Here is a 113211-nt window from a genome sequence, read left to right on the forward strand (position 1 = left end):
GCGCGCCTGTCAGCGCCCTGCTGCACCTGGACGCCCCCATCGATTACGATGCCATCGACGGCGCCCCGGTCGACCTGCTGTTTGTCCTGCTGGTCCCGGAAGCCGCCACCGACGCCCACCTTGAACTGCTGCGCCAGATCGCCAGCATGCTCGATCGCAAGGAGGTCCGCGATCGCCTGCGTGCCGCCGACAGCAGCGAGACCCTCTACCAGGTCGTCCTGGACGTACAGAACGAGCACTGAACATGCGCCTGATCATCGTCAGCGGTCGCTCCGGCTCCGGTAAGAGCACCGCCCTCGACGTACTGGAAGACAACGGCTACTACTGCATCGACAACCTGCCCGCCGGGCTGTTGCCGCAGCTGGCTGAAAACGCCTTGATCAATACCGAGCTGCTGCAGCCCAAGGTTGCGGTCTCGATCGATGCACGCAACCTGCCCAGCCATCTTTCGCGCTTCCCGCAGTTGCTGGAGGAGGCACGTTCCCGGCATATCCAGTGCGACGTGCTGTATCTGGATGCCGACGAAGACACGCTGCTCAAGCGCTTCTCGGAAACCCGCCGCCGCCACCCACTGACCAACGACAGCCGTTCGCTGGCTGAGGCAATCCGGGTGGAGAGCGAGCTGCTGGGGCCGATTGCCGACCTTGCCGACCTGAAGATCGACACCACCAACCTGAACCTGTACCAGTTGCGTGACTCGATCAAGCTGCGCCTGCTCAACCAGCCCGAGCCCGGCACTGCGTTTCTCGTCGAGTCATTCGGTTTCAAGCGTGGCATGCCGGTGGACGCCGACCTGGTGTTCGACGTGCGCTGCCTGCCCAATCCGTACTGGAAGCCGGAACTTCGCGAACATTCCGGCCTCGAACAGCCGGTGATCGACTACCTGGCCGCGCAGCCGGACGTCGAGGAGATGTTCCAGGACATTTCCAGCTACCTGCTCAAATGGCTGCCGCGCTTCGCCGCCAGCAACCGTGCCTACGTCACCATCGCCATCGGCTGTACCGGCGGCCACCACCGCTCGGTGTACATTACCGAACGGCTTGGCCAACTGCTCCAGCAATCCCTGAAAAACGTCCAGGTCCGCCACCGCGACCTCTAGCCACAGGATCCGCCCCACGATGCCCGCCCGCGAAATCACCATCATCAACAAGCTGGGCCTGCATGCGCGGGCGGCCGCCAAGTTCGTCGGCGTGGCCGGGCGTTTCCCCTGCCAGGTACGGGTCGGACGCGCGCCGGACAAGCTGGTGGACGGCAAGAGCATCATGGCGGTGATGATGCTCGCCGCCGGCAAGGGCACTCAGGTGCACCTGCTCACCGAGGGCGAGCAGGACACCGACGCCATGGAAGCGTTGGTCGCGTTGATCGAGAACTTCTTCGACGAAGGCGAATGAGCCAGGCGAGGACAGCCAACGGATAACTGGAGCGTGGGAGCGGGCTTGCCCCGCGATGCCATTATCGCCGGTGCAATGCATCGCGGGGCAAGCCCGCTCCCACGCCAATACTGCGATGACTGCTTCGCCAGCAAGGCTGGCTCCGGCAGTTTCTGAGCTGCAGCGTCAGGACATCGCCGTGTCCATCACCATCATCAGACAGAACCCGACACACAACCCCAGGCTCGCCAGGCGGTGATGCCCGTTGCTGCGTGACTCTGGAATGATCTCCTGGGTCACCACCAGCAGCATCGCCCCCGCCGCACAGGCCAGGCCCAGCGGCAGCAACAGTTCGGCGATGTTCACCAGCCAGGCACAGATCACCGCGGCCAGCGGCTCGACCAGCCCCGATGCCGCACCGATCAGGAACGCCTTGAAACGCGGCATGCCCGCCCCGGCCAGCACCAGCGCGATCACCAGGCCCTCCGGCACATCCTGCAGCGCGATGCCCATGGCCAGGCTATCGGCATCAGGCATCCCGCCTCCGGCGGAAACCCCGATGGCCATGCCCTCGGGGATGTTGTGGGCAATGATGGCAATGACGAACAGCCAGATCCGCGCGGCGATTACCGGTTGCTGCTCACTGCCGACCAGAGCCTCCGGCGAAGCGCCGGAGACCTTAAGGTCGACCAGGAACAGGCACAACGCGCCGAACAACAGGCCGCTGCTGATCACACCACCGGCGCCCCATGGGCTGAAGCCGATGGCCTGGGCCGCATCCAGCCCGGGAATGATCAGCGAGAATGCGGTGGCCGCCAACATCACCCCGGCCCCAAAACCGAGCAAGGTGTCGGCCACGGCCACTGGCATGTTGCGGATTACCAGCACCGGCACTGCGCCCAAGGCCGTCCCCAATGCGCACAGTGCTCCGCCCTCCAGGGCTCGCAACATGCGCGGTTCCAGGTCCAGCCAGGCGATGCCACGCGACACCAGCAATGCGGTGCCGACCAGCAACAGCACGGTCCCAAGCGCCAAGCGGAACAGGCGCACACTGCTGACAGACATCACCTCGGAGCGCATACCGGTCAGACTCACTTCAGGGCTTCAAGGTAGCGGCGTTCCACTTCGGTCCAGTCGACCACGTTGTAGAAGGCGCCAATGTACTCAGGACGACGGTTCTGGTACTTCAGGTAATAGGCGTGCTCCCACACATCCAGGCCGAGGATCGGTGTATTGCCGTGCATCAGCGGGCTGTCCTGGTTACCGCTGCTCTCCACCACCAGAATTTTCTGCGGGGTCACGCTGAGCCAGGCCCAGCCACTGCCGAAGCGGGTCAACGCGGCCTTGGTGAAGGCCTCCTTGAACGCCTCGAAACCACCGAGCTGCTGGTCAATGGCCTTGGCTACCTGACCCTCGGGTTGGCCACCGCCCTTGGGCGACATGACGGTCCAGAACAACGTGTGGTTGGCATGGCCACCGCCCTGGTTGACCACCGCCCCTTGCAGTTTCTCGGGCAGTTGCTTGACCGCGCCCACCAGTCGCTCCACCGGCCATTCGGCCCATTCGGTGCCCTCGATGGCGGCGTTGAGGTTGTTGATGTAGGTCTGATGGTGCTTGCTGTGGTGGATCTCCATGGTCTGGGTGTCGATGTGCGGTTCCAGCGCATCGTAGGCGTAGGGCAACGCAGGCAAGGTATGTGGCATATCAATGGATTCCGTAGGCAGGTTTGCGATCCGTGATGTCCGCGTGCGCGACCAGCTCGCTGGCTGCGGGCGCCTGGCGGTTCAGCAGGCGCTCGGTACGCGGGTATTGGCCGTACTCGGCGATGAAACTCAGCAGTTCGGTGTAGGTACGCCCGCTGTGGCGCAAGGCCGCGTCGCGCAGAGCCTGGGGCAGGCGCGGATCCTGGCTGGCCTGGAGCAGCCGCTGGTGCGCCGCGCACAGGTAGTCGGCGCTTTCGTGCGGCTGGTTCAGGCGCAGGTGCAGGTCGGCCAAGTTGTGGTGGGCGATGACTAGTGCGGCCACCGCCTCGTCGACGTCATGCCAGCGCTCGAACAGCACCTGGGCCAAGGCCAGTGCTTGCAGGTAGTGCTCCCGGGCGTCGACCAGCTCGCCCTGCTCGAACAGGCGGTTTGCATCTTGGGTGGTGCGTTTCCAATGCTGCATGACGTGCCTCCTGGGCGGCCCGGGTTCAGATGCCGCCAGCGGTGAGTTTTTCCGGGTCCAGCAGCGCTTCGAGCTGATCACGCGACAGGTCGGTGTGCTCCAGCGCCACATCGATGATCGGACGCCCTTGCTTGTAGGCGGTCTTGGCGATCTCGGCGGCCTTCAGGTAGCCGATGATCGGATTCAGCGCGGTGACCAGGATCGGGTTGCGCGACAGCGCCTCCTTGAGCTTGGCCTCGTTGACCTTGAAGCTGGCAATCGCCTTGTCGGCCAGCAAACGGCTGACGTTGGCCATCAGCTCGATGCTCTCCAGCAGGTTGCGGGCAATTACCGGCAACATCACGTTGAGCTCGAAGTTGCCCGACTGGCCGGCCACGGCGATGGTCGCGTCGTTGCCGATCACCTGGGCGGCGACCATCGCGGTGGCCTCCGGGATCACCGGGTTGACCTTGCCCGGCATGATCGAAGAGCCTGGTTGCAGGCCTTGCAGCTCGATTTCACCAAGGCCGGCGAGCGGGCCGGAGTTCATCCAGCGCAGGTCGTTGGCGATCTTCATCAGCGCCACGGCAGCCGTCTTGAGCTGGCCCGACAGCGCCACGGCGGTGTCCTGGGAGCCGATCAGGGCAAACAGGTTCTCGCCGGGGGTGAACTCGACCTGGGTCAGGCCACTCAACTGGCGGGCAAAGCCTGCGGCGAACTGTGGGTGGGCATTGATCCCGGTGCCCACGGCCGTGCCGCCCTGGGCCAGCGCTTGCAGGCTCGGCAACGTGGCTTCGATATGCGCCTGGGCACCCTTGATCTGGGCGGCCCAGCCACCGAGCACCTGGCTCATGCGTACCGGCATCGCGTCCATCAAATGGGTGCGGCCAGTCTTCACGTGCTTGTGCACCTCGACTGCCTTGGCCTCGATCACCTGGGTGAGGTGGCGCAAGGCCGGCAGCAGCTGTTCGTGCAGGGCCAGGGCGGCGCTTACGTGAATGGTGGTGGGGATGATGTCGTTGCTGCTCTGGCCACAGTTGACGTGGTCATTGGCATTGACCGGCTCGCCCAGCACATGGCTGGCCAGGGTCGCGATGACCTCGTTGGCGTTCATGTTCGAGCTGGTGCCGGAGCCGGTCTGGAACACGTCCACCGGGAAGTGCTGGATGAAATCCTCGGCCAGCAGCTGTTCCACCGCCTTGACGATGGCCGCGCCCTGCCCTGCGCTGAGCTGTTCCAGCTCGACGTTGGCCTTGGCCGCAGCGGCTTTGGCCAGCAGCAAGGCACGGATGAACTGGGCCGGCATCGGCTTGCCGCTGACCGGGAAGTTGTCGACCGCGCGCTGGGTCTGGGCACCGTACAGGGCCTGGGCCGGCACCTGCAGTTCACCCATGCTGTCGCGCTCGATACGGGTATCACTCATCTTCAAGTCCTTGCATCAGTTCTTCGGGAGAAATCGACGGCAGCAGCACGCAATTGGCGAGCTGCATCGCGTAGGGCTGCCAACGCTGGTTCTGTTCGAGGCGGTCGAGATTGCGCAGGTCGAGCAGCGGGCGCCAGGCCTGGTCCAGGCACAGGCAGCGCCAGTGCCAGGGCAACATACGATCGTTGGCGGTATCGAGCAGCAGACGCAAGGCGGTCAAGGCCACCGTCCACGGCGAGGTCTCGGTGCAGCACACCAGATAGCGGCCTTCGGCGAGGTAGTGCTCGATCAGGCGTGGCTCGTCGGGTTCCAGCGCGCAACGGATGCGCCGGCTGAGCCAGCGCCAGTTTTCCAGGTAGGGCAGTTCGTGGAGGACGGTTTTCATGAACATCATCGCCGGGTTACTGGATAATGATATTCATTATTAAGTGATAAATAGAATCAGTTCAAGCTAGACGATAGGCAAAATAAACCCGGCGCGATGGCCGGGTTGTTCGTCACCAAAAATACTGATGCGTGGGAGCGGGCTTGCCCCGCGATAGCTGCAATGGCCAATCGCGGGGCAAGCCCGCTCCCACCCGCCGCGCTGTCAGCTACCTGCGACCGTCATGCGCTCGATCAGCACCGAGCCGCTGTGGATATTGCTACGCGTCTCGATATCGCTGCCAATGGCGACGATCTGCTGGAACATGTCCTTCATGTTGCCGGCAATGGTCACTTCTTGCACGGCGTGCTGGATCTCGCCGTTTTCCACCCAGAAGCCCGCCGCACCCCGCGAGTAGTCGCCGGTCACCATGTTCAGCCCATGGCCCATCAGCTCGGTTACCAGCAGGCCACGACCCATGCGCCGGATCAGCGCGGCCTGGTCCTCGACGCCGTGAGTGACGAACAGATTGTGCACGCCTCCTGAGTTGGCGGTGCTCGGCAAACCCAGCTTGCGCCCCGAATAGGTGCCCAGGATGTACGAAACCAGCTCGCCTTTGTCGACGAACGGCTTGGCGTAGGTGGCCAGGCCATCACCATCGAACGCTGCACTGCCCAGCGCACGCGGGATGTGTGGCCGCTCGTCGAGGGTCAGCCAGGTGGGGAACAGGCGCTGGCCAAGGGTACCCTCGAGGAACGACGACTTGCGGTACAGGTTGCCGCCGGAAATGGCCGACAGGAAGCTGCCGAACAGGCCGCCGGCGAGCTCGGCCGAGAACAGCACCGGCACCTCGCAGGTGGGTACCGGACGGGCACCCAGGCGGCTTGCCGCGCGCTGCGCGGCACGCAGGCCGATGCTACGCGGGTCGGCCAGCAGCTGGCCCTGGCGATTGACGTCGTACCAGTAGTCACGCTGCATCTGCCCATCGGCTTCGGCGATCATCACGCAGCTCAGGCTGTGACGGGTTGAGGCGTAGCCACCGATAAAACCATGGCTGTTGCCGTACACCCGCACACCCTGATGGGTATTGAGCGTGGTGCCGTCGGCGTTGCTGATGCGCTTGTCGGCATCGAACGCCGCCGCCTCGCAGGCCAGCGCCATCTCGATGGCTTTCTCCGGTTCGATGTCCCAGTCATGGTAGAGGTCCAGGTCGGGGATCTCACGGGCCATCAACGCGGCATCGGCCAGCCCCGAGCAAGTGTCCTCGGAGGTATGTTTCGCGATTGCCAGCGCGGCGGCGACCGTCTCGCGGATCGCCTCAGGGCCGCTGGCCGAAGTGCTGGCCGAACCCTTGCGCTGGCCTACGTAAAGGGTGATGCCGAACCCCTGGTCGCGATTGAACTCGACCGTCTCGACTTCGCGCTGGCGCACCGTGGTGGACAGCCCTTGCTCCAGCGACACCGCCACTTCGCAGGCGCTGGCGCCCTGGCGGCGCGCCTCGGCGACAATCGCCTCGACCTGCTCCTGCAACGCCGGCAGGTCCTTGGGGCCTACGCTCTGGACTGCACTCATGGTTTTCTCCACTGAAAATTCTGCGTACGGCTTGGGTCATTCTACGACCGGGCCGGACAAGCGGCCCCCGACTGGTTATCATGGCGGCGATTTCTTGCGGACGGCCCCCATGGTTGATTCTTACGACGACGCCTTCGATGGCGAAAAAAGCAAAACCCAGATCAAGCGCGAGCTGCATGCGCTGGTCGAACTCGGTGAGCGCCTCACCACCCTCAAGGCCGACACCCTGGCCCGCCTGCCGCTGACCGACGAGCTGCGCAAGGCGCTGGACGAAGCCAGCAAACACACCGCCCACGGCGCCCGCAAACGCCACATGTCGTTCGTCGGCAAGCTGATGCGCGTGCAGGACCTGGACGCCATCCATGCCGTGCTCGAGCAGATCGACAGCTCCAGCCGCCAGTACAACGAGCGCTTCCACGGCCTCGAGCGCTGGCGCGATCGCCTGATCGACGGTAACGACGAAGACCTCGAGCGCTTCGTCAACGAGTTCCCCGACACCGATCGCCAGCACCTGCGCTCGCTGATCCGTCATGCCCAGCATGAAAAGGCGCGGAACAAGCCGCCTGCCGCTGCGCGTAAAGTGTTCAAGTACATCCGCGACCTCGACGAGACCCAACGCGGGTTGCGTTAAGGCCATCGCGGGGCAAGTCGCATCGGCGCACCGCCGCTCCCACGCTCGAAACCGTGGGGGCGGCGGTGCGCCGATGCGACTTGCTCCGCGATTGAACATCACCCGCCGGTACCACCGACGGTGATCGCATCCAGCTTCAGGGTCGGCTGGCCAACGCCCACCGGCACCGACTGCCCATCCTTGCCGCAAGTGCCCACACCGCTGTCCAGCGCCAGGTCGTTGCCGACCATCGACACACCGCGCATCGCTTCCGGACCATTGCCGATCAAGGTCGCGCCTTTTACTGGCGCGGTGATCTTGCCGTCCTCGATCAGATAGGCCTCGCTAGTGGAGAACACGAACTTGCCGCTGGTGATGTCCACCTGGCCACCGCCAAGGTTGGCGCAGTAGATGCCCTTCTTCACCGACCGGATGATTTCCTCGGGATCGCTGTCGCCAGCACGCATGTAGGTGTTGGTCATGCGCGGCATCGGCAGGTGCGCGTAGGATTCGCGCCGGCCGTTGCCAGTCACCGCCATGCCCATCAGGCGGGCATTGAGCTTGTCCTGCATGTAGCCCTTGAGGATGCCTTTCTCGATCAGCGTGGTGCACTCGGTCGGCGTGCCTTCGTCATCGACGCTGAGCGAGCCGCGACGGCCTTCGAGGGTGCCGTCGTCAACGATGGTGCACAGGCTCGAAGCCACCTTTTCACCGATACGACCACTGAACGCCGAGCTGCCCTTGCGGTTGAAGTCGCCTTCCAGGCCGTGGCCGACGGCCTCGTGCAGCAGCACGCCGGACCAACCCGGGCCGAGCACCACCGGCAGCGTGCCGGCCGGAGCGGGAATCGCCTCGAGGTTGACCAGCGCCTGGCGCAGAGCCTCACGGGCGTAGCCCATCACCCGCTCTTCACTGAAATAGCGATAGTCGGTGCGCCCACCGCCGCCCTGCCCACCACGTTCGCGACGTCCGTTGTGCTCGACGATCACGCTGACGTTGAAGCGCACCAGCGGACGCACGTCGGCGGCCAGGCTGCCATCGGCGGCGGCCACCAGGATGCGCTCCCACACCCCGGCCATGCTCACGCTGACCTGCTGGATGCGCGGATCGAGGGCACGGGTGGCGGCATCGACGCGCTTGAGCAGCTCGACCTTCTCGGCGCGGGTCAGTACATCCAGGGGGTTGTCAGGCGCGTACAGGGCGGTCACGTCCTGGCTGCGGAAGGCTTGCACAGTGCCGTTCTGCCCGGCGCGGGAGATCGAGCGGGCGGCGCGCGCCGCCGACGTCAGGGCTTCGAGGTTGATCGCATTGCTGTAGGCAAAGCCGGTCTTCTCGCCGGACTGGGCACGCACGCCCACGCCCTGGTCGAGGTTGAAGCTGCCCTCTTTGACGATGCCGTCCTCCAGTGCCCAGGTTTCCGAGATCTGGCCCTGGAAATACAGGTCGGCGGCATCGATGCCGGGACCGGCCAACTCGCCCAGCACCGTCTGCAGGCTATCGAGGGTCAACCCGCCCGGGGCCAGGAGCTGCTCACTGACGGTGGATAACATCTGGCTCATAGTCACTCCGAGGTATGCGCAGGCCGCAAGGCGTCCTGCGAGAAAAAGCGCCGGTGCGTAGTTACCGGCATGCGCGCCCGGATGGACGCCTGTTCTTCGATATCGCGCGTGGCGAGCAACACCGCCTCGCCCCGCGCCTGTTGCGCGACGATCCGCCCCCAGGGGTCGACGATCGCCGCCTGGCCGTGGGTTTCCCGCGGCCCCGGATGCAGGCCGCCCTGGGCGGCCGCCAGTACATAGCACTGGGTCTCGATGGCCCGTGCGCGAATCAGCACTTCCCAGTGCGCAGCGCCGGTCACCGCGGTGAACGCCGCCGGCGCGCTGATCAGTTCGGCCCCGGCGGCGCGCAAGGCGCTGTACAGCTCGGGGAAGCGCAGGTCGTAGCACACTGACAGGCCCAGGCGGCCCACCGGTGTGTCGGCCACCACCACCCGGCTGCCGTGGGCATAATCATCCGACTCGCGGTAGCGGCCACGATTGTCGGCCACGTCTACATCGAACAGATGCAGCTTGTCGTAGCGAGCGGCGAGCTCGCCGTGCTCGTCGACCAGCAACGAGCAGGCATGGGCCTTGGCCTCCGGTTGGCCGACCGGCGGCAGCGGCAGGGTACCTGCGACTATCCATAACCTGAGGTCGCGGGCGGTGCGTTTCAACCATGGCAGGATCGGCCCCTCGCCCAGCGCCTCTGCCCTGCCGATGGCGGCGGCGTCGCGACGGCCCATGGCAGCGAAGTTCTCCGGCAACACCGCCAGGCGCGCGCCTCCGGCGGCGGCCTGCTCGAGCAGCACCGTGGCACGTTGCAGGTTGGCCAGCACATCGTCCTGGCTGACCATCTGGATCACTGCTGACGTCATGACCACCCCGGGATTATTTGTCGAAAGGTTTCACAAAGGTGATTTTAGGCTCTTTGACCGGACCTTCGACGCGATAGTGCACGCTGGCGAACCGCGCCACCCGGTCACCGATCAGGCGATCGACGAGGAACAGCGCGCCCCCGACTGCCGGCGCGCCGACAATCAAGGCGGCCAATGGCAGGTTGTTGGTGACCGGCAACGTCACCAGCAGCTTGGCGTCGACCCGATCACGGACGAAGTCCATGGTGCCGTCGAGTTCGAAATTGCTCGACGGGCCGGTGACGGTGATCGGCTCCCGCGTCACATAGACCCCTTCGCTGGCCACCAGCAAGCCTTTGACCCGATCGTAGGCCAGGCCCTTGCTGAACAGGTCGGAGAAGTCCAGGCGCAGGCGCCGGCCAATGGAGTTGAAGTTGAGCAGCCCGAACACCCGCAAGGCCTGGGCGCTGCCCTCGACCTCGACGAACTGGCCGCTGCGCAGCGCCGCGTCGAGGCTGCCGGAGTACCGGTTGAGGCTTACCCAGGCCGGCGAGCCCGGCCAGCGGCCATCCACGTCCATGCGGAAGTCGCGGCTGGTGACGGTGGGGGCAAAACCCCAGGCCTTGAGCACATTCCCCAGGTCCTTGCCGTCCACGCGGCCTTTGTACCAGCTGGACGTGCTGCCGGGCTCGCCTTCCCAGCCACCACTGCCGTCGATATGCAGCCCCTTGAGGTCCAGGTCGATATCGCTCATGGCCATGCCCCGTGGGGTCTGGCGCAGCTTCAGGGTGGCACTGCCGAACAGGTCGTCGCCGCGGTACAGCTTGTCGATGGTCAGGTCCAGCGGCGGCGCCTTGCGCGGGTCGAACCCGGCCAATGGATCCGGCGCATTCTCGACCTGGGCCTCATTCGGATCGGCTGGCGGCAGGCGCAGGCTCTGCAGGCGGACGGTCATGGGCGTGGCCTTGGCATCGGGAATGCGCGCATTGCCGATGACTTCCTGGCTGTCCAGGCGCAGGTCCCAGGCCGGGCCACCACGCATCAGGCGGATCACCGCCTGGTTGAGGTCCAGGCCGAACGCCTTGAGCTGGCCGATGCTGAGGTCAACGCTCTGCAGGTTCTGCCGGGCACTGCCGCCCGGATCCTTGCCGGCCAGGCGCTCCATCTGTTGCTGCCAGGGGGCCAGGTCCAGCGTCTCCAGCCGGCCACGCACCCGCAGGCCCTGGCCAGACGGCAAGCTGGCCTCGCCCGTACCCAGCAACAGCTCGCCACGCCCTTGGCCCAGCTTGTCGGCCGGCGCGGCATAAGCAAAGCGGGCCAGGTCCGCGTAGCTGCCATCGATGCGCCGTTCCGGGCCCTGCAGGGTCAGGCCGAAGCGGCTATCACGGGTCTCTGCGGCTGCCTTGCCAAAAGGCGCCGGCAGATCGATGGCCAGGCCCTTGAGCGACGAATTGACGGTCAAGCGGTTGTCGCGGCTGCCCAGTGTCACTTGCAACTGATAGGGCAGCTCACCCGAGGCTGGCAGCGGCTGCGTGAACTGCAACCAGTCGGTCAGGGCCTTGAGGCCGACCTGGCCATTGGCATTGATCCGGGTCTGGATCTGCCCACCCTGCCCTTCGGCGCTGATCTGGGCGCTGACCGGCTTGCCAAAGGCGTGCAGGCTGATGTCCTTGCCGCTCAGGCCCTTGTCGAGATCGAAGCTGAAGTCGCCCTTCAGCTGGCTCAGTTCCAGGGCCGGTGGCGCCACTTTCAAGGTAGCGTCGGCGGTCGCGAAGTTCACCAGCACCTTGGGCCGCTGCCCGTGGGCCAGGGGTACATCGAGCTTGACCTTGCCCTTGAGCGGCCCCTCGCCTTCCCAACCGGCGAAGATCTCCCCCGTGCCGATGGGCGCTTCCTTGAGGATCTTCAAGCCATCGCCGAGGCTGCCGTCGAAATCACCGTCGAGGATCAGGTGGCTGTGCTGGTCGCCTTCGACATGGGGAATGTCGACGCTGACATCACTGACCTTGGTGTCCAGCAGCAGCCCATGATGGGCCTGGATGCGCACACCGGTGTCTTCGATATACACATTGCCGTCGACCTGCTGCACCTGTGGCCAGCCTGGCTGGAAATCCAGCGCCGCGTCATGCACTTTGAAGAAAAGGCTGATATCGCGAGCATGGGGCGGCGCGTTGTGGTGCAGCGACCCCTGGTACTGGAAGTAGCCCTCGTCGACATTGCCCTTGACGATGGCGCTGCGCAGCCATTCGTCCAGGGCGGGGCTGAGCACCTCGGGCAGGTACTTGGCGGTGTAGCGCCCATCGCCTTCGGTAAGGCCGACGCGCAGGTCCATGTAGTCTTCGTGGCCCGGCTGCAGGTGGATGCGGATAAGGAAGTCCGCCGCGATCTTGCCCTCGTCGCCCAGTACCTTGATGTAGGGGGCGACCAGGGTGAAAGCCTCCTTGTCCAGGGTCCAGGTCAGGCGGGCATTGGCTTTCGGGTAATGCCAGGGTTTGCCGAAGATCGGGTACAGGTGCAGCATGAACGCCTGGGTATCCAGGCGCAGCTCGCCGTGCCCAAGGTCACCGCTGATCGCCCCGGAGACATTGCCCGCCGCCGGCGCGCCGTGATAGGCATCGAAGCCGACCTTCTCCAGGTTGGCGGCGAACTGCAGCCGTTGGTCGCCCTCGGCCTTGGGTCGGATGTCCAGGCGCACGTTGCGCAGGGCGCCGGTGACCTTGAGCGCATCGACCACGGTCATCAGCTTGTCCGGCAATGGCGCCAGGGCGTCGATCAAGGGCGTCAGCGGAGTCAGGTCGAGGCGGTCCGCCTGCACCTGCCAGCTTTCCTCGGCCGGGTTCTGGCCCGGACGCTGTGCCAGTTGCAGGTGCGACTCCCAACGGTTCTTGCCAAGGCTCATGGCCAGCGAGTCGACGGCGACGTCGAAGCCCTGGTCCCGGCGCTGGAACCAGGCCGACAGGGCCAGATTATCCACGGTGATGGCCTTGCGCCCGGTGTAGGCGCCCTTGAGCTGCGGGGCATTGAGGCGAACCATCGCCTGCTGCAACTGCCCTTGCCGCCAGTCGATCCACAGCTCACCACCAGCGCGCAGCGCGCCGGCCTGCCACTGGCCCAGCAACTGCGGCGGCAGCCAGCGTGCCCAGTCGCTTTGCGGCAGGCTCAGGTAAGCCTGCACGCGCCCGTCGCGCCAGGCCTTGGCCGTGGCGCGGCTGTTCAGGCTCAAGGCCAGGGGCTGGCCGTCGGGCAGCGTGGCACGCAGGTCGAGGCTCTGGCGCGAGGCGCCTGCCTGCAAGCCAAGGCTGACGTAGGTGAGGGTCAGGGGGTCTCGTTGCCAGGGATGCAAGGTGACCTGGCTGTCGAAGGCATCGATTCGACCGAGTTGGCGCAGACGCTTGAGCGCATCCGCAGGATCCAGCGGCGCATCATCCTTGTGCGGCAGGCCTTCCAGAGCCCAGTCGCCCTGCTCGTTCTCGCGCAGGATCAATTGCAGCCCACTGAGCTGGATGCGCGCCAGGCGCACTTCACGCGCCTTGAGGCTGGCCCACAGGTCAGGCACCAGCTTGACGTCGTCCAGGCGCAGCGCCGAGGCGCCTTCGCCCAGTTGCAGGTCACGTACACGCAGTACCGGCGCCAAGCCGCTCCAGCGCCCCTCGAGCGCCCCGACGTGCACGGGCATGCCCAAGGCCTGTTCGGCCTTGAGTTCGGCGTCTGCACGGTATTCGGCGACCAGAGGCACCAGTTGCCGACCGAGGCTGACATACAGCGCCACCAGCACCGCCAGCAGGGCGCAGATAACCAGCCCCCAGCGGGTCAAGGCGCTTAGAACGCGGGTCAGACGTTCCATGGCCGAGGCCCTCCAAGTCGTCCCTTAACTATGGCCGGTGTATAGCGCTTTGCCAGCCCGTCCATGGGGCGACCGCTGTTAGAAGGGGTCAGAGCAGCACCACATCGTATTGTTCCTGGGAATACATGGACTCCACCTGAAAGCGGATGGTTCGCCCGATGAACGCTTCAAGTTCAGCGACGTTACCCGACTCTTCATCGAGCAACCGATCCACCACCTTCTGGTTGGCCAGCACGCGATAGCCCTCGGCCTGGTAGGCACGGGCTTCACGAAGGATCTCGCGGAAAATTTCGTAACAGATCGTCTCGGGGGTCTTCAGCTTGCCGCGCCCCTGGCACGCCGCACAGGGCTCACAGAGCACCTGCTCAAGGCTTTCGCGGGTGCGTTTGCGGGTCATCTGCACCAGGCCCAGCTCGGTGATGCCGATGATGTTGGTCTTGGCGTGATCACGCTCGAGCTGCTTCTCCAGGGTACGCAGGACCTGGCGCTGGTGCTCCTCGTCCTCCATGTCGATGAAGTCGATGATGATGATCCCGCCGATGTTGCGCAGGCGCAGTTGCCGGGCAATGGCGGTGGCCGCCTCGAGGTTGGTCTTGAAGATGGTCTCTTCGAGGTTGCGATGGCCGACGAACGCACCGGTGTTGACGTCGATGGTGGTCATTGCCTCCGCCGGATCGACCACCAGGTAGCCGCCGGACTTGAGCGGCACCTTGCGCTCCAGGGCGCGCTGGATTTCGTCCTCCACCCCATACAGGTCGAAGATCGGCCGCTCGCCAGGGTAGTGCTCCAGGCGATCGGCGATCTCCGGCATCAATTCGGCCACGAACTGGGTGGTCTTCTGGAAGGTCTCCCGCGAGTCGATGCGGATCTTCTCGATCTTGGGGTTGACCAGATCACGCAAGGTCCGCAGCGCCAGGCCAAGGTCCTCGTAGATCACCACGGGCGCGCCGCAGGTCTTGATCTGCGAGCCGATCTGCTCCCACAGGCGGCGCAGGTAGCGGATGTCCTGGAGGATATCCTCCGCGCGGGCGCCCTCTGCGGCGGTGCGCAGGATGAACCCACCGGCATCCTTCATGTCTTCCTGGGCCATGCAGTCGGTGACCACCTGCTTGAGGCGATCGCGCTCGGCTTCTTCCTCGATCTTGAGCGAGATGCCGACATGACTGCTGCGCGGCATGTACACCAGGTAACGCGACGGAATCGACAGCTGGGTAGTCAGGCGTGCGCCCTTGCTGCCGATGGGATCCTTGGTGACCTGGACCACCAGTGCCTGGCCTTCGTGGACCAGTGCGGTGATGGTCTCCACGGCCGAGCCTTCGCGCTGGGAGATCTCCGAGGCATGGATGAACGCCGCCCGCTCCAGGCCGATATCGACGAATGCCGCCTGCATGCCCGGCAATACCCGCACTACCTTGCCTTTGTAGATGTTGCCGACGATGCCACGGCGCTGGGTGCGCTCTACATGCACCTCCTGCAGGACTCCGTTCTCCACCACCGCCACGCGTGATTCCATCGGGGTGATGTTGATCAGGATCTCTTCACTCATGGCGCGCTCTCGTCAGTGGTCTGGGGTAATGATGGATTGCTGCGGCGTGGCTGGCTAGCGCTGTGCGGAACCCTCTTGCAGTTGCCAACATGGCACGCCGAATTGCTCGAGCAGTTCGGCGGTTTCACTCAGGGGCAGCCCGACCACGGCCGAGTAGCTGCCTTCGATGCCGCTGACGAACACCGCGCCCAGGCCCTGGATGGCATAGCCGCCGGCCTTGTCGACAGGTTCGCCGCTGTCCCAGTAGCGCAGCGCTTCCTCGAAGGAGATGGTGCGAAAACGCACGGTGGTGCTGACGCAGCGGCTGATACTGCGCTGGCCATCGGTCAGCGCCACGGCGGTAAGCACCTGGTGTTCGCGCTTGGAAAGGTCGCCGAGCATGGCCAACGCCTGCTCGCGATTCTCCGGCTTGCCAAGGATCTGGCCATCGAGCACCACGGTGGTATCGGCGCCCAGTACCACCCCTGCGCCATCGGTGTGGGCGAAGCCCGCAACGGCCTTGGCCTGGGCCAGGCGCTCGACGTAGGCCGACGGCGCTTCGCCCGGCAACGGGGCTTCATCGATGGGTGCGCTGACGACTGTGAACGGCACCCCGATCTGGGTCAGCAGTTCACGGCGGCGTGGCGAGCCGGAGGCCAGGTACAGCTGGGTCATGTGGACATCTCCCTGTCAGTGGCGGCGCGTCAGTGGATATGCAGGCGACGGCGCAGGCCGCGCAGGGCAAAGCTGACCCACGGCCAGAGCAAGGCGCTGATCACCGCCGACCAGACCAGGGCCAGGGTCGGCAGTCGATTGCCGGTCAGCGCGCTGAGCCACAGCTGGATCAGCTGGGCGATACCGAAGATCACCAGGATCACCAGGCTCTGCTGCCACATGGGGAACATGCGCAGGCGCTGCTGCAACGAAAGCACCAGGAAGGTGATCAGGGTAAGGATCAGGGCGTTCTGGCCAAGCAGCGTGCCGTACAGCACATCCTCGGCCAGGCCAAGCAGGAACGCGGTGGTCATGCCGACCTTGCCTGGCACCGCAAGGGTCCAGAAGGCCAGCAGCAGGGCCAGCCACATGGGCCGGAACACTTCCATGAACTGCGGCATGGGCGAGACGCTGAGCAACAGGCCGATGGCGAAGGTCAGCCAGATGGCCCAGCCGTTTCTGCTACGGGTGCTGGCCATTATTGTCTCCGGGGTTGGGCGGTCGCAGGCGCCGGGTGCACCGCTGCCGGGCTTGCCGCTGGCGTCGCAGTCGCTGGGGCTGCGCCGGGCACAGGCTGAACCGCGCTACCCGCCGCAGATGCGGCCGGGGTGGCCGGTGCCTGGCCGTGGCCAGCGCCCTGACGGTCGGCCTCCTCCTGGGCGATCGCCGCCTCGGTGGCGCGCTCCTCGGGCGTGCGCCGGTCGCTGAACACCAGCAGCATGTAGCGGCTGCGGTTGAGCGCGGCAGTCGGGATGGCACGGACGATGGCGAACGGCTGGCCGGAGTCATGGATCACTTCGTTGACCGTGGCCACCGGGTAGCCCGCCGGGAAACGCTGGCCCATGCCCGAACTGACCAGCAGGTCGCCTTCCTTGATGTCGGCGGTGTCGGCCACGTGGCGCAGCTCCAGGCGCTCCGGGTTGCCAGTGCCGCTGGCAATGGCGCGCAGGCCGTTGCGATTGACCTGCACCGGAATGCTGTGGGTGGTGTCGGTAAGCAGCAGTACCCGCGCGGTGTACGGCATCAGCTCGACCACCTGGCCCATCAGGCCGCGGGCATCGAGCACAGGCTGGCCGAGGAACACGCCATCGCGCTCGCCCTTGTTGATCAGAATACGGTGGGTGAACGGATTGGGGTCGACACCGATCAGCTCGGCAACTTCGACCTTCTCGTTGACCAGCGCCGAAGAGTTGAGCAGCTCACGCAGGCGCACGTTCTGCTCGGTCAGGGCGGCCAGCTTCTGCAGGCGCCCCTGCAGCAGCAGGGCCTCGGTCTTGAGCTTCTCGTTCTCGGCGATCAGTTCGGTGCGGCTGCCGAACTGGCCAGCCACGCCCTGCCACGTACGCTGCGGCAGGTCGGTGATCCAGTAGGATTCCATCAGCACCAGACCCATCTGGCTGCGCACCGGCTTGAGCAGGTCGAAGCGCGAGTCGACCACCATCAGCGCGACCGACAGCACGACCAGCACGAGCAGGCGAACGCCCAGCGAGGGGCCCTTGGAGAAAAGCGGTTTAATGGGCCGTTCCTCGTGGACGACTCAGGAGGTCATTGGACATGGGGCAATGCACCGGCCTGCTGCGGATTGACGGAAAAGGCGCCCGGGCGGGCGCCAGCACAGCGCTTACAGGTAGCACTGTGCGTGCCACCTGTAAACCTGGACATACACTACTGCATCAGCGATCACTCGCTGGAGAGCAGGTCCATGGCGTGCTTGTCCATCATCTCCAGGGCACGGCCACCGCCGCGGGCGACGCAGGTCAGCGGGTCTTCGGCGACGATCACCGGCAGGCCGGTTTCCTGGGCCAGCAGCTTGTCCAGGTCGCGCAGCAGCGCGCCACCACCGGTCAGCACCAGGCCGCGCTCGGCGATATCCGAGGCCAGCTCCGGCGGCGACTGCTCCAGGGCGCTCTTGACCGCCTGGACGATGGTTGCCAGCGATTCCTGCAGCGCCTCGAGCACTTCGTTGGAGTTCAGGGTGAAGGCACGCGGCACGCCTTCGGCCAGGTTGCGGCCACGGACGTCGACTTCGCGCACTTCGCCGCCCGGGTAGGCGGTACCGATTTCCTGCTTGATGCGCTCGGCGGTGGATTCGCCGATCAGGCTGCCGTAGTTGCGGCGCACGTAGGTGACGATGGCTTCGTCGAAGCGGTCGCCGCCGACGCGCACAGATTCGGCGTAGACCACGCCGTTGAGCGAGATCAGGGCGATCTCGGTGGTACCGCCACCGATATCGACGACCATCGAGCCGCGGGCCTCTTCGACCGGCAGGCCGGCACCGATGGCGGCGGCCATGGGCTCTTCGATCAGGAATACTTCACGGGCACCGGCACCGAGGGCCGATTCACGGATGGCGCGGCGCTCGACCTGGGTCGACTTGCACGGCACGCAGATCAGCACGCGTGGGCTGGGCTGCAGGAAGCTGTTCTCATGCACCTTGTTGATGAAGTACTGCAGCATTTTTTCGCAAACGCTGAAGTCGGCGATCACGCCGTCCTTCATCGGACGAATGGCAGCAATGTTGCCGGGGGTGCGGCCCAGCATGCGCTTGGCTTCGGTACCGACTGCGACGACGCTTTTCTGGTTGCCGTGGGTACGGATGGCAACAACCGAGGGCTCATTCAGGACGATACCGCGCTCACGCACGTAGATAAGGGTGTTGGCAGTACCCAGGTCGATGGACAGATCGCTGGAAAACATGCCACGCAGTTTCTTGAACATGGGAAAGTGACCCTGGGGAAAGCGTGGGTAAAAAAGTGCGGCAAACTCTAACAATGGCAGGGATTTTGGGCAAGGAGCCAATATGTTAAATTGGTTGTTTTTCCGAGCATGCCTGCCGATGTTCGCGGCCCTTTGACCGCCAGAATGCCGGCATGTTCCTCATCTGCGGACCCATTCCGTTTTTCGTTTCCCTGGAGATCCCCATGGCGCTTCAACGCTCCGACGTGGAAAAGATCGCCCATCTGGCCCGCCTGGGCCTGAATGAAGGCGAATTGCCACGCATCACCGATGCCTTGAACAGTATTCTCGGGCTGGTCGACCAGATGCAAGCCGTCGACACCTCTGGCATCGAGCCCCTCGCCCACCCGCTGGAAGCCACCCAGCGCCTGCGCCCCGACCAGGTCACCGAAAGCAACCAGCGCGACCGCTACCAGGCCGTCGCCCCGTCGACCGAGAACGGTCTGTACCTGGTTCCGAAAGTCATCGATTAAGGGATAGCGCCTGCCATGCATCAACTCACTCTGGCCGAAATCGCCCGCGGCCTCGCCGACAAGTCGTTCTCCTCGGAAGAACTGACCGGCGCCCTGCTGTCGCGCATCAAGCAGCTCGACCCGCAGCTCAACAGCTTCATCACCGTCACCGAAGCACAGGCCCTGGACCAGGCGCGCGCCGCCGACGCCCGCCGTGCCTCTGGTGAGACCGGCGCGCTGCTGGGTGCGCCGATCGCCCACAAGGACCTGTTCTGCACCAACGGCGTGCGCACCAGCTGCGGCTCGAAGATGCTCGACAGCTTCACCGCCCCGTACGACGCCACCGTGGTCGCCAAGCTGGCCGAAGCCGGCATGGTCACCCTGGGCAAGACCAACATGGACGAATTCGCCATGGGCTCGGCCAACGAGTCCAGCCACTACGGCGCGGTGAAGAACCCGTGGAACCTCGAGCACGTGCCCGGCGGGTCCTCCGGCGGCTCGGCCGCCGCCGTGGCCGCGCGCCTGCTACCGGCCACCACCGGCACCGACACCGGCGGCTCGATCCGCCAGCCGGCAGCCTTCACCAACCTGACCGGCCTCAAGCCGACCTATGGCCGCGTATCGCGCTGGGGCATGATTGCCTACGCCTCGAGCCTCGACCAGGGCGGCCCGCTGGCCCGTACCGCCGAAGACTGCGCCCTGCTGCTGCAAGGCATGGCCGGCTTCGACGCCAAGGACTCGACCTCGGTCGACGAGCCAGTACCGGACTTCAGCGCCAACCTGAACGCCTCGCTGCAAGGCCTGCGCATCGGCCTGCCGAAGGAATACTTCGGCGCCGGCCTCGACCCGCGCATCGCCGACCTGGTCCAGGCCAGCGTCAAGGAGCTGGAAAAGCTCGGCGCGGTGGTCAAGGAAATCAGCCTGCCGAACATGCAGCATGCCATCCCGGCGTACTACGTGATCGCCCCGGCGGAAGCGTCCTCCAACCTGTCGCGCTTCGACGGCGTGCGCTTTGGTCATCGCTGTGAAGATCCGAAAGATCTGACCGACCTGTACAAGCGTTCCCGTGGCGAAGGCTTCGGCGCGGAAGTGCAGCGGCGCATCATGGTCGGTACCTACGCCCTGTCGGCCGGCTACTACGACGCCTACTACGTCAAGGCGCAACAGATCCGCCGCCTGATCAAGAACGACTTCATGGCCGCGTTCGCCGACGTCGACGTGATTCTCGGCCCGACCACGCCGAACCCGGCCTGGAAACTTGGCGCCAAGAGCAGCGATCCGGTCGCCGCCTACCTGGAAGACGTCTACACCATCACCGCCAACCTGGCCGGCCTGCCGGGCCTGTCGATGCCGGCCGGCTTCGTCGACGGCCTGCCGGTGGGCGTGCAACTGCTGGCCCCGTACTTCCAGGAAGGCCGCCTGCTCAACATCGCGCACCGTTACCAGCAAGTCACCGACTGGCACACCCGCGCCCCCAACGGCTTCTGAGGAGTTCACACATGCAATGGGAAGTTGTGATCGGGCTGGAGATTCATACCCAGCTCGCCACCCAGTCGAAGATCTTCTCCGGCAGCGCCACCACCTTCGGCTCCGAGCCGAACACCCAGGCCAGCCTGGTCGACCTGGGGATGCCCGGCGTGCTGCCGGTGCTCAACCAGGAGGCCGTGCGCATGGCGTGCATGTTCGGCCTGGCGATCGATGCCGAGATCGGGCCGCGCAACGTGTTCGCGCGCAAGAACTACTTCTACCCCGACCTGCCCAAAGGCTACCAGATCAGCCAGATGGACCTGCCGATCGTCGGCAAGGGCCACCTGGACATCGCCCTGGAAGACGGCACCATCAAGCGCATCGGCGTGACCCGCGCGCACCTTGAAGAAGATGCCGGCAAGAGCCTGCATGAAGACTTCAACGGCGCCACCGGTATCGACCTGAACCGCGCCGGCACCCCGCTGCTGGAGATCGTCTCCGAGCCGGACATGCGCAGCGCCAAGGAAGCCGTGGCCTACGTCAAGGCCATCCACGCTCTGGTACGCTACCTGGGCATCTGCGACGGCAACATGGCCGAAGGTTCGCTGCGCTGCGACTGCAACGTGTCGATCCGCCCGAAGGGCCAGACCGAGTTCGGCACCCGCTGCGAGATCAAGAACGTCAACTCGTTCCGTTTCATCGAGCGTGCGATCAACAGCGAGATCCAGCGCCAGATCGACCTGATCGAGGACGGCGGCAAGGTGGTGCAGGAAACCCGCCTGTACGACCCGAACAAGGACGAGACCCGCTCCATGCGCAGCAAGGAGGAAGCCAACGACTACCGTTACTTCCCCGACCCGGACCTGCTGCCGGTGGTCATCGAGCCAGGCTTCCTCGACAGCGTGCGCGCCGCCCTGCCGGAGCTGCCACCACAGAAGGTCGAGCGCTTCCAGAGCCAGTACGGCCTGTCGGCCTATGACGCCAACGTGCTGGCCTCCAGCCGCGAGCAGGCCGACTACTTCGAACAGGTGGTGAAGATCGGCGGCGACGCCAAGCTGGCCGCCAACTGGGTGATGGTGGAACTGGGCAGCCTGCTGAACAAGCTCGGCGTCGAGATCGACCAGTCGCCGGTCAGTGCCGAACACCTCGGCGGCATGCTGCTGCGCATCCGTGACAACACCATCAGCGGCAAGATCGCCAAGACCGTGTTCGAGGCCATGGCCGCTGGCGAAGGCGATGCCGACAGCATCATCGAAAGCCGCGGCCTCAAGCAGGTCACCGATACCGGCGCGATCGACAAGATGCTCGACGAGATGCTCGCCGCCAACGCCGAACAGGTCGAACAGTACCGCGCCGCTGATGAAGCCAAGCGCGGCAAGATGTTCGGCTTCTTCGTCGGCCAGGCGATGAAGGCGTCGAAAGGCAAGGCCAACCCGGGGCAAGTGAACCAATTGCTCAAGGCCAAGCTCGAAGGGTGATCTGAATGAAGCGGCGAGGGCTTCGCCCTCGATCGCGGATGAATCCGCTCCTACAGGCATGTGTAGGAGCGGATTCATCCGCGATGGGCCGCACAGCGGCCCCATTTGCGGAGCTTCCGAATTGCTCAAGCGTTCCCTCACCACCCTCGCCCTCTTTACCCTCCTGGCCGGCTGCGCCAGCCATGACATCGACCCTCGCGGCTACGACCAAAGCGGCACCGCCTCCTATTACGGCTCACGCCACCATGGCAAACGCACTGCCAGCGGCGAGCCCTTCAACCAGCATGGCCTCACCGCCGCCCACCGCAGCCTGCCCTTTGGCAGCCGTGTGCTGGTCACCAACCTGGCCAACCAGCGCAGCGTGGTGGTACGCATCAACGACCGTGGCCCGCACACCCGCGGCCGGCTGATCGACCTGTCACGCGCCGCCGCAGAAAAAATCGGCATGCTCCGTAGCGGAACCGCGCGAGTCCGGGTACAAGGTCTGAGCGATTGACCTGACTGGAGCCCTCGCCATTTTCGACCTGGCCACCCTCCCCGCCTTCAGCCTGCTGCAACTGGGCCTGGGCTTGCTACTGATGATCTTCGGTGCCGAGCTGCTGGTACGCGCCGCCCTGCGCCTGGCCAGCCGCCTGCACGTGCGTCCGCTGATCATCGGCCTGAGCCTGGTCGCCTTCGGCAGCACCGCGCCACAGCTGACCGTGAGCCTGCAAGCCGCCTACCAGGGCGCGCCGGATGTCGCGGTGGGCAGTGTCGTGGGCAGCAACATCTTCAACGTGCTGGTGATCCTCGGCCTTGCCGCACTGATCATTCCGCTGCGTGTGTCACGCCAGCTGGTGCGCCTGGATATCCCCCTGATGATCCTCGCCAGCGCCCTGGTCTACCTGCTCGCGCTCAACGGCGAACTGGGGCGGCTGGAAGGCGGCCTGCTGCTGCTCGGCCTGGCCGGTTACCTGGCCATGCTCTGGCATCAGTCGCGCCACTATGCCCGCACCTACCCGGCGCCACGCACCGAGCACGCCAGCCCGCTGCGCTTCTGGAGCGGGGCGCTGCTGCAGATTCTCATGGGCCTGGGGCTGCTGAGCCTGGCGGGTCACCTGGTACTGGAGGCAGCCGTCGAGGTGGCGACCGACCTGGGCCTGTCCGAACGCATCATCGGCCTGACAGTGGTCGCGGTATGCACTTCGCTGCCGGAACTGGCCGCCGCGCTGATTGCGGCCCTGCGCGGCGAACGGGAGATCGCCGTGGGCACGGTGATCGGCAGCAACCTGTTCAACCTGCTGGCGGTGCTGGGGCTGACGGCAGTGACCACCCCCGCCCCTTTGTCGATTTCACCGAACGCACTGGACTTCGACCTGCCGGTGATGCTCGGCGTCGCCGCGCTGTGCCTGCCTGTGTTCTATTCCGGCTACCGGGTCACCCGCGCCGAAGGCCTGGTGTTCCTGTGTCTTTACCTGGCCTACGGCCTGCACGTGGTGACCTTCACCACCGGCCTGCCATTGGCCGGACGCCTCGAACAACTGATGCTGTTCTATGTAATGCCGGTGCTCGGGGTCGTGCTGCTGTACACGACAGTGCGCGCCTGGCGCCGCCAACACTAAGGAAAACAACATGGCTGACAACAAACAGACCGGTGAAAGCATTCGTCGCCAGGTAATGGGCGATGCCTTCGTCGATCGAGCCCTGGGCAATGCAACGGCGTTCACCCAACCGCTGCAGGACTTCGTCAACGAACATGCATGGGGCAGCGTCTGGGCGCGCGACGGGTTGCCGCTGAAGACCCGCAGCCTGATCACCCTGGCCACGCTGACCGCGCTCAAGTGCCCGCAGGAACTCAAGGGCCACGTGCGTGGGGCGTTGAACAATGGCTGCACGGTCGAGGAGATTCGCGAGGCGTTGCTGCATTGCGCGGTGTATGCCGGGGTGCCGGCGGCGATCGATGCGTTTCGCGCGGCGCAGGAAGTGATCGACAGCTATCAGGCGAGTACCGCGGATTAAACGGCAAAACGCCAGAGGCTCATTGAGATCCCCTGGCGCCCGTCAAGACGACCTGCCTCAACCAACCGGCCGCAGGCCCTGACTCATCCCGAACAGAAACAGTAAAAGATCATGATCCGGCTGAGCCTGCGCCTGGTCAGCCTTCACCACACGAGGCAACGGGCACTGCCCACCCTCCCCGGCCTTGCTGAACACCATGGGCCGCGGCTGCTCCCAGGCTGCCGCCGCAGCGGTGGTCACCGCCAACGCCGCAACCAGGAACAAAGCTCGAGCGATTTCTAGTTTCATTGCTCTAAACCTTTGACAGCGCTGCCAAACGCCATTTGGTAAAAGTAGAGCAAGGTCTGCCACTCCGCCTCGTTGAACGACGAGTGGCGGCGCAATTGACGCAGGTCGTTGTACGCCGCTCGCTGGCAACTGATCCGTCGCCGACATTTCTCCAGATCCAGCAACGCGACTTCCACCCGCGCCTGCTCCCCCTCGCCCAGCACCTTGACGAACACATGCTTGCCGTACAGGCAGCCATGCTGCCAATGCCCCAGGTGCATGCGCGCCAGGTTGTCGGCCAGATCCTTGAGCATGCGCTCGTGCACCGCCTGCGGATAATGCTCGCGAGCTCCCGAGGCATGCCAGGCATCAAGATCGACAAAGCCATCGAGTGCCTCGCTGACCAGCAATGCACGCCACTGGTGATCGGCGTCACGCTCGGCACCGGCATAGACGATACGCGGCACCCGCACGCCCAACTGCTCGAAACTGTGCAATGCGTCGAGTTCGCGCAACACCGTGGGGCGCCCGAAAGGATGCAGGAGGCTGCGGTAGATATGCCCGACCTGGCGTTTGGCATACAGCATGTGGCCATGGTCATCGCTCAGCCGCTGCACACCGCTTTCGCCGCCACGCCGCTGGTTGGGTTCCTCGACCCATTCCCCTTGCTGCTGCCAGTAATAATCGAACTGCCTGGAATGATGCTGGGCTACCGCCATGACTCTTTACCCCTTGCGCAATACGTACACTCGCCACATGGCATAGAACGGCAGAAAGTCGAGACGTTCCTGAATTCTGAAGCCTGCTGAGGAAAACTCTTCTTCCACTGTAGCCGCAGGTAACACAAATCGGTTCTGGTAGCTGTCCTGCGTGGCCTTGGCACTGCGCCGCGCTTCGAGCTTGCGCCGGCGCCAGGCCTTGAAATTGCCATCCACCCACAGCGACAGGATCACACTGTCGCGGCTAACCCTTTGAAATTCAGAGAGAATTGTCTTGCGATGCGCCGGGTCGCCAATGTGATGGAACAAGCGCATGCAGAAAATGCTGTCCACCGAGTTGTCCGGCAGATCAATGGCAAAGGCGGAAGTCTGCAAGGGCCGTACCCGTGCGACGACTTCTGGCGGTTGTGCCGCACAGGCTGTCTCGATCATCGCGGCGGAATTGTCTGCACCGATGATCACCCGGTTGGCTTTTTCCGCCAGCAACGGCCAGAAACGCCCTGCGCCACAAGGCAGGTCGAGCACCAGCCCAGGCTCGCCGGCCAACGCCAGAGCGCGTCGGGCCAGCTGCTCGTCGCGCTGGTGGGAAAGGCGTCGAGCCAGGCCATCCTGGTGCTTGAGGAAGTACTGGCGGGCATGATCCCGATCGTACTTGTCCGAGAATTCGAGTTTGATGGGGCTACGCATTGAGCATCTCCTGACTCCAGTGCACCCACCTTAGGCAGGTGGGCGTTGGCGTCAGGTCATGCCGATGTGAAAAATCTGTAGGAAAGGTCCACAGGTGTTACCGGAAGTTAACCCGGATCCAATATCCCGCCACGCCCTTCGCCGTGCTGCGCCGTCGGACTGCCCTGGCTCAGATCGACCTGGAAACGACAGCCGTGGGGCAGCGTCGCCGTCAGGGTCACGCGCCAACCCTGGTCGTCGCAGATGCGCTGGACCAGCGACAGGCCCAACCCCAACCCCTCGCCCCGACGCTCGTCACCGCGCACGAACGGCCGGAACATCGCCTCGCGCTGTTCTTCGGGAATTCCCACGCCACTGTCTTCCACACTGAAGCCATTGGCTTCCAGGCTGAGGCGGATGTAGCCGCTGTCGGTATAGTGGGCGGCATTGCGCAGCAGGTTGCCCATCACCGATTGCAGGAAGGTGGCGTTGTACAGCACCGGGCTGGCACTGACCTGGCCATCGTAGTAAAGCGCCAGGCCTTTCTGCTCGATGGTATCGCGCCATACCCCGATCAAATCGTCACCCACCTCGCGCAGGGTCGCCCGCGAAGCGATTGCACCTTCATCGCGCTGGGCCCGGGCAAGCATCAGGAAGGTTTTCACCAACTCACGCATCTCCTCGGTCGCCCGGGCGATACGTTCGACCTGGCTGCGAGCGCGGCTCTCGAGGTTGGGGTTTTCCATCAGCAGCTCGCACGAGGTGGCCAGGACCATCAGCGGCGTACGTAGCTCGTGGCTGACATCGCTGGTGAACAAGCGCTCACGGGTCAAGGCATCACGCAGGCGCCCCAAGGTATCGTCGAAGGCGACGGCCAACTGGCCGACCTCATCCGCGGCATAATCCGGTGCCAATGGCGGTGCCAATCCCAACAGCTGGTCACGGTGACGGACCTGGCGCGCCAGGCGGATCACCGGTGCCATCACCCGTCGCGCCAGCAACCAGCCGAGAATCACCGCAAGGGCCAGGCTGAGCACGAAGCCGACCACGACAACGGCGAACAACACCCGCTCGCGCTCCTCGAAATCGCTCTGGTCCTGCAACAGCACATAACGTCGGCCGTCGACGATCTCGACCATGGCGTGGTACGAGAGCTGGTCGCGAAACACTTCGTGGAAGCCGGCGTCCAGGTGGCGCAGGTCCTTGGGCAACTCGAAATCGTCTCGCCCGCCACTGAAGTAGAACAACTGGTCGGGGCGTGGCCGGTGGCTCCAGTCGCTGACGCTGTCCATGCGCAACAGGCGCTGCAGGTCGCCGCCAAGCACCGAAGAAATCAACCGCTCTTCGACCAGGTGCACCGTGGCGACAATGCCAAAGGCAAAGGCCCCGGCCACCAGCGCGCTCATCAGCGCAAAGGCGATGATGATGCGCTGGGCAAGGCTCTGCTTAAACTCCATCGCGGCCCTCGGCGAGGCGATAGCCGACGCCATGGACGGTATGCAACAGCGGTCTTTCGAAGGGTTTGTCGATGACCTGGCGCAGCTGGTGGACATGGCTGCGCAGGCTGTCGCTGTCCGGGCAGTCGTCACCCCACAGCGCCTCTTCCAGCACCTCGCGACGCAGGACGTGGGGGCTCTTCTGCATCAGCACGGCCAGCAGCTTGAGGCCGACGGGGTTGAGCTTGAGCAGGCGGCCCTGGCGGGTCACCTCCAGGGTGTCGAGGTCGTAGCTCAGGTCGGCGACCTGCAACGAGCGCCGGCCGCCCCCTTGCGCACGCCGCAGCACCGCCTCGATACGCGCGGCCAGCTCCGACAGCGCGAACGGCTTGAGCAGGTAGTCGTCGGCCCCCGAGCGGAAGCCTTGCAGGCGGTCGTCCAGCTGGTCGCGGGCGGTAAGCATGATCACCGGCGTGTCGCGGCGGGCATCCTCGCGCAGGCGCTTGCACAGCGTGTAGCCGTCGATGCCCGGCAACATGATGTCGAGCACGATCAGGTCGTAGTGTTCGGTCGCGGCCAGGTGCAGGCCGGACAGGCCATCCTGGGCACAATCGACGGTGTAGCCCTTCATGCCGAGGTAGTCGGCCAGGTTGGCCAGAATATCGCGGTTGTCTTCAACCAAAAGAATGCGCATCGAGATCTCCTGTGCGGCGCTTCGCCGGGCGCGGCAGGCGCAGCTTACGGCCATTTGCCCGCATGGTGCCATGCCCTGGGTCGAAATCACCGGACTTGACAGTTTTTTCACCGATCATTCACGAACACAGGATAGCGGCCCAACGACAATGCCCCGTCTCTTACACTCTCTGGAGTCACCATGCAGGCTAGCGTCCCCCCTCGCCCGATCAATTTATGGCTGTACCTGGGCATCCCATTCATCACTGTCGTGACCCTGGTCCTGCTGGAATGGACCTCGCTGGACATGGACCTGGCCAACCTGTTTTACGACCCGGCCGCCGGCGGGTTCATCGGCCGCCATAGCTATGTGCTGGAAAACATCCTGCATGACCGCGTCAAGCAGGGTGTGATCCTGTTCGGTCTACTGGCAGTGGCCGGGTTCGCCCTGAGCTTCTTCTGGAGCCGGCTGCTGGGCTGGCGCCGCGAGTTGGGTTGCCTGGTACTGGCGCTAGCGCTGTCGACGGCCTTCGTCACGCCGCTGAAGAAGGTGACCCAGGTGCAATGCCCGTGGAGCCTGACGCAGTTCGGTGGCAAGGAAACCTACAGCAAGTTGCTCGAAGCCCGCCCGGCTACCGACAAGCCTGGCCTGTGCTGGCCCGGTGGGCATGCGGCGACCGGGTTCTGCCTGTTCGGCCTGTTCTTCATGCTGCGTGACCGCAAGCCACGCCTGGCCCGAGTCGCGCTGGCAGTGGCCTTCGTCGCCGGCTCGGTGCTGTCGATCGGGCGGATGATGCAGGGTGCGCACTTCCTGTCGCACAACATATGGACGGCGGTGTTCTGCTGGCTGATCGGGCTGGGATCGTACTACCTGATTCTGTATCGCCACGCGACGGCCAAGCTACCTGCCGTCGAGCGCAGCGCAGCCTGATCCCTGGCAGGGACAGGAAAACGAAGAAGCCCCGGTTCTCACGAACCGGGGCTTCTTCTTGGTACCGGGGGTAAGGCTGGCTTACATCATGCCGCCCATGCCACCCATGCCGCCCATGTCAGGCATGCCAGCAGCTGGCTTGTCTTCCGGCAGGTCGGCAACCATGGCTTCGGTGGTGATCATCAGACCACCGATCGAAGCTGCGGCTTGCAGGGCCGAACGGGTGACCTTGGCTGGGTCCAGGATGCCCATCTCGATCATGTCGCCGTACTCGCCGGTAGCGGCGTTGTAACCGAAGTTACCCGAACCTTGCTTGACCTTGTCAGCGACAACGCTTGGCTCGTCGCCGGCGTTGGCAGTGATCTGGCGCAGCGGCGCTTCGACAGCGCGACGCAGCAAGGCGATACCGACGTTCTGGTCTTCGTTGTCGCCTTTGAGGTCAACGATGGCAGCCAGGGCGCGAACCAGGGCAACACCACCGCCAGGCACCACGCCTTCTTCAACGGCTGCACGGGTAGCGTGCAGGGCGTCTTCGACGCGGGCTTTCTTCTCTTTCATCTCGACTTCGGTGCCTGCACCGACCTTGATCACGGCAACACCGCCAGCCAGCTTGGCCAGGCGCTCTTGCAGCTTCTCACGGTCGTAGTCCGAAGTGGTGTCGGCAACCTGGGCGCGGATCTGGGTGACGCGAGCCTGGATGTCGGACTCTTCGCCTGCACCGTCGATGATGGTGGTGTTTTCCTTGGACAGGATGACGCGCTTGGCGTTACCCAGGTGCTCCAGGGTGGCGGTTTCCAGGGACAGGCCGATCTCTTCGGAGATCACGGTGCCGCCGGTCAGGACAGCGATGTCCTGCAGCATGGCCTTGCGGCGATCGCCGAAGCCTGGCGCCTTGACCGCGGCGACCTTGACGATGCCGCGCATGTTGTTGACCACCAGGGTGGCCAGGGCTTCGCCTTCGACGTCCTCGGCAACGATCAGCAGCGGACGGCCGGCCTTGGCAACGGCTTCCAGAACTGGCAGCAGCTCACGGATGTTGGAGATCTTCTTGTCGACCAGCAGCAGCAGGGCGCCTTCCAGCTCGGCAACCATGGTGTCCGGCTTGTTGACGAAGTACGGCGACAGGTAGCCGCGGTCGAACTGCATGCCTTCGACGACGGACAGTTCGTTTTCCAGGCCCGAGCCTTCTTCAACGGTGATCACGCCTTCCTTGCCGACTTTTTCCATGGCTTCGGCGATGATTTCACCGATGGAGTTGTCGGAGTTGGCGGAGATGGTGCCTACCTGGGCGATGGCCTTGGAGTCGGCGCACGGCTTGGACAGGTTCTTCAGCTCGGCGACGACGGCGGCGGTGGCCTTGTCGATGCCGCGCTTCAGGTCCATCGGGTTCATGCCGGCAGCGACGGCTTTCAGGCCTTCGTTGACGATGGCCTGGGCCAGAACGGTAGCGGTGGTGGTGCCGTCACCGGCAGCGTCGTTGGCCTTGGAAGCGACTTCCTTGACCAGCTGGGCGCCCATGTTCTCGAAAGCGTCTTTCAGCTCGATTTCTTTGGCGACGGAAACGCCGTCCTTGGTGATGGTCGGCGCGCCGAAGCTCTTGGCCAGGACCACGTTGCGGCCTTTCGGGCCGAGGGTCGCTTTTACCGCGTCAGCCAGAACGTTGACACCAACCAGCATTTTCTTACGGGCGGAATCGCCGAATTTTACGTCTTTAGCAGCCATGATCGTTTAATCCTTGGAATTCTTTGGAGTAACGGGAAGTCGGGGAAATCAGCCTTCGATAACGGCCAGGATTTCGTTCTCGGCCATGACCAGCAGGTCTTCGCCGTCGACTTTCACGGTGTTGCTGCCCGAGTAAGGGCCGAAAACCACTTTGTCACCCACTTTCACGGCCAGCGCACGTACTTCGCCGTTGTCCAGGATACGACCGGTACCGACGGCAACGACTTCACCGCGGTTTGGTTTTTCAGCGGCCGAACCCGGCAGGACGATACCGCCAGCGGTTTTCGATTCTTCTTCGCTGCGACGGATAACGACGCGGTCATGCAGAGGACGAAGCTTCATTGTCGATCTCTCCCAAATTGTGGTTTTCATCGGCCGGTGTCAGCACCGGCGGGTTGATTCGATCCGGCGTTGCCGGGGGTGGCCCGCAATGGGCGAACCACCTGTGTCATGTCTGGTGTCGCCACCAGAAACCTTGCGGTGACCACATACATGAGGCCGGGATATTCGATTACAAGGCTTGCTACAGAAAAATTTTCATAAGGTATGAGAGTCATCGTGGGAACGGGCTTGCCCTGCGATCAAGGCGACAGGCCCCATCGCGGGGCAAGCCCGCTCCCACGCATGAACACGTCTTACTTGTCGCGACGCTCGTACTCGCCCTCGATCACGTTCGGGCGGTGCCCGGCGTCACGCGGCTGGGACTGGAACGGATCATCCTGGAACGCCCGCTGACGCAGGGCCTGCTCTTCGGCGCGGCGGCGCAGGCGGCCGGCCACCAGGCGGCGGGTGAACGGCAGCAGGCACAGCAGGCCCAGCACGTCACTGATGAAGCCCGGCAGCAGCAACAGGCCACCACCGACGGTGAGCATCAAGCCCTGGAACATGTCCTCGGCCGGCAGTTCGCCGCGCTGCAGGCTCTCCCGGGCACGCAGGGCGGTGGCAAGGCCCGCCACGCGCATCACCAGCACACCCAGGGCGGAGCCGGCGATGATCAGCAGCAGCGCCGGGAAGAAACCGATGGCCGCGCTGACCTTGACGAAGACGAACAGCTCCAGCACGGGGAAAAGCAGAAACAACAATAGAAAAGCACGCATCAAGGGTTCCTCGACGGAAGAGAATCTTCCTGTAAGACCATCAGATGGATGCCTCTACGCCGGTTTTCAACCCTCGACGCTTTCCACAACCGGCCACTGGTCAGCGCGAGCCAGTAATACCAAGGCTTCGCGGACTTGTGTCGGCGTATTGCAAATGCTCGGGAAAGCCAGCCAGTACACCCCCTGGCCAATACGCAGGTGCATGCCTTCGCTGTCGATGCCGACCAGCTCGGCGGGCGCGCCGCGCGGCAGCCCGGTCAGCTCGACGTAGTGGGCGATGGCGTTGGCATGGTCGCTGTTCATGTGCTCGATCATGCTGGTCTCGGCCTTGCCCGCGAAGGGGTTGGCCAGCGTGACCTGGTCGAGCCAGTGGATCGCGCCGAAGCCGCCGATGTAGCGGTGACGTACCGGTTCGAGTACCCAGAAGTCGAAATCGTGGGCCTTGTGGTAGTTGGCCGACTCGGGGAAGTACCGGTAGTAACGGCTCGCGGCGGCTTCGATGGCCGCTTCGTCGGTAAGCTTGCGGGCCTCGGCCATTACCGTCAGCCGCCCCACCGCCTGGACATCCTCGGCCTCGCGCTCGCCAACCAGCATCGAGCACTTGGGATCCTTCTGCAGGTTATGGGTGTGCTGGGCGATGCGGCTGATGAGGATCAGCGGATGGCCATCGGCGTCGAGGCAGTACGGCACCACCGAGCCGAAGGGGAACCCGGGCATCGATTTGGAATGGGTGGAGAGGACGCCGCGGTACTCCTTGAGCAGCAGTTCCCGGGCGGGGCGAAGGGCGTTGGTACTCACTGTAGGGCTCCTGGCGGCGGACTGGATGGGTGACAAGATAAGCATTATCACCCACCGCTGCCACTGGGTCTGCTGCGCAGACCATCGCCGGCTCCCACAGGAGTCGAGGTGCCCCTGTGGGAGCCGGCTTGCCGGCGATGGGGCGCGCAGCGCCCCTGCGATCTACCAGGTAACGCCGAACCCGGCGGTATAGCGGGTCTTGTCCAGGTCGCTGTCGCGGGTGCCCTTGATCAGGTCCTTCTCCGCCTTGAGGTTGAGCGAGGCCCACTCGGTCACCTTGTAGCGCAGGCCCATCTCGGCATCCAGCGAGTAGTCGGCCACGCCGCCCAGCGGCTTGCCGAATTCGCCATTGGTGAAGAACTCGACCTTCTTGCCGATCAGGTAACGGTTGTAGTCCCACTTCACCGCTGCGGAATAGAAGTTGTCCTTGCCACCGTCGCGGTATTCGAAGTCGGTGCGGTTGATCAGCGAACCCAGCGAGAACGCGCCGAGCTCGTCATCCCAGAATTGGTAGCCCGGGCCGGTACCGACGGTACGCTGGCGGGCCAGATCCTCGATATGGTCGCGCTTGTATTCCACGCGTCCCTGCCAGAACCACTTCTCGGTGATGAAGCGGTCCAGCGCGTACTCGGCGCTCCAGTTGTTGGTGGTGGTGACGTCGTCCTTGGTCTCGCGGTTGTATTCGCCCTCGGCGTTGTGCCGCCAGCGGCCATGGCGGGCAGTGGTCTTGAAGCTGACGTCATAGTCGTCGGTGTTGTTCTCGGCGCGCTTGTAGTCCATCGCCACATCGACGTTGCCCTTCCACAGGAAGTCCTCGAGCACCGGACGCGGCTTCATGATCTGCTCGATGCTGGCCAGCTCGACGGTCTTCGGCGCGTCGCCGTTGGCCAGGGTCACCTTGCCAGGTTCGGCGGCCTTCAGCGCCTTGGCCTTCTCGCCGCTGTAGGCATCTTGCTTGACCAGCAGTTCCTGATCGCTTTCCAGCGTCTTTACCTGCTTCCAGTCGAGGGCGATCGAACCGCCATAGGGGGTCTCCAGCAGCAGCTTGCCGCCGTCGAAGACCTTGATCTTGCCGCTCAGGCGGTCACCGTTCTTCATCCACACGGTGTCGGCGAGCACGGGCGTGCAAAGGGACGCAGCGATGAGGCACAGCAGGGTTCTAGAAGACATAAGCGCAATATGGGTTCGATTCGACGAAAAAGCCGGGCATTATCCAGATACCGACAACCTGAGCAAGGACAGACACAGCCCATGCCGATGAGTTCCACTCGCATTTGCCGCAACCTTCTGTCCGGTTTCATCTGCAGCACAGGGATCCTCTGATGTCCACCCTCGATCCGCCCGCTACGCAAGATGCACAAGCCCGACGAATGGCACTGTATTCCGTCCTCGGCCAGGTACCGCCGGGGAAGGTCGTCAGCTACGGACAACTCGCCGAGCTTGCAGGCCTTGGCCGCGCGGCGCGGTGGGTCGGGCGCACACTTTCGCAGCTACCCCAGGACACCCGCCTGCCCTGGCACCGGGTACTGGGCGCGGGTGGCAGGCTGAGCTTGGCCCTGGGCACGCCGTCGGGCGACGAACAACGCGCCCGGCTGCGCGCAGAAGGCGTGAATGTGGCCAATAATCGTGTGGATATGGCGCGCCATGGCTGGCGTCCGATGGAGCACAGCGGTTAGAGTGCGCGCTTTGTTTTCGCAAACCTTGAGGCAGATGTTGGCCCATGCCCCGTAAAACCTGGCGCGCTGCGCTCGCTGCCTATGCCAGCCCGTCAACTCTGGTGCTTTTGCTGCTCGGATTCGCCGCCGGCCTGCCGTACATGCTGGTGTTCTCGACGCTGTCGGTGTGGCTGCGCGAAGCCGGCGTGGCTCGCGAGACCATCGGCTATGCCAGCCTGATCGGCCTCGCCTACGCGTTCAAATGGGTCTGGTCGCCGCTGCTCGACCAGTGGCGCCTGCCGCTGCTCGGCGGCATGGGCCGGCGCCGTTCCTGGCTGCTGCTGTCGCAGCTGCTGGTAGTGCTCGGGCTGGTCGGCATGGGCTTCTGCGACCCGCAGAAACACCTGTCGTGGCTGGTCGCCCTGGCGGTACTGGTGGCCTTCGCCTCGGCGACCCAGGACATCGCCGTCGACGCCTACCGCCTGGAAATCGCCGATGACCAGCGCCAGGCTGCCCTGGCTGCCAGCTACATGGCCGGCTACCGGGTCGCCGCCCTGCTTGCCACCGCCGGTGCGCTGTTCTTCGCCGAGTGGTTTGGCTCCACCGGTTTCAGCTACCTGCACGAAGCCTGGACCGGCACCTACGTACTGTTCGGCGTGCTGATGCTGCCTGCGGTGTTCACCACCCTGGTGATGCGTGAGCCACCGGTACCACTGCGCACCCAGCTGTCGGCCGCGCGCTATGGCTTGATGCACCAGCTGGCGTCGGTGTTCGTGCTGATCATCCTGCTGGTCTCGGTACCGGCCAGTTTCACCCAGATGTTCAACACCGACTGGGGCAGCGTGGCGTTCGGCGACGCGACCATGCTCGACCTGCTGCTCGAAGACCGCGCCTTCCTGCGCCTGATCCTCTATGTGCTGCTGACCTGGGCGTGCCTGTCGTCCCTCGGTCGTCGCGGCCTGGCGCCGGTGCTCACGCCGGTCAACGACTTCATCGTGCGCTATCGCTGGCAGGCCCTGCTGCTGCTCGGGCTGATCGCCACCTACCGCATGTCCGATACGGTGATGGGCGTGATGGCCAACGTGTTCTACATCGACATGGGCTTCACCAAGGACCAGATCGCCAGCGTCAGCAAGATCTTCGGCCTGATCATGACCCTGGTCGGCGCCGGCGCCGGCGGCTTGCTGATCGTGCGCTTCGGCATCCTGCCGATCCTGTTCATCGGCGGCGCGGCCTCGGCAGCCACCAACATCCTGTTCCTGATGCTGGCCGACATGGGCCCGAACCTGGAAATGCTGGTGGTCACCATCTCGCTGGACAACTTCAGTTCGGGGCTTGCCACCTCGGCCTTCGTCGCCTACCTGTCGAGCCTGACCAACCTGAAGTTCTCGGCCACCCAGTACGCCCTGCTCAGCTCGATCATGCTGTTGCTGCCACGCCTGATCGGCGGCTATTCCGGGGTCATGGTGGAGAAGTTCGGCTATCACGACTTCTTCCTGGTCACCGCGCTGCTGGGCGTGCCGACGCTGGTGCTGATCGCGCTGCACTGGCGCCAGGAAGTCGGTCGGGGAAAGCCGGCGCCGGTGGAGAGCCCGGCGGCTGAACAACACTAGGTCATCATCGGCCTTATCGTGGGGCAAGTCGGATCGGCGCATCGCCGCTCCGACTTGCCCCGCAATGTTTCTACTGCGTCACAGCGCCTTCCCCGGAGCACCCGCCCACGACGAACCACAACGGCCACAGCGCCAACGCACCCGCCAGGCCGGCGGCCAGGGCAAAATGCATCAGGCTGGCACCGGCACCCAGCATCGCCAACACCGCACCGCCCAGGCCCAGCAAGGCGATGGTGATCATCCCCAGCATCGCCGACACCAGGCCCTTGCTCTGCTCGCTGGAGAACAGCGTCATGCGGTACAGCACCGCGTTGGCCACGCCGAGGCCCAGCGCGTACAGCGACATGCCGGCCACCACACTGGTCACCGTCGGCCAGAGCCAGGTGGCCACGGCCATCAGCGACAAGCCCGCCAGGTAAGGCCACAGGGCGCCACGCACCAAGGCCGGCAGCGGGTAGCGATCGGCGATGCGGTTGATGATCAGGTTGCCCAGGATCAGCCCACCGAACACCGGCAATTGCCACAGCGCGTATTCCATCGTGCTCAGGCCTTCATCATGGATCAGCAGCACAGGTGACAGGCCGATCCAGCCGATAAGAGGCAACCCCACCAGCCCCAGCGCCGCGCTACCGGCCACGAAACGACGGTTGCCCAGCAACTGCCCGTAGCCCGCCAGCAATGGCAGCAGGTGAATGGGCGTGAACGGCAGGCGCGAACCGTCGCGGCGCTCCACGCCCAGGGTTTCCGGCATCAGCCGGTAGAGCAGCAGCCAGCACAGCACCGCGCCCGCGGCGAAGACCACGAACAGCCAGCGCCAGTCCAGCCACTGCAGCATCAGGGTGCCTACCAGTGGGCCAAGCAACGGCGACAGCAGCGCGATGTTGGCCAGCAGGGCCATCATGCGCACCGCGTCAGCTTCGCTGAATGCCTCGTTGAGCGCCGGGTAGCTGACCGTGACCACGAAACCCAGGCCGATGCCCTGCAATAGCCGCAACAGGTTGAACACACCGATATCCTGGGCCCAGAAGGTCGCCAGGCACGCCAGCCCGAAAAACACGCAGCCCCCCAGCAACAGCGGGCGCCGGCCATAGCGGTCGGCCAACGGGCCGATCAGCCATTGCAGCAGCACGCCACCCAGCAGGTAGAGGTTGAGGGCGTGGGGAATGTATTCGGGGCTGGCCTGGAGATCTCCGACCACGACCGGCATGGCGGGCATGACCGCGTCGCTGGCCAGGTAGGTCAACAGTTCGAACAGCGCCAGGGTCAGACCGAACAGCAGGGCGCGCAGGGGGGTGATATACAGCAGAGGTTTCATGGCGGACATCGGGTTGGTAGGCAGGATCAGGGTGTATGCCAGATATGGCAGCACCTGGCTGTGAACAAGTGTAAAAAACAGGGCCGCTTCGCGCCCCATCGCCGGCAAGCCGGCTCCCACAGGGTCAGCGGTCAACCTGTGGGAGCCGGCTTGCCGGCGATGGGGCGCGAAGCGGCCCCGATTTTCGCGGACGCTTATGTTACGCCACGGTCTCCTGCACCACACGGATCACCCGCTGCGGAAACGGAATATCGATCCCTTCGGCCTTGAGCCGGTCGCGGGCATGCTCGTTGAGCATGAACATCACGTCCCAGTAGTCGGCGGTCTTGGTCCAGATGCGCAGCGACACGGTGATCGAGCTGTCGCCCAGGGTCGAAATCACCGCCTGCGGCGCCGGGTCCTGCAGTACACGCGGATCCTGGGCCAGCTCCAGCAGTACATTGCGCGCCTTCTGCAGGTCGGCGTCGTAGTCCACGCCCACGTCGAACACCACCTTGCGGGTCGGCTGGCGGTTGGTGTTGGTGATGATGCCGTTGGACAGGCTGCCGTTAGGCATGATCACGGTCTTGTTGTCGCCAGTGCGCAGCACGGTGTGGAAGATCTGGATGCTGTCCACGGTGCCACTGACACCTTGGGCCTCGATCCAGTCACCGATACGGAACGGGCGGAACATCAGGATCAGCACACCGCCGGCGAAGTTCGCCAGGCTGCCTTGCAAGGCCAGGCCGATGGCCAGGCCGGCGGCACCGATGGCGGCGACGAACGAGGTGGTCTCGATACCGATCATCGACGCCACGCTGACCATCAGCAGCACCTTCAACACGATGTTGGCCAGGGTGCTGATGAAGCCCTGCAGCGCGGCGTCGGCACGCAGGCCCACCAGCTTGCCAAGACGGGCACTGAGCTTGTTGATGATCCACCAGCCGATGGCCAGTGTCAGCAGCGCCAGCAACAGGCGGCTGCCGTACTCCATGATCAAGGGAACCCAGGTCTGCGATTGGCGAACCAGCTGATCGACTTCAGCGTTCAAATCCATGTTTATCTCCTGATGCCGAACGGCAAGTACACAGTGAAGCGGGCAGCGCAAAGCCAGCGGCCCGGACCCCGATGGACATCAATGCGCCATCAAGGTTCCGGGCCGCCGAGCGATCAGTCGCGGAAGTTGTTGAACTGCAGCGGCATGTCGAATTCCTTGGTGCGCAGCAAGGCAATGGCCTCCTGCAGGTCATCGCGCTTCTTGCCGGTGACGCGGACCTGCTCGCCCTGGATGGCCGCCTGGACCTTGAGCTTGCCGTCCTTGATGGTGGCGACGATTTTCTTGGCCAGGTCCTTGTCGATGCCTTCGCGGAACTTGGCTTCCTGCTTCTTCTCCTTGCCCGAAGCGTAGGGATCCTTGGTTTCCAGGCATTTGACGTCGATCTTGCGCTTGACCAGCGCCAGGCGCAGGATTTCCAGCATGGCCTCGAGCTGGAACTCCTCCTCGGCGGTCAGCAGCACGGTCTGCTCCTTGTCCTTGAACTCGAAGGTGCCCTTGCCCTTCAAGTCGTAGCGACGGTCGAGGTCCTTGATGGCGTTGTCGACAGCGTTCTGCACTTCGTGCTTGTCCAGTTCCGATACCACGTCGAACGAAGGCATGGTTGATCTCCAGAAAAAAAAGCGCGCTCGGCCTGAAGATGGAGCGCGTCGGGTTTGATGGTTAAAATGCGGACTCATTATAACGGGTTGCGAAACGCAGATGAGCAGCACCTGGCATATTCTCGGCGCCGGCAGCCTCGGCAGCCTCTGGGCCTGCCGCCTGGCCCGCGCCGGCAAGGCAGTCCGCCTGATCCTGCGCGACCAGCAGCGCCTGGCCGCCTATGAACGCAAGGGCGGGCTGACCCTGATGGAGCAGGATACCCAGCACGACTATGCGATCCCCGCGGAGAGCTTCGACGCGCCCGGCCCGATCCATCGCCTGCTGGTCGCCTGCAAGGCCTACGACGCCGCGCCTGCCGTGGCGCGCCTGGCCCCCAGGCTGGCCCATGGCGCCGAGCTGATACTGCTGCAGAACGGCCTGGGCAGCCAGGACGAGGTTGCCGAGCAGGTGCCCCACGCCCGCTGCATCTTTGCCTCCAGCACCGAGGGCGCGTTCCGCGAAGCCGACTGGCAGGTTCGCTTTGCCGGCCACGGCTTCAACTGGCTGGGTGATCCGGCCAGCCCGGGCATGCCGTCCTGGTTCGACGACCTGCACGACGCCGGCATACCGGCCCAGTGGGCGCTCGACATCCCTGCTCGCCTGTGGCGCAAACTGGCGCTCAACTGTGCGATCAACCCGCTGACGGTACTGCACGACTGCCAGAATGGCGGCCTGCTCGGTCACCTGACCGAAGTCGACCCGCTGTGCGACGAACTGGTCAACCTGCTGCACCGTTGCGGCCAGCCCGAAGCGGCCAGCGACCTGCACGAGGAAGTACAGCGGGTGATCCTGGCCACCGCGGCCAACTACTCTTCCATGTACCAGGATGTCCGCCATGGCCGGCGCACCGAGGTCCACTACCTGCTCGGCCACGCCTGTCGTGCCGCCGGCCGGCACGGCCTGGCAGTGCCGCAACTGGAACACCTGCACCGGCGCCTGGTCGATAACCTGCAGGCCCGTGGCCTGCGCAGCGACTGATCCTGCCCATTCATCGGAAACGGACACCCTCAGACCCATGACCTTGCGTCAACGCCTGGAAAACCTCCCGGTCGGGCAGAAACTGCTGGCGGCCTTGCTGGTGCTGCTGGTGACCATCCTGCTGGTGGCCAACCTCGCCTTCATCAGCGCCGCTTACTGGATCACCCAGGAGAGCATGGCGCCCCAGGCCCTGCAGACCATCGGCAAGCTGGTGTCCAACCCGCAGCTGTCCTCGCGGGCCGGCGACTCGCCGGAAGCCGCCACGGCGCTACTGAAGGAGCTCGACAGCTACTCGCCATTGCGCGCCGCGGCCATCTACGGCGGCGACGGGCGCCTGCTGGCGCAACTGCAACATGGCGAGCCGCTGAGCCTGCCCAAGCGCTACCGCAACATCGATGGCTGGCGCCTGATGGAGTTCCGCAGCACCCAGCTGATCCGCCTGCCACGCAACGCCGCGCCCCCCGCACACCTGCTGCTGGTGGCCAGCAGTGAACTGCCCACGGCGTTCTACACCGGCACCCTCTCCGCCAGCCTGGCGATCCTGGTGTTCAGTGTGCTGCTGTGGCTGCTCATCGCCCGGCAGATCAAGCGCCTGATCACCCTGCCGATCAATCGCCTCGAAGAGCTGACCCGCCAGGTTACCCGCGAGGAAAGCTATGCCCTGCGCGCCCAGCGCGGCAACGACGACGAGATCGGCGGCCTGGCCGAAGCGTTCAACACCATGTTGTCGCGCATCGAAGCCCGCGAACAGCAGCTCAAGCGCACCCGTGACGAGTTCCAGGATGCCTACGACCAGGCCCAGGGCCTGGCCGAGGAAACCCGCCATACCAACCGCAAGCTGGAACTGGAAGTCCAGGTGCGCAGCAAGATCGAGAAAAAGCTCACCGGTTTCCAGAACTACCTCAACAGCATCATCGACTCGATGCCATCGGCACTGATCGCCCTCGACGAACAGCTCTACGTCACCCAGTGGAACCATGAGGCCACGGTGCTCTCCGGGACCCCGCTAGACGAAGCGCTGAACCAGCCGATCTTCCTTGCCTTCGAGCCGCTCAAGCCGTTCCTGCCGCAGCTCAAGGAAAGCGTGGAGAAGCACCGGGTCGCCAAGATCGAGCGCGTCACCTGGCCCAAGGGCGAAGACCTGCGCCACTACGCGCTGACCTTCTACCCGCTGATGGGCGGTGGCGGACGCGGGGTGGTGATCCGTATCGACGACATCACCCAGCGCCTGTCGCTGGAAGAAATGATGGTGCAGTCCGAGAAGATGCTCTCGGTCGGCGGCCTGGCCGCCGGGATGGCGCACGAGATCAACAACCCGCTGGGCGCGATCCTGCACAACGTGCAGAACATCCGCCGCCGCCTGTCGCCGGACCTGCCGCGCAACCAGGAGCAGGCCAGCGAGCTGGGTATCGACCTGCCGGCCGTCAATCGCTACCTGGACAGCCGCGAGGTGCCACAGTTGCTCGACGGCATCCAGCAAGCCGGCGCACGGGCCGCCAAGATCGTCACCCACATGCTCAGCTTCAGCCGCCGCAGCAACCGTCAGCTCGCCCCTTGCGACCTGCCGGCGTTGATCGACCAGGCGGTGGAGATCGCCGGCAACGACTTCGACCTGGCCATCGGCTTCGACTTCAAGGGCCAGGCCATCGTCCGCCAGTTCGACCCACAGCTGGGGCCGGTGCCCTGCACCGCCAACGAACTGGAGCAGGTGCTGCTGAACCTGCTGAAGAACGCCGCCCAGGCCATCCACCAGCGCCCGCAACCCAGCGAGCCCGGGCGTATCACCTTGCGCACCCGGCTCAATCCGCCCTGGGCGGAAATCCAGGTCGAGGACAACGGCGTCGGCATGCCCGAGACGGTGCGCAAGCGCACCTTCGAGCCGTTCTTCACCACCAAGGAGATCGGCCAGGGCACCGGCCTGGGCCTGTCAGTGTCGTACTTCATCATCACCAACAACCACAAGGGGCAGATGGAAGTACAGTCCACCCCGGGCCAGGGCACCTGCTTCACCCTGCGCCTGCCCCTGAACCAGGCCCAACCGGCCCCCCTGAACACGGAGACATGACATGGGCTATCGCCTGTCGAAGATCTATACGCGCACCGGCGACAAAGGTGAAACCGGCCTGGGCGATGGGCGCCGGGTGCCCAAGGACCACCCGCGCGTCGAGGCGATCGGCGAGGTCGACAGCCTCAACAGCCAGCTCGGCGTGTTGCTGGCAGGTCTGGCCGAGGCCGGGTTGGGCGAGCTGATCGAGGTGCTGGCGCCTTGTCAGCATCGGCTGTTCGACCTGGGGGGTGAGTTGGCGATGCCCACTTACCAGGCGCTGAACAGCGTTGAAGTGGAGCGCCTGGAGGCTGCGATAGACCGCTGGAACGACGAGTTGGGGCCCCTGAAGAACTTCATCCTCCCCGGGGGCTCGATGCTGGTGGCCCAGGCCCATGTATGTCGCAGCGCGGCACGCGCGGCTGAGCGGCGGTGTCAGCAGTTGAATGCTGTGGAACCGCTGGAGGGGGTTGGATTGGCTTACATCAACCGGCTTTCGGATCTGCTGTTCGTGGCGGCGCGGATCATCGGGCGACGGCAAGCTGTTGCTGAAGTGCTTTGGCAGCCGCGCGAAACCTGACGATCAAAGCAAATAGAGAATTTTCCTACGATTCTTTAAGGAGTTTCACGGTAAATTCTTCGCAACACCATCAGTAAGCTCTTTGTCTCATACCAGAGTTACCACCCTTAACCCAGGTGGTAACGGGACAAGGAGCCCCCATGCCGAATAGCCACACGGTTTCCCGTGCCGTCTCTCGCCCTGCCTGCAGCGCCCGAATTCCCATTCTGCCGATTCGCTACGCCGTAGTGCCCAAGGCAGTCGATGCGCCTTACTTTCGCTATGCCGACGCCGGCTTCGCCCTGGAGCAAGGCTTCCCCGCACTGCATCAAAGCGCCTACACCCTCCGCGCCCTGCGCGCCGGGTATGTCTATGTCTTCATGGCAGGCCCTTGCGGCGAGAAGTTGGTCATCCACGAACATAACGGCGCGGGGCGCTATAAAGAGCTGCGTTACAACGGCCTGGAGCACTATCACCGACGAGACAGGTACATCAGCGGCGCATCCTCAGGTTGGGTCTGGGCAGATACCTATCAGGATACCGCCGGAGAAGTGTGGATCGGCTACAGCTCCCATTTGTGGAGCAACGCGATGACTGCCCGGATCATGGCTTCTGCGGCGGTACGCCGGCGCCATATGCAGGCGCTGGACATCCCTGAGCTTATTGCCGGCGAGCCAACAAACTCCAGTCAGGCCCATGTGCTGCCTGTCAGCGCCCTGCGAACCTGGGTCGAGGACTTCAAGCCCGATGCGCTGCGCATGAGCCTGGACTGGAGCAGCCACCCATGCCCGGAAATAATGCCCTGCGGCACTCTAGCTGGCATGGCACGTCATTACCCCGCCACACAACCGCGCATCCCTGCCGTCGTCGCACTATATGACGCTGAAGGCATCTCGATGGACCTGGGGCTATCGGCTAATGCCTATCAGCACGCCATCCGCGACCCCGCAGCACCCGACCCAAGTCGCCATGCGTTCGGCGGCCCGCCGGAGAGCCAGGAGAAGGTGCCCGTTTGTTACCGATACGATGTGGAGCGCATCTGCAAGCAAAGCAAGGACTACCACCACAAGAGCATCGTGGCCGCACTGCTGGAAAAAACCCTGCATACGCTCTACCCAGCCAACGCGCCGGATGTGGAGTACGAGGCAAGAGTACGCGCGGCAAATAGTCATCAATCGATCGGCTTGGCACGCTACGAAGCCCTGACTGACGAGCAGCACTCACCACAAGGTGCCCGGCTGGGGCAACGCATCGACAGCGTCCTTTTCCACGCCTTCATCGCCGAGCGCGAAGCGCAGCAACAAGTACTGGCCGATTTGCAGATGCAGGCATTGCTGGCCAGCGTGGACCATGACGCCTGGCTGGCGTCCGCCGAAGGCCAACATGCTGACGACCCGCGATCACTGGCCGCCGTTATTGCCAGTTACGATCGCGACAACTACTCCAGCGCCCTTGGGCTGGAGATGAGCCTGGCGTTGATGCTCGGCAGCATGAGCCAAGCTGTTCCCGGCGCCGAAGACCAGGATCTGCGGTTTGAGCGGCTGGAGAAATGGCTCGATCAACATGACAGCCCTTTGTACCTGGCGCTCGCTCCGTTCAACCCGTTCAAAGACAGGGCCGATGCTGCCGGTACGCTGATCGGGGCTTCGGACAGCACCATCGAAGTGTTGGCGGGACGCTTCCCGGCAATCGCTGACATAACCGACCTCACGGCCCAGGCGGTGCATACGGTGGTGCTCAAGCGCTTGAACGGCAAGACCCGCTGGGATGCGAGTCATTCCTTTCAGCAGCGGATACTGGCTGCCGCGCAGGAGGCCAATGCTGAAAAGGCGCTAGGCCTGCTGAGCACGCGCTACAAAATTACCGGCCAAGCCGTACGGGAAAGCGAGCTTAGCCAAGCAGTGAAGGAATTTATCGACACAGGCATGGCGCAGATAGAAGAGTCGAAGAAGTTGCGCATCAGTGGCAGCCGCACGGTGACGCTGGAAATGACCACGACGCAGACGGTGAAACCCAAGATTGCGTCGATAGTGCGTTCGGTTGCAGGCGCTGGAGCGAACGCTGGGATGCTCTGGCTGAACATAGTCAATTTGAAAGTCGCTTACGCGAATGTGCTGAAGAGTTCGGCAGCGGAATACACAACGGGGTTTGCGTCTGCACTCTTTGGGGTAATTGGCTCGCTGGCAGCGACACTGGTAACGACCCGGGCTGCGCAGAAGTCAGTTACAGTCAAGCTCAGCAGCGTGGCGCCTGGAATGGCGTTCGGCAACGGGCTTATGAATTTTCTATCCAGCAATTCCTTTGCGCGAGCAGTTGGGTATCCAGCCATATTATTAGGCCTTGCTTCAGACATATTAAAAGCCAAGCGACAGGCCGATTATGGCAACGAATCTGCTGCGGAAGACACCGCAATCTCAGGCATAGTTATCTCCATTGGTTCCGCTGTGATCCTGGAAGGCACCTTAGCTATAGCAAGCGCAGCAGCCTTGATGTCTTTAGCGGGACTGGTGGCAATTTCCACAATTGCAGCTGGGGCAGCCGTCCTTACAATTGGCCTATTCTTACAGAAAAAGGCATCTGAGCACTTACACGGCCCAATGGAACTTTGGGCTGCTCGATCGAAATTTGGAACACTTCAAAACGACGGTGAAAATCGCCCCCATCTCAAGCTTGACGCTTCAATGAAGCTGCCCCCATTCTTAACGCTCGTAGATGAAGTGAAAAATTGGTATTTAACCTTCTATACACCAATTAAAACTTCCAAAGAACAGGCGCAAACGCTAGGGGTAGGGATAGGGAACTTCGATAGCTCCATTAACAACACCACCTACTGGTCGCACCCTGATTGGGGTACGATTGTCCAAACTGGTATCGAACACTCATATAATCGAGGACAAATCACAGTACTTCTTCGCGGCTTCTTGCTGGGCATAAGCACGTGGACGGCGAGTTTTAGCCGTGAAGATACTATTGCCAAAAAGTCTTTTCTGCTTAATACCACCCCAACTACCTTACTGGTTCCCGAAGGGCTAATCCTTAATTTCAGCACAGAAATCCCACAGGGGAACTCGCTTAGCTTGTCGATCGATTACTTCCCCCGACAAGGAATTGACGAAGACGGCAAATCTACTATTACATTATCGGTGAGTCCAAACGAATGAGAATCACATGGACATTTAAGAAATCCAGCCAATCCTCGATCGCCCCTGCAATTCGCGACCAATTAGTAGAAATCAACAAAAAATATCTATGCCTTAGAAACCCATGGATATCTGATTCAATTTTCATGGGCAAAATGTACACCGCAACCACTCTACTTTTAATTATTTTTGAAGCTTACGTATGGAGTGATTCACACATATGGTACGCCGACGACCTCAATGTCACCCTTGCCGCCCTGGTTATCATCGCCCCCTTCTTTGCCACCCCGTTCCTTTGGTACCGTATATTTTTAATTAAAAGGCTCTCACATCTTTACTTCGACCGGAGCTCCAAAACAATTTTTTACAAACGGAACAAAAAAAATCTGACAATTGACTGGAGGAAATGCGTTGGCGGCTATTTTGTAAAAACCGAATTCAGCGGCAGTTCATTCACTATAGACTACGGATTAGCGATCGCTCAGCGTCCAGAAGACGGAAAGATGAGACAAAAGGATGCAATATGGTTCCCCAGCAACAACCCTAGCGAAGACAATCCACTCTATGCACAAGAATTGTGGGAGTATATCTGCCGATTCATGGACCACGGCCCCGATAAACTACCTCCTCCCAAGGAACCGGATTGGTGGCGCATCCCTCTGAACACAATTTGCCTATCGCCAAAACAGGCGTGGCGTCACTACGCCCCCTGGCGCACAGGCGAGCCTGGTGAAATGCAGGGCAAGAAAAATTGGATGCTGCCCTTCTGGCTGGTGCTATTCCCTTACAATATGTTTTCAGCGCTGTGCTGGTGTGCAGCTTGCTGGATGTTCAACGTCAAGAGCCCGCCCCCACCGGTTTGAAAGCCACCACTTGCAGCACAAGCCTGACAGCCCAGCGCCGCTGTCAGGCTAATGAGCTAGTCAGGCCTGAGGCCAGAACGCCCGAATCCCGGCAACGCCCTGCGCCCCTGCTTCCCAGGCCTGCTCACGCTCACCCGGCCCTACCCCACCCAGTAAGAACACCGGATGACTGAAACCTGCAATCAACCGCTGCGCCTCATCCCATCCCAGCGGGGCAGCCTCAGGATGCGTCTGAGTCGCCTGCACCGGCGACAGGGTGACGAAATCCACGCCCATCTGCTCAGCCAGCGCCAGCTCTTCTGCGTTATGACAGGAGGCCGCCAGCCACCGCTCTTTCGGAAATGGCCGGCCCTTGGCTGCGTATTTGCGCAATTGCGCCGCTGTCAGGTGCCAACCAGCGGACGGGAAGTCTCCCAGCCACTCCAGCGGCCCTTTGAGCATCAACTGCGCCTTGCCGCCACACAGGCCTACCGCATCCACCGCGACGTCACGGTACTTGGGGTCGTACATGTCCGGGGCACGCAGCTGAATCAGGCGAATACCGCTGGCCACAGCCCTTTGAATGCCTTTGAGCATCTCCGGCACTTCCAGACCATCCGGGGTAATCAGGTACTGATCCGGCAGGCGCGCCGCAGCCACGATCGGTTTGTTGGCCTCGGGGAACTCGTATTGCGCCAACTCCCGTGGCGTAACCCAGGCGAGCGGCTGGCCTTCGGCGCCGTGGGGTTCGCCAGTGAACGCCTGGACCTCGCGGACATCCAGCAACACCTGTTTGTCCGGGTAGTCATGGCTGACTTTGATCAGCGCCCGCGAACGGGTCACGTCGATACCCAGTTCCTCGCGAAGCTCTCGGGCCAGCGCCGCTTCGACGCTTTCGCCCTCCTCCACCTTACCGCCAGGGAATTCCCACAAACCGCCCTGGTGCTGGCTGTCGGCACGTCGAGCAATGAGAATACGGCCATCGTTACCGCGAATGACCGCTGCTGCTACATGAATCCGTTTCACCCTACACGCTCCGCCAGGCCAGCTTGCTGCCAGGCCTGGAAGGCTGGCCACTGGTAAATGGTCTCGATATAAGTGGCCGCCTCCGCTGGCACCTCCACCCGGTAACTGCGCAGACGCACGGCCACTGGCGCGAAGAAGGCATCGGCCAGGGTCGGCTTGCCGAACAGGAACGGCCCGCTGTCCTTGGCCACCAGACGGCATTCGGACCACAGCGCGACGATACGGTCGATGTCCACTTGCACGTCCAGCGGGGTGTTTTCCAATGCTGCATCGCGCGACAGGTCGAACGGCATTGCCTCGCGCAGGGCGAAAAAGCCACTGTGCATCTGGGCGCACGCGGAGCGCGCCTGGGCACGGGCGGCTACGTCAACGGGCCACAGCTGGGCCTCGGGGTGGCGTTCGTTGAGGTATTCGGCGATGGCCAGGGAGTCGGCGATCACACCGTGCTCGGTCTTGAGCAACGGCACCTTGCCGGAGGAGGAGAATGCGAGGATGCGTTGGCGGGTGTCGGGCTGGCGGAGTTTGATCAGGGTTTCTTCGTAGGGTACGCCGGCCAGTTCAAGGGCCAGGGCGCCGCGTAGCGACCAGGAAGAATACAGCTTGTCGCCGATGATCAGGTGATAGCTCATGGGTCGGCTCCATGTGTCTGAAATTTGGGGGCTGCTTTGCAGCCCTTCGCGGGGCAAGCCCGCGAAAGGGCCCTCGAATCAGGTGCGGTATTCGGCGTTGATCTTCACGTACTCGTGGGACAGGTCGGTGGTCCAGATGGTTTCGCTGCACTGGCCACGGCCAAGGTCGATGCGGATGGTGATCTCTTCCTGGGCCATCACCGCCGAGCCTTGCGCCTCGGTGTAGCTCGGGCTGCGCCCGCCTTTGCTGGCGATGCACACGTTGTCCAGATACACGTCGATCAGGCTGACATCCAGCTCGGGCACGCCGGCGCGACCGACAGCTGCGAGAATGCGGCCCCAGTTCGGATCAGAGGCGAACAGCGCGGTCTTGATCAACGGCGAGTGAGCCACGGCGTAGCCGACGTCCAGGCACTCCTGGTGGTTGCCACCACCGTTGACCTGCACGGTGACGAACTTGGTGGCGCCTTCGCCGTCACGGACGATGGCCTGCGCCACCTCCATGCACACTTCGAACACCGCTTGCTTCAGTGCTTCGAACAGCGCGCCGCTGGCCTCGGTCACTTCCGGCACATCGGCCTTGCCGGTGGCGATCAGCATGCAGCAGTCGTTGGTCGAGGTGTCGCCGTCGATGGTGATGCGGTTGAACGACTTGTTGGCGCCGTCGAGCATCAGGTCCTTCAACACCGCCGGGGCGACCTTGGCGTCGGTGGCGATGTAGCCGAGCATGGTGGCCATGTTCGGGCGGATCATCCCCGCGCCCTTGCTGATACCGGTGACGGTAATGGTCTTGCCGTCGAACTGGAACTGACGGCTGGCGCCCTTGGGCAGGGTGTCGGTGGTCATGATGCCGGTGGCGGCTTCGGCCCAGTTGTTTTCCGACAGGTTATCCAGGGCGGCCTGCAGCGCGCCTTCGATCTTCTCGACCGGCAGCGGCTCGCCGATCACGCCGGTGGAGAACGGCAGGACCGACTCGGCTGGCACGCCGGCCAGTTCGGCCAGCTTGGCGCAGGTGCGCTCGGCGGCGGCCAGGCCTGGTGCGCCGGTGCCGGCGTTGGCGTTGCCGGTGTTGGTCAGCAGGTAACGCACGGTACCCTGCACGCGCTGCTTGGAGAGAATCACCGGTGCCGCGCAGAAGGCGTTGAGGGTGAACACGCCGGCGACGCTGGAGCCTTCGGCGCAGCGCATCACCACCACATCCTTGCGCCCTGGGCGCTTGATGCCCGCCGAGGCGATACCGAGTTCGAAACCGGGAACCGGGTGCAGGGTGGGCAGGGGACCAAGACCAACAGCCATTAGAGCGCTCCTAGATAAATCGGTTGAGAACAAAAAGCGGGGCCGCAAAGCGGCCCCGGATGTGTCACGTTACTGCAGGTGGTTCAGATCATTCAATCTGACCATGGCAATGCTTGAATTTCTTGCCCGAGCCACACCAGCAAGGCTCGTTGCGGCCGAGCTTCATGTCGTTGCGCACAGGGGCCGATGCAACGGCGACTTCAGCGCCCTCCTCGGCCAGTTGCTCGCCTTCCAGGCCAGGTGCGGCGGCGTGCTGGAACTGCATGCGGCTGGCCAGTTCCTCGGCCTCGCGGCGCAGACGGGCTTCTTCCTCGACCGGGTCTTCGCGACGGACCTGAACGTGCGACAGCACGCGGATGGTGTCGCGCTTGATCGACTCGAGCAGCTCCTGGAACAGGGTGAAGGATTCGCGCTTGTACTCCTGCTTGGGGTTCTTCTGCGCATAGCCGCGCAGGTGGATACCGTGGCGCAGGTGGTCCATGGTCGACAGGTGGTCTTTCCACAGGTCGTCCAGCACGCGCAGCAGGATCTGCTTCTCGAAGGTACGCAGGGCGTCGATGCCGGCCTGGTCTTCCTTCTCGTTGTAGGCGTCGGTGATTTCCTTGAGCAGCTTCTCGCGCAGGGTCTCCTCGTAGAGGTGATCGTCCTCGTCGAGCCACTGCTGGATCGGCAGCTTCATGGCGAAGTCGCTGGACAGCGAGGCCTCGAGGCCAGCCACGTCCCACTGCTCGGGCAGCGACTGCGGCGGGATGTGCTGGCTGATGGTGGCATCGAGCACTTCCAGGCGGAACTCGGCGATGGTGTCGCCGATGTTCTCGGCCGCCAGCAGGCTGTTGCGCATGTGGTAGATCACCTTGCGCTGTTCGTTGGCCACGTCGTCGTATTCGAGCAGTTGCTTGCGGATATCGAAGTTGCGACCCTCGACCTTGCGCTGCGCTTTCTCGATGGCGTTGGTCACCATGCGGTGCTCGATGGCCTCGCCGGACTGCATGCCCAGGGCCTTCATGAAGTTCTTCACCCGGTCGGAGGCGAAGATGCGCATCAGGCTGTCTTCCAGCGACAGGTAGAAGCGGCTCGAACCGGCATCGCCCTGACGGCCGGCACGGCCACGCAGCTGGTTGTCGATACGGCGAGATTCGTGGCGCTCGGAGGCGATCACGTGCAGGCCACCGGCCTCCAGCACTTGCTGATGACGCTTCTGCCAGTCGGCCTTGATCTGGGCGATCTGCTCGGCGGTCGGGTTGTCCAGGGCGGCGACTTCGGCCTCCCAGTTACCGCCCAGCAGGATGTCGGTACCACGGCCGGCCATGTTGGTGGCGATGGTCAGGGCACCCGGCGCACCCGCTTGCGCGATGATCTCGGCTTCTTTCTCGTGGTACTTGGCGTTCAGGACCTTGTGGTCGATACCTTCCTTCTTGAGCAGGTTGGACATGTGCTCGGAGGTTTCGATGGTCGCGGTGCCGACCAGGACAGGACGGCCCTGGGCCATGCTTTCCTTGATGTCGGCGATGATCGCCGCGTACTTCTCGTCGGCGGTCAGGTACACCAGGTCGTTGAAGTCCTTGCGCGCCAACGGCTTGTTCGGCGGGATGACCATCACGTTGAGCGCGTAGATCTGCGCGAACTCGAACGCCTCGGTGTCGGCGGTACCGGTCATGCCGGACAGCTTGGTGTACAGACGGAAGTAGTTCTGGAAGGTGGTCGAGGCCAGGGTCTGGCTCTCGGCCTGGATGTTCAGGTTTTCCTTGGCCTCGATGGCCTGGTGCAGGCCCTCGGACAGGCGGCGGCCCGGCATGGTGCGGCCGGTGTGCTCGTCGATCAGGAGGATCTGGCCGTCCTGGACGATGTACTCGACGTTGCGATGGAACAGCTTGTGCGCGCGCAGGCCGGCGTAGACGTGGGTCAGCAGGCCCAGGTTGTGCGCGGAGTACAGGCTCTCGCCCTCGGCCAGCAGGCCGGATTGGGTGAGCATGTCCTCGATGAACTGGTGGCCGGCCTCGTTCAGTTCGACCTGGCGGCTCTTCTCGTCGATGCTGTAGTGACCCTCTTGGGTCACCTGGCCTTCGACTTCCTCGATGTGCTGGGTCAGGCGCGGGATCAGGCGGTTGATCTCGATGTACAGCTTGGAGCTGTCCTCGGCCTGGCCGGAGATGATCAGCGGGGTACGCGCTTCGTCGATGAGGATCGAGTCGACTTCGTCGATCACCGCGAAGTTCAGTTCACGCTGGAACTTCTCGTCCTGGCTGAACGCCATGTTGTCGCGCAGGTAGTCGAAACCGAATTCGTTGTTGGTGCCGTAGGTGATGTCCGCGGCGTAGGCGGCGCGTTTCTCTTCCGGCGGCTGGAAGGCCGAGACGATGCCCACGGTCAGGCCGAGGAACTCGTACAGCGGGCGCATCCAGTTGGCGTCGCGGCGGGCCAGGTAGTCGTTGACCGTGACCACGTGCACGCCCTTGCCGGACAGCGCATTGAGGTAGACGGCCAGGGTACCGACCAAGGTCTTGCCTTCACCGGTACGCATTTCTGCGATCATGCCTTCGTGCAAGGTCATGCCGCCGATCAGCTGGACATCGAAGTGACGCATGCCCATCACGCGCTTGCCAGCCTCACGGGCCACGGCAAAGGCTTCGGGCAACAGTTGATCAAGCGTTTCGCCTTTGGCCAGGCGTTCCTTGAACTCTGCGGTCTTGCCCCGCAGCTGCTCGTCGGAGAGGGCCACCATCTTCTCTTCGAAGGCATTGACGGTGCTCACCGTCTTGAGCATGCGTTTGATTTCACGCTCGTTCTTGCTTCCAAAAAGTTTTTTTAACAAAGGCGCAAACATATCGGCAGGATCTTCCACACGTAGGGATGGAGGGCGGCCCCATGAGTCGCCCGTGCAGCCCAGAGGCCGCATGCGAACGAGCATTCTACCCGGAAACGATGGTGAGGAAAGTGGTGGATTTCCACGATGCTGGCACAGCGCTTTTAGGGGGCCTGACTAACATAGGGGCTTTTTGCGCAAGTTCAAGGTGCGCGCAGATGAAACGTATCGCGAATGACTTGCATCAAGATCCCAGCCCGCATGGCTGTTTCGCACATTGCGTTGGAGCGGGCTTGCCCCGCGATCAGGCGGCGCCTGTTAAACTGCCGGTCTAGCAACCCGCCGCGAACCTCCATGGCCTACAAACCCTCCTCCGCCCACCTGCCCTCGGCCCTGCTGCGCAAGGCGCGCCCGCTGCGCCTGCTGCTGAACCAGGCCGAACGCCTGGAGCACCTGCAGCGCCTGCTGGAAAGCCAGCTGCAGCCAGCCGCCCGCGAGCATTGCCACGTGGCTTCCTGGAAGGAAGGGACATTGTTGCTGGTAGTTACCGACGGCCATTGGGCGACCCGCCTGCGCTACCAGCAGAAACGCCTGCAGCGTCAGCTCCTGGGCATGGAAGCCTTCGCCAACCTGACGCGCATACTGTTCAAGGTGCAACCGCCGCTGGTGGCAGCCAAACGCGAAGGGCAAGGACCTGAGCTGTCGGAGAACGCTGCCGAGAGCATTCGTGGTTCGGCCCAGGGCATCAGTGATCCGAAGCTGCGCGCCGCGCTGGAACGCCTGGCCGCGCATGCGCAGGGCAAAGCCTGATAGACGATCGCCGCTCCCACGCGCCATCTTCTGGCCATAAAAAAGGCCACCCGAAGGTGGCCTTAATCACTAGAGAGAGTGTTCGAACTTACACAGCCGCAACAGGGCGCATGTACGAGATCGGTGCCGTGCTGGCATCTTCGAAGGTGACCACTTCCCAAGCGTCGGTTTCTGCGATCAGCTTGCGCAGCAGCTGGTTGTTCAGCGCGTGTCCGGACTTGTAGCCCTTGAACTCGCCGATCAGGCTGTTGCCCAGCAGGTACAGATCGCCGATGGCGTCGAGGATCTTGTGCTTGACGAATTCGTCATCGGAACGAAGGCCGTCTTCGTTGAGCACACCGGTTTCGTCGACGACGATGGCGTTCTCGACACTGCCACCCAGCGCAAGGTTGTGCTTGCGCAGGTACTCGATGTCACGCATGAAACCGAAGGTACGGGCACGGCTGACTTCCTTCACGAACGAGGTGCTCGAGAAGTCGACGACCGCGCTTTGGGTCTGGCCCTTGAGGACCGGGTGATCGAAGTCGATCTCGAAGCTCACCTTGAACCCGTCGAAGGGCAGGAAAGTGGCGCGCTTGTCGCCCTCTTCCACTGTCACTTCACGCAGGATGCGGATGAACTTCTTCGGTGCGTCCTGTTCTTCCAGGCCGGCCGATTGGATCAGGAATACGAAGGGTCCGGCGCTGCCATCCATGATCGGCACTTCCGAGGCGGAGAGCTCGACGTAGGCGTTATCGATGCCCAGGCCCGCCATGGCGGAGAGCAGGTGCTCGACCGTATCGACTTTGACGTCACCGTTGACCAGCGTGGTGGACATGGTGGTCTCGCCGACGTTGGCCGCGCGCGCCGGGATTTCGACCACAGGGTCGAGGTCGGCGCGACGGAAGACGATGCCGCTGTCGACAGGCGCAGGCTTGAGGGTCAGGTAGACCTTCTCCCCGGAGTGCAGGCCGACGCCTGTGGCACGGATGGTATTCTTCAGGGTGCGTTGTCTAATCATGGCATTGGCCGCTTCAGCGCAAATTGCGAACAGGTATCAACAAAGGCTGGGGATGATAACAGACCCGGCCTTTGCTGAACACCAATCACCCTTATACCCCTGATAAATTCCATTAATCGGCCTGACGACGCAGGAACGCCGGGATATCCAGGTAGTCCAGATCATCCTGAGGGTTGAGTTTAGCGGCTGCCGCGGCACCTGCATGGGCCTGGTTGCGCATCACGGTCGGACGCTCCAGGTCACGGTAGTTGACGGCCGACTGCTCCTGGCGAACCGGGGCCGGGTTGGAAGCCTCGTACGCCTGCTGGGCGGTCTGCAGGGTGTTGTCGACCACCTTGACCGGTTTCTCGATGCGCGCGCCCAGGCCAGTGGCCACGACGGTCACGTGCAGCTCGTCGCGCATGTCCGGGTCGATCACGGTGCCGACCTTGACCATCGCGTGGTCGGAGGCGAAGGCCTCGATGATGCTACCCACGTCGGAGTACTCGCCCAGCGACAGGTCAGGCCCTGCGGTGATGTTCACCAGGATGCCGCGGGCGCCCTGCAGGTTGACGTCTTCGAGCAACGGGTTGCGGATCGCCGCCTCGGTGGCTTCGCGAGCACGGTTCGGGCCGCTGGCGCAGCCGGTACCCATCATCGCCATGCCCATCTCGCCCATCACGGTGCGTACGTCGGCGAAGTCGACGTTGATCATGCCCGGACGCTTGATGATGTCCGAGATGCCGCGCACGGCGCCGGCCAGCACGTCGTCAGCCTTGGCGAAGGCGGACAAGAGGCTTGCATCCTTGCCCAGGATGGTCAGCAGCTTCTCGTTGGGGATGGTGATCAGCGAGTCGACGCTTTCAGCCAGCATGCGGATGCCTTCGTCGGCGATCTGCATGCGCTTGCGGCCTTCGAACGGGAACGGACGGGTCACCACCGCGACGGTGAGGATGCCCATTTCCTTGGCCACTTCGGCGATGATCGGCGCCGCGCCGGTACCGGTACCGCCACCCATGCCGGTGGTGATGAACACCATGTTGGTGCCCTGCAGCACTTCGGCGATGCGCTCACGGTCTTCCAGCGCGGCCTGGCGGCCGACTTCCGGATTGGCGCCAGCACCCAGGCCCTTGGTCACACCGGTGCCCAATTGCAGGATGGTGCGCGCGCCGATGTTTTTCAGCGCCTGAGCATCGGTGTTGGCGCAGATGAATTCCACGCCCTCGATGCTGCTCTTGACCATGTGGTTGACGGCGTTGCCGCCGCCACCGCCGACGCCGATCACCTTGATGACCGGACTTTGCGGGACGTTGTCTACGAGCTCGAACATTTTCCCTCTCCTTACAGTTCTCTAGTTGTCGCGCCTACCACTACTGCTTTGAAACTCAGAAGTTGCTCTGGACCCAACGCTTGAGTCGCTCAAGCACTGGACCCTTGGGTTCATCGCCATAGCTGTTGTTGCTGCTGTTGCTGTTGCTGATACCGGTCAGGGACGGGTCCTCGGACTGCTTCTGCAGGCCGTAGGTGAGCAGGCCCACGCCGGTGGAATAGATCGGGTTGCGCACCACGTCGCTGAGGCCCCGAACGCTGTGCGGCACGCCCAGGCGTACCGGCATGTGGAAGATTTCCTCGGCCAGTTCCACGGCGCCTTCCATCTTCGCGGTGCCGCCGGTGAGGACGATGCCAGCCGGCACCAGGTCCTCGAAGCCGCTGCGACGCAGTTCGGCCTGGATCAGGGTGAACAGCTCGTCGTAACGCGGCTCCACCACTTCGGCCAGGGCCTGGCGCGACAGCTCGCGCGGCGGGCGATCACCCACGCTCGGCACCTTGATGGTCTCGCCGGCACCGGCCAGCTTGGCCAGGGCGCAGGCGTAGCGGATCTTGATTTCCTCGGCGTACTGCGTAGGCGTACGCAGGGCCATGGCGATGTCGTTGGTGACCTGGTCGCCGGCGATCGGGATCACCGCAGTGTGGCGGATCGCGCCTTCGGTGAAGATGGCGATGTCGGTGGTGCCGCCACCGATGTCCACCAGGCACACGCCCAGCTCTTTCTCGTCGTCGGTCAGCACCGAGTAGGCCGAGGCCAGTTGCTCAAGGATGATGTCGTCGATTTCCAGACCGCAGCGACGCACGCATTTTTCGATGTTCTGCGCCGCGTTCACCGCGCAGGTAACCACGTGGACCTTGGCTTCCAAGCGCACGCCCGACATGCCCAGGGGCTCGCGCACGCCTTCCTGGTTGTCGATCACGTAGTCCTGCGGCAGGGTGTGCAGCACCCGCTGGTCAGCCGGGATGGCCACGGCCTGGGCGGCATCGAGCACGCGCTCGAGGTCAGCGGTGCTGACTTCGCGGTCGCGGATGGCGACGATGCCGTGGGAGTTCAGGCTGCGGATATGGTTGCCAGCAACACCGACGAACGCCGAATGGATGCGGCAGCCGGCCATCAGCTGGGCCTCTTCGACGGCGCGCTGGATCGACTGCACGGTCGATTCGATATTCACCACCACGCCCTTCTTCAGGCCGCGTGACGGGTGGGTGCCGATCCCGACGATCTCCAGGGTGCCGTCCTCGCCGACTTCCCCCACCAGCGCCACCACCTTGGAGGTGCCGATGTCCAGCCCGACGATCATTTTGCCGCTATGCGCGTTTGCCATGGTCCTGCCTCTCTCTAATTCTTCGCAACGGCGGGTTGGGCCGTCGTCGGTGCATTCGGTTCCCGCCAACCAACGGCAAGTCCGTTGGAATAACGCAGATCGATGCGGGCGATATTGGTGATCTGGTCTTTAAGCGATTTGTCGTAAATGGCAATGAAACGGCGCATCTTCTCCACCAAATGGTCGCGCCCCAGCAGCAGCTCGATGCCTGGGCCGGCGCTACCCGCGCCAGTGGTCAGGAACCAGCTGCCTCGCTCGCGCAGCTCCAGGCGAGCGATGGAAAAGCCCATGGGGCGCAGCATCTGGCTCAATACCTGATACTGCTGCATGACTTGTTGCTGAGCGCGCTGCGGCCCGAACAGCTGCGGCAGGTGCTCGTAGTTGGCCAGCTCGCGCGGGGTGAAGGCCTGGCCCTGGTTGTTGAGCAAGGCCTCGTCGCCCCAGCGCGCCACCGGCAACTGTTCTTCCAGGCGGATCACCACCTCGTCCGGCCACACCCGGCGCACTTCGGCGTGGGCGATCCAGGGCATCTGCTCGAGCTCGACGCGCATCGCCGCGAGGTCGACGGTGAAGAAGCTCGCCGCCACGTAGGGCGCGATCCGCTGCTGCACCGCCTGCTGGCTGATGTAGCTGAGGTCGCCCTGCACGGCGATCTTGGTGATCGGCCGGTCGGCGTAGGGCATCAGGCGAATGGCACCCTCATAGGCACCAAAACCGGCGGCCACCAGCAATATCGGCCACAGCAGGTGCTTGAGGCCGCCGAAGCTTGGCCGCGGCAGGCGCGCCGATACGGGCTCGTCGGCCACCAGTCGGCTGGCACCACGCGGCACCGGCTTGCTACGGCCGGTAACGGGTGGCTGCTGACGTATCATCGCGCCTTGCATGGCTATTAACCTCTCGTCGCTACGCTGTCGGCCAGGATCGCCAGCACCAGTTGCTGGAAGTCCAGGCCGGCGGCACGGGCCGCCATGGGCACCAGGCTATGGTCGGTCATGCCCGGTGCGGTGTTGACCTCGAGCAGCCAGAAACGGCCCTGCTCGTCCTGCATCACGTCCAGACGGCCCCAGCCCTCGATGCCAACGGCATCGCAGGCGCGCGCGGTAAGGTCGATCAGCTCTTGCTCCTTGACGCTGTCCAGGCCGCACGGGATGCGGTACTGGGTGTCATTGGCGATGTACTTGGCGTCGTAGTCGTAGAACACGTGCGGGGTGCCCAGCGCGATCGGCGGCAGCACCTGGCCACGCAGCACGGCGATGGTGAATTCCGGGCCGTGGATCCATTGCTCGACCAGTACCTGCGAATCGTAGTTGGCGGCGTCTTTCCAGGCGGCGACCAGCTCTTGCTCGCTGTTCACCTTGGCCATGCCGATGCTCGAACCTTCATGGGCGGGTTTGACGATCAACGGGAAGCCCAGTTCCGCACTGGCGGCCACGCAATCCTGCTCGCTGGCCAGCACGGCGTGACGCGGCGTGGGGATACCCAGGCTCTGCCACACCTGCTTGGTGCGCAGCTTGTCCATGGCCAGCGCCGAGGCGAGGATGCCACTGCCGGTGTAGGGAATCCCCAGGCACTCGAGCAGGCCCTGCATGCTGCCGTCTTCACCGCCACGGCCGTGGAGAATGATGAAGGCGCGGTCGATCTTCTCGCTCTGCAGGCGGGTCAGCAGGTCGTCGCCGACGTCGATGGCGACTACGTCGACACCAGCGTTGGTCAGCGCCTCGATCACTGCCTTGCCCGACTTCAGGGAAACCTCACGCTCGGCACTCTTGCCACCGTACAGCACGGCGACGCGGCCAAAGGCCTTGACGTCCAGGGTCGAATGCAACTTGTCGTAGGCGCTGGTCATTTCGACTTCTCCTGCTTGGCGCCTGCGAACAGCGGGCTTTTCATCAATTGCGGGGCCAGGCCGCCGACATCGCCGGCACCCTGGCAGATCAGGATGTCGCCGGCACGCAGCAGCGGCTTGACCAGCGGCGCGAGCTCGGCGCCGCGTTCGATATAGATCGGGTCGAGCTTGCCGCGCTGGCGGATGCTGTGGCACAGCTGGCGGCTGTCGGCGCCGGGGATCGGCTCTTCGCCGGCCGGGTAGACCTCCATCAGCAGCAGCACGTTGGCATCGCCCAGCACCTGCACGAAATCGTCGTACAGGTCGCGGGTGCGGCTATAGCGGTGCGGCTGGTAGACAATCACCAGGCGGCGGCTCGGCCAGCCACCACGCACGGCCTTGATCACCGCGGCGACCTCGGTCGGGTGGTGGCCATAGTCGTCGACCAGCATCACGCTGCCACCGTCGACCGGCAGCTCGCCGTAGACCTGGAAGCGTCGACCGACGCCCTGGAAGCCCGACAGGCCCTGGACGATGGCCTCGTCGCTGATGCCTTCGTCGGTGGCGATGGCGATGGTCGCCAAAGCGTTGAGCACGTTGTGGTTGCCCGGCATGTTCACCGACACTTCCAGCGGCTCGCAGTCACGGCGCAGCACGGTGAAGTGGGTCTGCATGCCCTGCTGACGCACATTGATGGCGCGGATGTCGGCCTCTTCGCTGAAGCCGTAGGTAACCGTCGGGCGCTTGACCTGCGGCAGAATCTCGCGCACCACCGGGTCGTCCAGGCACATCACCGCCAGCCCATAGAATGGCAGGTTGTGCAGGAACTCGACGAAGGTCTTCTTCAGCTTGTTGAAGTCGCCTTCGTAGGTGGCCATGTGGTCGGCGTCGATGTTGGTGACCACGGCCACCATGGGCTGCAGGTGCAGGAAGCTGGCGTCGCTCTCGTCGGCTTCGGCGATCAGGTAGCGGCTGGTGCCCAACTGCGCGTTGGTCCCGGCCGCGGTCAGGCGACCACCGATGACAAAGGTCGGGTCCAGGCCACCGGCGGCGAACACCGAGGCCAGCAGGCTGGTGGTGGTGGTCTTGCCGTGGGTGCCGGCCACCGCCACGCCATGGCGATAGCGCATCAGCTCGGCGAGCATCTCGGCACGCGGCACCACAGGGATGCGGCGCTCCAGTGCGGTGGCGACTTCCGGGTTGGCCGGATTGATCGCGCTGGACACCACCAGCACATCGGCGTTGGCGGCGTTCTCGGCGCGGTGGCCGACGAAGATCTCGGCGCCGAACGACTCAAGGCGCTCGGTGACCGGCGACACCTTGAGGTCGGAGCCGGACACTTCATAGCCGAGGTTCAGCAGCACTTCGGCGATGCCGCACATGCCCACGCCGCCGATACCGACGAAGTGAATGCGACGGATACGGCCCATCTTCGGATGCGGCATGGCTTTCTGGCTCTCAACCATGGGCCACCTCCAGGCAGATATCCACCACGGTGCTGGTTGCGGCAGGTTTGGCCAGGCGGCGGGCGGTGCCGGCCATGGCATTGAGTTTCTCGGGTTGCATCAGCACCTCGTTCAGGCGTTCAGCGAGCTGCGCTGCGCCAGTAGTCGCTTGTGGCATCAGGAAGGCGGCGCCTTCACGTGCCAGGTATTGGGCGTTGTGGGTCTGGTGGTCGTCGATGGCATGGGGCAAGGGCACCAGCATCGAGGGCAGGCCCGCCGCCGCGAGTTCGCTGACGGTCAGGGCACCGGCCCGGCACACCACCATATCGGCCCAGCCATAGGCATGGGCCATGTCCTTGATGAACGGTTCGACCTGGGCCTCGACCCCCGCCTCGTGATAACGCTCGGCGGTGACGGGCGCGTGGTTCCTGCCCGCCTGGTGGAAGACTTCGGGGCGCAGGTTCGCCGGCACCTCGGACAGGGCCTTAGGCAACAATTTGTTCAATGGTTCCGCACCCAGGCTGCCGCCCATGACCAACAGGCGCGCACGGCGCTCGGCCAGGGGGGCGCGCAGGGCGTCCATGAACAGCTCCGGGCGCACCGGATTGCCGGTGGTGCGCAGCTTGTCGCTGGCGGCAAAGGTGTCCGGGAATGCTTCGCAGACACGCGCGGCCAGCGGCAGCAGCAAACGATTGGTGGTACCGGCGCGGGCATTCTGCTCGTGGATCACCAGTGGCACGCCACACAACCGCGCGGCTACGCCACCGGGGCCGGTCACATAGCCACCGAAGCCGACCACGCAGACCGGCTTGAGCTCACGGACGATGCGCCGCGCCTGCAGCACGGCCTTGACCAGGGTGAACGGCGCCTTGAGCAGCGACAGCTTGCCCTTGCCGCGCAGGCCGGTGACCTGGATCAGGTGCAGCGGCAGGCCGGCCTGGGGCACCAGTTCGTTCTCGATGCCACGCGGGGTACCCAGCCAGTGCACGCTGTAGCCGCGGGCCTGGAACTCGCGGGCACAGGCCAGGGCCGGGAACACGTGGCCCCCGGTGCCACCGGCCATGATCAGGACATTCTTGCCGTCAGCGGCCATGACTGGTCTCCTCGGCAAAATCGCTCTCCTTGAACTCGTGTTCCTCGCTGCCCAGATGGGTGCGACTCTCCCACTCGATGCGTAAAAGCAGGCCGACACAGGCGCAACAGATCACCAGGGAACTGCCCCCGTAGCTGAGGAACGGCAGGGTCAGGCCCTTGGTCGGCAACAGGCCGACGTTCACGCCGATGTTGATCAAAAACTGGCCGATCCACAGGAACGACAGGCCGAAGGCCATGTAGGCGGCGAAGTACTGCTTGGCCTTCTCGGCCCACAGGCCGATGTACAGGGCACGCACGGTGATGAACACGAACAGTGCGATGGTCAGCAGCGAGCCGATCACCCCCAGCTCTTCGGCCAGCACCGAGAACACGAAGTCGGTGTGCGCCTCGGGCAGGTAGAACTGCTTCTGCACGCTATTGCCCAAGCCCACGCCCAACCATTCGCCGCGCCCGAAAGCGATCAACGCCTGGGTCAGCTGGTAGCCGGAGCCGAACTGATCGCTCCAGGGGTCGGTGAAGGTGATCAGGCGCGCCATCCGGTAAGGCTGGGCCTGGACCAGCACCACCACCGATATGACCGCCAGCACCACCATCAGCGAGAAGCGGAACAGCCCCACCCCACCGAGGAACAGCATGGCCGCCGCAGCGCCCATCATCACCACCGTGGCACCGAAGTCCGGCTCCATCAGCAGCAGGCCGGCCATTGGCAGCAGCACGATGAACGGTTTGAAGAAGCCCATCCAGCTCTCGCGCACCTCGGTCTGGCGACGCACCAGGTAGCCAGCGAGATAAATGACCACGAAGACCTTGGCGATCTCCGACGGCTGGACGTTGAAGAAGCTGAAGCCGATCCAACGCATCGAACCGTTCACCTCACGGCCGATACCGGGCACCAGCACCAGCACCAGCAGGCCGAAGGCGCCGATCAGCATCATGAAGCCCATGCGCTGCCAGGTGGCGATCGGCACCAGCATGGTCATCAACCCGGCGCCCAGGCCCAGAGTGACGTACACCAGGTGGCGGAACATGTGGTACAGCGGGTTGCCCGACTGCACCGCGGCCACTTCGGAGGAAGCCGAGGTAATCATCACCAGGCCCAGGCCGAGCAGCGCCAGGCAACCGGCCAGCAGCGGGAAGTCGAGGTCGATGCCACGGCCGCTGATCAGCGGCGACGGGTACGGCTTGAGGATGCCGAAGATCATGCCAGCCCCTCCGCTGCCTGGGCGAACAGGCGCCCGCGTTCTTCAAAGTTCTTGAACATGTCGAGGCTGGCGCAGGCCGGCGACAGCAGCACGGCGTCACCGGCGCGGGCCAGCTCGGCGCAACGCTGCACGGCCTCATCGAGGGTCTGCACGGGCACCAGTTGCACGGCATCCTTCAGGGTTTCGGCCAGGCGTGCGGCATCGCGGCCGATCAGCACCACGGCGCGGCAATGCTGCGCCACCGGGGTGCGCAAGGCCGCAAAATCGGCGCCCTTGCCATCGCCGCCGGCGATCAGCACCAGTTTGCCCTCGATATCGGCACCCAGGCCTTCGATGGCCGCCAGCGCGGCACCGACGTTGGTGGCCTTGGAATCGTCGTACCAGTTCACGCCGTTGCGCTCGCGCACCCACTGGCAACGATGGGCCAGGCCCTTGAATTCGCGCAGCGCTTCGAGCATCGGCTCGAACGGCAGGCCGACGGCGTGGCCGAGGGCCAGGGCAGCCAGGGCGTTGCTGTGATTGTGGGCGCCGCGGATCTTCAGCTCACGCACTGGCATGAGGGTCTGGAACTCGAACGCCAGGTATTTCTCGCCATCCACTTCACGCAGGCCGAAGGCCTTGAAGTCCGGTGCGTTGAGGCCAAAGGTCCAGCACGGACGGCCTTCGACCGGCAACGGACGGCTCAGGGCATCCTGGCGGTTGACCACCACCTGGCGGGCGCCGCGGAAGATCCGGTGCTTGGCCAGGTGATAGGCCGGCAGGCCGCTGTAGCGGTCCATATGGTCTTCGCTGATGTTCAGCACGGTGGCTACTTCGGCGTTGAGCTGGTCGGTGGTCTCCAGCTGGAAGCTCGACAGCTCCAGCACGTACAGCTCGACGTCATCAGCCAGCAGGTCCAGGGCCGGGGTGCCGAGGTTGCCGCCGACCGCCACACGTTTGCCTGCCTTGGCGGCCATCTCGCCGACCAGGGTGGTCACGGTGCTCTTGGCGTTGGAGCCGCTGATGGCCACGATCGGCGCCTTGGCGTGATGGGCGAACAGCTCGATGTCCCCGGACAGCTTGACGCCACGCGCGGCAGCCTGTTGCAGCGCAGGCGTAGCCAGGGCCAGGCCCGGGCTGACATACAGCTCGCTGGCCCGGCACAGGAAGTCCACGTCCAGCTCGCCACAGCGCACTTCCACCTGCGGGTATTCACGGCGCAGGGTGTCCAGTTCCGGCGGTTGCTCGCGGGTGTCGGCGACCGCAAAGGCAATGCCCCGGCTCGCCAGGAAGCGAACCAGGGACATGCCGCTCTTGCCGAGGCCGACAACGATGCGGAATTGGTCGGAAGCGATCAGTGACACGCTCGTTTACCTCAGTTTCAGGGTGGCAAGGCCAATCAGCACGAGAATCACGGTGATGATCCAGAAGCGGACGATCACCCGTGGCTCGGGCCAACCCTTGAGTTCAAAGTGGTGGTGGATCGGCGCCATGCGGAACACGCGCTTGCCGGTGAGCTTGAACGAGGCCACCTGGATGACCACCGACAGGGTTTCCATCACGAACACGCCGCCCATGATGAACAGGACGACTTCCTGGCGCACGATCACCGCGATGGTGCCCAGCGCAGCGCCCAGGGCCAGCGCGCCGACGTCGCCCATGAATACCTGGGCCGGGTAGGTGTTGAACCACAGGAAGCCCAGGCCCGCGCCGATCAGCGCGCCGCAGAACACGATCAGTTCGCCCGCGCCCGGCACGTACGGGATCAGCAGGTATTCGGCGAACTTCACGTTGCCCGACAGGTAGCAGAAGATGCCCAGCGCGCCGCCGACCATCACCGTCGGCATGATCGCCAGGCCATCGAGGCCGTCGGTCAGGTTGACCGCGTTGCTCGAGCCGACGATGACGAAATAGGTCAGCACGATGAAGCCGGCGCCCAGCGGGATGGCCAGGTCCTTGAGCATCGGGATGATCAGCGTGGTCTCGACGCTGGTCGGCGCGGTCTTATACAGGAAGATCGCCGCAGCCAGGCCGAACACCGACTGCCAGAAATACTTCCAGCGGCTCGGCAGGCCGCGTGAATTCTTCTCGATGACCTTGCGGTAGTCGTCGACCCAGCCGATGGCGCCGAACGCAAGGGTGACGATCAGCACCACCCATACATAGCGGTTGGTCAGGTCAGCCCACAGCAGGGTGCTGATGGCGATGGCGGAGAGGATCAGCGCACCGCCCATGGTCGGGGTGCCGGACTTGGACAGGTGCGATTGCGGGCCGTCGTTACGCACGGCCTGACCGATCTGGCGGATCTGCAGGGTACGGATCATCCACGGGCCCAGCCACAGGGCCAGGGACAGCGCGGTCAGTACACCCAGGATCCCGCGCAGGGTCAGGTACTGGAAGACCGCGAAGCCCTTGTGGAACTGTTGCAGATACTCAGCCAACAGCAGCAGCATTAATGTTTCTCCCCGCTGGCGCCGCACAGTGCGGCCACGACGTTTTCCATCGCAGCGCTGCGCGAGCCCTTGATCAAGATAGTGGTGTCGCTGGCGGTCTCGGCCTTGACGGCTTCGATCAGCTCAGCTTGAGTGGCGAAATGGCGGCCATTGGTACCGAATGCCTTAACGGCGTAGGCCATGTTGGTGCCCACCGCGTACAGCGCATTGACCTTGCCACGTGCGTAGTCACCCACCTGGCGATGACCTTCCTCGGCCCATTGCCCCAGTTCGCCGATATCCCCGAGCACCAGGACGGTGCGGCCGGAAAAGCCGGCGAGTATATCAATGGCGGCACACATCGAGGTGGGATTTGCGTTGTAGCTGTCGTCGATCACCCGCACACCATTCGGCGCAATCTGCGCAACGGTACGGCCCTTGACCGGTTGCACGGCGCCAAGGCCGGCGGCGATGCCGCTCAGGCTCAGACCAACGGCATAGGCTGCAGCGGCGGCGGCCAGGGCGTTGCTGACGTTATGGGTGCCGAGCAGGTTCAGTTGCACCGGGACGCTGCCGTCCGGGCCATGCAGGGTGAACGAGGGGCAACCACGGGCGTCGCGGCCAATATCGCTGGCGTGGAAGTCGGCCTGCGGATTGTCCAGCGCGAAGCTGATAACGCGATGATTGCCCGCGCGCTGGCGCCAGATGTCGAACGCCTTGTCGGCCAGGTTGAGGATGGCCGTGCCACCCTCGCCCAGGCCTTCGAGGATCTCGCCCTTGGCCTCGACGATCTTCTCCGGGCCGCCGAACTCACCGACGTGGGCGGTACCGGCGTTGTTGATGATGACCACCTGCGGCCGGGTCAGGCCGACGGTGTAGCGGATCTCGCCGATGCGCGAGGCCCCCAGTTCGATCACCGCGGCGCTGTGCTCCGGAGCGATTTCCAGCAGGGTCAGCGGTGCGCCGAGGTCGTTGTTGAGGTTGCCACGGGTGGCATGCACCGGCCCGCGGGTACGCAGGATCGCGGCGAGCATTTCCTTGACCGTGGTCTTGCCGCTGGAGCCAGTAATGGCCACCACCGGCTTGTCGAAGGCAGCACGATTCAGCGCGCCGAGCTGGCCAAGCGCTACACGGCAGTCGGCAACCACCAGTTGCGGCAGATCGACATCGGTGATTTCGCGCTCGACCAGCGCGGCGACGGCCCCCTTGGCCTTCACATCGGCCAGGTAGTCATGGCCATCGAAGCGCGGCCCGCTGAGGGCGACGAACAGTTGACCGGCAGCGACGCTGCGGCTGTCAATGCTGACGCCGGTGAAACTGGCGTCGGCGCCTGCCAGGCATGCGTTCAAAGCAGCAGTCAGCTGGCTGAGCATCATGGGCTTAAGCATGTGGAGCCTCCCAGGCGGCTAGGGCCTTCTCGGCTTCGACCAGATCGGAGAAGTCATGGCGCTCGCCATTGATCTCCTGGTAATCCTCGTGGCCCTTGCCGGCCAGGACGATCACATCCTCGGCAGCAGCAGTGGCGACCAGATGGGCAATGGCCAGGCCACGGCCGGCGACGAACTCCACGCCGTCGGGCTGGGCAAAGCCGGGGCGAATGTCATCGAAGATACGCTGCGGGTCTTCAGTGCGCGGATTGTCATCAGTCACCAACACACGATCGGCCAGGCGCTCGGCCACCGCCGCCATCAGCGGGCGCTTGCCGGCGTCACGATCACCACCACAGCCGAACAGGCACAGCAACTTGCCGTGGGCGTGCGGGCGCAATGCCTCGAGCACCTTTTCCAGGGCATCCGGGGTGTGGGCGTAGTCGACCACCACCAACGGCTTTTTACCGCCACCCAGGCGCTGCATGCGGCCGACCGGGCCCTGCAGCTGCGGAGTGACTTTCAGGATCTCGTCCAGCGAATAGTCCAGCGCCAGCAGGGTAGCCACCGCCGCCAGCATGTTGCTCAGGTTGAAGCGCCCCAGCAGCTGGCTGCGCAGGCTGCGCTCGCCCTGTGCGGTGACGAGGGTGGCACGTACGCCATCATCGTCGAACGTGGCCTCGCGGCAGAACAGCGAAGCGTCCGGGTTTTCCAGGCTGTAGCTGAGCAACCGGGTCTCGATATGATCGGTACTCGGGCGGCGGGCGAAATCGGCAGCCAGGCGGCGTCCGAACTCATCATCCAGGTTGACCACCTGGCAACGCAGGCTCGGCCAGGCGAACAGCTTGGCCTTGGCGGCCTCATAGGCCTCCATGCTGCCGTGATAGTCCAGGTGATCGCGCGACAGGTTGGTCATCACCGCGATATCGAACTCCAGCGCGGCGACCCGCCCCTGCTCGAGGGCGTGAGAGGACACTTCCATGGCCACGGCCCTGGCACCCGCTTTTTTCAGGTCGTTCAGGGTCGACTGCACGGCGATGGGGTCCGGCGTGGTCAGGCGGCCGCTCTGCAATTCACCGTAGAAGCCGGTGCCCAGGGTGCCGATCAGCCCGCAACGCTGACCAAGGGCGTCGAGCGCCTGGGCCACCAGCTGGGTGACGCTGGTCTTGCCGTTGGTACCGGTGACACCCACCAGGTTCAACTGGCGGCTGGGTTCGCCATAGAAGCGTCCGGCGATCTGCGACAGCTGGCCGATCAGCCCCTTGACCGGGATCAGCGGTGCGTCGGTAAGCGGCAACACGCAGGTGCCCTGCTCTTCATAGGCGACCGCGGCGGCGCCACGGGCCAGCGCGTCGGCAATATGCTCACGGCCGTCGACCTTGGCGCCCGGCACGGCGAGGAACAGATCGCCCTGGCGCACCTGGCGGCTGTCCAGGGTCAGCTCACGGATCAACGGATCGCGGCTGGCATGGGCGAACAGTTTGCTCAATGGCATCGTCATCAACCTCGCCCTCCCTTGGCGGGTACTGCGCTGGCTTGCTGCGTCGAGGGCGGCAGGTTGTCCGGCGGTACATTCATCAGGCGCAGGGTGCCCGACATCACTTTGCTGAATACGGGGGCCGAGACCAGGCCGCCGAAGTAGCCGCCCTTGCTCGGCTCGTCGATGACCACGACGATGGCATAGCGCGGGTCGCTCATCGGGCCGAAGCCGGCGAACAGCGAACGGTAGGCGTTCTCGGTGTAGCCCTTGGAACCGACGGTGGCTTTACGCGCCGTACCGGACTTGCCACCCACGTGGTAGAACGGCACCTGGGCACGGAATACCCCGCGCGGTGCTTCGATTACCTGCTGCAGCATGCCCTGCACGGTTTCGGCGGTTTCCTTGGGGATCGCCTGGACCGATTCCGGGGCCTTGTCGACCTTGAGGATCGACAGCGGCACCATCTTGCCGTCGTTGGCCAGTGCGGCGTAGGCATGCACCAGTTGCAGGGCTGTCACCGACACGCCGTAGCCATACGACAAGGTCGCGGTCTCGGCCTTGCGCCACTCGCGGTGGTTGGGCAGGTTGCCGACACGCTCGCCGGGGAAGCCAAGGCCGGTGTACTGGCCCAGGCCTACCTGGGACATGACCCGGTAGATGGCCTCGCCACCGATATCGAAGGCGATCTTGCTCATGCCGACGTTGGACGAGTTGATCAGGATGCCGGTCAGGTCGAGAATCGGGCCCTCGCTGCGCGACACGTCCTTGATGGTGTAGCGGCCGATTTGCAGGCTGCCCGGATAGACCTCGACCTTGTCGGTGACCTTCCAGCGGCCACTCTGCAAGGCTGCGCTCATCGAAATCGGCTTGACCGTCGAGCCCGGCTCGAACACATCGATGATCGCCCGGTTGCGCATCGCGGCCGGGAACATGCTGCGGCGGTTGTTCGGGTTGTAGGTCGGCTGGTTGACCATGGCCAGGACCTCGCCGGTCTTGACGTCCATGATCACCAGGCTGCCGGCCTTGGCTTCCTGTTCGGCAATGGCGTTGCGCAGCTCGCGGGTGGCCAGGTATTGCAGACGCAGGTCTATCGACAACGCCAAGGTCTTGCCGGCCTTGGCGTTCTTGGTTACCTGGATGTCCTTGATCAGCCGGCCACGCCGGTCCTTGATCACCTGCCGCTTGCCGGGCACCCCGGCGAGCCATTCGTCGTAGGCGAGTTCGACGCCTTCACGACCATGGTCATCCAGGTCGGTGAAGCCGACCATGTGTGCGGTGACGTCGCCGGCCGGATAGAAACGGCGGAACTCTTCGAGGCCATAGACGCCTGGAACCTTCAGGTCGAGGACGTGCTGGCCCTGCTCCGGGGTCAGGCCGCGGACCAGGTAGATGAACTCCTTGCTCGCCTGCTGGGTGAGGCGCTCGCTCAGCTGCTGCGGATTCTGCCCAAGCGCGGCGGCCAGCTGTGGCCAGCGATCCTTGGCCGCTTGCATTTCCTTGGGGTTGGCCCACAAGGTGGTGACGGGCGTACTGACAGCCAGCGGCTCGCCGTTGCGATCGGTGATCAGGCCGCGGTGCGCGGGGATGGGAATATGACGCAGGCTGCGGGCGTCGCCCTGCCCCTTGAGGAAGTCGCGGTCGACAACCTGCAGGTCGATGATGCGCCAGCAGATGGCACCGACCATCAGCGCCAGCAAACCGATCACTACCCGGAAGCGCCAGGGGTAGAGTGCGCCTTCGAGCTTCATCATGGCGCCACCATCCGCACTTCGTCGGCGGCGGGCACGCGCATCCTGAGCTGCTCCGAGGCCAGGCTCTCGATACGGCTGGAGGCAGTCCAGGTGCTTTGCTCGAGGATCAACCGGCCCCACTCGGCCTGGGCCTTGTCGCGCTCGTTCAGTTCACCGTACAGGGTGTTGAGCAACTGACGGTTCCAGTGGGCGCTGTAGGAAACGGCGATCGACGAAATCAGGACGGCGACGAACAGCAGAAGCATCAGGAAGCTTCCGCCTGGCAGCGGCTTGGCAAACAGCCTGCTCACCGCAACTTCTCCGCTACCCGCATCACGGCGCTGCGCGACCGCGGGTTGGCCTTGAGTTCGGCTTCGGAGGCGAACTGCGCCTTGCCGATCAATTTGATCTTCGGCTCGAAGGCCTTGTGCTGGACCGGCAGGTTGCGCGGCAGATTGTCTGCCTCGCCCTTGACCAGCTTGCGCATGAACAGTTTGACGATACGGTCTTCCAACGAGTGGAAGCTGATCACTGCCAGGCGGCCACCCACCTCAAGGGCGTCGAGCGCGGCTTCAAGGCCGGTCTCGAGGTCGCCAAGCTCGTTGTTGACATGGATACGCAGCCCCTGGAAGGCGCGGGTCGCAGGGTTCTTGCCCTTTTCCCAGGCAGGGTTGGCGACCTTGAGCACTTCCGCCAGGTCGGCGGTACGGGTGAACGGCTGCTTCTCGCGGCGCTCGACCACGGCGCGCGCCATGCGACCGGCGAAGCGCTCCTCGCCGTACTCCTTGAACACGCGGGCAATTTCTTCGACGGGGGCGGTGGCGACGAACTCGGCGGCGCTGATGCCCTGGCCCGGGTTCATGCGCATGTCCAGCGGGCCGTCGTTAAGGAAGCTGAAGCCGCGCTCGGGGTCGTCCAGCTGCGGCGAGGATACGCCCAGGTCGAGCAGAATGCCGCTGACCTTGCCGTCCAGGCCGCGAGCGCGCACTTCGTCGCCGAGTTCGGCAAAGCTGCGCTGCACAATGACAAAGCGGCCGTCTTCGGCCGCCAGCGCTTGCCCGGTGGCAATCGCCTGAGGATCCTTGTCGAACCCCAGCAACCGCCCTTGCGGCCCGAGCTTGCTGAGGATCAGGCGGCTGTGGCCGCCACGCCCGAAGGTGCCGTCCAGATAGCAACCGTCGGCGCGCAGGGCCAATGCCTCGACGGCTTCGTCGAGGAGGACGGTGATGTGGTTGAAGCCGCTATCTATGGTCACAGGATCAGGTCACGCAAATCATCGGGCATGGCGCCCGGTTGTTGAATAGCTGCAAGGTCGGCTGCCGAAACCGCGTTCCAGGCATCCTCATCCCACAGCTGGAATTTGTTCAGCTGCCCCACCAGCATCGCCTTCTTGTCCAGCTTGGCGTACTCACGCAGGCGGGGCGGTACCAGGAAACGCCCACTGCCATCGAGCTCCAGGTCCACCGCATTGCCGATCAGCAAACGCTGCAGGCGACGGTTTTCCTCACGCAACGACGGCAAGGCACGCAACTTGGCTTCTATCTGCTCCCACTCATCGAGGGGATAAACACACAAGCAGGGGTCAACGGCGTCGATGGTCACGATCAATTGACCATTGCAACGCGAATCGAGCTCGTCACGGTACCGGCTCGGCATGGCGAGACGGCCCTTTGCATCGAGGCTGACGGCGTTGGCTCCGCGGAACACGGCTGCGATTCCCCACAATGTTAGCTTTTTTGTGCCAGAAAACCCACTTCATCCCACTTTCTGCCACTTGCGCACACTATAGGAATCCGCCCGCCACACCGTCAAGGCACGTTCATAAGGAAATCCCTTACAGGACGGCGATTTAGCGCAACAAAGGAAGGTGGAAGGATTACAGGAGGGAAAAACTGACGGAAAAAATCAAACACACTCAAGCGGATAGAGTGAGAAGTTAAAGTAATTTATTAAGAGTAAGATTTTTTCGGTATTACCAGGACGCATCTGCTATCGATTCAAGCAGGAAAGGAGAGGTGGAGAGTCGATCTGTAAGCCGGGTTTTGTCGAGGACAGTCATTCCTCTACGACGGCCATCACTGGACGCCTCTAGCAACCTACCCGGTTCCGACGCGGGCCACGCCGTATGGAACCCTATTTGGTCTTGCTCCGAGTGGGGTTTACCTAGCCACGGACTGTTGCCAGCCGTGCGGTGCGCTCTTACCGCACCTTTTCACCCTTACCGGCACCGAAGTGCTTAGGCGGTTATTTTCTGTGGCACTTTCCGTAGGCTCGCGCCTCCCAGGCGTTACCTGGCACTCTGCCCTATGGAGCCCGGACTTTCCTCCCCCGCCTTTTGCGGAACAAAAGACGGCAGCGACTGTCCGATCGACTCTCCGCCGCCAAGGTTACCGGTAGCAGCGCTCAAGAACAAGCGATGTGACAAATTGTCATTACGCCACTATCGGCGGCGCCATTGAGATCGAGCGCCGCCCGCGCGGCGCATCGCGGATGAATCCGCTCCTACACTTATTGCAACGTAGCCATGCCTGAGAGGCCAAGGTTGCCAGCCCTGCGCCGCCCCTCTCCTATCAAGGCATGCGCCAAAGCTGGCAACCATGGCCTTGTAGGAGCGGATTCATCCGCGATGTGCCGCGCGGGCGGCGCTTGGCCGCACAGGCGCTGCGACTTCAACGTCGAACACCTTGAAGGCTATCTACTAATCGGCTTTCTGCTTTTCCAGGGCCAACTGGTAGAGCAGATTCTTGCGCACCCCGGTGATCTCGGCCGCTAGCGCCGCTGCTTTCTTCAACGGCAGTTCGGCCAGCAGCAGATCCAGCACCCGCTGCGCCTCGGCGCTGATCGCCTGTTCGCCCTCCGGCGCGCTCCAACCGGCCACCAGCACCACACACTCACCACGCTGCTGATTGCTGTCACCCTGTACGAATGCGCGCAACTCGGCCAACGGCAAGCCTTTGAGGGTTTCGAAAGTCTTGGTGATCTCGCGCCCCAGCAGCGCCGGACGCTCGCCACCGAACACCGCCTCCATGTCTTCAAGGCACTCGAGGATCCGGTGTGGTGCCTCGTAGAAAATCAGGGTGCGCGGCTCTTCCTTGACCTGCTCCAGACGCGCACGGCGCCCGGCGGCCTTGGCCGGCAGGAAGCCTTCGAAGATGAAGCGGTCCGACGGCAACCCCGCCGCCGACAGCGCGGCGATCAACGCACAGGCGCCGGGCACCGGCACCACCTGCACGCCCGCTGCACGCGCCTGGCGCACCAGGTGATAGCCCGGATCGGAAATCAGCGGCGTGCCGGCATCGGACACCAGCGCCACATCGTCGCCGGCCAGCAGGCGGGTGATGAAGCGCCCGCCCTCGTCACGCTCGTTGTGCTCATGACAGGCGGCCAGCGGCGTGTCGATGCCGAAGTGTTGCAGCAGGCGCACCGAGTGGCGGGTGTCCTCGGCGGCGATCAGGCTGACATCCGCCAGCACCTTCAGCGCCCGGGCGCTCATGTCGTCGAGGTTGCCGATGGGCGTGGCAACGACGTAAAGCTTGCCCAACGTGGATTTCGAAACCCCTGCAACATCAGTCACTGCGCACACCTGCTTTCCGGATCAAAGGTCGCCATTGTAGCCCGAGCACCGGTAACAGGGCGCAAAGAACTTCGCCCCGGGCACACCACGGGCCACCTATAGTGAAGGTTCAGTGTCGGCGAGATCGCGCCGTGCCCCCCGCTTGGGTACAATTGCCGGCCAACTTGATCGAGTAACAGGACCTTTACATGATCGCTTGTCTGCGGCTGCTCACAGCCCTCTGCCTCGCTGCCCTGCTGGCAGCCTGCGCCAGCTCGCCCTCATCCAGCCTGGGCGAACTGCCACGCACCCCGGACGCCAGCATCGAGCAACTGCTCGAGAAGGCGGCCTCCAGCAAGTCCGCCGAGGATGCGGCCCTGCTGCGCTTGAGCGCTGCGGACCTGGCATACAAGCAAAAGGATTTCCCGCGCGCCGCGCGGATTCTCGAGCAAGTCCCGCTGGAGCCGCTCAAGCCCGCCCAGCAGGTGTTCGCCTCCACCCTGGCCGCCGAGCTCGCCATGAGCCGCAACCAGCCCAAGGCCGCCCTGACCGCCCTCGCCCACCCGAGCCTGCAGCGCGTCGGCGAACTGCCGACCGAGCAGCAGGCCCGCACCTACAGCGTTCATGCCGCAGCCCTTGAAGCCGACGGCCAGGCCCTGGCCGCCGCCCAGCAGCGCGTACTGCTGGCCCCCCTGCTCAGCGGCCAGGCCGCCAGCGCCAACAATGACGCGATCTGGGCCCTGGTCGCCTCGCTGCCCGCCGAACATCTGCAGCAGCCGGGCGCCGATGAGACCCTGGCCGGCTGGACCAGCCTGGCCCTGGCCGTGAAGCGCGCTGGCACCCTGGAACAGCAACAGGCCGCCATTGACACCTGGCGTCAGCAGCACTCCGAACATCCGGCAGCCAAGCAATTGCCGACAGCCCTGGTCAAGCTCAAGGAGCTGGCCAGCCAGCCACTGACCAAGATCGCCCTGCTGCTGCCCCAGGAAGGTCCGCTGGCCGGTGTCGCCCGCGCCCTGCGCGATGGCTTCATGGCCGCCCATTTCCAGGCCCAGCAAGGTGGCCAGCCCGCCCCTGCGGTACAAGTGTTCGACAGCTCGCGCATCACCTCGCTCGACGACTTCTACCGCCAAGCCCAGGCTGCCGGCGTGCAACTGGTGGTCGGCCCGCTGGAAAAGCCGCTGGTCAAGAAGCTCGCCGCTTACCCGCAACTGCCTATCACCACCCTGGCCCTGAACTACGCCGACGCCGGCCAGAAAGCGCCGCCACAGCTGTTCCAGTTCGGCCTGGCCGCCGAGGACGAAGCCCGCGAAGTGGCACGCCGTGCCCGCGCCGACGGCATGGTCCGCGCCGTGGCCCTGGTACCGAGCGGTGAATGGGGCGACCGCGTGCTCGCCGCCTTCCGCCAGGACTGGGAAGGCAATGGCGGCACCCTGATCACCGCGCAGCGTATCGCCCAGCCCGTCGCCCTCGCCCAGCAGATCGCCGATCTGTTCCAGCTGCGCCAGAGCGAAGGCCGCGCCAAGAGCCTGCAGAGCACCGTTGGCGGCACCATCGCCGCGCAGCCTTCGCGCCGCCAGGACATCGACTTCATCTTCCTCGCCTCGACGCCGCAGCAGGCCCAGCAGATCAAGCCGACGCTGAACTTCCAGTACGCCGGCGACGTGCCGGTCTACGCCACCTCCAACCTGTACAGTGCCAGCGGTGACGTGAACCAGTACAACGACATGAACGGCATCCGCTTCTGCGAAACGCCTTGGCTGCTGGACACCACCAACAGCCTGCGTCAGCAAGTCGTGCAGCAGTGGCCCCAGGCCGCCGGCAGCCTCGGCCGCCTGTACGCCATGGGCGTCGACGCCTACAGCCTGGCTCCGCGCCTGGGCCAGCTCAAGGCGCTGCCGGACAACCGCGTCGAAGGCCTGTCCGGTAGCCTGAGCATGAACCCCAGCCAGCGCATCGAACGCCAGCTGCCATGGGCCGAATTCGCCGGCGGCCAGGTCAAGCGCCTGCCGGACACCCCTCGCTGATGCCCGGCGCATCGCCCAGCCTTGCCGGCCAGGCAGCCGAAGATCACGCCCTTGAATACCTTCAAGGGCAAGGTCTGCGGCTGCTGGAGCGCAACTGGCGATGCAAGGGGGGCGAGCTCGATCTGGTCATGCTCGATGCCGATACAGTAGTATTCGTCGAAGTCCGCTACCGGTTGCATGCGGAGTTCGGCGGAGCGCTCGCCAGTATCGATGGGCGCAAGCAGCAACGACTGGCGCTTGCCGCCAACCTCTTCCTGCAGCACGAACCCCGCTGGGCCACCCGCCCCTGCCGCTTCGACGTTATCGCCCTGCAGGGCCGGGGGCATGCGGGGCAACCGCTTCAATGGCTGAAAAATGCCTTCGAATGCTGAACCCAATTCGATTTTCTAGCTCTATGTTTCGCGGGCTGGTCACTGTTGCGCGTAGCAAAGGCCACCGCCCCTCTTAAGGTCACCCAGATGGACATGCAATCCCGAATTCGCCGGCTGTTTCAGGCCAGCATCGACACCAAGCAACAGGCAATGGACATCCTGGCACCCCACATCGAGCAGGCCAGCCTGGTCATGGTCAACGCCCTGCTCAACGACGGCAAGATGCTCGCGTGCGGCAACGGCGGCTCGGCCGGCGATGCCCAGCACTTCTCCTCGGAGTTGCTCAACCGCTTCGAGCGCGAGCGCCCGAGCCTGCCGGCTATCGCCCTGACCACCGACAGCTCCACACTGACCTCGATCGCCAACGACTACAGCTACAACGAAGTCTTCTCCAAGCAGATCCGCGCCCTGGGCCAGCCCGGCGACGTGCTGCTGGCGATCTCCACCAGCGGTAATTCGGCCAACGTGATCCAGGCGATCCAGGCCGCCCATGACCGCGAAATGATTGTCGTCGCCCTGACCGGGCGCGATGGCGGCGGCATGGCCTCGCTGCTGCTGCCCGAGGACGTCGAGATCCGCGTCCCCGCCACGGTCACCGCGCGCATCCAGGAAGTCCACCTGCTGGCGATCCACTGTCTGTGCGACCTGATCGACAGCCAACTGTTCGGGAGTGAAGAATGATCTCCAAGCGTATCGGCCTGATGGCCCTGACCCTGTGCCTCGGCGTATCGGGCTGCAGTTCCGTGCTCACCTCGGCGCGCAACTCGCCTATCGAGGATGACCGCGGCACCCGCACCATCGGCAGCAAGATCGATGACTCGCTGATCGAGACCAAGGTCTCGGTCAACATCGCCAAGGCCAACCCGGAGCTGGACAAGGGCTCGCACATCGTCGTCAGCAGCTACAACGGTGTCGTGCTGCTTGCCGGCCAGACACCACGCGCCGATCTCAAGTCCCTCGCTGAGCAGACCGCCGGCCAGGTGCAGCGGGTCAAGAAGGTGCACAACGAGCTGCAAGTCATTCAGCCGTCGTCGATCCTGGCGCGCAACAACGACGCCTGGCTGACCACCAAGATCAAGACCCAGATGCTGACCGACGAGAGCGTGCCCAGCTCGCGCATCAAGGTGATCACCGAAAACGGCATCGTCTACCTGCTCGGCCTGGTCAGGCAGCAAGAGGCCAACGCCGCCACCAATGTGGTGCAAGGCGTGTCGGGCGTGCAGAAGATCGTCAAGCTGTTCGAGTACATCGACTGACAACCCCTCGGCGAGCGTCGGGACGCTCGCCTTTTTCACTCTGATCCAGGAAGTACCCCATGAAAAAGCTGCTGCTGCCCGCCCTGCTGATCGGCACCTTCGCCACCCTGGCCGGCTGCTCCACCCCGAGCGTGATCACCCTCAACGATGGCCGCGAACTGCAGACCACCGACACGCCGCACTTCGACCGCAACTCCGGCTTCTACGAGTTCAAGCAACTGGATGGCAAGCCGACCCGCATCAACAAGGACCAGGTGCAGAGCATCAAGGACCTGTAATTGCGGCAGTAATGAAAAAGGCGATCCCTGCGGATCGCCTTTTTTGTCCCTGCCTGTTACTTCACGACTTTCAGGCTCGGACGACCACTTGGACGCGGCGGCTCGGGCGGGCCGTCGTCATCCGGCTCGACACCGTCGTCCTCAAGGTCATCCTCGTCCGCGAGCGGCGGCTCCAGCTCGAAGACCATGCCCTGGCCATTCTCCCGGGCGTAGATCCCCAGGATGGCGCCAATCGGCACATACAGCGTGTGCGCCACGCCACCGAAGCGCCCTTCGAAGCTCACCGCCTCGTTGTCCATGTGCAGGCTGCGCACGGCACTGGGGGAGATGTTCAGGACGATCTGGCCATCGCTGGCGAAACCTTGTGGCACCTGGACCGCCGGGTATTCGGCATTGACCAGCATATGGGGCGTGCAATCGTTGTCGACGATCCACTCGTACAGCGCGCGAACCAGATAGGGGCGACTGGAGTTCATCAACGGCTCCTCTTTAAACCTTGCGCATTTCACGTTCGGTAGCAGACAGGCTCGCCTGGAAAGGCTCGCGGGCGAACTGTCGCTCCATGTAATCCAGCAGCGGCTTGGCCTGCCGCGGCAATTCGATACCCATCACCGGCAAGCGCCAGAGTATGGGCAGTAGACAGCAATCGACCAGACTCTGCTCCTCGCTCATGAAGCAGGCCATTTCAGCGAACAGCGGGGCCACGCCCGTCAGGCTCTCGCGCAACTCCTTGCGCGCCTGGGTACGTGCCGGCTCGCTGCTGCGCGGGTCCAGCACGGTGTCGGCCAGGCTGCACCAGTCGCGCTGGATGCGGTGCATCAGCAGACGACTGTTGCCGCGGGCCACCGGATAGACCGGCATCAGCGGCGGATGCGGGTAACGCTCCTCGAGGTACTCCATCACCACGCTCGACTCGTACAGCGCCAGATCGCGATCGACCAGGGTCGGCAGGCTGCCGTAAGGGTTCACTTCAACCAGCTTGGGCGGCAGGCGATTGCGGTCGACATCGATGATCTGCACCGTGACGCCTTTCTCCGCGAGCACCAGGCGTACCCGATGGGAGTAATGGTCAGCAGGGTCGGAATAGCAGGCTAACCTGTTGGTTGCGCCCATGTAGCGCCTCCTCGTACGGGATGCTTGTAATACTGCAAATGAAAACGCGCCCGGGGTGCCCCAGCGACATGGCTGGGGCACCCCGGGCGCGTTCAACTACCAGAAACTACTGCGTGATCAGTGCACGTCCTTCCAGTATTCGCGCTTGAGCAAGTAGGCGAACACGAAGAAGAAAGCCAGGTACAGCAACACGTAGGTACCGATGCGCTGGCTTTCCAGTTTGACCGGGTTGGCCGAATAGGCCAGGAAGGTCACCAGGTTCTTGACCTTCTCGTCGAACTGCTCGGTCGTCAGGGTACCGGATTTCTCCTCGACGGTCAGCTGGTCGCACGCTTCATGGGTCAATGGGCTGCCGGTCAGCGGGTCATATTGCTTCTTGCCGTCGACCACACTCTGCACCTGTTTGCAGCCAATCACCTGGTTGCCCTGCAGGCCAACCAGCACGTTTGGCATGCCGACGTTGGGGAAGACCTTGTTGTTCACCCCGTATGGCCGCGTCTTGTCTTCATAGAAACTGCGCAGGTAGGTGTACAACCAGTCGTTGCCACGCACCCGGGCAACCAGGGTGAGGTCGGGCGGCGCGGCGCCGAACCAGGTCTTGGCATCGTTGGGCTGCATGCCGATCTTCATGTGATCGCCGATCTTGGCGCCGGTGAACACCAGGTTTTCGAGCATCAGCTCGTGGGGGATCCCCAGGTCATCGGCGACACGCTCGTAACGCTGGAACTTGGCGCTGTGGCACCCCATGCAATAGTTGGCGAAGGTACGCGCGCCATCCTGCATCGCGGCCTTGTCGGTCAGGTCGATATCGACCTTGTCCAGCTCCAGGCCGTGCTCGGCGGCGAACGAAAGGCCAGGCATCAATGCCAGCAAGCATACTGCAATAAACTTTTTCATCAGCCAGTCACCCTTTCCGGAACCGGTTTGGTCTTCTCGAGCCTTGTGTAGAACGGCATCAGCAGGAAGTAGGCGAAGTACAACACCGTGCACACCTGCGACAGCAAGGTACGCCCCGGGGTCGGCGCCAGCACGCCCAGCACGCCAAGGATGACGAAGGACACGCAGAACACCAGCAACCAGATCTTGCTCAGCCAGCCCTTGTAGCGCATCGAGCGTACGGGGCTGCGGTCGAGCCAGGGCAACACGAACAGCACAGCAATGGCGGCGCCCATGGCGATGACCCCGAACAGTTTGTCGGGCACCGCGCGCAGGATCGCGTAGAACGGTGTGAAGTACCACACAGGCGCGATGTGCTCAGGCGTCTTGAACGCGTTGGCCTGCTCGAAGTTCGGTTTTTCCAGGAAGTAGCCACCCATTTCCGGGAAGAAGAACACCACGGCACAGAACACGAAGAGGAACACCACGACCCCGGCGATATCCTTGACGGTGTAGTACGGGTGGAACGGGATGCCATCCAGCGGGATGCCGTTCTCGTCCTTCTTCTTCTTGATGTCCACGCCATCGGGGTTGTTCGAACCCACTTCGTGCAGCGCCAGGATGTGCAGCACCACCAGGCCCAGGATCACGATCGGCAGGGCCACCACGTGCAAGGCGAAGAAGCGGTTCAGGGTAATGCCGGAGATCAGGTAGTCACCACGGATCCACTGGGTCAGGTCATCACCGATCACCGGGATCGCGCCGAACAGCGAGATGATCACCTGGGCACCCCAGTACGACATCTGCCCCCAGGGCAGCAGGTAGCCCATGAACGCCTCGGCCATCAGCGCCAGGTAGATCAGCATGCCGAACAGCCAGACCAGCTCGCGCGGCTTCTGGTAGGAGCCGTAGAGCAAGCCGCGGAACATGTGCAGGTAGACCACGATGAAGAACGCCGAGGCGCCGGTGGAGTGCAGGTAGCGCAGGATCCAGCCGTACTCGACGTCGCGCATGATGTACTCGACCGAGGCGAAGGCCTCTTCCGCCGAGGGGGTGAAACTCATGGTCAGCCACACGCCGGTGACGATCTGGTTGACCAGCACCAGCAATGCCAGCGAGCCGAAGAAGTACAGGAAGTTGAAGTTCTTGGGCGCGTAATACTTGCTTAGATGGTCTTCCCACATCTTCGTCGCGGGGAAGCGCGCATCGATCCACTCCATGAACTTGCTCATCATGCGTTCTCCTGATCGACGCCGATGACGATGATTTCGTCCGACTCGTACGAGTGCGGTGGCACTGGCAGGTTGAGAGGCGCCGGCTGGGATTTGTAGACACGCCCGGCAAGGTCGTAGTGCGAACCGTGGCAGGGGCAGAAATAGCCACCGACCCACTTCGGCCCCAGGTCAGCCGGGGCGACTTCAGGGCGGAAGGTCGGCGAGCAACCCAGGTGCGTGCACAGGCCTACCAGGATGAGAATCTCGGGCTTGATCGAGCGGACTTGCGGGTCGACGTAGGTGGGCTGCACCGACGCCTTGGATTCAGGATCGGATAGCTCGCCGGTGATCTTTTTCAGATTACCGAGGATCTCCTCCGTTCGCCGCACGATGAATACAGGTTGCCCACGCCATTCAGCTACCATCTGCTGACCGGGCTCGACCTTGGCGATATTGACCTTCACCGGTGCCCCTGCGGCTTTCGCCTTGGCACTGGGAAACCATGACCCCACGAACGGTACCGCTGCCCCCACTGCCCCCGCTGCCCCGACCACGGATGTCGCGGCTACGAGGAAGCGGCGCCGGCCTGCGTTGACGCCGTCATTGCTCATTCAGTCCTCTCCCATCAGCTTGCTTGGCCTGTTTGAACAGGCATCTACTTAGGTACGTCTGTGGCACTAAAAATTGGCCGCAATGGTAAGGAACAAATCCACACGCTGACAAGGTGATTACCCGCTCGTCGGGCCACTACCCTCGCTTTGCTTGATCTGCGTCTATGCGACAAACGGCCACGGACTAGCAGACAGGTTAGTTGAAGACATAAAAAAAGCCCGGTTCCAAAAAGGAACCGGGCTTTTTTCGACTGCCGAAGCGGTATTAACGCTTGGAGTACTGAGGACGCTTACGCGCTTTACGCAGACCCACTTTCTTACGCTCAACTTCACGAGCGTCGCGGGTGACGTAGCCAGCACGACGCAGAGCGCCACGCAGGGTTTCGTCGTATTCCATCAGGGCGCGGGTGATGCCGTGGCGGATTGCACCGGCCTGACCGCTGACACCACCACCGGAAACGGTGACGTAGATGTCGAACTTCTCAACGGTTTCGGTCAGTTCCAGCGGCTGGCGAACAACCATGCGAGCGGTTTCGCGGCCGAAGAACACGTCCAGAGAACGGTTGTTGATGGAGATGTTACCGGTACCTGGACGCAGGAAAACGCGAGCGGTTGCGGTCTTGCGACGGCCAGTGCCGTAGTTTTGAGTCGCCGACATAATGAACTATCCCGTTAGATCTTCAGTTCTTGAGGCTGCTGAGCAGTGTGTGGGTGAGCAGCACCCGCGTACACTTTCAGCTTGCGGTACATGTCGCGACCCAGCGGGTTCTTCGGCAGCATGCCTTTGACCGCGGTTTCGATAACACGCTCAGGGGCCTTGGCGATCAACTTCTCGAAGTTGATTTCCTTGATACCGCCCGGGAAGCCGGAGTGGGAGTAGTACATCTTGTCGGAAGACTTGGCACCAGTCACACGGATTTGCTCGGCGTTGATGACGACGATGTAGTCGCCGGTGTCAACGTGAGGGGTGTATTCTGGCTTGTGCTTGCCACGCAGGCGGCTGGCGATTTCGGTAGCCAGACGACCCAGGGTCTGACCAGCGGCGTCGACTACGAACCACTCGCGCTTTACTGTTTCCGGTTTAGCAGTAAAAGTTTTCATTCTCTAAAGCCTCAGAGGCCGCCCAGCGAAAAATAGACGGCGAATCTTACTGGATAGTGCACAGCTTGCCAAGGGCAAGCGCGCAGCCGAACGCTGACGCTTTTGGGGGCTCGGGTCGGGCACGCCAATGTTCGACAAGGGTTCCCTGCGTGGTGGTGCATCACTTCCGCCACACGGAGAGGGGCAGAATTATCCAGATTGCAGGAAAAATTTCAACCTGCTTTTATGGTCATCTTTGCCATGGAGCGTCTACCCGATGGAATACCGCAAGCTCGGCCGTACCGACCTCGACGTCAGCGCCCTGTGCCTGGGCACCATGACCTGGGGCGAACAGAACACCCAGGAGCAGGCCTTCGCCCAGATTGCCCTGGCCAAGGCCAGCGGCATCAACTTCATCGACACCGCCGAGATGTACCCGGTGCCACCGCGCCCAGAGACCTACGCCGCCACCGAACGCATCATCGGCAACTGGTTCGCCGCCAACGGCGACCGTGACGACTGGATCCTTGCCAGCAAGGTCGCCGGCCCCGGCAACGGCATCAGCCACATCCGCGACGGCCAGCTCAAGCACAACCGCCAGCACATCGTCGCCGCGCTGGACGAGAGCCTCAAGCGCCTGCAGACCGACCGCATCGACCTCTACCAGTTGCACTGGCCCGAGCGCAGCACCAACTTCTTCGGCAAGCTCGGCTACCAGCACCTGCCCCAGGACATCTTCACCCCGCTGGAGGAAACCCTGGAGGTGCTCGATGAACAGGTGCGCGCCGGCAAGATCCGCCACATCGGCCTGTCCAACGAAACCCCGTGGGGCACCCTGAAATTCCTGCACCTGGCCGAAACCCGCAGCTGGCCCCGCGCGGTGTCGATCCAGAACCCCTACAACCTGCTCAACCGCAGCTTCGAGGTGGGCCTGGCAGAGGTGGCAATCCGCGAGCAGTGCGGTTTGCTGGCCTATTCGCCGCTAGCCTTCGGCATGCTGTCGGGCAAGTACGAAAACGGCGCCCGCCCCGAACACGCCCGCCTGACCCTGTTCAGCCGCTTTGCCCGCTATTCCAATCCGCAGACCGTGGCCGCCTGCGGCCGCTATGTGCAGCTGGCCCGCGAACACGGGCTGGATCCGGCGCAGATGGCACTGGCGTTCGTGACCCGGCAGCCGTTCGTGACCAGCAACATCATCGGCGCGACGAACCTCGAGCAACTGCGCGGCAATATCGGCAGCCAGGCGTTGAACCTGGGCGATGAACTGCTGGCGGCGATCGAGGCGGTGCATCAGGAGCAGCCGAACCCCGCACCTTGATGTAACAGAGACGCTGCACTGCTCTTTCGTGGGGTAGACACAATCGCCAAAAAATAAGACGATCCAGCCGGTGATTGACCACTCTACCCTATAAGAACAATGACAATGATGTTTACCCAACCCCCGGCGTCGCTGCGGCGCGTCAGCATCCTGGCCGTTGATAAAGTGTTCGCTTCGACACTGATGCAGGCCAAGGACTTCTTCCACCTGGCCAGCCTGCGCTACAGCAAGCAGCTGGGCCTGGGCCTGCAACCGATGTTCGAGATCGGCCTGGTGAGCCCGGACGGTTTGCCCGTGGACAGCTTCAGCAACGTGCAGTTGCCGGTCGACAGCGGCCTCAACGATGCCGACGTGATCATCCTGCCGGCCTTCTGGGACGACTTCGACAACCTGCTGCAACGCTATCCGCAGGTACTACCCTGGCTGCGCGCGCAGCATGCCCGTGGCGCGGTGCTGTGCGCCGAGGCCAGCGGCGTGTTCTGGCTGGCCGAGTCGGGGCTGCTCGACGGCAAGGAGGCGACCACCTACTGGCGCTTCTTCAGCAGCTTCGCCGAGCGTTTCCCGAAGATCCGCCTGAACCAGGACAAGCACCTGACCGACGCCGACAATCTCTACTGCGCCGGCGGCACCACCTCGGCCTGCGACCTGTACATCTACCTGATCGAGCGCTTCTGCGGCGCCAACGTGGCCCGCGCGGTGGCCCGCGATATCCTCTACGAGGTGCAGCGCAGCTATACCCCAGGGCGTATGGGCTTCGGCGGCCAGAAGCTGCACCAGGACCTGATCATCCTGCAGATCCAGCACTGGCTCGAAGAACACTTCGCCGACAAGTTCCGCTTCGAGGATGTGGCGCGCAACCACGGCATGAGCATCCGCAACTTCATGCGCCGCTTCCAGAGCGCCACCGGCGACAAGCCCCTGCACTACCTGCAGCGCCTGCGCATCGAGACTGCCAAGGGCCTGCTGTCGAGCACGCGCAAGAGCATCAAGACCATCAGCTACGAGGTGGGCTACGACGACGCGAGTTTCTTCGCCCGGCTGTTCCGCCAGCATACGGAGTTGTCGCCGAACCAGTATCGGCAGCAGTTCATGCAAGAGGCCTGAAAACCATCGCGGGGCAATCCCGCGCCCACTGGAGCGTGGGAGCGGGATTGCCCCGCGATGGCTTGCCGCGTTGGTTTACGGCTTGTGCGCCCGCGACAGGAACTCGTGGGACTGCATCTCCAGCAGACGGCTGAGCGTGCGCTGGAACTCGAAGCTCAGGCGCCCGCCGGTGTACAGGTCCTTGAGCTCCACCTCGGCCGAGATGATCAGCTTCACGTTGCGGTCGTAGAACTCGTCGACCATGTTGATGAAGCGCCGGGCGATGTCGTCGGTGGTCACGCCCATCTGCTCGACGTTGCTCAGCAGCACGGCATGGAAGATCTTGCCCAGCTCGATGTAGTCGTTCTGGCTGCGCGGCCCGTCGCACAGGGCGCGGAAGTCGAACCAGGCGACGTCATCGCAGGTGCGCAGGGCGTGGATCTCGCGGTTCTCGATCATCAGCACGTCGTTCTCGACGGCCTGGGTGCACTCTGGGGTCAACGCCTTGAAGCTGGCGCGCAGGCTTTCATGCGCCGCGTCGTCGAGCGGGAAGTGGAACAGCTCGGCCTGTTCCAGGTGGCGCAGACGGTAGTCCACGCCGCTGTCGACGTTCACCACATCGGTGTACTGCTTGATCATGGCGATGGCCGGCAGGAAGCGCGCGCGCTGCAGGCCGTCCTTGTACAGGCCGTCCGGGACGATGTTGGAAGTGGCCACCAGCGACACGCCGTTCTTGAACAGCTCTTCCATCAGGGTGCCGAGGATCATGGCATCGGTGATATCGGAGACGAAGAACTCGTCGAAACAGATCACCTTGGCTTCGTCGCTGAAGCGCTTGGCGATGATGGTCAGCGGGTTCTTCTCGCCCTTGAGGGTCTTCATCTCCTCGTGGACGCGCTTCATGAAGCGGTGGAAGTGCGTGCGCATCTTCTGCTTGAACGGCAGCGCTTCATAGAAGGTGTCGACCAGGTAGGTCTTGCCCCGGCCCACGCCGCCCCAGAAGTACAGGCCCTTGACCGGCGTCTGCTCCTTCTTGCCGAACAGCTTGCCGAACACGCCCGGCTTGTTGTTCTGCGCGTGTACCAGGTCGTCGTACAGGCGCTGCAGGTGACGCACCGCAGTTTCCTGCGCCGCGTCATGGAAGAAGTCGGGGCGTTTCAGATCGGCTTGGTATCGTTCTAGGGGCGTCATGATTTCGTTAGCGAGGCAACAAAAAACGGGCCGTCACTGTAGCGACCGGCCCGCTTAATGGCAATCAGACTTGCGTCAAAGTGACTCAGTCCGCCTGTGGCGCCAGGGCCTCGCGCAGGCTGGTGATGGCCGCGTCACGGGCCTCGGCGGCCTCGAACTGCGGCCCGTCGGCAACTTGCTCACCGTTCAGCCAGAGCGAGAAGCCCAGGCCCTCGACTCGCACATCGGCCTCGCCGCCCTGTTGCAGTTGCTTGCTCACCGCCCCCGCGCTCTTGCCATCGGCGAAGCTGCGCGACAGCAGCAATTGCTCGCCATCGGCGGCCAGCAGGCGGAAGCGGAAGCTGCCATCCTCGTCACGGAAGCTGACGAAGCGGGCGCTCTTGGCAGCCTTCTTCTTCACCTCGGTGCTGGCCTGCACGGTGGTGCGGAACGAACGCAGGCCAACTGCCTCGCGCAGTTGCTCGAGGAACGGCGTGGCGATCTTGCGGGCCTTGGCGGCGCCGGCCAGGAGGATGTCCTCGAGGTCCGACGGGCGCGAGATCAGCTGGTGATAGTGCTCGCGCTTTTCGGCCAACTGACCATCGAGCAGCTGGAACAGGCGCTGCTTGGCATCGCCCCAGCCCAGGCCCTGCAGCAGCTCTTCGCGGAACTCGGCGCATTGCGCCGGTGTGGAGAAGGCCTGGAACAGGGTGAACAGGTGCGAATTGTCCGGATCCTTGGCCTCGCCGGGGGCCTTGGAGTCGGTGACGATGCGCGAGATCGCATCCTTCATGTCCTTGGCGCTGGTGAACAGCGGGATGGTGTTGTCATAACTCTTGGACATCTTGCGACCGTCCAGGCCCGGGAGCGTGGCCACGCTCTCCTCGATCACCGCCTCGGGCAGGGCGAAGAAGTCCTTGCCCTGGCCGAACAGGTGGTTGAAACGCTGGCCGATGTCACGCGCCATCTCCACGTGCTGGATCTGGTCGCGGCCAACCGGCACCTTGTTGGCATTGAACATCAGGATGTCGGCGGCCATCAGCACCGGGTAGCTGAACAGGCCCATGGTCACGCCGGCGTCCGGGTCTTCGCCGGCCTCGACATTCTTGTCCACCGACGCCTTGTAGGCGTGGGCGCGGTTGAGCAGGCCCTTGGCGGCGACGCAGGTCAGCAGCCAGGTCAGCTCCGGAATCTCGGGGATGTCCGACTGGCGATAGAAGGTCACCTTGGCCGGGTCCAGGCCACCGGCGAGCCAGGTGGCGGCGATCTCCAGGCGCGAACGCTGGATGCGCTGCGGGTCGTCGCACTTGATCAGGGCGTGGTAATCGGCCAGGAAGTAGAACGAGTCGACGCCGGGCTGCTGGCTGGCGAGGATGGCCGGACGGATGGCGCCGGCGTAGTTGCCCAGGTGCGGGGTGCCGGTGGTGGTGATACCGGTAAGGATGCGCGTGGTCATGGGGGTTCGCTTATTCAGGCTTGGCTCAGTTCGAAAGGCGCGGCAGCAGCAGATCCTTCAGATCGGTCAGCTTGCCATGGAAAAAGTGTCCGCATTCTGCCACTTTCAGCAGCTCGTGGGGGCGCGACAGGGCGGCGGACCAATCGTAGACCAGTTGCGGATCGACCACTTCGTCAGTGTCCGGTTGCACGACGGTGAGCGCGACGCGCTCGGGCAGCGGGAACTGCGCGTTCAGGCGCATCACCGCCGGGGCGATCATGAACAGCTGTTGCAGCTCGACATCCGCCGCCTCCAGGCGACCGGCCAGGCTGGCGGCAACGAAACCGCCGAAGGAGAAGCCCATCAGCACCAGTGGCAGTTCGGGGTGCTGCTGGCGCAACCAGGCTGCGGCAGCCTCGGCATCCGCCACCTCGCCGGCGCCCATGTCGTGGCTGCCGGCGCTCTGGCCAACGCCGCGGTAGTTGAAGCGCAGGGTGACGTAACCTGCATCACGGGCGGTACGCTGCAGGGTCGAGACCACCTTGTTGAGCATGGTGCCGCCCTGGACCGGGTTGGGGTGGCAAATAAGCACCGCGCCACGGGCATCGGCCACGTCCAGGTACAAAGCCTCGAGCTGGCCGGTCGGGCCATCGATGAACAAGGGGGTTTCGCGGATAAGCAAGGTACTACTCCGTGACCTCGTGAAGGGTCGACTCGTCTAGCAAAGGAATTCTGTTCTGATTTGCGATCGCTCGCGGTATACAGCGCAGGTCTGAGCCGTTAACGTAAAGCAAAGCCGTTTATAGAGGAAGGACTCGTGGAACACTCGCTCCTTGTTTGGTTGCTGCCGACCCTGGCCCTGGTTGTCGGTGTCGTCGTCGGTTTCGCGCTGGCCCGCCTGCTGCCCAACGCGGCACCGAGCAATACCCAACGCCAGCTGGATGACATCCAGCAGCGCTTCGACAATTACCAGAACGAAGTGGTAACCCACTTCAACAGCACTGCCTCGCTGGTCAAGAAACTGACCCAGAGCTACCAGGACGTGCAGGATCACCTGGCCGACGGCGCCAACCGCCTGGCTCTGGACGAGCTGACCCGCCAACGCCTGCTGGCCGCGCTGCACTCCGAAGCCGCGCAAGGCCCGCGTGATCGCCTGACGCCGCCGAAGGATACCGCCGAAGTGCCACGCGACTACGCACCGAAGTCGCCGAACTCGCCGGGCATGCTCGATGAGAGCTACGGCCTCAAGCGCTGAATCAATGACATGAAGAAGGCCTCGCAAGAGGCCTTTTTTGTGGGCGCTGAGTCGCAAACGGGACCTGCGTGGGAGCGGGCTTGCCCCGCGATCACCGGCGAAGCCGGTGCCATACACCGCATCGCGGGGCAAGCCCGCTCCCACGCAGTTCCATTTAACCAACAGCGTAATCTTTGCCCCGCGATTGAGCCGGCCCAGAGCACCTCAGCGATACCAGGCAGCCCCCTCCTCGCCGATACCATAAAGCGCCCGCGCCTGCCCCAGCACATCCCTCGACAACACGCCCTGGCACACCAGCCCATGCAAGGCCGCCAGCACCACGGCATACCGATCCACCTCGAAAAACCGTCGCAACTGCTGGCGCGTATCGCTGCGCCCGAAACCATCGGTGCCCAGGGTGGTATAGGGCGCCTGCACATACTCGGCGATCAACTGCGGCCAGGCGCGCACATAGTCGCTGGCCGCGATCACCGGGGCGTCGCCGGGCAGGCAACGACGCACATGGCAATCCGCATGCTCCCCGGTCATCGCCAGGCGTTGCGCATCCCTGGCCCCACGCGCCAGTTCGCTGAAGCTGGTGACGCTGAACACCTCGCTGTCGACCTGCCAGTCACTGGCCAGCAACTCGCCGGCGGCAATCACCTCGCGCAGGATGGTGCCCGAACCCAACAAGCGCACCTGGCCACGGGGAGCGGCCGAGGAATGCCGGGCAAACCGGTACATGCCCCGCAGTACATCGTCGTGCATGTCCTCGGGCAACGACGGCTGCGGGTAGTTTTCATTCATCACCGCCACATAGTGGAACTCATCCTGCTGCTCCACCAGCATGCGCCGCGCGGCATGGTCGAGGATCACCGCCAGCTCGCCGGCAAAGCATGGATCCCAGGCCCGGCAGTTGGGCACCATTGATGCCATGACCAGGCTCGATCCGTCCTGGTGCTGCAAGCCCTCGCCGCCCAACGTGGTGCGCCCCGCTGTGGCACCCAGCAACAGGCCTCGGGCGCGCTGGTCGGCGGCGGCCCAGATCAGGTCGCCGACCCGCTGGAAGCCGAACATCGAGTAGTAGATATATACCGGCAGCATCGGCTCGCCATGCACCGCGTAGGCGGTCGCTGCCGCGACCCATGAAGAGATCGCCCCGGCCTCGGTGATGCCCTCCTCCAACAGCTGGCCGTCCCGCGCCTCCTTGTAGACCAGCAACGAGCCGGCGTCCTCCGGCTCGTAGCGTTGCCCGTGGGGCGAGTAGATGCCGATCTGGCGGAACAGGCTGGCCATGCCGAAGGTGCGCGCCTCGTCGGCGACGATCGGCACCACTCGTGGCCCCAACCCCGGCGCCTTGAGCCAGTTTCCCAGCAGGCGCACCGCGGCCATGGTGGTGGACATCTCCTTGCCTTCGGCATGCAGGGCGAAACCGCCGAACGCCTCCAGCTCCGGCACGGGCAAGGTGGCGCAGTCGTTGCGTCGCAGCGGCAACGGCCCACCCAGTGCTTGGCGGCGCTGGCGCAGATAGACCATCTCCGGGCTGTCTTCGGCCGGGCGATAGAAACGCAGTTGCTCCACCGCCTCATCCGACAACGGCAAATGGAAACGGTCGCGGAAGGCCAGCAGCGCCTGCACGTCGAGTTTCTTGGCCTGGTGCGCGGTCATCCGCGACTCGCCGGCACTGCTCATGCCATAGCCTTTCTTGGTCTTGGCCAGGATCACCGTTGGCCGGCCCTTGCAGGCCCTGGCGGCGGCATAGGCGGCATGCAGCTTGCGAAAATCATGGCCACCGCGCTTGAGGGCGTTGATCTCTTCGGCGCTCATGTGTGCCACCAGGCGCTGCAAGGCCGGGTTCTGCTTGAAGAAGTGCTCGAGGTTGTAGCTGCCGTCCTTGGCGCCGAGGGTCTGGAACTGACCGTCGGGCGTCGCCGCCAACTGGCGCAGCAGCGCATGCTCGTGATCGCGGGCGAACAGTGCGTCCCACTCCGAGCCCCACAGCACCTTGATCACGTTCCAGCCGGCACCGCTGAACAACGCTTCGAGCTCCTGGATGATCTGGCCATTGCCGCGTACCGGGCCGTCCAGGCGCTGCAGGTTGCAGTTGACGATGAAGGTCAGGTTATCCAAGCCTTCACGGGCAGCCAGGGTCAGGCCGGCGGTCGACTCCGGCTCGTCCATCTCGCCATCGCCGAACACGCCCCAGACATGCCGGGCAGAGGTGTCGAGCAGCCCGCGATGCTGCAGGTAGCGCATGAAGCGCGCCTGATAGATCGCATTGAGCGGGCCGATGCCCATGGAACCTGTGGGAAACTGCCAGAAGTCCGGCATCAGCCAAGGGTGCGGATAGGAGCACAGCCCGTTGCCGCCGACCTCCTGCCGGTAGTTGGCCAGCTGTTCCTCGCTCAGGCGCCCTTCAAGAAATGCGCGGGCATAGATGCCAGGCGCCGAGTGCGGCTGGAAGAACACCAGGTCGCCGCTGCGCTGCACACCACCGCCCTCGCCGCGAAAGAAATGCTGGAAGCCGACCTCGAAGATTTCCGCCGCCGAGGCGTAGCTGGCGATATGCCCGCCCAGCTCGCCATAGGCGTGGTTGGCCCGTACCACCATGGCCAGGGCGTTCCAGCGCAGGATGCCGGTAATACGCTCGTCCAGCTCGAGATCGCCGGGATAAGCGCCCTGCTGTTCCACCGGCACGGTGTTGCGGTAGGCCGAAAAGGCCTGGGCCTCGCGTTCCAGGCCCAGCTCGAGGGCATGGGCCTGCAAGCGCTGCAGCAGGTAGCGGGCCCGCGCCGGGCCGCAGTGGGCCAGGGTCGAGGCCAGCGCCTCGCACCACTCGGCGGTTTCCGCTGGGTCGCTGTCCAGGGCGGCATCAAGGGCCGTCAACGGCTCGTTCGGGTTCATCATCGCTACCATCGCGCAGGCCTCGTCCGTGGCGATTCAGGCGCAGGCCTTCAGGGCCTGGGCAATGTCGGCAAGCAGGTCGTCGATGTCTTCCAGCCCCACCGACAGACGCACCAGCCCTTCCGAGATGCCATGCTCGGCACGCTCCTGCTGGGTATAGCTGGAGTGAGTCATGCTCGCCGGGTGCTGGGCCAGCGACTCGGCATCGCCCAGGCTCACCGCGCGGCTGAACAGCTGCAGGGCGTTCATGAAACGGCGCCCGGCTTCGATCCCGCCCTTCAGCTCGAAGGCGATCATCCCGCCCGGCAGGCGCATCTGCCGTTGGGCCAGCGCGTACTGCGGGAAGGATGGCAGGCCTGGGTAGTGCAGCAGCTCAACCTGTGATTGTTCGGCGAGAAACTCGGCGACCTGCTGGGCATTGGCGCAGTGGCGGTCCATGCGCAGGGCCAGGGTCTTGATGCCGCGCATCAACAGCGAGGCATCGTGAGGCGAGAGCACGGCGCCGGTCATGTCCTTGAGCCCTTCCAGGCGGATGCGGTCGACCAGCGCCTTGCGCCCGACGACCAGCCCGGCGGTAATATCACCATGCCCGGACAGGTACTTGGTGGCCGAATGCACCACCAGGTCGACGCCCAGTTCCAGCGGGCGCTGCAGGTAGGGTGTGCAGTAAGTGTTGTCGACCACGATGCTCAGGTCATGGCCCTGTGCAGCCTCGACGACGGCAGCGATATCCACCAGCTGCATGTTGGGGTTAGCCGGCGACTCGAAGTAGATCATCCGCGTCTTGGCGGTGATCGCGGCCTTAAGTGCCGGGATGTCGTTGAGGTCGACATGGCGAATCTTCACGCCAAACTCGCCGATGCCGTGGTGCAGGTAGGCGAAAGTGCAACCATACAGGGTGCTGCCGACGATCAGCTCGTCACCCGGGCGTAGCAGGGTCCATAGCGTGGCGGTGATGGCGCCCATCCCGGAGGCCAGCGCCAGCCCGGCCTCGCCGCCTTCGAGCGAGGCCATGCGTTGCTCCAGCAGGGCCAGCGTCGGGTTGGAAATACGGCTGTAGAAGTGCCCCGGCTCTTCGCCGGCGAAGCAGGCGGCGCCGTACTCGACAGTCGGGAACGCGTAGGTAGCGGTCTGGTAGACCGGCGGCACCAGGGCGCCGCCGTGGGACATCGGGTCATAGCCATGGTGGATGGCCCGGGTGGAGAAACCGGCGTTGTTATTGGAGTCGCGCATGGCAACAGTCTCTTGTGGTTTGTTATAAGCTTATGCCACCAAGCTGCCGCGCTTTTTCCAAACTTGCCCACGCAATTGGGCATGTTTTGAAAGAAAAACAACAAAAATAGAACCAGGAGGGCAAGATATGCCTTCAGCTCTCGACCGTACCGACCGCGCCCTGCTCGCCGCCCTGCAGGACAACGCCCGCCTGACCGTTTCCGAACTCGCCGACCAGGTCGCCCTGACCACCTCGCCCTGCTGGCGGCGGGTCAAGTTGCTCGAGGACAACGGCTACATCACCGGCTACCAGGCCATTCTTTCACCCAAGTCGCTGGGCTTCGGGGTGACCGCGTTCGTCAGCATCATGATGGACTCGCACACCAAGGAAATGGCCCTGGCGTTCGAGAAACGGCTGATGGAGATCCCCGAGATCGTTGCCTGCCACAACATTTCCGGGCGCTATGATTTTTTGCTGGAGATCCTGGCACGGGACCTGGAATCGTTTGGCGAATTCACCCGGGAGGTGCTGCAGCGGTTACCGGGGGTGAAGGAGATCTATTCGAGCTTTTCGTACAAGGCGGTGAAAGAGCGACGGGTGATTCCGGTGTCGGAGAAGCATATCTAGAGCCGCAAAGCAGACCCAAATCCTGCCAACAGACGACATACAAATGAAAAACCCCGCCGAAGCGGGGTTTTCCACATCAGGCAATCAATCAGATCGCCCCACGCTGACGCAGCACATCCAGCACCAGCTTCACGCCTTCATCGACGCTGACCGACTGGGTGTCGATCACCAGGTCCGCATCCAGTGGCACATCGAACGGGAAGCTCTCGCCCGGGATGTTGTCGCCACCGGCTGCATACAGGCCCTGCGGGTCACGCTCACGGCATACCAGCGGCGACGCCTGTACATAGACGGTCACCAGGCGCTCCTTGCCGATCAGCGCCCTGGCCTGCTCACGGCCCTCGGCATCCGGGGCGACGAAGGCGGCCAGGGCCAGCAGGCCGGCTTCGTTGAACTGGCGCGCCACATGGGCGGCGCGGCGCCAGTTCTCGGTGCGCCCGGCGCGGTCCTGCGGCAGGCCCTTGTTCAGGTCGTGGCGCAGGTTCTGGCCATCGAGCACATAGACTGCACGGCCCATGTCGAACAGCTTGCGCTCCACGGCGTAGGCCAGGGTGCTCTTGCCGGCGCCCGACAGGCCACTGAACAGCACGGTGGCTGGCTGCTGGCCGAAGCGCAGGGCACGCTCTTCGGTGGACACATGGGCCAGCTTGCCGTGTTGGCCAGTGCCGCCGTGTGGCAGGACCGGCGGGGCGATGATCATGCCAGCGCCGACGGTGCCGTTGGTCAGGCGATCGATGACGATGAACGCGCCGGTGGTGCGGTTGCTCTCGTAACCGTCCAGGGCGATGGCGCTGTCCAGGGCGACCTTGACCCGGCCGATTTCATTGAGTTGCAGCGCGCTGGCGGCGCCCTGCTCCAGGGTGTTCACATCGACCTTGTGGGTGATGCTGGCGATCGAGCCCGGCACATAGCTGGTGGCGCGCTTGATGTCATACTTCTTGCCCGGGAGCATCGGCTCCTCGGCCATCCACACCAGCATGGCGTCGAACTGGTCGGCCACCGTTGGAACATTGTCGGCATGCACCAGCAGGTCGCCACGGGAGATGTCGATCTCGTCTTCCATGGTAAGGGTCACCGCCTGGCCAGGCCCGGCGTTCTCCAGTTCACCTTCGTAGGTGACGATGGACTTGACCCGGCTGCTCTTGCCCGACGGCAGCACGACGATCTCGTCGCCCTTGTGCACCACGCCACCGGCGATGGTGCCGGCGAAGCCGCGGAAGTTGAGGTTCGGGCGGTTGACGTACTGCACCGGGAAACGCAGGTCGGTGACATTGCGGTCGGCGGCGATCTCGACAGTCTCGAGGATCTCCATCAACGCCGGGCCCGTGTACCACGGCGAACGCTCGCTGCGGTTGACCACGTTGTCGCCCTTGAGCGCCGACATAGGCACGAAGTGCAGGCTGCTCGGCTTGAGGTCGATGCCCTCGGCGAACTTCAGGTAGTCGGTCTTGATCGACTCGAAGACCTGCTCGTCGAAGCCCTTGAGGTCCATCTTGTTGACCGCGACGACGATGTGCTTGATGCCCAGCAGGGATGCGATGTAGCTGTGCCGGCGGGTCTGGGTCTGCACGCCGTAGCGGGCGTCGACCAGGATGATCGCCAGGTCGCAAGTCGAGGCGCCGGTGGCCATGTTGCGGGTATACTGCTCGTGGCCCGGGGTGTCGGCGATGATGAACTTGCGCTTGGCGGTGGAGAAGTAGCGGTAGGCGACATCGATGGTGATGCCCTGCTCGCGCTCGGCTTGCAGGCCGTCGACCAGCAGCGCCAGGTCGACTTCCTCGCCGGTGGTGCCGGACTTCTTCGAGTCACGGGTGATGGCCTCGAGGTGGTCCTCGTAGATCATCTTCGAGTCGTGCAGCAGGCGCCCGATCAGGGTGCTCTTGCCGTCGTCCACGTTGCCGCAGGTGAGGAAGCGCAGCAGTTCCTTGCGCTCGTGCTGGGCCAGGTAGGCGAGGATGTCCTCGCTGATCAGATCAGATTGGTGCGACATGCTGGAACCCTGAAATTAGAAGTAGCCTTGGCGTTTTTTGTCTTCCATGGAGCCGGCGCCATCGTGGTCGATGACACGGCCCTGGCGTTCGGACGTCCGGGTCAGGAGCATTTCCTGGATGATGTCCGTCAGGGTCTCGGCTTCGGACTCGACCGCACCCGTCAACGGGTAGCAGCCCAGGGTACGGAAACGCACCTTCTTCTTGACGATACGCGCCTTCTCTTCCTCGGAGAGGTGCTCGAGGATGCGCTCGTCGTCGATCATGATCAGGGTGCCGTTCTTCTCGATCACTTCACGCTCGGCGGCGAAGTACAGCGGCACGATCGGGATGCCCTCGAGGTAGATGTACTGCCAGATGTCCAGCTCGGTCCAGTTCGACAGCGGGAACACGCGGATCGACTCGCCCTTGTTGACCTTGCCGTTGTAGATGTTCCACAGCTCCGGGCGCTGGTTCTTCGGATCCCAGCGGTGCTTGCTGTCACGGAACGAGTAGACGCGTTCCTTGGCCCGCGACTTCTCTTCATCGCGGCGCGCGCCACCGAAGGCGGCGTCGAAGCCGTGCTTGTCCAGCGCCTGCTTCAGGCCCTGGGTCTTCATGATATCGGTGTGCTTGGAGCTGCCATGGGTGAACGGGTTGATGCCCTGCGCCACACCCTCCGGGTTGACGTGGGTGATCAGCTCCAGGCCCATCTCTTCGACCATCTTGTCGCGGAAGCGGTACATCTCCTGGAACTTCCACTGGGTGTCGACGTGCATCACCGGGAACGGCAGCTTGCCCGGGAAGAACGCCTTGCGCGCCAGGTGCAGCATGACCGCGGAATCCTTGCCGATCGAGTACAGCATCACCGGGTTGTCGAACTCGGCGGCCACCTCGCGGATGATGTGGATGCTCTCCGCCTCCAGCTGTTTCAAGTGCGTCAGATTGTCGACCATGGCTACTCACGAAAAACGATCTTATGGACGGCCTGCGGGCCGTGTTCGAGCGAGCCACTTTATCACAGCACCTGATTCTATTTAGGCGGGTGGCTAGATCGAAAAGGTCTAATGATATGACTGGGGGTTTGGGCAAAAAAGCATCGCGGGGCACGCCCGCGATGCGGCCGTCAGATCGGATTCGGGCAATCGATGAACAGGTGCTCCAGGGCAAAGCGACGCGCCAGGTAATCGCCCAGCGCCTGCACGCCATAACGCTCCGTGGCGTGGTGGCCGGCGGCGATGAAGCTGACGCCGTTCTCGCGGGCACTGTGGAAGGTCTGCTCCGACGCCTCGCCACTGATGAACAGGTCGACCCCGGCGGCGATGGCGGTGTCGATGTAGCCCTGCCCGCCCCCGGTGCACCAGCCGACCCGACGGATCATCTGCTCACCCTCGATGAGCAGCGGCTCACGCCCCAGCGCCTCCTGCACACGGCGGGCGAAATCCCGCGCCGATACCGGTTCGGCCAGCGAGCCGACCAGGCCCACCACCTTGGGATTGTTGGGGTCCAACGGACCTTCGACAGTGATGTCCAGCTGGCGCGCCAACTGCACGTTGTTGCCCACCTCCGGGTGCACGTCCAGCGGCAGGTGGAAGGCCAGCAGGCTGATGTCGTGCTTGAGCAGGGTCTTCAAGCGTCGCTGCTTGATACCGGTGATGCAGGGGTTTTCACCCTTCCAGAAATAGCCATGGTGTACCAGCACCAGGTCGGCCTCGGCCTCGACCGCCGCGTCCAGCAGCGCCTGGCTGGCGGTCACGCCGCTGACGATGCGGCTGACCTGGGGACGGCCCTCGACCTGCAGGCCGTTGGGGCAGTAATCCTGGATCCTGGCACTGGCCAGGTAGCGCTCGGCTTCCTCGACCAGGGTATTGAGGGCGACGGCCATGAAAAATCTCCTCGAATTCGGCGTTGCGACGGGCGTCAGGCCCTATAATGGCCGCCATTATGGGCCGTCGCTGGCGTGGGGGAAACCGCTGGCAGGCGCTCGGGGTGTCCAGCCATCGCCGTTCGGTTTCTTCAGGTGTATGATCGCGCCCGCTCGCGCCCCGGGCCCCATAGACACGGCCCCCGCCCCACTCCCAGGATCGATTCATGCTCAAGGCTCTGCGTTACTTCGGCTGGCCCCTGCTCACCGGTGTGCTGATCGCCATGCTGGTCATCCAGCGCTTCCCTGAATGGGTCGGCCTGCCCAGCCAGGACGTCAACCTGCAACAAGCCCCGCAAACCACCAAGCTCATGCAGGGGCCGGTCTCCTATGCCGATGCCGTGACCCTGGCTGCGCCCGCAGTGGTCAACCTCTACACCACCAAGGTGGTGAACAAGAGCGCCCACCCGCTGTTCGAGGACCCGCAGTTCCGCCGTTTCTTCGGCGACAACCTGCCCAAGCAGCGGCGCTGGGAGTCGAGCCTGGGTTCGGCGGTAATCATGAGCCCGGAAGGCTACCTGCTGACCAACAACCACGTCACCAGCGGCGCCGACCAGATCGTCGTGGCCCTCAAGGATGGCCGCGAGACCCTCGCCCGAGTGATCGGCAGCGACCCGGAAACCGACCTGGCGGTACTGAAGATCGACCTCAAGAGCCTGCCGGCGATCACCATCGGCCGCTCCGACAGTATCCATATCGGTGACGTGACCCTGGCCATCGGCAACCCCTTCGGTGTCGGCCAGACCGTGACCATGGGCATCATCAGCGCCACCGGCCGCAACCAGCTGGGCCTGAACAACTACGAAGACTTCATCCAGACCGACGCTGCGATCAACCCGGGCAACTCCGGAGGCGCGCTGGTGGATGCCAACGGCAACCTGGTGGGTATCAATACCGCGATCTTCTCCAAGTCCGGCGGCTCCCAGGGCATCGGCTTCGCCATCCCGGTCAAGCTGGCGCTGGAGGTGATGAAGTCGATCGTCGAGCATGGCCAGGTGATTCGTGGCTGGCTGGGCATCGAAGTGCAGCCGTTGAGCCAGGAGCTGGCCGACTCGTTCGGCATGCAGGGCCGTCCCGGTATCGTCGTGGCGGGAATCTTCCGCGATGGCCCGGCGGCACGTGCCGGCCTGCAACTGGGTGACGTGATCCTGAGCATCAATGGCGAGCCGGCCGGCGACGGGCGCAAGTCGATGAACCAGGTGGCGCGGATCAAGCCCAACGAGAAGATCACCATCGAGGTGATGCGCAATGGTCAGCAGCTCAAGCTGGTGGCCGAGGTGGGGTTGCGGCCACCACCAGCGCCGGTGGCCGCAAAAGAAGAGAAGTAAGGCTACAGGAGTGGGAGCAACTGCCCTGTGTCGTTTGCAAGGGCCTCATCGCTGGCAAGCCAGCTCCCACAGGAACCGCGCTTGACTCGAGGGCAGCGCGGTCGGAGTGGGAGCCGGCTTGTCGTGGCGACGAACCGCGGCGAAAGGGCCGCGAAGCGGCCCCTGGTACATCAATGCAGGATCTGGCTCAGGAACAGCCTGGTCCGGTCACTGCGCGGCCGGTCGAAGAAGTCATCCGGCGCCGCCTGCTCGACGATCTCGCCCTTGTCCATGAAGATCACCCGGTTCGCCACGGTGCGGGCAAAGCCCATCTCGTGGGTCACGCAGAGCATGGTCATGCCATCCTCGGCCAGGCTGACCATGGTGTCGAGCACCTCCTTGACCATCTCCGGGTCCAGCGCCGAAGTCGGTTCGTCGAACAGCATGATCTTCGGCTTCATGCACAGCGCCCGGGCAATCGCCACCCGCTGCTGCTGACCGCCGGACAACTGCCCGGGGTACTTGTGCGCCTGCTCCGGAATGCGCACGCGCTCGAGGAAGTGCATGGCGATTTCCTCGGCCTTGCGCCGCGGCAGCTTGCGCACCCACATGGGCGCCAGGGTGCAGTTCTCGAGGATGGTCAGGTGCGGGAACAGGTTGAAGTGCTGAAACACCATGCCCACCTCGCGGCGGATCGCTTCGATCTGCTTGAGGTCGTTGGTCAGCTCGACGCCGTCGACGACGATACGCCCCTGCTGGTGTTCCTCCAGCCGGTTGAGGCAGCGGATGGTGGTCGACTTGCCCGAGCCCGACGGCCCGCACAGCACGATACGCTCGCCCTGGCGCACGTTCAGGTTGATGTCCTTGAGCACATGGAACTGGCCGTACCACTTGTTCACGCCCTGCATCTGGATGATGCCTTCGGGGCCGGCAGGCTGCTTGATCGCTTCACTCATTTCGAAACTCCTAACGCTTGTGGCCAGTGTCCAGCTTGCGCTCCAGATGCATGGAGTAGCGGGACATACCGAAACAGAAAATCCAGAACACCAGGGCGGCGAACACATAGCCCTCGGTCGCCATGCCCAGCCAGGCCGGATCGGCCGCGGCCTGCTTGACGCTGTTGAGCAGGTCGAACAGGCCGATGATGATCACCAGGCTGGTGTCCTTGAACAGGGCAATGAAGGTGTTGACGATGCCGGGGATCACCAGCTTGAGCGCCTGGGGCAGGATCACCAGGCCCATCGCCCGCCAGTAGCCCAGGCCCATGGCCGCGGCGGCTTCATACTGGCCCTTGGGGATGGCCTGCAGGCCGCCGCGCACCACCTCGGCGATGTACGCCGACTGGAACAGGATCACGCCGATCATCGCCCGCAGCAGCTTGTCGAAGCTCATGCCTTCGGGCAGGAACAGCGGCAGCATCACCGAGGACATGAACAGCACGGTGATCAGCGGCACGCCGCGCCAGAACTCGATGAAGGTCACGCAGACCACCTTCACCGCCGGCATGTTCGAGCGCCGCCCCAACGCCAGCAGGATGCCCAGCGGCAACGCGCCGACAATGCCGACCGTGGCGATCACCAGGGTCAGCATCAGGCCGCCCCATTGGCTGGTGGGCACCGTTTCCAGGCCCAGCGTGCCACCGTGCAGCAGGATGTAGGCCAGGATCGGGTACAGCACCAGGAAGCCCAGGCCGTATACCGCCTTGCGTGGGAAGCGCTTGATGAACAGCGGGGCCGCGCCGAGCACGGCGAGCCACACCGTCAGGTCGACGCGCCAGCGCAGTTCCGTCGGGTAGTAGCCATACATGAACTGGCCGAAGCGCTGCTGGATGAACACCCAGCAGGCGCCCTCCTTGGTGCAGTCAGCGCGGGTGGTGCCGACCCAGTTGGCGTCGATGAACGCCCACTGCACCAGCGGCGGCACGATCAGCCACACCAGGTACAGGGCGAACAGCGTCAGCAAGGTGTTGAGCCAGCTGGAGAACAGGTTGGCCCGCATCCAGGCGAGCACGCCAACGGTCTTCACCGGTGGCGGCATGTCGGGTTTGAAAACATGGGCTGTCACGGAAGGACCCTCACCGTTCGATCAGCGCAATGCGCTTGTTGTACCAGTTCATCAACAGCGAAATGCTGATGCTGATGGCGAGATAGACGCTCATGGTGATGGCGATCACCTCGATGGCCTGGCCGGTCTGGTTGAGCACGGTACCGGCGAACAGCGAGACCATCTCCGGATAGCCGATACCGGCGGCCAGCGACGAGTTCTTCGCCAGGTTCAGGTACTGGCTGGTCAGCGGCGGGATGATCACCCGCAACGCCTGGGGAATGATCACCTTGCGCAGCGTCGGGCCTTCGCGCAGGCCCAGCGAGCGGGCTGCCTCGGTCTGGCCATGGCTGACCGAACGGATACCCGAGCGCACGATCTCGGCGATGAACGCCGCGGTATAGATGGTCAGCGCCAGGGTCAGCGCCAGCAGCTCGGGGATCAGCACCCAGCCACCGACGAAATTGAAGCCCTTGAGCTGCGGCACTTCCCAGTGCACCGGGCTGCCGAACAGCAACGCGCACACGCCGGGGATGCCGATCAGCAGCAGCAGGCCCACCCAGAACTTGTGGAATGGCTGGCCGGTTTCATCGAAACGCTTGTTGGCCAGGCGCACCATCAACACGATGGCGACGATTGCCAGCAGCAATGCGATCACGAACGGCCAGAAGCCTTCGGCCATCGAGGCGCCGGGCATGTTCAGGCCACGGTTGCTGATGAAGAAGGTGTCGTCGATATTGATGCTGCCCCGCGGCCCTGGCAGGGTCAGGAACACGGCGAAGTACCAGAACAGGATCTGCAGCAGCGGTGGAATGTTGCGGAAGGTCTCCACGTACACCGTCGCCAGCTTGTTGATCATCCAGTTCGGCGACAGCCGCGCCACGCCGATGATGAAGCCCAGCAAGGTAGCCAGGATGATGCCGATGAAGGTCACCAGCAGGGTGTTGAGCAGGCCGATGACGAACACCCGGGCGTAGCTGTCCGATTCCACGTAGGGGATCAGGTGCTGGGCAATGCCGAAGCCGGCACTGCGCTCGAGGAAATCGAAACCGGAGGTGATGCCCCGGTGCTGCAGGTTGGTCTGGGTGTTATGGAACAGGTACCAGCCCAGGCCCACCACGAAGACCACGGTGAGGATCTGGAACAGCCACGCGCGCACACGTGGATCACTAAGGGAAAACCCTTTCCGTGCGCCGATTTGATTTTGCATGAAGTGCCCCGAAAAGAAGGGATTCGAACGACCCGCGGCGGCAGGATGCCGCCGCGGGGTGCAGCCATCAGCGCACAGGTGGCGCGTACTGGATGCCGCCGTTGTTCCACAGGGCATTCATGCCACGGTCGATCTTCAGGTCGGTGCTCTGGCCCAGGTTCTTCTCGAACACTTCGCCATAGTTGCCGACTTGCTTGACGATCTGCACTACCCAGTCCTTGGGCAGCTTGAGGTCCTTGCCGTACTCGCCATCGGCGCCCAGCAGGCGGGCGACGTCAGGGTTCTTGGTGGACTTGGCCTCGGCCTCGACGTTCTTCGAAGTGACCCCTGCTTCTTCCGCGTTGAGCATGGCGAACAGGGTCCACTTGACGATGCTGAACCATTCCTCGTCGCCCTTGCGCACGACAGGGCCCAGGGGCTCCTTGGAGATGGTTTCCGGCAGCACCACGTACTCGGTCGGTGCGGCCAGCTTGGAGCGCTGGGCGAACAGCTGCGACTTGTCCGAGGTCAGCACGTCGCAACGGCCGGACTCCAGCGACTTGGCGCTCTCGTCGGAGGTGTCGAAGGTGATCGGGGTGTACTTCAAGCCATTGGCACGGAAGTAGTCGGAGACGTTCAGTTCGGTAGTGGTACCGGCCTGGATGCAGATGGTGGCGCCGTCGAGCTCCTTGGCGCTGGAGACACCGAGCTTCTTGTTGGCGAGGAAACCGACGCCGTCGTAGTAGGTGACACCGGCGAACACCAGGCCCATGCCGGCATCGCGCGAGCTGGTCCAGGTGGTGTTGCGCGACAGCACGTCGACCTCGCCGGACTGCAGCGCGGTGAAGCGCTCCTTGGCGTTGAGCTGGCTGAACTTGACCTTGGTCGCATCGCCGAACACGGCGGCGGCCACTGCGCGGCACACATCGGCGTCGATGCCGACGATCTTGCCCTGTGCGTCAGGTACGGAGAAGCCAGGAAGACCATCGCTCACGCCACACTGGACGAAGCCCTTCTTCTTCACCGCGTCGAGGGTGGCGCCGGCCTGGGCGAAGCTGGTGGCGCCCAGCGCGGCGGCGGCGGTCAGGACTGCCAGGGTGGTTTTCAACATCTTCATCAACAACCTCCAAATCGCTCTTGTTGTATGAGCCGGAATTGCACCGCACCCTTATGAGGCGCATCCGACCCCTTGTTGGCTTGTTTTTGGGTCAATTGGCGCAATGGGCTGTTCTATGACAGCCTTCGATCCACACGAGGGGTGTTACCGGGACCGGCCCACCTCTTCGCATGACAAGGACATAGCAAAGGGCGTACCACAGTCCACGGCTTAAGCGATAAAGCGGTAGTCAAGTAGGAAAAGTTGTAGAGTTGCGACAATCTTTTTCTGGCATTAGCCGCCAATGCCTTCTTTTTACGCACTACATCAGTACGCCAGCACTCTTTCGGAGCAGTCATGACCCAACCGCTGATTCTCGAACCGCAGAAAACCGCCGACGCCTGTGTGATCTGGTTGCACGGCCTGGGGGCCGACCGTTACGACTTCCTACCGGTAGCGGAATTCATGCAGGAACGCCTGCTCAGCACCCGCTTCATCATGCCCCAGGCGCCAACCCGCCCGGTAACCATCAACGGCGGCTACCAGATGCCCAGCTGGTACGACATCAAGGCCATGACCCCGGCGCGGGCCATCGACGAGGCGCAACTGGAAGAGTCGGCCGACCAGGTGATCGCCCTGATCAAGGCCGAACAGGCCAAGGGCATCAACCTGTCACGCATCTTCCTCGCCGGGTTTTCCCAAGGCGGTGCGGTGGTGCTGCACACTGCCTATATAAAGTGGCAGGAAGCGCTGGGCGGCGTGATCGCCCTCTCCACCTACGCGCCGACCTTCAGCGACGCGCAGCAACTGAGCGCCTGTCAGCAGCGCACGCCGGCGCTGTGCCTGCACGGTGTGCACGACCCGGTGGTGATCCCGTCGATGGGCCGCACGGCGTTCGAGTACCTCAATACCTGGGGTGTGGCCGCCCAGTGGCATGAGTACCCGATGGAGCACGAAGTGGTGGTCGAGGAGCTGAAGGACATCCACGACTGGCTGAGCCGCCAGTTGCAGTGATTCTGTAGCCCAGCCCGCATTGCACTACGCCGCGCCCGATTCTTGCATTACACTGCCCGGCGTACATTCCTTAACCAGTTGACGAGACGACCGTGCTCAAGGCACTCAAGAAAATATTCGCCAAAGGTGACGCCGCACCGCCCATCGCCGCGTCCCAACCCGAGCCGGCTCCTCAGCCGGCCGCCGCCCAGGCGCCAGAGTGCCAGGCCGGCAAACCCAGGCCAAAGCCTGCGCCCAAGGCCAAGGCCGAGCCACAAGCCGCCGTCCAGGTCGCCCAGCCGCCGCGCGCCGAGTCCCCCGCCAAGGACAAACCACGCCGCGAACGCAAGCCCAAGCCGCAGGCCAGCCTGTGGAAGCCGGAGGACTTCGTGGTCGAGCCGCAGGAAGGCAAGACGCGTTTCCACGACTTCAAGCTCTCCAATGAGCTGATGCATGCCATCCACGACCTCGGCTTCCCCTATTGCACGCCGATCCAGGCCCAGGTCCTGGGTTACACCCTGCGCGGCCAGGACGCCATCGGTCGGGCCCAGACCGGCACCGGCAAGACCGCCGCGTTCCTGATCTCGATCATCTCGCAGCTGCAGCAGACCCCACCGCCCAAAGAGCGCTACATGGGCGAGCCGCGGGCGCTGATCATCGCCCCGACCCGCGAGCTGGTGGTGCAGATCGCCAAGGATGCCCAGGCCCTGACCAAGTACACCGGCCTGAATGTGATGAGCTTTGTCGGCGGCATGGACTTCGACAAGCAGCTCAAGTCACTGGAAGCACGCCATTGCGACATCCTGGTGGCCACCCCGGGCCGCCTGCTGGACTTCAACCAGCGCGGCGAGGTGCACCTGGACATGGTCGAGGTGATGGTACTGGACGAGGCCGACCGCATGCTCGACATGGGCTTCATCCCCCAGGTCCGCCAGATCATCCGCCAGACCCCGCCCAAGAGCGAACGCCAGACCCTGCTGTTCTCCGCCACCTTCACCGACGACGTGATGAACCTGGCCAAGCAGTGGACCACCAACCCGGCCATCGTCGAGATCGAGCCGGAGAACGTCGCCAGCGAGACCGTCGAACAGCACGTCTACGCCGTGGCCGGCAGCGACAAGTACAAGCTGCTGTACAACCTGGTCACGCAGAACAAGTGGGAACGGGTGATGGTGTTCGCCAACCGCAAGGACGAGGTGCGTCGCATCGAGGAAAAACTGGTGCGCGACGGCATCAACGCCGCCCAACTGTCGGGCGACGTGCCGCAGCACAAGCGTATCCGCACCCTGGAGAGCTTCCGTGAAGGGCGCATCACCGTGCTGGTGGCCACCGACGTGGCCGGCCGTGGCATCCACATCGACGGCATCAGCCATGTGATCAACTTCACCCTGCCGGAAGACCCGGACGACTACGTGCACCGCATCGGCCGCACCGGTCGCGCCGGCACCAGCGGCGTGTCGATCAGCTTTGCCGGCGAGGACGATTCGTACCAGTTGCCGGCGATCGAAGAGTTGCTGGGGCGCAAGATCAAGTGCGAGATGCCGCCGGACGAGCTGTTGAAGCCCGTGCCGCGCAAGCATCACTGACAGGCCTCTGTAGGAGCGGGCTTGCCCGCTCCCACGATCACCCTCTCATTCAGTCCCAGCGCCCTGCCGCATCCTGGTCGCTCTGCTTGCCTTCCACCCAGCGCGTCCCTTCCTGGGTATTCTCCTTCTTCCAGAACGGCGCCCGGGTCTTCAGGTAGTCCATGATGAAGTTGCAGGCATCGAACGCCGCCTGCCGATGCGCGCTGGCCACGCCGACAAAGACGATCGGCTCGCCCGGTTCCAGGGCGCCGATACGGTGCAGCACCTCGACCTTGAGCAGCGGCCAGCGCCCTTCGGCCTCGACCACGATCTTGGCCAGGGCCTTCTCGGTCATGCCCGGGTAGTGCTCGAGGAACATCCCCGCCACCTCCCGGCCATCGTTGAAGTCACGCACATAGCCGACAAATCCGACCACCGCGCCCACGCCGACATTCGCAGCGTGCATGGCGTTGACTTCGGCGCCCGGGTCGAAGGCCGCCTCCTGAACGCGCACGGCCATGGTCAACCTCCGGTCACGGGTGGGAAGAACGCGATCTCGTCACCCTCTTCCAATGGCTCATCGAGCCGGCACAGCTCTTCGTTGCGGGCACACATCAGGTTCTGCTCGGCCAGCACCGCGTAGTGCCCACCCTTGCCCGCCAAGGCCTGGCGCACATCGTCCAGCACCTTGAAGTCGCCTTCCAGGCGCTCGGCGTCGATGCCCAGCAACTCACGGTAGCGGGCGAAATACATGACCTTGACCTTCATCACCCCTCCACCTTGTAGTGCCCGCTCTTGCCACCGGTCTTCTCCAGCAGGCGCACCTGCTCGATGACCATGCCTTTGTCCACAGCCTTGCACATGTCGTAGATCGTCAGCGCGGCGACGCTGGCGGCGGTGAGCGCCTCCATTTCGACGCCGGTCTGCCCGGCCAGCTTGCAGCGGGCGACAATGTGCACCACGTCCTCGCCCTCGGCGGCCAGCTCGACCTTGACGCCGGTGAGCATCAGCGGATGGCACAGCGGGATCAGGTCGCTGGTCTTCTTCGCCGCCTGGATGCCGGCGATGCGCGCCACCGCGAACACATCGCCCTTGGGGTGTTGGCCATCGACGATCATGCGCAGGGTGTCCGGCAACATGCGCACCCGTGCCTCGGCAATCGCCTCGCGGGCGGTCACGGCCTTTTCAGTGACGTCGACCATGTTGGCGCGCCCCTGGGAATCAAGATGAGTCAGCACTGCTCTGCTCCTGGGAAGGGATAACAGAGTGTAAACCTGCCGGTCAGCTTTGAGCAGAGGGCAGAACAGCGCATCGCGGGGCAACCCCGCTCCCATGAAGGGAACGGGGTTGCCCCGCGACAGGTTACAGGTGCGACTCGGCGTACTCGGCCAGTACCGAGCGTGGCACGCCCTGCAGGGTGATATGAACGCCGTGGGGGAAGTCCTTGAAGCGCTCGGTGAGGTAGGTCAGCCCGGAACTGGTGGCCGACAGGTAGGGGGTGTCGATCTGCGCCAGGTTGCCCAGGCAGACCACCTTCGAGCCGGTCCCGGCACGGGTGATGATGGTCTTGATCTGGTGCGGCGTGAGGTTCTGGCACTCGTCGATGAGGATCAGGCTCTGCTGGAAGCTGCGCCCACGGATGTAGTTCAGCGACTTGAACTGCAGCGGCACCCGCTCGAGGATGTACTCGACACTGCCGTGGGTGCTCTCGTCATCCATGTGCAAGGCTTCGAGGTTGTCGGTGATGGCGCCCAGCCAAGGCTCCATCTTCTCCGCCTCGGTGCCCGGCAGGAAGCCGATCTCCTGGTCCAGCCCCTGCACGCTGCGGGTGGCGATGATGCGCCGGTAGCGCTTGCTGACCATGGTCTGCTCGATGGCCGCGGCCAGCGCCAGGATGGTCTTGCCCGAGCCCGCCGCGCCGGTCAGGTTGACCAGGTGGATATCCGGGTCGAGCAAGGCGAACAGCGCCAGGCTCTGGTGGATGTCCCGTGGCTTGAGGCCCCAGGCTTCCTGGTGCAGCAGCGGTTCCTGGTGCAGGTCGAGCAGCAGCAGCTCGTCGTTGCGGATGCCCTTGATCCAGCCGACGAAGCCCTGTTCGTCGATGATGAACTCGTTGACGTGCACGGCGGGCAAGTTGTCCGTCAACTGCACCCGATGCCAGGTACGGCCCCGCTCCTGACGCGTGTCGACCTTGCTCACGCGGTCCCAGAACGACCCTGTGACCGAGTGGTAGCCCTTGGACAGCAAGGACACATCGTCGACCAACTGGTCGGTGCTGTAGTCCTCGGCGGCGATCCCGCAGGCACGCGCCTTCAGGCGCATGTTGATGTCCTTGGTCACCAGCACTACGTCGAGGTCCTTGCGCTTGGCGCGCAGGTCAAGCAGCTGGTTGATGATGATGTTGTCGGCGAGGTTCTCGGGGAGCAGGCGGTTGGGCTCGTTGCGCGTGCTCATGAGGATGGACAGGAAGCCCTTGGGCCCGCTCTTGCCGCGCTGGATCGGCACGCCCTGCTCGACATCGCTGGGCGAGGCGTCGCCGAGGGTCTGGTCGATCAGGCGGATGGCCTGGCGACATTCGGCGGCGATGGTCTGTTTACCGGTCTTGAGCTTGTCGAGTTCCTCCAGCACCGTCATCGGTATGGCGACGTGGTGCTCCTCGAAGTTGAGCAGGGCGTTGGGGTCGTGAATCAGGACGTTGGTATCGAGCACATACAGGATTGGCTGGTTGGAGGAAGGGTTGCGTCCTTGGTCATCCATACTCGTTCACCTTATGTGAAAGCCACACGGCGCGAACGGCTGCGCCGCAAAGTGACTGCCGTTCTCCCCGTATCCGCGTCGTTACGGGCGGGAAGCTCACCTGGCAAGGAGGGCGTGGATGACGCCACCTGTGCTGCAGGGTTCGGCTGTCTGGTTCCTTGATACCGCAAAAACCATGACCGAAAAAAGTCTTTTTACGCTCAGGTGAAGTTTATTTTTCGGATTGACGAACAGGGCTTGGCGCGGGCCCGGAGCAGGACTACAGTCAAGGATCAGGTGCCGCGAAATGTCCTCAGGCGCGCACGAAACGCTGGCGCAACACATCACTCAGGGCATCCACCAGCAACACCAGCACCAGCATGGCGATGATCACCGTGCTGGCCTGGGCCTCCTGGAACAGGCTCAGGGTCGCGTAGAGCATCTGCCCCAGCCCACCCGCCCCCACGAAACCCAGCACGCTGGCCATGCGGATGTTGTTCTCCCAGCGATACAGGCTGTAAGCCAGCAACTGCGGCCACAGGTTGGGCAAGGTGCCGAAACAGAAGGCCGCCACCTGGCTGCCGCCCTGCAGGCGAATCGCCGCCGCAGGCTCGGGCGGTGCATTCTCCAGTGCCTCGGCAAACAACCGCCCCAACACCCCGGCGGTATGCAGCGCCAACGCCAGGGTGCCGGCATTCGGTCCCAGGCCCGCGGCCAGCACGGTCAACGCCGCCCAGACCAGCTCCGGAATCGCCCGCAGCGCATTGAGCAACAGGCGCGCCGCGCCCTGCAACGGCAAGCCGAAACGCCCGGCGGCCGGCAGCGCCAGCAACAGGCCGAGCAGCATCGCCAGCAGCGTCCCCATCCCCGACATCGCCAGTGTTTCCAAGGCGCCCTGCCCTACCGCGCGCAGGTGTGCCAGCGACAGGTCCGGGTGCAGGAAACGCGCCGCGTATTCGCCCATCTGCGCCGGCCCGCCACTGCCGACGACCGCTGCCAGGTCCAGCTCCAGATAGGCGAACGATGCCAGCACTGCCGCCAGGATCGCGACGACCACCAGCCCATTGATCATCCGGTTCATGCCAGCCTCCCGCGCAGGAAACGGCTGAGCAAGTCGGCCAGCACGACCAGCAGCAGGAAAGTCAGCAGCATGCTCGCCACCTCGGCACCGGCGAACATGCGCATCGACAGATCGATCTGCTGGCCCAGTCCACCGGCACCGACGAAGCCCATCACCACCGAAGCGCGCACCGCGCACTCCCAGCGGTACACGGTGTAGGACACCACTTCGCTCGCGGCCTCGGGCAGGGTGCCGTAGAGAAACGCCGACAGGCGGCTGCTGCCGGCCTGCAGCAAGGCATGGGCCGGGCGCTGGTCCACCGACTCGAAGATCTCCGCGTAGACCTTGCCGAGCATGCCGCTGTAGGTGATGGCGATGGCCAGTACACCGGCAGTCGGGCCCAGGCCCACGGCGCGGACGAACAGCAGCGCCCAGACGATCTCGGGCACGCTGCGCAGGAAGATCAGCAGGCCGCGCACCGGCAGGCGCGCAGCCCGGGACCATGGCCCCAGGCGCCCAGCACTGGAAGCGGCCCGCAACGACAACGCCCGGCTGGCCAGCAAGCTGGCCGGTACCGCCAGCAGCAGTGCCAGGCTCATGCCTGCGGTGGCCACGGCCAGGGTCTGCACCGTGGCGGTAAGCAGCAAATCGAGAAACCCGGCATCGTGGGCCGGGGGCCAGAACGCGCTGACGAAGCCGGCCATCTGTTGACGGTTCTCGGCCTGCAACAGCACGCCGGGGTCAAGCTCGCTCAAGTGCAAGCCCGGCCACAGCAGCGCCAGGCACAGCAAGGTCAGCAGCAAACGAGGCAAGGCAGCGGGATCGCGCTGGTCAGTGCTCAGCATCGCGGGATCTGCACCTGCAGGCTCGCCGTCGCGGCGACAGGCGATGTCAGTTGCTCATTGGCGTACAAGGCGTCGAGCATCGCTTCGCTGACCGCTTGCGCCGGGCAATCGAACGCCACCTGCCCGGCGCGAATGCCGACGATGCGCGGAAAGTGCGCGAGGGCGAGCTCCACCGCGTGCAGGCTGGCGACCAGCGTCACGCCATGGGCCAGGGCATGACGATTGAGCAACGCCAGGCTGTGATCGGCAAGCACCGGGTCCATGGCCGAGACCGGCTCGTCGGTCAGCAGCACTTCAGGTCGCTGGTACAAGGCGCGGGCGATGCCGACCCGTTGCAACTGTCCCCCCGACAACTGCCCGCACTGGGCGAACAGCTTGTCAGCCATGCCCAGCTCGGCCAGTGCCGCGCGGGCACCGGGTACATCTCCGGGGTGAATCAGGTTGAGCAGCCCGCGCAATGTGCCCCACTGCCCCAGCCGCCCCGCCAGCACGGCGGTGACCACCCGCTGGCGCGGCGGCAGGGGCGGTGCCTGGTGCACCAGGCCGACCCGTGCGCGCAAGCGCTGGCGGGCGCGGGCAGACAGTGCCCAGGGCTGCTCGCCCAACAACTCCAGGCGCCCGCCACTGGGCGGCACGGCAGTGGCCATCAGGTGCAGCAGGCTGGACTTGCCAGCTCCGGACGGACCGATGATCGCCACCCGCTCGCCTTGGCCGATGTGCAGGTCCAGCGCGCTCAAGGCCTGGACCTGGCCATGGCGCACGCTGGCGCCCTGAACACGAATACTCACTTGAGCAGGCCGGCCTCGCGCGCGGCTTGCTCGGTGCCCTGGTAATTCTCCGGCCTGGTTTCGATGAAGCGGCTGGCGGCCTGCAGGTCGAGGATCGCCTTGTCCGCAGGCTTGGCCGGATCCAGGGCGAGGAAGGCCTGCTTGATCTTTTCTTTCAGCGCCGGGTCCATGTTGCCGCGCACGGTCCAGTTGTAGTCGAAGTACTCCGGCGTGGTGGCAAACACCCGCACCTTGCTGGTGTCGACCTTGCCGGCGGCGACCAGCTTGTCCCAGACGCTGGCGTTGAGCACGCCGGCATCGGCCTTGCCGGCCTGGACCCAGGCGGCGGTGGCATCGTGGGCGCCGGAATAGGCGACGCGGCTGAAGTATTCCTCAGGCTTGATGTTGTCGTTCTTGAGCATGAAGTAACGCGGCATCAGGCTGCCCGAGGTGGACGAAATCGAACCGAAGGCGAAGGTCTTGCCTTTGAGGTCCTTGAGGCTCTTCACGTCCGGATTTGCGGTGATGAACTTGCTGGTGAACTTGGCATCCTGCTCACGCTGCACCAGCGGCGTGGCCTTTGGGTCCTTCAGGTGCACCTGGACGAAGGTGAAGCCCCCCAGCCAGGCCAGGTCCAGGCGATCGCTGGCCAGCGACTCGACCACCGCCGGGTAGTCGGCCACCGGTACGAACTGCACCTTCATGCCCAGTTGCTGCTCGAGGTATTCGCCCAGTGGCTTGAACTTGCGCAGCAGTTCGGTCGGTGCCTCGTCGGGGATGGCGCTAACGCGCAGCACATCGGCGGCCTGGGCGACCACGGCGCAGCAGGACAGCGCGAGACCGGCAAACAGTGCCAGGGGGCGTTTGAGCATGGGGGGTTCTCCGGTTCAATAGCGGGGCATGGGTCGGTGTCGCATCGCGGGAAGTATAAGAGCCGCAGGCACAAAGGCCAGCTTTGCTACAATCGCGCATCACGAAAAGTCGAGGTGCACATGAGCGAGCCGATTCGTCTGACACAGTACAGCCACGGCGCTGGTTGTGGCTGCAAGATTTCTCCCAAGGTGCTGGATGTAATCCTCGCCGAGAGCGGCACCCAGGCCCTCGACCCGAACCTCTGGGTCGGCAACGCCTCGCGCGACGACGCTGCCGTCTACGCCCTGGACGACGAACGTGGCGTGGTCTCGACCACCGACTTCTTCATGCCCATCGTCGACGACCCGTACGACTTCGGCCGCATCGCCGCCACCAACGCCATCAGCGACATCTACGCCATGGGCGGCGACCCGCTGATGGCCATCGCCATCCTCGGCTGGCCGATCAACGTATTGCCGCCGGAGGTCGCCCGCGAAGTGATCCGCGGTGGCCGCGCGGTCTGCGCAGAGGCCGGCATCCCATTGGCCGGTGGCCACTCCATCGACGCCCCGGAACCAATCTTCGGCCTGGCCGTCACCGGCGTGGTAAGCAAGCGCCACCTCAAGCGCAACGACACCGCCAGCGTCGGCAGCCGCCTGTACCTGACCAAGCCGCTGGGCATCGGCATCCTCACCACCGCCGAGAAGAAGGCCAAGCTGCGCGAACAGGACCAGGGCCTGGCCCGCGACTGGATGTGCACCCTGAACACCCCCGGCAGCCGCTTCGGCAAGCTCGACGGCGTGCAGGCCATGACCGACGTCACCGGCTTCGGCCTGCTCGGCCACCTGGTCGAAGTCGCCGAAGGCAGCGGCCTCACCGCACGCCTGCAGTTCGCCGCCGTGCCGCGCCTGCCCAGCGTCGATTACTACCTGGCCGAGGGTTGCATCCCCGGCGGCACCTTGCGCAACTTCGACAGCTACGGCCACAAGATCGGCGCGCTGAGCGACGAACAGAAGCACCTGCTGTGCGATCCGCAGACCAGCGGTGGCCTGCTGGTGGCAGTCAGCCCACAGGGCGAGGCAGAATTCCTCGCCGTGGCACGGGAGCTCGGGCTCGAACTGGCGCCAATCGGCGAGCTGGTCGAGCGACAGAGCCACGCAGTCGAGGTGATCTGATGCGCCCCGACTGCACCGATCTGAAACGGCTGTTCCTCGACAACGTGCCGCTGATGGACATGCGCGCGCCGATAGAATTCACCAAGGGCGCCTTCCCCGGTACGGTCAACCTCCCCCTGATGACCGACCAGGAGCGGCAGAAAGTCGGCACCTGCTACAAACAGCAGGGCCAGGCCGCCGCCATCGCCCTGGGCCACCAGCTGGTCAACGGTGCGGTGAAGCAGCAACGCCTCGACGCCTGGGCGGCCTTTACCCAGGCTCACCCCGACGGCTACCTCTACTGCTTCCGTGGCGGGTTGCGCTCACAGATCGTCCAGGGCTGGCTCAAAGAAGCCGGCATCCAGTATCCGAAGGTGGTGGGCGGCTACAAGGCCATGCGCACCCTGCTGCTGGAGACCACCCAACAAGCGGTGCAACACTGCGACTTCGTGCTGGTGGGCGGCCTGACCGGCACCGGCAAGACCGACGTGCTGCTCCAGCTGGACAACGTGCTGGACCTGGAAGGCCATGCCAACCACCGCGGCTCCAGCTTCGGCAAGCGCGCCACCGCGCAGCCGGCGCAGATCGATTTCGAGAACGCGCTGGCCATCGACATTCTGAAAAAACGTGACCGGGGCATCGGCCAGTTCGTGCTCGAGGACGAAGGTCGCGTGGTCGGCAGCTGCGCGGTGCCGCTGGAGTTGTACCAGGGCATGCAGCGCTATCCGCTGGTGTGGCTTGAAGACAGCTTCGAGCATCGCGTGGAACGCATCCTGCGCGACTACGTGATCAACCTGTGCGCCGAGTTCATCGCCGTGCACGGTGCACAGGCCGGCGGCCCGCTGTTCGCCGAACGCATGCGCCAGAGCATGACCAACATCTACAAACGCCTGGGTGGCGAGCGCTTCCAGCGGCTGTCGACGTTGCTCGACCAGGCGCTGGAGGAGCAGTTGCGCAGCGGCGACGTGAGCCTGCACCGAGGGTGGATAGAAGGGCTGCTCAAGGAATACTACGACCCGATGTACGCCTACCAGCGTGCGGCCAAGGCGCAACGGATCGAATTCGCCGGAGACGGGGTGGAAGTGCGTGAGTACCTGAAGGCCCGGGCGCTGCGTGAGCAACGCGGCGCCTGAATCGCAAGCCCGCTCCTACTCCCCTGTTGGAGCGGGCTTGCCCGCCCAACCAAAGGGGTCACTGTACTCCGCGTCAATGCTTGTACAACTTGAACTCACGATCTATCCAGATCACATGAAAAATCCGCCCACTGCGGTACCCCACCATCGCCACCAGGTCGAAAGCCCTGAACGCCAGCAGCCGAACATCTTCAGTGAGGAATGAAGGCAATACAGCCCTGATACTGCCGCGCGAAATCGTCTCCG

At 64.0% G+C, this 113211-nt stretch carries 108 protein-coding genes, 1 other RNA gene and 1 pseudogene (2 of these 110 cut by a window edge); 33 read left to right on the forward strand and 77 right to left on the reverse strand.

Features of this window, described 5'->3' with window-relative positions:
• The 3 genes in view from ptsN to CCOS191_RS21855 are tightly spaced (at most 19 nt apart) and all read left to right on the forward strand, a layout consistent with a single transcriptional unit that may run on beyond the window.
• Positions 1 to 242: the 3' portion of a PTS IIA-like nitrogen regulatory protein PtsN gene (gene ptsN, locus CCOS191_RS21845; protein ID WP_046856969.1), read on the forward strand. The gene continues 223 nt to the left of window position 1, outside the view; the window shows 242 of its 465 coding nt (coding positions 224-465); its start codon lies off the left edge, out of view; its stop codon occupies positions 240 to 242.
• A 2-nt stretch (positions 243 to 244) separates the two neighbouring features.
• The gene (rapZ, locus tag CCOS191_RS21850; RefSeq protein ID WP_023629088.1) at positions 245 to 1099 is read left to right on the forward strand and encodes an RNase adapter RapZ; all 855 of its coding nucleotides are present in this window, start codon (positions 245 to 247) and stop codon (positions 1097 to 1099) included.
• 19 nt (positions 1100 to 1118) lie between these two features.
• Positions 1119 to 1391 carry an HPr family phosphocarrier protein gene (locus CCOS191_RS21855; RefSeq protein WP_046856970.1) on the forward strand — a complete coding sequence of 91 codons (273 nt, stop codon included), beginning with the start codon at positions 1119 to 1121 and terminating at the stop codon, positions 1389 to 1391.
• Between the two features lie 165 nt (positions 1392 to 1556).
• Here the strand turns inward: CCOS191_RS21855 and CCOS191_RS21860 are convergent, their stop codons facing one another.
• From CCOS191_RS21860 to pmbA, 6 genes are all read right to left on the reverse strand, one after another.
• Positions 1557 to 2450, reverse strand: coding sequence for a ZIP family metal transporter (locus tag CCOS191_RS21860; RefSeq protein WP_046857899.1), 894 nt, complete (start codon positions 2448 to 2450; stop codon positions 1557 to 1559).
• 11 nt (positions 2451 to 2461) lie between these two features.
• Positions 2462 to 3073, reverse strand: coding sequence for a superoxide dismutase (locus CCOS191_RS21865; protein WP_046856971.1), 612 nt, complete (start codon positions 3071 to 3073; stop codon positions 2462 to 2464).
• Between the two features lies 1 nt (position 3074).
• Entirely contained in the window at positions 3075 to 3536 is a 462-nt protein-coding gene (locus tag CCOS191_RS21870; protein WP_046856972.1) for a DUF2753 family protein, read from the reverse strand.
• A gap of 25 nt (positions 3537 to 3561) precedes the next feature.
• Positions 3562 to 4938, reverse strand: a complete 1377-nt coding sequence (locus CCOS191_RS21875) for a class II fumarate hydratase (RefSeq protein ID WP_046856973.1) — start codon at positions 4936 to 4938, stop codon at positions 3562 to 3564.
• On the reverse strand, positions 4931 to 5332 hold the full coding sequence (locus CCOS191_RS21880; protein ID WP_046856974.1) for a hypothetical protein: 402 nt from the start codon (positions 5330 to 5332) through the stop codon (positions 4931 to 4933). The genes CCOS191_RS21875 and CCOS191_RS21880 overlap by 8 nt, the downstream gene beginning before the upstream one ends.
• Before the next feature lie 195 nt (positions 5333 to 5527).
• Entirely contained in the window at positions 5528 to 6874 is a 1347-nt protein-coding gene (gene pmbA, locus CCOS191_RS21885; RefSeq protein WP_038707428.1) for a metalloprotease PmbA, read from the reverse strand.
• 109 nt (positions 6875 to 6983) lie between these two features.
• Here pmbA and yjgA point away from each other — a divergent pair, with 109 nt between their 5' ends.
• The gene (gene yjgA / locus CCOS191_RS21890; RefSeq protein WP_023632090.1) at positions 6984 to 7505 is read left to right on the forward strand and encodes a ribosome biogenesis factor YjgA; all 522 of its coding nucleotides are present in this window, start codon (positions 6984 to 6986) and stop codon (positions 7503 to 7505) included.
• A gap of 98 nt (positions 7506 to 7603) precedes the next feature.
• On the opposite strand, the gene tldD is transcribed toward yjgA, so the two are convergent.
• From tldD to mreB, 8 genes are all read right to left on the reverse strand, one after another.
• Positions 7604 to 9043: a metalloprotease TldD gene (tldD, locus tag CCOS191_RS21895; RefSeq protein ID WP_046856975.1), complete on the reverse strand. Its 1440-nt coding sequence runs from the start codon at positions 9041 to 9043 to the stop codon at positions 7604 to 7606.
• 2 nt (positions 9044 to 9045) lie between these two features.
• Entirely contained in the window at positions 9046 to 9897 is an 852-nt protein-coding gene (locus CCOS191_RS21900; RefSeq protein ID WP_046856976.1) for a carbon-nitrogen hydrolase family protein, read from the reverse strand.
• A 13-nt stretch (positions 9898 to 9910) separates the two neighbouring features.
• Positions 9911 to 13720 carry a YhdP family protein gene (locus CCOS191_RS21905; RefSeq protein WP_046856977.1) on the reverse strand — a complete coding sequence of 1270 codons (3810 nt, stop codon included), beginning with the start codon at positions 13718 to 13720 and terminating at the stop codon, positions 9911 to 9913.
• Between the two features lie 88 nt (positions 13721 to 13808).
• Positions 13809 to 15266 carry a ribonuclease G gene (rng, locus tag CCOS191_RS21910; RefSeq protein ID WP_046856978.1) on the reverse strand — a complete coding sequence of 486 codons (1458 nt, stop codon included), beginning with the start codon at positions 15264 to 15266 and terminating at the stop codon, positions 13809 to 13811.
• Positions 15267 to 15320: 54 nt separating this feature from the next.
• The gene (locus CCOS191_RS21915; protein WP_046856979.1) at positions 15321 to 15920 is read right to left on the reverse strand and encodes a Maf family protein; all 600 of its coding nucleotides are present in this window, start codon (positions 15918 to 15920) and stop codon (positions 15321 to 15323) included.
• A gap of 29 nt (positions 15921 to 15949) precedes the next feature.
• Complete coding sequence (gene mreD, locus CCOS191_RS21920) at positions 15950 to 16438, reverse strand: rod shape-determining protein MreD (protein WP_046856980.1); 489 nt, start codon at positions 16436 to 16438, stop codon at positions 15950 to 15952.
• The gene (gene mreC, locus CCOS191_RS21925) at positions 16438 to 17427 is read right to left on the reverse strand and encodes a rod shape-determining protein MreC (RefSeq protein ID WP_442963652.1); all 990 of its coding nucleotides are present in this window, start codon (positions 17425 to 17427) and stop codon (positions 16438 to 16440) included. The genes mreD and mreC overlap by 1 nt, the downstream gene beginning before the upstream one ends.
• A 212-nt stretch (positions 17428 to 17639) precedes the next feature.
• The gene (gene mreB / locus CCOS191_RS21930) at positions 17640 to 18677 is read right to left on the reverse strand and encodes a rod shape-determining protein MreB (RefSeq protein ID WP_003255163.1); all 1038 of its coding nucleotides are present in this window, start codon (positions 18675 to 18677) and stop codon (positions 17640 to 17642) included.
• Positions 18678 to 18880: 203 nt separating this feature from the next.
• Between mreB and gatC the strand changes: the two genes are divergently transcribed.
• The 6 genes from gatC to CCOS191_RS21960 all read left to right on the forward strand — a co-directional run bounded on the left by gatC (position 18881) and on the right by CCOS191_RS21960 (position 24090).
• The gene (gene gatC, locus CCOS191_RS21935; RefSeq protein ID WP_023631156.1) at positions 18881 to 19168 is read left to right on the forward strand and encodes an Asp-tRNA(Asn)/Glu-tRNA(Gln) amidotransferase subunit GatC; all 288 of its coding nucleotides are present in this window, start codon (positions 18881 to 18883) and stop codon (positions 19166 to 19168) included.
• Positions 19169 to 19183: 15 nt separating this feature from the next.
• Positions 19184 to 20635: an Asp-tRNA(Asn)/Glu-tRNA(Gln) amidotransferase subunit GatA gene (gene gatA, locus CCOS191_RS21940; RefSeq protein ID WP_038707424.1), complete on the forward strand. Its 1452-nt coding sequence runs from the start codon at positions 19184 to 19186 to the stop codon at positions 20633 to 20635.
• A gap of 11 nt (positions 20636 to 20646) precedes the next feature.
• The gene (gene gatB, locus CCOS191_RS21945) at positions 20647 to 22092 is read left to right on the forward strand and encodes an Asp-tRNA(Asn)/Glu-tRNA(Gln) amidotransferase subunit GatB (protein WP_023631154.1); all 1446 of its coding nucleotides are present in this window, start codon (positions 20647 to 20649) and stop codon (positions 22090 to 22092) included.
• Positions 22093 to 22213: 121 nt separating this feature from the next.
• Entirely contained in the window at positions 22214 to 22588 is a 375-nt protein-coding gene (locus CCOS191_RS21950) for a septal ring lytic transglycosylase RlpA family protein (protein ID WP_046856981.1), read from the forward strand.
• A gap of 61 nt (positions 22589 to 22649) precedes the next feature.
• Positions 22650 to 23693: a calcium/sodium antiporter gene (locus CCOS191_RS21955; protein WP_082120478.1), complete on the forward strand. Its 1044-nt coding sequence runs from the start codon at positions 22650 to 22652 to the stop codon at positions 23691 to 23693.
• 10 nt (positions 23694 to 23703) lie between these two features.
• Positions 23704 to 24090 carry a carboxymuconolactone decarboxylase family protein gene (locus tag CCOS191_RS21960; RefSeq protein WP_046856983.1) on the forward strand — a complete coding sequence of 129 codons (387 nt, stop codon included), beginning with the start codon at positions 23704 to 23706 and terminating at the stop codon, positions 24088 to 24090.
• Between the two features lie 57 nt (positions 24091 to 24147).
• Here the strand turns inward: CCOS191_RS21960 and CCOS191_RS21965 are convergent, their stop codons facing one another.
• From CCOS191_RS21965 to colR, 5 genes are all read right to left on the reverse strand, one after another.
• Positions 24148 to 24378 carry a hypothetical protein gene (locus CCOS191_RS21965; protein ID WP_023629764.1) on the reverse strand — a complete coding sequence of 77 codons (231 nt, stop codon included), beginning with the start codon at positions 24376 to 24378 and terminating at the stop codon, positions 24148 to 24150.
• Entirely contained in the window at positions 24375 to 25076 is a 702-nt protein-coding gene (locus tag CCOS191_RS21970; RefSeq protein ID WP_046856984.1) for a lipopolysaccharide kinase InaA family protein, read from the reverse strand. The genes CCOS191_RS21965 and CCOS191_RS21970 overlap by 4 nt, the downstream gene beginning before the upstream one ends.
• A gap of 6 nt (positions 25077 to 25082) precedes the next feature.
• Positions 25083 to 25763 (reverse strand): class I SAM-dependent methyltransferase, encoded by a 681-nt coding sequence (locus CCOS191_RS21975; RefSeq protein ID WP_046856985.1) that lies wholly within the window; start codon positions 25761 to 25763, stop codon positions 25083 to 25085.
• Between the two features lie 107 nt (positions 25764 to 25870).
• On the reverse strand, positions 25871 to 27199 hold the full coding sequence (locus tag CCOS191_RS21980) for a sensor histidine kinase (protein WP_046856986.1): 1329 nt from the start codon (positions 27197 to 27199) through the stop codon (positions 25871 to 25873).
• Positions 27189 to 27872, reverse strand: coding sequence for a two-component system response regulator ColR (gene colR, locus CCOS191_RS21985; protein ID WP_046856987.1), 684 nt, complete (start codon positions 27870 to 27872; stop codon positions 27189 to 27191). Before colR ends, CCOS191_RS21980 begins: the two co-directional genes overlap by 11 nt.
• Before the next feature lie 180 nt (positions 27873 to 28052).
• Here colR and CCOS191_RS21990 point away from each other — a divergent pair, with 180 nt between their 5' ends.
• Complete coding sequence (locus tag CCOS191_RS21990) at positions 28053 to 28781, forward strand: phosphatase PAP2 family protein (RefSeq protein WP_046856988.1); 729 nt, start codon at positions 28053 to 28055, stop codon at positions 28779 to 28781.
• Positions 28782 to 28862: 81 nt separating this feature from the next.
• Here CCOS191_RS21990 and groL read toward each other — a convergent pair whose 3' ends face one another.
• The 5 genes from groL to CCOS191_RS22015 form a co-directional block, all read right to left on the reverse strand.
• Positions 28863 to 30503 carry a chaperonin GroEL gene (groL, locus tag CCOS191_RS21995; RefSeq protein ID WP_046856989.1) on the reverse strand — a complete coding sequence of 547 codons (1641 nt, stop codon included), beginning with the start codon at positions 30501 to 30503 and terminating at the stop codon, positions 28863 to 28865.
• Positions 30504 to 30551: 48 nt separating this feature from the next.
• Entirely contained in the window at positions 30552 to 30845 is a 294-nt protein-coding gene (locus tag CCOS191_RS22000; RefSeq protein WP_003260750.1) for a co-chaperone GroES, read from the reverse strand.
• A 293-nt stretch (positions 30846 to 31138) separates the two neighbouring features.
• Complete coding sequence (locus tag CCOS191_RS22005) at positions 31139 to 31600, reverse strand: FxsA family protein (protein ID WP_046856990.1); 462 nt, start codon at positions 31598 to 31600, stop codon at positions 31139 to 31141.
• 66 nt (positions 31601 to 31666) lie between these two features.
• On the reverse strand, positions 31667 to 32398 hold the full coding sequence (locus CCOS191_RS22010; protein ID WP_046856991.1) for a HugZ family pyridoxamine 5'-phosphate oxidase: 732 nt from the start codon (positions 32396 to 32398) through the stop codon (positions 31667 to 31669).
• A 162-nt stretch (positions 32399 to 32560) separates the two neighbouring features.
• The gene (locus CCOS191_RS22015; RefSeq protein ID WP_046856992.1) at positions 32561 to 33568 is read right to left on the reverse strand and encodes a DUF481 domain-containing protein; all 1008 of its coding nucleotides are present in this window, start codon (positions 33566 to 33568) and stop codon (positions 32561 to 32563) included.
• A 152-nt stretch (positions 33569 to 33720) separates the two neighbouring features.
• On the opposite strand from CCOS191_RS22015, the gene CCOS191_RS22020 reads away from it, so the two are divergent.
• Both CCOS191_RS22020 and CCOS191_RS22025 read left to right on the forward strand, forming a co-directional pair.
• Positions 33721 to 34074, forward strand: coding sequence for an MGMT family protein (locus CCOS191_RS22020; RefSeq protein WP_046856993.1), 354 nt, complete (start codon positions 33721 to 33723; stop codon positions 34072 to 34074).
• A gap of 44 nt (positions 34075 to 34118) precedes the next feature.
• Positions 34119 to 35666, forward strand: a complete 1548-nt coding sequence (locus CCOS191_RS22025) for an AmpG family muropeptide MFS transporter (RefSeq protein ID WP_046856994.1) — start codon at positions 34119 to 34121, stop codon at positions 35664 to 35666.
• A gap of 70 nt (positions 35667 to 35736) precedes the next feature.
• On the opposite strand, the gene CCOS191_RS22030 is transcribed toward CCOS191_RS22025, so the two are convergent.
• The 3 genes from CCOS191_RS22030 to CCOS191_RS22040 all read right to left on the reverse strand — a co-directional run bounded on the left by CCOS191_RS22030 (position 35737) and on the right by CCOS191_RS22040 (position 38616).
• Positions 35737 to 36981 carry an MFS transporter gene (locus CCOS191_RS22030; RefSeq protein ID WP_046857901.1) on the reverse strand — a complete coding sequence of 415 codons (1245 nt, stop codon included), beginning with the start codon at positions 36979 to 36981 and terminating at the stop codon, positions 35737 to 35739.
• 199 nt (positions 36982 to 37180) lie between these two features.
• Positions 37181 to 38017 carry a mechanosensitive ion channel family protein gene (locus CCOS191_RS22035; RefSeq protein WP_023631294.1) on the reverse strand — a complete coding sequence of 279 codons (837 nt, stop codon included), beginning with the start codon at positions 38015 to 38017 and terminating at the stop codon, positions 37181 to 37183.
• Between the two features lie 113 nt (positions 38018 to 38130).
• Positions 38131 to 38616: a YajQ family cyclic di-GMP-binding protein gene (locus CCOS191_RS22040; RefSeq protein ID WP_011535522.1), complete on the reverse strand. Its 486-nt coding sequence runs from the start codon at positions 38614 to 38616 to the stop codon at positions 38131 to 38133.
• A 100-nt stretch (positions 38617 to 38716) separates the two neighbouring features.
• Between CCOS191_RS22040 and CCOS191_RS22045 the strand changes: the two genes are divergently transcribed.
• The 5 genes and pseudogenes from CCOS191_RS22045 to CCOS191_RS27685 all read left to right on the forward strand — a co-directional run bounded on the left by CCOS191_RS22045 (position 38717) and on the right by CCOS191_RS27685 (position 46240).
• Positions 38717 to 39634, forward strand: a complete 918-nt coding sequence (locus CCOS191_RS22045) for a putative 2-dehydropantoate 2-reductase (RefSeq protein WP_046856995.1) — start codon at positions 38717 to 38719, stop codon at positions 39632 to 39634.
• Between the two features lie 37 nt (positions 39635 to 39671).
• Positions 39672 to 41699, forward strand: a complete 2028-nt coding sequence (locus CCOS191_RS22050; protein ID WP_046856996.1) for a sensor histidine kinase — start codon at positions 39672 to 39674, stop codon at positions 41697 to 41699.
• A 1-nt stretch (position 41700) separates the two neighbouring features.
• Positions 41701 to 42274 (forward strand): annotated as a pseudogene (locus CCOS191_RS22055) (cob(I)yrinic acid a,c-diamide adenosyltransferase).
• 124 nt (positions 42275 to 42398) lie between these two features.
• The gene (locus CCOS191_RS22060; RefSeq protein WP_046856998.1) at positions 42399 to 45398 is read left to right on the forward strand and encodes a T6SS effector BTH_I2691 family protein; all 3000 of its coding nucleotides are present in this window, start codon (positions 42399 to 42401) and stop codon (positions 45396 to 45398) included.
• Positions 45395 to 46240, forward strand: a complete 846-nt coding sequence (locus CCOS191_RS27685) for a hypothetical protein (RefSeq protein WP_082120479.1) — start codon at positions 45395 to 45397, stop codon at positions 46238 to 46240. Before CCOS191_RS22060 ends, CCOS191_RS27685 begins: the two co-directional genes overlap by 4 nt.
• A 60-nt stretch (positions 46241 to 46300) precedes the next feature.
• On the opposite strand, the gene CCOS191_RS22065 is transcribed toward CCOS191_RS27685, so the two are convergent.
• From CCOS191_RS22065 to secA, 4 genes are all read right to left on the reverse strand, one after another.
• Positions 46301 to 47245, reverse strand: coding sequence for a Nudix family hydrolase (locus CCOS191_RS22065; RefSeq protein ID WP_046856999.1), 945 nt, complete (start codon positions 47243 to 47245; stop codon positions 46301 to 46303).
• Positions 47242 to 47874 carry a glutathione S-transferase family protein gene (locus tag CCOS191_RS22070; RefSeq protein ID WP_046857000.1) on the reverse strand — a complete coding sequence of 211 codons (633 nt, stop codon included), beginning with the start codon at positions 47872 to 47874 and terminating at the stop codon, positions 47242 to 47244. Before CCOS191_RS22070 ends, CCOS191_RS22065 begins: the two co-directional genes overlap by 4 nt.
• Positions 47875 to 47952: 78 nt before the next feature.
• Complete coding sequence (argJ, locus tag CCOS191_RS22075) at positions 47953 to 49170, reverse strand: bifunctional glutamate N-acetyltransferase/amino-acid acetyltransferase ArgJ (RefSeq protein WP_046857001.1); 1218 nt, start codon at positions 49168 to 49170, stop codon at positions 47953 to 47955.
• 88 nt (positions 49171 to 49258) lie between these two features.
• Positions 49259 to 51994, reverse strand: coding sequence for a preprotein translocase subunit SecA (gene secA / locus CCOS191_RS22080; protein WP_046857002.1), 2736 nt, complete (start codon positions 51992 to 51994; stop codon positions 49259 to 49261).
• A 333-nt stretch (positions 51995 to 52327) separates the two neighbouring features.
• Between secA and CCOS191_RS22085 the strand changes: the two genes are divergently transcribed.
• Positions 52328 to 52783, forward strand: coding sequence for a DUF721 domain-containing protein (locus CCOS191_RS22085; protein WP_046857003.1), 456 nt, complete (start codon positions 52328 to 52330; stop codon positions 52781 to 52783).
• 88 nt (positions 52784 to 52871) lie between these two features.
• Here CCOS191_RS22085 and lpxC read toward each other — a convergent pair whose 3' ends face one another.
• The 18 genes from lpxC to rsmI all read right to left on the reverse strand — a co-directional run bounded on the left by lpxC (position 52872) and on the right by rsmI (position 72545).
• Positions 52872 to 53783, reverse strand: coding sequence for a UDP-3-O-acyl-N-acetylglucosamine deacetylase (gene lpxC, locus CCOS191_RS22090; protein WP_046857004.1), 912 nt, complete (start codon positions 53781 to 53783; stop codon positions 52872 to 52874).
• A 112-nt stretch (positions 53784 to 53895) separates the two neighbouring features.
• Positions 53896 to 55092: a cell division protein FtsZ gene (gene ftsZ / locus CCOS191_RS22095; protein WP_016395521.1), complete on the reverse strand. Its 1197-nt coding sequence runs from the start codon at positions 55090 to 55092 to the stop codon at positions 53896 to 53898.
• A gap of 55 nt (positions 55093 to 55147) precedes the next feature.
• Positions 55148 to 56416: a cell division protein FtsA gene (gene ftsA / locus CCOS191_RS22100; protein WP_028689735.1), complete on the reverse strand. Its 1269-nt coding sequence runs from the start codon at positions 56414 to 56416 to the stop codon at positions 55148 to 55150.
• A gap of 14 nt (positions 56417 to 56430) precedes the next feature.
• Complete coding sequence (locus tag CCOS191_RS22105; protein WP_046857005.1) at positions 56431 to 57300, reverse strand: cell division protein FtsQ/DivIB; 870 nt, start codon at positions 57298 to 57300, stop codon at positions 56431 to 56433.
• 5 nt (positions 57301 to 57305) lie between these two features.
• On the reverse strand, positions 57306 to 58262 hold the full coding sequence (locus CCOS191_RS22110; protein WP_046857006.1) for a D-alanine--D-alanine ligase: 957 nt from the start codon (positions 58260 to 58262) through the stop codon (positions 57306 to 57308).
• A complete protein-coding gene (murC, locus tag CCOS191_RS22115; protein ID WP_038707416.1) occupies positions 58259 to 59707 on the reverse strand; it encodes a UDP-N-acetylmuramate--L-alanine ligase in 1449 nt (482 codons plus the stop codon). The genes CCOS191_RS22110 and murC overlap by 4 nt, the downstream gene beginning before the upstream one ends.
• On the reverse strand, positions 59700 to 60779 hold the full coding sequence (gene murG / locus CCOS191_RS22120) for an undecaprenyldiphospho-muramoylpentapeptide beta-N-acetylglucosaminyltransferase (protein WP_046857007.1): 1080 nt from the start codon (positions 60777 to 60779) through the stop codon (positions 59700 to 59702). The genes murC and murG overlap by 8 nt, the downstream gene beginning before the upstream one ends.
• Positions 60769 to 61983: a putative lipid II flippase FtsW gene (gene ftsW, locus CCOS191_RS22125; RefSeq protein ID WP_046857008.1), complete on the reverse strand. Its 1215-nt coding sequence runs from the start codon at positions 61981 to 61983 to the stop codon at positions 60769 to 60771. The genes murG and ftsW overlap by 11 nt, the downstream gene beginning before the upstream one ends.
• Positions 61980 to 63326 (reverse strand): UDP-N-acetylmuramoyl-L-alanine--D-glutamate ligase, encoded by a 1347-nt coding sequence (gene murD, locus CCOS191_RS22130; RefSeq protein WP_046857009.1) that lies wholly within the window; start codon positions 63324 to 63326, stop codon positions 61980 to 61982. Before murD ends, ftsW begins: the two co-directional genes overlap by 4 nt.
• A gap of 6 nt (positions 63327 to 63332) precedes the next feature.
• Entirely contained in the window at positions 63333 to 64415 is a 1083-nt protein-coding gene (gene mraY, locus CCOS191_RS22135; protein ID WP_011535540.1) for a phospho-N-acetylmuramoyl-pentapeptide-transferase, read from the reverse strand.
• Entirely contained in the window at positions 64415 to 65782 is a 1368-nt protein-coding gene (locus CCOS191_RS22140) for a UDP-N-acetylmuramoyl-tripeptide--D-alanyl-D-alanine ligase (RefSeq protein ID WP_046857010.1), read from the reverse strand. Before CCOS191_RS22140 ends, mraY begins: the two co-directional genes overlap by 1 nt.
• Positions 65775 to 67262 carry a UDP-N-acetylmuramoyl-L-alanyl-D-glutamate--2,6-diaminopimelate ligase gene (locus CCOS191_RS22145; protein ID WP_046857011.1) on the reverse strand — a complete coding sequence of 496 codons (1488 nt, stop codon included), beginning with the start codon at positions 67260 to 67262 and terminating at the stop codon, positions 65775 to 65777. Before CCOS191_RS22145 ends, CCOS191_RS22140 begins: the two co-directional genes overlap by 8 nt.
• Positions 67262 to 68989 (reverse strand): peptidoglycan D,D-transpeptidase FtsI family protein, encoded by a 1728-nt coding sequence (locus CCOS191_RS22150; protein ID WP_172670937.1) that lies wholly within the window; start codon positions 68987 to 68989, stop codon positions 67262 to 67264. Before CCOS191_RS22150 ends, CCOS191_RS22145 begins: the two co-directional genes overlap by 1 nt.
• The gene (gene ftsL / locus CCOS191_RS22155) at positions 68989 to 69282 is read right to left on the reverse strand and encodes a cell division protein FtsL (protein ID WP_046857013.1); all 294 of its coding nucleotides are present in this window, start codon (positions 69280 to 69282) and stop codon (positions 68989 to 68991) included. The genes CCOS191_RS22150 and ftsL overlap by 1 nt, the downstream gene beginning before the upstream one ends.
• Complete coding sequence (gene rsmH / locus CCOS191_RS22160; RefSeq protein ID WP_046857014.1) at positions 69279 to 70226, reverse strand: 16S rRNA (cytosine(1402)-N(4))-methyltransferase RsmH; 948 nt, start codon at positions 70224 to 70226, stop codon at positions 69279 to 69281. Before rsmH ends, ftsL begins: the two co-directional genes overlap by 4 nt.
• Positions 70223 to 70678: a division/cell wall cluster transcriptional repressor MraZ gene (gene mraZ / locus CCOS191_RS22165; protein ID WP_011535546.1), complete on the reverse strand. Its 456-nt coding sequence runs from the start codon at positions 70676 to 70678 to the stop codon at positions 70223 to 70225. Before mraZ ends, rsmH begins: the two co-directional genes overlap by 4 nt.
• Before the next feature lie 308 nt (positions 70679 to 70986).
• Positions 70987 to 71346, reverse strand: an RNA gene (gene rnpB, locus CCOS191_RS26910) — RNase P RNA component class A.
• A 323-nt stretch (positions 71347 to 71669) separates the two neighbouring features.
• Complete coding sequence (gene rsmI / locus CCOS191_RS22170) at positions 71670 to 72545, reverse strand: 16S rRNA (cytidine(1402)-2'-O)-methyltransferase (protein ID WP_046857015.1); 876 nt, start codon at positions 72543 to 72545, stop codon at positions 71670 to 71672.
• Positions 72546 to 72733: 188 nt separating this feature from the next.
• On the opposite strand from rsmI, the gene CCOS191_RS22175 reads away from it, so the two are divergent.
• The 5 genes from CCOS191_RS22175 (at position 72734) to CCOS191_RS22195 (ending at position 76456) form a co-directional block, all read left to right on the forward strand.
• Complete coding sequence (locus CCOS191_RS22175; protein ID WP_046857016.1) at positions 72734 to 74551, forward strand: penicillin-binding protein activator; 1818 nt, start codon at positions 72734 to 72736, stop codon at positions 74549 to 74551.
• Complete coding sequence (locus tag CCOS191_RS22180; RefSeq protein WP_046857017.1) at positions 74551 to 74922, forward strand: YraN family protein; 372 nt, start codon at positions 74551 to 74553, stop codon at positions 74920 to 74922. Before CCOS191_RS22175 ends, CCOS191_RS22180 begins: the two co-directional genes overlap by 1 nt.
• Before the next feature lie 87 nt (positions 74923 to 75009).
• Positions 75010 to 75603: a phosphoheptose isomerase gene (locus CCOS191_RS22185; RefSeq protein ID WP_046857018.1), complete on the forward strand. Its 594-nt coding sequence runs from the start codon at positions 75010 to 75012 to the stop codon at positions 75601 to 75603.
• On the forward strand, positions 75600 to 76178 hold the full coding sequence (locus tag CCOS191_RS22190) for a BON domain-containing protein (protein ID WP_023630217.1): 579 nt from the start codon (positions 75600 to 75602) through the stop codon (positions 76176 to 76178). The genes CCOS191_RS22185 and CCOS191_RS22190 overlap by 4 nt, the downstream gene beginning before the upstream one ends.
• A 59-nt stretch (positions 76179 to 76237) precedes the next feature.
• Positions 76238 to 76456: a YgdI/YgdR family lipoprotein gene (locus tag CCOS191_RS22195; protein WP_023630218.1), complete on the forward strand. Its 219-nt coding sequence runs from the start codon at positions 76238 to 76240 to the stop codon at positions 76454 to 76456.
• A 56-nt stretch (positions 76457 to 76512) separates the two neighbouring features.
• On the opposite strand, the gene CCOS191_RS22200 is transcribed toward CCOS191_RS22195, so the two are convergent.
• The 7 genes from CCOS191_RS22200 to rplM all read right to left on the reverse strand — a co-directional run bounded on the left by CCOS191_RS22200 (position 76513) and on the right by rplM (position 81371).
• Positions 76513 to 76932: a ClpXP protease specificity-enhancing factor gene (locus CCOS191_RS22200; RefSeq protein ID WP_046857019.1), complete on the reverse strand. Its 420-nt coding sequence runs from the start codon at positions 76930 to 76932 to the stop codon at positions 76513 to 76515.
• Between the two features lie 13 nt (positions 76933 to 76945).
• Positions 76946 to 77569, reverse strand: coding sequence for a glutathione S-transferase N-terminal domain-containing protein (locus tag CCOS191_RS22205; protein ID WP_023630220.1), 624 nt, complete (start codon positions 77567 to 77569; stop codon positions 76946 to 76948).
• A 117-nt stretch (positions 77570 to 77686) separates the two neighbouring features.
• Entirely contained in the window at positions 77687 to 78466 is a 780-nt protein-coding gene (locus tag CCOS191_RS22210) for a cytochrome c1 (protein ID WP_046857020.1), read from the reverse strand.
• The gene (locus tag CCOS191_RS22215; protein ID WP_046857021.1) at positions 78466 to 79677 is read right to left on the reverse strand and encodes a cytochrome b; all 1212 of its coding nucleotides are present in this window, start codon (positions 79675 to 79677) and stop codon (positions 78466 to 78468) included. The genes CCOS191_RS22210 and CCOS191_RS22215 overlap by 1 nt, the downstream gene beginning before the upstream one ends.
• A complete protein-coding gene (gene petA, locus CCOS191_RS22220) occupies positions 79677 to 80270 on the reverse strand; it encodes a ubiquinol-cytochrome c reductase iron-sulfur subunit (RefSeq protein WP_023628711.1) in 594 nt (197 codons plus the stop codon). Before petA ends, CCOS191_RS22215 begins: the two co-directional genes overlap by 1 nt.
• 265 nt (positions 80271 to 80535) lie before the next feature.
• The gene (rpsI, locus tag CCOS191_RS22225) at positions 80536 to 80928 is read right to left on the reverse strand and encodes a 30S ribosomal protein S9 (protein WP_003260797.1); all 393 of its coding nucleotides are present in this window, start codon (positions 80926 to 80928) and stop codon (positions 80536 to 80538) included.
• A 14-nt stretch (positions 80929 to 80942) separates the two neighbouring features.
• Positions 80943 to 81371 carry a 50S ribosomal protein L13 gene (gene rplM / locus CCOS191_RS22230; protein WP_008097538.1) on the reverse strand — a complete coding sequence of 143 codons (429 nt, stop codon included), beginning with the start codon at positions 81369 to 81371 and terminating at the stop codon, positions 80943 to 80945.
• 256 nt (positions 81372 to 81627) lie between these two features.
• Between rplM and CCOS191_RS22235 the strand changes: the two genes are divergently transcribed.
• Together CCOS191_RS22235 and CCOS191_RS22240 are read left to right on the forward strand one after the other, a co-directional pair.
• Entirely contained in the window at positions 81628 to 82668 is a 1041-nt protein-coding gene (locus CCOS191_RS22235) for an NADP(H)-dependent aldo-keto reductase (protein WP_046857022.1), read from the forward strand.
• 207 nt (positions 82669 to 82875) lie between these two features.
• Positions 82876 to 83772, forward strand: coding sequence for a GlxA family transcriptional regulator (locus CCOS191_RS22240; protein WP_167335949.1), 897 nt, complete (start codon positions 82876 to 82878; stop codon positions 83770 to 83772).
• Positions 83773 to 83847: 75 nt separating this feature from the next.
• Here the strand turns inward: CCOS191_RS22240 and zapE are convergent, their stop codons facing one another.
• The 3 genes from zapE to CCOS191_RS22255 all read right to left on the reverse strand — a co-directional run bounded on the left by zapE (position 83848) and on the right by CCOS191_RS22255 (position 87038).
• On the reverse strand, positions 83848 to 84942 hold the full coding sequence (zapE, locus tag CCOS191_RS22245; RefSeq protein WP_023630138.1) for a cell division protein ZapE: 1095 nt from the start codon (positions 84940 to 84942) through the stop codon (positions 83848 to 83850).
• Positions 84943 to 85027: 85 nt separating this feature from the next.
• Entirely contained in the window at positions 85028 to 86377 is a 1350-nt protein-coding gene (locus CCOS191_RS22250; RefSeq protein ID WP_046857023.1) for a tryptophan--tRNA ligase, read from the reverse strand.
• Between the two features lie 25 nt (positions 86378 to 86402).
• Entirely contained in the window at positions 86403 to 87038 is a 636-nt protein-coding gene (locus tag CCOS191_RS22255) for an alpha/beta hydrolase (RefSeq protein WP_046857024.1), read from the reverse strand.
• Between the two features lie 135 nt (positions 87039 to 87173).
• Between CCOS191_RS22255 and CCOS191_RS22260 the strand changes: the two genes are divergently transcribed.
• Complete coding sequence (locus CCOS191_RS22260) at positions 87174 to 87611, forward strand: YhcB family protein (RefSeq protein WP_023630140.1); 438 nt, start codon at positions 87174 to 87176, stop codon at positions 87609 to 87611.
• Between the two features lie 204 nt (positions 87612 to 87815).
• Here the strand turns inward: CCOS191_RS22260 and mdeB are convergent, their stop codons facing one another.
• Both mdeB and CCOS191_RS22270 read right to left on the reverse strand, forming a co-directional pair.
• Positions 87816 to 90506: an alpha-ketoglutarate dehydrogenase gene (gene mdeB, locus CCOS191_RS22265; RefSeq protein ID WP_046857025.1), complete on the reverse strand. Its 2691-nt coding sequence runs from the start codon at positions 90504 to 90506 to the stop codon at positions 87816 to 87818.
• A gap of 24 nt (positions 90507 to 90530) precedes the next feature.
• Positions 90531 to 91727, reverse strand: a complete 1197-nt coding sequence (locus CCOS191_RS22270; RefSeq protein ID WP_046857026.1) for a methionine gamma-lyase — start codon at positions 91725 to 91727, stop codon at positions 90531 to 90533.
• 127 nt (positions 91728 to 91854) lie between these two features.
• On the opposite strand from CCOS191_RS22270, the gene CCOS191_RS22275 reads away from it, so the two are divergent.
• Positions 91855 to 92334 (forward strand): Lrp/AsnC family transcriptional regulator, encoded by a 480-nt coding sequence (locus CCOS191_RS22275; protein ID WP_046857027.1) that lies wholly within the window; start codon positions 91855 to 91857, stop codon positions 92332 to 92334.
• 88 nt (positions 92335 to 92422) lie between these two features.
• On the opposite strand, the gene cysN is transcribed toward CCOS191_RS22275, so the two are convergent.
• From cysN to CCOS191_RS22290, 3 genes are all read right to left on the reverse strand, one after another.
• Positions 92423 to 94324 (reverse strand): sulfate adenylyltransferase subunit CysN, encoded by a 1902-nt coding sequence (cysN, locus tag CCOS191_RS22280; RefSeq protein WP_046857028.1) that lies wholly within the window; start codon positions 94322 to 94324, stop codon positions 92423 to 92425.
• 15 nt (positions 94325 to 94339) lie between these two features.
• On the reverse strand, positions 94340 to 95257 hold the full coding sequence (gene cysD, locus CCOS191_RS22285) for a sulfate adenylyltransferase subunit CysD (RefSeq protein ID WP_038707406.1): 918 nt from the start codon (positions 95255 to 95257) through the stop codon (positions 94340 to 94342).
• A 170-nt stretch (positions 95258 to 95427) separates the two neighbouring features.
• Positions 95428 to 96186 (reverse strand): Nif3-like dinuclear metal center hexameric protein, encoded by a 759-nt coding sequence (locus CCOS191_RS22290; protein WP_046857029.1) that lies wholly within the window; start codon positions 96184 to 96186, stop codon positions 95428 to 95430.
• 206 nt (positions 96187 to 96392) lie between these two features.
• Here CCOS191_RS22290 and algW point away from each other — a divergent pair, with 206 nt between their 5' ends.
• Positions 96393 to 97553, forward strand: coding sequence for a Do family serine endopeptidase AlgW (gene algW / locus CCOS191_RS22295; RefSeq protein WP_046857030.1), 1161 nt, complete (start codon positions 96393 to 96395; stop codon positions 97551 to 97553).
• A 170-nt stretch (positions 97554 to 97723) separates the two neighbouring features.
• Here algW and CCOS191_RS22300 read toward each other — a convergent pair whose 3' ends face one another.
• The 4 genes from CCOS191_RS22300 to CCOS191_RS22315 all read right to left on the reverse strand — a co-directional run bounded on the left by CCOS191_RS22300 (position 97724) and on the right by CCOS191_RS22315 (position 101881).
• Complete coding sequence (locus tag CCOS191_RS22300) at positions 97724 to 98488, reverse strand: amino acid ABC transporter ATP-binding protein (protein ID WP_023629378.1); 765 nt, start codon at positions 98486 to 98488, stop codon at positions 97724 to 97726.
• Positions 98489 to 98498: 10 nt separating this feature from the next.
• A complete protein-coding gene (locus CCOS191_RS22305; protein WP_046857031.1) occupies positions 98499 to 99596 on the reverse strand; it encodes an amino acid ABC transporter permease in 1098 nt (365 codons plus the stop codon).
• A 10-nt stretch (positions 99597 to 99606) separates the two neighbouring features.
• Positions 99607 to 100785, reverse strand: coding sequence for an amino acid ABC transporter permease (locus CCOS191_RS22310; protein ID WP_046857032.1), 1179 nt, complete (start codon positions 100783 to 100785; stop codon positions 99607 to 99609).
• A 67-nt stretch (positions 100786 to 100852) separates the two neighbouring features.
• Positions 100853 to 101881, reverse strand: a complete 1029-nt coding sequence (locus tag CCOS191_RS22315) for an amino acid ABC transporter substrate-binding protein (RefSeq protein ID WP_023629381.1) — start codon at positions 101879 to 101881, stop codon at positions 100853 to 100855.
• 336 nt (positions 101882 to 102217) lie between these two features.
• Here CCOS191_RS22315 and CCOS191_RS22320 point away from each other — a divergent pair, with 336 nt between their 5' ends.
• Together CCOS191_RS22320 and rhlB are read left to right on the forward strand one after the other, a co-directional pair.
• Positions 102218 to 102874, forward strand: a complete 657-nt coding sequence (locus CCOS191_RS22320) for an alpha/beta hydrolase (RefSeq protein WP_038707405.1) — start codon at positions 102218 to 102220, stop codon at positions 102872 to 102874.
• A gap of 92 nt (positions 102875 to 102966) precedes the next feature.
• On the forward strand, positions 102967 to 104439 hold the full coding sequence (gene rhlB, locus CCOS191_RS22325; protein WP_046857033.1) for an ATP-dependent RNA helicase RhlB: 1473 nt from the start codon (positions 102967 to 102969) through the stop codon (positions 104437 to 104439).
• 49 nt (positions 104440 to 104488) lie between these two features.
• On the opposite strand, the gene moaE is transcribed toward rhlB, so the two are convergent.
• The 8 genes from moaE to CCOS191_RS22365 form a co-directional block, all read right to left on the reverse strand.
• Positions 104489 to 104938, reverse strand: a complete 450-nt coding sequence (gene moaE, locus CCOS191_RS22330; protein WP_046857034.1) for a molybdopterin synthase catalytic subunit MoaE — start codon at positions 104936 to 104938, stop codon at positions 104489 to 104491.
• Between the two features lie 2 nt (positions 104939 to 104940).
• A complete protein-coding gene (gene moaD, locus CCOS191_RS22335) occupies positions 104941 to 105186 on the reverse strand; it encodes a molybdopterin converting factor subunit 1 (protein WP_023629385.1) in 246 nt (81 codons plus the stop codon).
• On the reverse strand, positions 105186 to 105656 hold the full coding sequence (gene moaC, locus CCOS191_RS22340; RefSeq protein WP_046857035.1) for a cyclic pyranopterin monophosphate synthase MoaC: 471 nt from the start codon (positions 105654 to 105656) through the stop codon (positions 105186 to 105188). Before moaC ends, moaD begins: the two co-directional genes overlap by 1 nt.
• 124 nt (positions 105657 to 105780) lie before the next feature.
• Entirely contained in the window at positions 105781 to 107175 is a 1395-nt protein-coding gene (locus CCOS191_RS22345) for a PhoH family protein (protein WP_023629387.1), read from the reverse strand.
• Between the two features lie 292 nt (positions 107176 to 107467).
• Positions 107468 to 108235, reverse strand: a complete 768-nt coding sequence (gene phnE / locus CCOS191_RS22350; protein ID WP_046857036.1) for a phosphonate ABC transporter, permease protein PhnE — start codon at positions 108233 to 108235, stop codon at positions 107468 to 107470.
• Complete coding sequence (locus tag CCOS191_RS22355; RefSeq protein WP_046857037.1) at positions 108232 to 109059, reverse strand: PhnE/PtxC family ABC transporter permease; 828 nt, start codon at positions 109057 to 109059, stop codon at positions 108232 to 108234. The genes phnE and CCOS191_RS22355 overlap by 4 nt, the downstream gene beginning before the upstream one ends.
• Complete coding sequence (locus CCOS191_RS22360) at positions 109053 to 109847, reverse strand: phosphonate ABC transporter ATP-binding protein (RefSeq protein ID WP_046857038.1); 795 nt, start codon at positions 109845 to 109847, stop codon at positions 109053 to 109055. The genes CCOS191_RS22355 and CCOS191_RS22360 overlap by 7 nt, the downstream gene beginning before the upstream one ends.
• A complete protein-coding gene (locus CCOS191_RS22365) occupies positions 109844 to 110698 on the reverse strand; it encodes a putative selenate ABC transporter substrate-binding protein (protein WP_046857039.1) in 855 nt (284 codons plus the stop codon). Before CCOS191_RS22365 ends, CCOS191_RS22360 begins: the two co-directional genes overlap by 4 nt.
• A 120-nt stretch (positions 110699 to 110818) precedes the next feature.
• Between CCOS191_RS22365 and selD the strand changes: the two genes are divergently transcribed.
• Both selD and mnmH read left to right on the forward strand, forming a co-directional pair.
• A complete protein-coding gene (gene selD, locus CCOS191_RS22370; protein WP_046857040.1) occupies positions 110819 to 111853 on the forward strand; it encodes a selenide, water dikinase SelD in 1035 nt (344 codons plus the stop codon).
• Positions 111853 to 112965, forward strand: a complete 1113-nt coding sequence (gene mnmH, locus CCOS191_RS22375; protein ID WP_046857041.1) for a tRNA 2-selenouridine(34) synthase MnmH — start codon at positions 111853 to 111855, stop codon at positions 112963 to 112965. The genes selD and mnmH overlap by 1 nt, the downstream gene beginning before the upstream one ends.
• Positions 112966 to 113038: 73 nt before the next feature.
• On the opposite strand, the gene CCOS191_RS22380 is transcribed toward mnmH, so the two are convergent.
• Positions 113039 to 113211, reverse strand: the 3' end of a protein-coding gene (locus CCOS191_RS22380; protein WP_156177685.1) for a hypothetical protein. It continues 184 nt past the right edge of the window; the window shows 173 of its 357 coding nt (coding positions 185-357); its start codon lies off the right edge, out of view; the stop codon is at positions 113039 to 113041.

This window comes from Pseudomonas sp. CCOS 191 (assembly GCF_001007005.1).
Classification (GTDB): Bacteria; Pseudomonadota; Gammaproteobacteria; order Pseudomonadales; family Pseudomonadaceae; genus Aquipseudomonas; species Aquipseudomonas soli.

Bases quoted from the DNA above. Each gene is read 5' to 3' on its own strand.
- CCOS191_RS22250 (WP_046857023.1), bottom strand. From the start codon at position 86,377: ATGACCACGCGCATCCTTACCGGTATCACCACCACCGGCACCCCGCAC.
- cysN (WP_046857028.1), bottom strand. From the start codon at position 94,324: ATGTCGCACCAATCTGATCTGATCAGCGAGGACATCCTCGCCTACCTG.
- mnmH (WP_046857041.1), top strand. From the start codon at position 111,853: ATGCGCCCCGACTGCACCGATCTGAAACGGCTGTTCCTCGACAACGTG.
- mraY (WP_011535540.1), bottom strand. From the start codon at position 64,415: ATGCTGCTGCTGTTGGCTGAGTATCTGCAACAGTTCCACAAGGGCTTC.
- lpxC (WP_046857004.1), bottom strand. From the start codon at position 53,783: ATGATTAGACAACGCACCCTGAAGAATACCATCCGTGCCACAGGCGTC.
- rng (WP_046856978.1), bottom strand. From the start codon at position 15,266: ATGAGTGAAGAGATCCTGATCAACATCACCCCGATGGAATCACGCGTG.
- CCOS191_RS22215 (WP_046857021.1), bottom strand. From the start codon at position 79,677: ATGAGCAAGTTCATGGAGTGGATCGATGCGCGCTTCCCCGCGACGAAG.
- zapE (WP_023630138.1), bottom strand. From the start codon at position 84,942: ATGACGCCCCTAGAACGATACCAAGCCGATCTGAAACGCCCCGACTTC.
- CCOS191_RS22355 (WP_046857037.1), bottom strand. From the start codon at position 109,059: ATGCTGAGCACTGACCAGCGCGATCCCGCTGCCTTGCCTCGTTTGCTG.
- murC (WP_038707416.1), bottom strand. From the start codon at position 59,707: ATGGTTGAGAGCCAGAAAGCCATGCCGCATCCGAAGATGGGCCGTATC.
- CCOS191_RS22365 (WP_046857039.1), bottom strand. From the start codon at position 110,698: ATGCTCAAACGCCCCCTGGCACTGTTTGCCGGTCTCGCGCTGTCCTGC.
- phnE (WP_046857036.1), bottom strand. From the start codon at position 108,235: ATGAACCGGATGATCAATGGGCTGGTGGTCGTCGCGATCCTGGCGGCA.
- CCOS191_RS21865 (WP_046856971.1), bottom strand. From the start codon at position 3,073: ATGCCACATACCTTGCCTGCGTTGCCCTACGCCTACGATGCGCTGGAA.
- CCOS191_RS22315 (WP_023629381.1), bottom strand. From the start codon at position 101,881: ATGAAGATGTTGAAAACCACCCTGGCAGTCCTGACCGCCGCCGCCGCG.
- CCOS191_RS21900 (WP_046856976.1), bottom strand. From the start codon at position 9,897: ATGACGTCAGCAGTGATCCAGATGGTCAGCCAGGACGATGTGCTGGCC.
- CCOS191_RS22030 (WP_046857901.1), bottom strand. From the start codon at position 36,981: ATGAAACCTCTGCTGTATATCACCCCCCTGCGCGCCCTGCTGTTCGGT.
- secA (WP_046857002.1), bottom strand. From the start codon at position 51,994: ATGTTTGCGCCTTTGTTAAAAAAACTTTTTGGAAGCAAGAACGAGCGT.
- tldD (WP_046856975.1), bottom strand. From the start codon at position 9,043: ATGAGCCAGATGTTATCCACCGTCAGTGAGCAGCTCCTGGCCCCGGGC.
- CCOS191_RS22320 (WP_038707405.1), top strand. From the start codon at position 102,218: ATGACCCAACCGCTGATTCTCGAACCGCAGAAAACCGCCGACGCCTGT.
- rpsI (WP_003260797.1), bottom strand. From the start codon at position 80,928: ATGTCGGCGACTCAAAACTACGGCACTGGCCGTCGCAAGACCGCAACC.
- CCOS191_RS21965 (WP_023629764.1), bottom strand. From the start codon at position 24,378: ATGAAACTAGAAATCGCTCGAGCTTTGTTCCTGGTTGCGGCGTTGGCG.
- rapZ (WP_023629088.1), top strand. From the start codon at position 245: ATGCGCCTGATCATCGTCAGCGGTCGCTCCGGCTCCGGTAAGAGCACC.
- CCOS191_RS22300 (WP_023629378.1), bottom strand. From the start codon at position 98,488: ATGAGTGAAGCGATCAAGCAGCCTGCCGGCCCCGAAGGCATCATCCAG.
- CCOS191_RS22235 (WP_046857022.1), top strand. From the start codon at position 81,628: ATGGAATACCGCAAGCTCGGCCGTACCGACCTCGACGTCAGCGCCCTG.
- moaE (WP_046857034.1), bottom strand. From the start codon at position 104,938: ATGGCCGTGCGCGTTCAGGAGGCGGCCTTCGACCCGGGCGCCGAAGTC.
- CCOS191_RS21915 (WP_046856979.1), bottom strand. From the start codon at position 15,920: ATGACCCAGCTGTACCTGGCCTCCGGCTCGCCACGCCGCCGTGAACTG.
- CCOS191_RS22035 (WP_023631294.1), bottom strand. From the start codon at position 38,017: ATGGATTTGAACGCTGAAGTCGATCAGCTGGTTCGCCAATCGCAGACC.
- mdeB (WP_046857025.1), bottom strand. From the start codon at position 90,506: ATGGTAGCGATGATGAACCCGAACGAGCCGTTGACGGCCCTTGATGCC.
- CCOS191_RS22185 (WP_046857018.1), top strand. From the start codon at position 75,010: ATGGACATGCAATCCCGAATTCGCCGGCTGTTTCAGGCCAGCATCGAC.
- CCOS191_RS22275 (WP_046857027.1), top strand. From the start codon at position 91,855: ATGCCTTCAGCTCTCGACCGTACCGACCGCGCCCTGCTCGCCGCCCTG.
- CCOS191_RS21975 (WP_046856985.1), bottom strand. From the start codon at position 25,763: ATGCGTAGCCCCATCAAACTCGAATTCTCGGACAAGTACGATCGGGAT.
- argJ (WP_046857001.1), bottom strand. From the start codon at position 49,170: ATGGCTGTTGGTCTTGGTCCCCTGCCCACCCTGCACCCGGTTCCCGGT.
- CCOS191_RS21990 (WP_046856988.1), top strand. From the start codon at position 28,053: ATGCAGGCTAGCGTCCCCCCTCGCCCGATCAATTTATGGCTGTACCTG.
- CCOS191_RS21880 (WP_046856974.1), bottom strand. From the start codon at position 5,332: ATGATGTTCATGAAAACCGTCCTCCACGAACTGCCCTACCTGGAAAAC.
- mreD (WP_046856980.1), bottom strand. From the start codon at position 16,438: ATGGCCAGCACCCGTAGCAGAAACGGCTGGGCCATCTGGCTGACCTTC.
- CCOS191_RS22290 (WP_046857029.1), bottom strand. From the start codon at position 96,186: ATGGCCGTCGCCCTCAATACCCTGGTCGAGGAAGCCGAGCGCTACCTG.
- groL (WP_046856989.1), bottom strand. From the start codon at position 30,503: ATGGCTGCTAAAGACGTAAAATTCGGCGATTCCGCCCGTAAGAAAATG.
- CCOS191_RS22345 (WP_023629387.1), bottom strand. From the start codon at position 107,175: ATGGATGACCAAGGACGCAACCCTTCCTCCAACCAGCCAATCCTGTAT.
- CCOS191_RS22110 (WP_046857006.1), bottom strand. From the start codon at position 58,262: ATGACCAGCGCCTACGACAAGTTGCATTCGACCCTGGACGTCAAGGCC.
- colR (WP_046856987.1), bottom strand. From the start codon at position 27,872: ATGCGCATTCTTTTGGTTGAAGACAACCGCGATATTCTGGCCAACCTG.
- pmbA (WP_038707428.1), bottom strand. From the start codon at position 6,874: ATGAGTGCAGTCCAGAGCGTAGGCCCCAAGGACCTGCCGGCGTTGCAG.
- cysD (WP_038707406.1), bottom strand. From the start codon at position 95,257: ATGGTCGACAATCTGACGCACTTGAAACAGCTGGAGGCGGAGAGCATC.
- gatC (WP_023631156.1), top strand. From the start codon at position 18,881: ATGGCGCTTCAACGCTCCGACGTGGAAAAGATCGCCCATCTGGCCCGC.
- yjgA (WP_023632090.1), top strand. From the start codon at position 6,984: ATGGTTGATTCTTACGACGACGCCTTCGATGGCGAAAAAAGCAAAACC.
- CCOS191_RS21960 (WP_046856983.1), top strand. From the start codon at position 23,704: ATGGCTGACAACAAACAGACCGGTGAAAGCATTCGTCGCCAGGTAATG.
- ftsZ (WP_016395521.1), bottom strand. From the start codon at position 55,092: ATGTTCGAGCTCGTAGACAACGTCCCGCAAAGTCCGGTCATCAAGGTG.
- CCOS191_RS21970 (WP_046856984.1), bottom strand. From the start codon at position 25,076: ATGGCGGTAGCCCAGCATCATTCCAGGCAGTTCGATTATTACTGGCAG.
- CCOS191_RS22015 (WP_046856992.1), bottom strand. From the start codon at position 33,568: ATGTCTTCTAGAACCCTGCTGTGCCTCATCGCTGCGTCCCTTTGCACG.
- CCOS191_RS22205 (WP_023630220.1), bottom strand. From the start codon at position 77,569: ATGGGCGCAACCAACAGGTTAGCCTGCTATTCCGACCCTGCTGACCAT.
- CCOS191_RS21860 (WP_046857899.1), bottom strand. From the start codon at position 2,450: ATGCGCTCCGAGGTGATGTCTGTCAGCAGTGTGCGCCTGTTCCGCTTG.
- CCOS191_RS22085 (WP_046857003.1), top strand. From the start codon at position 52,328: ATGGCCTACAAACCCTCCTCCGCCCACCTGCCCTCGGCCCTGCTGCGC.
- CCOS191_RS22150 (WP_172670937.1), bottom strand. From the start codon at position 68,989: ATGAAGCTCGAAGGCGCACTCTACCCCTGGCGCTTCCGGGTAGTGATC.
- murG (WP_046857007.1), bottom strand. From the start codon at position 60,779: ATGGCCGCTGACGGCAAGAATGTCCTGATCATGGCCGGTGGCACCGGG.
- CCOS191_RS22000 (WP_003260750.1), bottom strand. From the start codon at position 30,845: ATGAAGCTTCGTCCTCTGCATGACCGCGTCGTTATCCGTCGCAGCGAA.
- CCOS191_RS22060 (WP_046856998.1), top strand. From the start codon at position 42,399: ATGCCGAATAGCCACACGGTTTCCCGTGCCGTCTCTCGCCCTGCCTGC.
- gatA (WP_038707424.1), top strand. From the start codon at position 19,184: ATGCATCAACTCACTCTGGCCGAAATCGCCCGCGGCCTCGCCGACAAG.
- algW (WP_046857030.1), top strand. From the start codon at position 96,393: ATGCTCAAGGCTCTGCGTTACTTCGGCTGGCCCCTGCTCACCGGTGTG.
- CCOS191_RS22270 (WP_046857026.1), bottom strand. From the start codon at position 91,727: ATGCGCGACTCCAATAACAACGCCGGTTTCTCCACCCGGGCCATCCAC.
- gatB (WP_023631154.1), top strand. From the start codon at position 20,647: ATGCAATGGGAAGTTGTGATCGGGCTGGAGATTCATACCCAGCTCGCC.
- ftsA (WP_028689735.1), bottom strand. From the start codon at position 56,416: ATGGCAAACGCGCATAGCGGCAAAATGATCGTCGGGCTGGACATCGGC.
- CCOS191_RS22005 (WP_046856990.1), bottom strand. From the start codon at position 31,600: ATGCGTGCTTTTCTATTGTTGTTTCTGCTTTTCCCCGTGCTGGAGCTG.
- CCOS191_RS22020 (WP_046856993.1), top strand. From the start codon at position 33,721: ATGTCCACCCTCGATCCGCCCGCTACGCAAGATGCACAAGCCCGACGA.
- CCOS191_RS22310 (WP_046857032.1), bottom strand. From the start codon at position 100,785: ATGCAAAATCAAATCGGCGCACGGAAAGGGTTTTCCCTTAGTGATCCA.
- CCOS191_RS22145 (WP_046857011.1), bottom strand. From the start codon at position 67,262: ATGACGATGCCATTGAGCAAACTGTTCGCCCATGCCAGCCGCGATCCG.
- CCOS191_RS22140 (WP_046857010.1), bottom strand. From the start codon at position 65,782: ATGCTTAAGCCCATGATGCTCAGCCAGCTGACTGCTGCTTTGAACGCA.
- mreB (WP_003255163.1), bottom strand. From the start codon at position 18,677: ATGTTCAAGAAACTGCGTGGCATGTTTTCCAGCGATCTGTCCATCGAC.
- CCOS191_RS21875 (WP_046856973.1), bottom strand. From the start codon at position 4,938: ATGAGTGATACCCGTATCGAGCGCGACAGCATGGGTGAACTGCAGGTG.
- ftsW (WP_046857008.1), bottom strand. From the start codon at position 61,983: ATGATCTTCGGCATCCTCAAGCCGTACCCGTCGCCGCTGATCAGCGGC.
- petA (WP_023628711.1), bottom strand. From the start codon at position 80,270: ATGAGCAATGACGGCGTCAACGCAGGCCGGCGCCGCTTCCTCGTAGCC.
- CCOS191_RS22025 (WP_046856994.1), top strand. From the start codon at position 34,119: ATGCCCCGTAAAACCTGGCGCGCTGCGCTCGCTGCCTATGCCAGCCCG.
- CCOS191_RS22180 (WP_046857017.1), top strand. From the start codon at position 74,551: ATGCCCGGCGCATCGCCCAGCCTTGCCGGCCAGGCAGCCGAAGATCAC.
- CCOS191_RS21870 (WP_046856972.1), bottom strand. From the start codon at position 3,536: ATGCAGCATTGGAAACGCACCACCCAAGATGCAAACCGCCTGTTCGAG.
- CCOS191_RS27685 (WP_082120479.1), top strand. From the start codon at position 45,395: ATGAGAATCACATGGACATTTAAGAAATCCAGCCAATCCTCGATCGCC.
- CCOS191_RS22195 (WP_023630218.1), top strand. From the start codon at position 76,238: ATGAAAAAGCTGCTGCTGCCCGCCCTGCTGATCGGCACCTTCGCCACC.
- moaD (WP_023629385.1), bottom strand. From the start codon at position 105,186: ATGAAGGTCAAGGTCATGTATTTCGCCCGCTACCGTGAGTTGCTGGGC.
- CCOS191_RS22050 (WP_046856996.1), top strand. From the start codon at position 39,672: ATGACCTTGCGTCAACGCCTGGAAAACCTCCCGGTCGGGCAGAAACTG.
- CCOS191_RS22210 (WP_046857020.1), bottom strand. From the start codon at position 78,466: ATGAAAAAGTTTATTGCAGTATGCTTGCTGGCATTGATGCCTGGCCTT.
- CCOS191_RS22190 (WP_023630217.1), top strand. From the start codon at position 75,600: ATGATCTCCAAGCGTATCGGCCTGATGGCCCTGACCCTGTGCCTCGGC.
- CCOS191_RS22070 (WP_046857000.1), bottom strand. From the start codon at position 47,874: ATGAGCTATCACCTGATCATCGGCGACAAGCTGTATTCTTCCTGGTCG.
- CCOS191_RS22045 (WP_046856995.1), top strand. From the start codon at position 38,717: ATGAGCAGCACCTGGCATATTCTCGGCGCCGGCAGCCTCGGCAGCCTC.
- CCOS191_RS22105 (WP_046857005.1), bottom strand. From the start codon at position 57,300: ATGCAAGGCGCGATGATACGTCAGCAGCCACCCGTTACCGGCCGTAGC.
- CCOS191_RS21855 (WP_046856970.1), top strand. From the start codon at position 1,119: ATGCCCGCCCGCGAAATCACCATCATCAACAAGCTGGGCCTGCATGCG.
- CCOS191_RS21905 (WP_046856977.1), bottom strand. From the start codon at position 13,720: ATGGAACGTCTGACCCGCGTTCTAAGCGCCTTGACCCGCTGGGGGCTG.
- CCOS191_RS22200 (WP_046857019.1), bottom strand. From the start codon at position 76,932: ATGAACTCCAGTCGCCCCTATCTGGTTCGCGCGCTGTACGAGTGGATC.
- CCOS191_RS22040 (WP_011535522.1), bottom strand. From the start codon at position 38,616: ATGCCTTCGTTCGACGTGGTATCGGAACTGGACAAGCACGAAGTGCAG.
- rplM (WP_008097538.1), bottom strand. From the start codon at position 81,371: ATGAAAACTTTTACTGCTAAACCGGAAACAGTAAAGCGCGAGTGGTTC.
- CCOS191_RS22175 (WP_046857016.1), top strand. From the start codon at position 72,734: ATGATCGCTTGTCTGCGGCTGCTCACAGCCCTCTGCCTCGCTGCCCTG.
- CCOS191_RS21980 (WP_046856986.1), bottom strand. From the start codon at position 27,199: ATGGAGTTTAAGCAGAGCCTTGCCCAGCGCATCATCATCGCCTTTGCG.
- selD (WP_046857040.1), top strand. From the start codon at position 110,819: ATGAGCGAGCCGATTCGTCTGACACAGTACAGCCACGGCGCTGGTTGT.